The organism is Mucilaginibacter sp. P4_A11 (assembly GCF_056402535.1).
Genome location: NZ_JBFUHE010000002.1, coordinates 115,343 through 230,685 on the forward strand (window position 1 = coordinate 115,343; position 115,343 = coordinate 230,685).

Annotated in this window: 94 protein-coding genes and 1 tRNA gene (1 of these 95 cut by a window edge); 27 read left to right on the forward strand and 68 right to left on the reverse strand. The window is 42.6% G+C overall.

Annotation, left to right across the window (positions count from 1 at the left end; genetic code table 11):
* Window positions 1–290: 290 nt before the first annotated feature.
* The 29 genes from AC1DUD_RS04330 to AC1DUD_RS04470 form a co-directional block, all read right to left on the reverse strand.
* Window positions 291–1,592, reverse strand: coding sequence for a sensor histidine kinase (locus AC1DUD_RS04330; RefSeq protein WP_477371988.1), 1,302 nt, complete (start codon window positions 1,590–1,592; stop codon window positions 291–293).
* Window positions 1,576–2,949: a sigma-54-dependent transcriptional regulator gene (locus AC1DUD_RS04335; protein WP_477371990.1), complete on the reverse strand. Its 1,374-nt coding sequence runs from the start codon at window positions 2,947–2,949 to the stop codon at window positions 1,576–1,578. Before AC1DUD_RS04335 ends, AC1DUD_RS04330 begins: the two co-directional genes overlap by 17 nt.
* Window positions 2,950–2,970: 21 nt before the next feature.
* Window positions 2,971–4,161, reverse strand: a complete 1,191-nt coding sequence (locus tag AC1DUD_RS04340; protein WP_477371992.1) for an ABC transporter permease — start codon at window positions 4,159–4,161, stop codon at window positions 2,971–2,973.
* 31 nt (window positions 4,162–4,192) lie between these two features.
* Complete coding sequence (locus AC1DUD_RS04345; RefSeq protein WP_477371994.1) at window positions 4,193–5,428, reverse strand: ABC transporter permease; 1,236 nt, start codon at window positions 5,426–5,428, stop codon at window positions 4,193–4,195.
* 24 nt (window positions 5,429–5,452) lie between these two features.
* A complete protein-coding gene (locus AC1DUD_RS04350; RefSeq protein WP_477371996.1) occupies window positions 5,453–6,118 on the reverse strand; it encodes an ABC transporter ATP-binding protein in 666 nt (221 codons plus the stop codon).
* 39 nt (window positions 6,119–6,157) lie between these two features.
* Window positions 6,158–7,615 carry a TolC family protein gene (locus tag AC1DUD_RS04355; RefSeq protein WP_477371998.1) on the reverse strand — a complete coding sequence of 486 codons (1,458 nt, stop codon included), beginning with the start codon at window positions 7,613–7,615 and terminating at the stop codon, window positions 6,158–6,160.
* A gap of 207 nt (window positions 7,616–7,822) precedes the next feature.
* Window positions 7,823–9,067 carry an efflux RND transporter periplasmic adaptor subunit gene (locus tag AC1DUD_RS04360; RefSeq protein ID WP_477372000.1) on the reverse strand — a complete coding sequence of 415 codons (1,245 nt, stop codon included), beginning with the start codon at window positions 9,065–9,067 and terminating at the stop codon, window positions 7,823–7,825.
* A 196-nt stretch (window positions 9,068–9,263) separates the two neighbouring features.
* Entirely contained in the window at window positions 9,264–9,770 is a 507-nt protein-coding gene (locus AC1DUD_RS04365; RefSeq protein ID WP_477372002.1) for a hypothetical protein, read from the reverse strand.
* A 118-nt stretch (window positions 9,771–9,888) separates the two neighbouring features.
* The gene (locus AC1DUD_RS04370) at window positions 9,889–10,266 is read right to left on the reverse strand and encodes a response regulator (protein ID WP_477372004.1); all 378 of its coding nucleotides are present in this window, start codon (window positions 10,264–10,266) and stop codon (window positions 9,889–9,891) included.
* Window positions 10,267–10,381: 115 nt separating this feature from the next.
* The gene (locus tag AC1DUD_RS04375; RefSeq protein WP_477372006.1) at window positions 10,382–11,164 is read right to left on the reverse strand and encodes an NIPSNAP family protein; all 783 of its coding nucleotides are present in this window, start codon (window positions 11,162–11,164) and stop codon (window positions 10,382–10,384) included.
* Between the two features lie 32 nt (window positions 11,165–11,196).
* Entirely contained in the window at window positions 11,197–15,387 is a 4,191-nt protein-coding gene (locus AC1DUD_RS04380; RefSeq protein ID WP_477372008.1) for a hybrid sensor histidine kinase/response regulator, read from the reverse strand.
* 388 nt (window positions 15,388–15,775) lie between these two features.
* Window positions 15,776–16,546 carry a 3-keto-disaccharide hydrolase gene (locus AC1DUD_RS04385; RefSeq protein ID WP_477372010.1) on the reverse strand — a complete coding sequence of 257 codons (771 nt, stop codon included), beginning with the start codon at window positions 16,544–16,546 and terminating at the stop codon, window positions 15,776–15,778.
* 19 nt (window positions 16,547–16,565) lie between these two features.
* Window positions 16,566–17,441 (reverse strand): sugar phosphate isomerase/epimerase family protein, encoded by an 876-nt coding sequence (locus tag AC1DUD_RS04390; protein ID WP_477372012.1) that lies wholly within the window; start codon window positions 17,439–17,441, stop codon window positions 16,566–16,568.
* A 51-nt stretch (window positions 17,442–17,492) separates the two neighbouring features.
* On the reverse strand, window positions 17,493–18,386 hold the full coding sequence (locus tag AC1DUD_RS04395; RefSeq protein WP_477372014.1) for a hydroxypyruvate isomerase family protein: 894 nt from the start codon (window positions 18,384–18,386) through the stop codon (window positions 17,493–17,495).
* Between the two features lie 27 nt (window positions 18,387–18,413).
* Window positions 18,414–19,637, reverse strand: a complete 1,224-nt coding sequence (locus AC1DUD_RS04400; protein ID WP_477372016.1) for a nucleoside permease — start codon at window positions 19,635–19,637, stop codon at window positions 18,414–18,416.
* Window positions 19,638–19,652: 15 nt separating this feature from the next.
* Window positions 19,653–20,096 (reverse strand): c-type cytochrome, encoded by a 444-nt coding sequence (locus AC1DUD_RS04405; protein ID WP_477372019.1) that lies wholly within the window; start codon window positions 20,094–20,096, stop codon window positions 19,653–19,655.
* A 142-nt stretch (window positions 20,097–20,238) separates the two neighbouring features.
* Window positions 20,239–21,546, reverse strand: a complete 1,308-nt coding sequence (locus tag AC1DUD_RS04410; protein ID WP_477372021.1) for an MFS transporter — start codon at window positions 21,544–21,546, stop codon at window positions 20,239–20,241.
* Window positions 21,547–21,806: 260 nt separating this feature from the next.
* Window positions 21,807–22,859, reverse strand: a complete 1,053-nt coding sequence (locus tag AC1DUD_RS04415) for a sugar phosphate isomerase/epimerase family protein (protein WP_477372023.1) — start codon at window positions 22,857–22,859, stop codon at window positions 21,807–21,809.
* 26 nt (window positions 22,860–22,885) lie between these two features.
* Window positions 22,886–24,037: a Gfo/Idh/MocA family protein gene (locus tag AC1DUD_RS04420; protein WP_477372025.1), complete on the reverse strand. Its 1,152-nt coding sequence runs from the start codon at window positions 24,035–24,037 to the stop codon at window positions 22,886–22,888.
* Window positions 24,038–24,184: 147 nt separating this feature from the next.
* A complete protein-coding gene (locus AC1DUD_RS04425; protein ID WP_121233912.1) occupies window positions 24,185–24,751 on the reverse strand; it encodes a gluconate 2-dehydrogenase subunit 3 family protein in 567 nt (188 codons plus the stop codon).
* A gap of 109 nt (window positions 24,752–24,860) precedes the next feature.
* Window positions 24,861–26,288, reverse strand: coding sequence for a Gfo/Idh/MocA family protein (locus AC1DUD_RS04430; protein ID WP_477372028.1), 1,428 nt, complete (start codon window positions 26,286–26,288; stop codon window positions 24,861–24,863).
* Window positions 26,289–26,324: 36 nt separating this feature from the next.
* On the reverse strand, window positions 26,325–28,004 hold the full coding sequence (locus tag AC1DUD_RS04435; RefSeq protein WP_477372030.1) for a GMC oxidoreductase: 1,680 nt from the start codon (window positions 28,002–28,004) through the stop codon (window positions 26,325–26,327).
* Window positions 28,005–28,247: 243 nt separating this feature from the next.
* Entirely contained in the window at window positions 28,248–29,963 is a 1,716-nt protein-coding gene (locus tag AC1DUD_RS04440) for a GMC oxidoreductase (RefSeq protein ID WP_477372032.1), read from the reverse strand.
* A gap of 3 nt (window positions 29,964–29,966) precedes the next feature.
* A complete protein-coding gene (locus AC1DUD_RS04445; RefSeq protein ID WP_477372034.1) occupies window positions 29,967–30,578 on the reverse strand; it encodes a gluconate 2-dehydrogenase subunit 3 family protein in 612 nt (203 codons plus the stop codon).
* Between the two features lie 183 nt (window positions 30,579–30,761).
* Complete coding sequence (locus AC1DUD_RS04450) at window positions 30,762–31,676, reverse strand: TIM barrel protein (protein WP_477372036.1); 915 nt, start codon at window positions 31,674–31,676, stop codon at window positions 30,762–30,764.
* 16 nt (window positions 31,677–31,692) lie between these two features.
* The gene (locus AC1DUD_RS04455) at window positions 31,693–33,222 is read right to left on the reverse strand and encodes a TolB family protein (RefSeq protein ID WP_477372038.1); all 1,530 of its coding nucleotides are present in this window, start codon (window positions 33,220–33,222) and stop codon (window positions 31,693–31,695) included.
* Window positions 33,223–34,096: 874 nt separating this feature from the next.
* Window positions 34,097–35,176, reverse strand: coding sequence for a fatty acid desaturase (locus AC1DUD_RS04460; RefSeq protein ID WP_477372040.1), 1,080 nt, complete (start codon window positions 35,174–35,176; stop codon window positions 34,097–34,099).
* Window positions 35,177–35,434: 258 nt separating this feature from the next.
* A complete protein-coding gene (locus tag AC1DUD_RS04465) occupies window positions 35,435–37,339 on the reverse strand; it encodes an ATP-binding protein (protein WP_477372042.1) in 1,905 nt (634 codons plus the stop codon).
* A gap of 55 nt (window positions 37,340–37,394) precedes the next feature.
* The gene (locus tag AC1DUD_RS04470) at window positions 37,395–37,961 is read right to left on the reverse strand and encodes an acyl-CoA thioesterase (RefSeq protein WP_477372044.1); all 567 of its coding nucleotides are present in this window, start codon (window positions 37,959–37,961) and stop codon (window positions 37,395–37,397) included.
* Window positions 37,962–38,268: 307 nt separating this feature from the next.
* On the opposite strand from AC1DUD_RS04470, the gene AC1DUD_RS04475 reads away from it, so the two are divergent.
* Both AC1DUD_RS04475 and AC1DUD_RS04480 read left to right on the forward strand, forming a co-directional pair.
* Complete coding sequence (locus tag AC1DUD_RS04475; RefSeq protein WP_477372046.1) at window positions 38,269–38,982, forward strand: hypothetical protein; 714 nt, start codon at window positions 38,269–38,271, stop codon at window positions 38,980–38,982.
* Window positions 38,983–39,321: 339 nt separating this feature from the next.
* On the forward strand, window positions 39,322–40,119 hold the full coding sequence (locus AC1DUD_RS04480; RefSeq protein WP_477372048.1) for a hypothetical protein: 798 nt from the start codon (window positions 39,322–39,324) through the stop codon (window positions 40,117–40,119).
* A 124-nt stretch (window positions 40,120–40,243) separates the two neighbouring features.
* Here the strand turns inward: AC1DUD_RS04480 and AC1DUD_RS04485 are convergent, their stop codons facing one another.
* Both AC1DUD_RS04485 and AC1DUD_RS04490 read right to left on the reverse strand, forming a co-directional pair.
* Window positions 40,244–40,747: an FKBP-type peptidyl-prolyl cis-trans isomerase gene (locus tag AC1DUD_RS04485; protein ID WP_477372050.1), complete on the reverse strand. Its 504-nt coding sequence runs from the start codon at window positions 40,745–40,747 to the stop codon at window positions 40,244–40,246.
* Between the two features lie 18 nt (window positions 40,748–40,765).
* The gene (locus tag AC1DUD_RS04490; protein WP_477372052.1) at window positions 40,766–42,781 is read right to left on the reverse strand and encodes a thioredoxin domain-containing protein; all 2,016 of its coding nucleotides are present in this window, start codon (window positions 42,779–42,781) and stop codon (window positions 40,766–40,768) included.
* Window positions 42,782–43,611: 830 nt separating this feature from the next.
* Between AC1DUD_RS04490 and AC1DUD_RS04495 the strand changes: the two genes are divergently transcribed.
* The 6 genes from AC1DUD_RS04495 (at window position 43,612) to AC1DUD_RS04520 (ending at window position 50,322) form a co-directional block, all read left to right on the forward strand.
* The gene (locus tag AC1DUD_RS04495) at window positions 43,612–45,576 is read left to right on the forward strand and encodes a M1 family metallopeptidase (RefSeq protein WP_477372054.1); all 1,965 of its coding nucleotides are present in this window, start codon (window positions 43,612–43,614) and stop codon (window positions 45,574–45,576) included.
* A gap of 368 nt (window positions 45,577–45,944) precedes the next feature.
* Window positions 45,945–46,304: a response regulator gene (locus tag AC1DUD_RS04500; RefSeq protein WP_110585230.1), complete on the forward strand. Its 360-nt coding sequence runs from the start codon at window positions 45,945–45,947 to the stop codon at window positions 46,302–46,304.
* Window positions 46,305–46,308: 4 nt separating this feature from the next.
* A complete protein-coding gene (locus AC1DUD_RS04505) occupies window positions 46,309–46,863 on the forward strand; it encodes a hypothetical protein (RefSeq protein WP_477372056.1) in 555 nt (184 codons plus the stop codon).
* A 121-nt stretch (window positions 46,864–46,984) separates the two neighbouring features.
* Complete coding sequence (locus tag AC1DUD_RS04510; RefSeq protein ID WP_477372058.1) at window positions 46,985–49,270, forward strand: ATP-dependent helicase; 2,286 nt, start codon at window positions 46,985–46,987, stop codon at window positions 49,268–49,270.
* Between the two features lie 166 nt (window positions 49,271–49,436).
* A complete protein-coding gene (locus tag AC1DUD_RS04515) occupies window positions 49,437–49,805 on the forward strand; it encodes a helix-turn-helix domain-containing protein (RefSeq protein WP_477372060.1) in 369 nt (122 codons plus the stop codon).
* A gap of 220 nt (window positions 49,806–50,025) precedes the next feature.
* Entirely contained in the window at window positions 50,026–50,322 is a 297-nt protein-coding gene (locus tag AC1DUD_RS04520) for a hypothetical protein (RefSeq protein WP_330862018.1), read from the forward strand.
* Between the two features lie 25 nt (window positions 50,323–50,347).
* Here the strand turns inward: AC1DUD_RS04520 and AC1DUD_RS04525 are convergent, their stop codons facing one another.
* A complete protein-coding gene (locus AC1DUD_RS04525) occupies window positions 50,348–51,778 on the reverse strand; it encodes a tetratricopeptide repeat protein (protein ID WP_477372062.1) in 1,431 nt (476 codons plus the stop codon).
* A gap of 567 nt (window positions 51,779–52,345) precedes the next feature.
* Between AC1DUD_RS04525 and AC1DUD_RS04530 the strand changes: the two genes are divergently transcribed.
* The 7 genes from AC1DUD_RS04530 (at window position 52,346) to AC1DUD_RS04560 (ending at window position 56,278) form a co-directional block, all read left to right on the forward strand.
* On the forward strand, window positions 52,346–52,507 hold the full coding sequence (locus AC1DUD_RS04530; RefSeq protein ID WP_477372064.1) for a hypothetical protein: 162 nt from the start codon (window positions 52,346–52,348) through the stop codon (window positions 52,505–52,507).
* A gap of 50 nt (window positions 52,508–52,557) precedes the next feature.
* Window positions 52,558–52,701: a hypothetical protein gene (locus tag AC1DUD_RS04535; RefSeq protein WP_158604203.1), complete on the forward strand. Its 144-nt coding sequence runs from the start codon at window positions 52,558–52,560 to the stop codon at window positions 52,699–52,701.
* 35 nt (window positions 52,702–52,736) lie between these two features.
* A complete protein-coding gene (locus AC1DUD_RS04540; protein WP_477372067.1) occupies window positions 52,737–52,892 on the forward strand; it encodes a hypothetical protein in 156 nt (51 codons plus the stop codon).
* 74 nt (window positions 52,893–52,966) lie between these two features.
* The gene (locus tag AC1DUD_RS04545; RefSeq protein ID WP_477372069.1) at window positions 52,967–54,337 is read left to right on the forward strand and encodes a hypothetical protein; all 1,371 of its coding nucleotides are present in this window, start codon (window positions 52,967–52,969) and stop codon (window positions 54,335–54,337) included.
* A gap of 46 nt (window positions 54,338–54,383) precedes the next feature.
* The gene (locus tag AC1DUD_RS04550; RefSeq protein ID WP_477372071.1) at window positions 54,384–54,551 is read left to right on the forward strand and encodes a hypothetical protein; all 168 of its coding nucleotides are present in this window, start codon (window positions 54,384–54,386) and stop codon (window positions 54,549–54,551) included.
* 116 nt (window positions 54,552–54,667) lie between these two features.
* Window positions 54,668–56,038, forward strand: coding sequence for a dipeptidase (locus AC1DUD_RS04555; protein WP_477372073.1), 1,371 nt, complete (start codon window positions 54,668–54,670; stop codon window positions 56,036–56,038).
* Between the two features lie 102 nt (window positions 56,039–56,140).
* A complete protein-coding gene (locus tag AC1DUD_RS04560; RefSeq protein WP_477372075.1) occupies window positions 56,141–56,278 on the forward strand; it encodes a hypothetical protein in 138 nt (45 codons plus the stop codon).
* Window positions 56,279–56,341: 63 nt separating this feature from the next.
* Here AC1DUD_RS04560 and AC1DUD_RS04565 read toward each other — a convergent pair whose 3' ends face one another.
* Together AC1DUD_RS04565 and AC1DUD_RS04570 are read right to left on the reverse strand one after the other, a co-directional pair.
* Window positions 56,342–56,797, reverse strand: coding sequence for a GNAT family N-acetyltransferase (locus AC1DUD_RS04565; protein ID WP_477372077.1), 456 nt, complete (start codon window positions 56,795–56,797; stop codon window positions 56,342–56,344).
* Window positions 56,798–56,811: 14 nt separating this feature from the next.
* Window positions 56,812–57,909, reverse strand: a complete 1,098-nt coding sequence (locus AC1DUD_RS04570) for a mandelate racemase/muconate lactonizing enzyme family protein (RefSeq protein WP_477373026.1) — start codon at window positions 57,907–57,909, stop codon at window positions 56,812–56,814.
* Window positions 57,910–58,113: 204 nt separating this feature from the next.
* Between AC1DUD_RS04570 and AC1DUD_RS04575 the strand changes: the two genes are divergently transcribed.
* The 3 genes from AC1DUD_RS04575 (at window position 58,114) to AC1DUD_RS04585 (ending at window position 62,166) form a co-directional block, all read left to right on the forward strand.
* Window positions 58,114–58,866, forward strand: a complete 753-nt coding sequence (locus tag AC1DUD_RS04575; RefSeq protein WP_477372079.1) for a DUF4290 domain-containing protein — start codon at window positions 58,114–58,116, stop codon at window positions 58,864–58,866.
* A 247-nt stretch (window positions 58,867–59,113) separates the two neighbouring features.
* Window positions 59,114–60,421: a UDP-N-acetylglucosamine 1-carboxyvinyltransferase gene (gene murA / locus AC1DUD_RS04580; protein WP_477372081.1), complete on the forward strand. Its 1,308-nt coding sequence runs from the start codon at window positions 59,114–59,116 to the stop codon at window positions 60,419–60,421.
* A gap of 182 nt (window positions 60,422–60,603) precedes the next feature.
* Complete coding sequence (locus tag AC1DUD_RS04585; RefSeq protein ID WP_477372083.1) at window positions 60,604–62,166, forward strand: ArnT family glycosyltransferase; 1,563 nt, start codon at window positions 60,604–60,606, stop codon at window positions 62,164–62,166.
* A gap of 83 nt (window positions 62,167–62,249) precedes the next feature.
* Here the strand turns inward: AC1DUD_RS04585 and AC1DUD_RS04590 are convergent, their stop codons facing one another.
* Window positions 62,250–62,390 carry a hypothetical protein gene (locus AC1DUD_RS04590; protein ID WP_477372085.1) on the reverse strand — a complete coding sequence of 47 codons (141 nt, stop codon included), beginning with the start codon at window positions 62,388–62,390 and terminating at the stop codon, window positions 62,250–62,252.
* Between the two features lie 75 nt (window positions 62,391–62,465).
* Complete coding sequence (locus AC1DUD_RS04595; protein ID WP_477372087.1) at window positions 62,466–63,827, reverse strand: pyridoxal-phosphate dependent enzyme; 1,362 nt, start codon at window positions 63,825–63,827, stop codon at window positions 62,466–62,468.
* Window positions 63,828–63,997: 170 nt separating this feature from the next.
* Here AC1DUD_RS04595 and AC1DUD_RS04600 point away from each other — a divergent pair, with 170 nt between their 5' ends.
* On the forward strand, window positions 63,998–69,856 hold the full coding sequence (locus tag AC1DUD_RS04600; protein ID WP_477372089.1) for a carboxypeptidase-like regulatory domain-containing protein: 5,859 nt from the start codon (window positions 63,998–64,000) through the stop codon (window positions 69,854–69,856).
* Window positions 69,857–69,936: 80 nt separating this feature from the next.
* Here AC1DUD_RS04600 and AC1DUD_RS04605 read toward each other — a convergent pair whose 3' ends face one another.
* From AC1DUD_RS04605 to AC1DUD_RS04675, 15 genes are all read right to left on the reverse strand, one after another.
* Window positions 69,937–70,794 carry an AMP nucleosidase gene (locus AC1DUD_RS04605; RefSeq protein WP_477372091.1) on the reverse strand — a complete coding sequence of 286 codons (858 nt, stop codon included), beginning with the start codon at window positions 70,792–70,794 and terminating at the stop codon, window positions 69,937–69,939.
* An 89-nt stretch (window positions 70,795–70,883) separates the two neighbouring features.
* Complete coding sequence (gene clpX, locus AC1DUD_RS04610) at window positions 70,884–72,122, reverse strand: ATP-dependent Clp protease ATP-binding subunit ClpX (RefSeq protein WP_091211420.1); 1,239 nt, start codon at window positions 72,120–72,122, stop codon at window positions 70,884–70,886.
* A gap of 134 nt (window positions 72,123–72,256) precedes the next feature.
* Window positions 72,257–72,982 carry an ATP-dependent Clp protease proteolytic subunit gene (locus AC1DUD_RS04615; RefSeq protein ID WP_091211419.1) on the reverse strand — a complete coding sequence of 242 codons (726 nt, stop codon included), beginning with the start codon at window positions 72,980–72,982 and terminating at the stop codon, window positions 72,257–72,259.
* Window positions 72,983–73,436: 454 nt separating this feature from the next.
* Window positions 73,437–74,795, reverse strand: coding sequence for a trigger factor (gene tig, locus AC1DUD_RS04620; protein ID WP_477372093.1), 1,359 nt, complete (start codon window positions 74,793–74,795; stop codon window positions 73,437–73,439).
* 94 nt (window positions 74,796–74,889) lie between these two features.
* Window positions 74,890–75,885, reverse strand: a complete 996-nt coding sequence (locus tag AC1DUD_RS04625; protein ID WP_477372095.1) for a cytochrome C — start codon at window positions 75,883–75,885, stop codon at window positions 74,890–74,892.
* Window positions 75,886–75,978: 93 nt separating this feature from the next.
* Window positions 75,979–76,701, reverse strand: coding sequence for a head GIN domain-containing protein (locus AC1DUD_RS04630; protein ID WP_477372097.1), 723 nt, complete (start codon window positions 76,699–76,701; stop codon window positions 75,979–75,981).
* Between the two features lie 115 nt (window positions 76,702–76,816).
* Entirely contained in the window at window positions 76,817–77,425 is a 609-nt protein-coding gene (locus AC1DUD_RS04635) for a GIN domain-containing protein (protein WP_477372099.1), read from the reverse strand.
* A 309-nt stretch (window positions 77,426–77,734) separates the two neighbouring features.
* Window positions 77,735–78,199, reverse strand: coding sequence for an SRPBCC family protein (locus AC1DUD_RS04640; protein ID WP_477372101.1), 465 nt, complete (start codon window positions 78,197–78,199; stop codon window positions 77,735–77,737).
* Complete coding sequence (locus AC1DUD_RS04645) at window positions 78,180–78,521, reverse strand: ArsR/SmtB family transcription factor (RefSeq protein WP_377025129.1); 342 nt, start codon at window positions 78,519–78,521, stop codon at window positions 78,180–78,182. The genes AC1DUD_RS04640 and AC1DUD_RS04645 overlap by 20 nt, the downstream gene beginning before the upstream one ends.
* Window positions 78,522–78,662: 141 nt before the next feature.
* The gene (locus AC1DUD_RS04650) at window positions 78,663–79,406 is read right to left on the reverse strand and encodes an SDR family oxidoreductase (RefSeq protein ID WP_477372104.1); all 744 of its coding nucleotides are present in this window, start codon (window positions 79,404–79,406) and stop codon (window positions 78,663–78,665) included.
* Between the two features lie 37 nt (window positions 79,407–79,443).
* Window positions 79,444–80,298, reverse strand: a complete 855-nt coding sequence (locus tag AC1DUD_RS04655) for an oxidoreductase (protein ID WP_477372106.1) — start codon at window positions 80,296–80,298, stop codon at window positions 79,444–79,446.
* 141 nt (window positions 80,299–80,439) lie between these two features.
* Window positions 80,440–81,030 (reverse strand): TetR/AcrR family transcriptional regulator, encoded by a 591-nt coding sequence (locus AC1DUD_RS04660; RefSeq protein WP_477372108.1) that lies wholly within the window; start codon window positions 81,028–81,030, stop codon window positions 80,440–80,442.
* A 378-nt stretch (window positions 81,031–81,408) separates the two neighbouring features.
* Window positions 81,409–82,008: a GIN domain-containing protein gene (locus AC1DUD_RS04665; protein ID WP_477372110.1), complete on the reverse strand. Its 600-nt coding sequence runs from the start codon at window positions 82,006–82,008 to the stop codon at window positions 81,409–81,411.
* Between the two features lie 382 nt (window positions 82,009–82,390).
* Window positions 82,391–84,286 (reverse strand): RecQ family ATP-dependent DNA helicase, encoded by a 1,896-nt coding sequence (locus AC1DUD_RS04670; protein WP_477372112.1) that lies wholly within the window; start codon window positions 84,284–84,286, stop codon window positions 82,391–82,393.
* 98 nt (window positions 84,287–84,384) lie between these two features.
* Window positions 84,385–85,521, reverse strand: a complete 1,137-nt coding sequence (locus tag AC1DUD_RS04675) for an alpha/beta hydrolase (RefSeq protein WP_477372114.1) — start codon at window positions 85,519–85,521, stop codon at window positions 84,385–84,387.
* A gap of 350 nt (window positions 85,522–85,871) precedes the next feature.
* On the opposite strand from AC1DUD_RS04675, the gene AC1DUD_RS04680 reads away from it, so the two are divergent.
* The 3 genes from AC1DUD_RS04680 (at window position 85,872) to AC1DUD_RS04690 (ending at window position 91,684) form a co-directional block, all read left to right on the forward strand.
* Window positions 85,872–88,895: a SusC/RagA family TonB-linked outer membrane protein gene (locus AC1DUD_RS04680; RefSeq protein ID WP_477372116.1), complete on the forward strand. Its 3,024-nt coding sequence runs from the start codon at window positions 85,872–85,874 to the stop codon at window positions 88,893–88,895.
* Window positions 88,896–88,928: 33 nt separating this feature from the next.
* Entirely contained in the window at window positions 88,929–90,524 is a 1,596-nt protein-coding gene (locus tag AC1DUD_RS04685; RefSeq protein WP_477372118.1) for a RagB/SusD family nutrient uptake outer membrane protein, read from the forward strand.
* Between the two features lie 83 nt (window positions 90,525–90,607).
* A complete protein-coding gene (locus AC1DUD_RS04690; RefSeq protein WP_477372120.1) occupies window positions 90,608–91,684 on the forward strand; it encodes a SusE domain-containing protein in 1,077 nt (358 codons plus the stop codon).
* Between the two features lie 290 nt (window positions 91,685–91,974).
* On the opposite strand, the gene AC1DUD_RS04695 is transcribed toward AC1DUD_RS04690, so the two are convergent.
* The gene (locus tag AC1DUD_RS04695; protein WP_477372122.1) at window positions 91,975–93,261 is read right to left on the reverse strand and encodes a citrate synthase; all 1,287 of its coding nucleotides are present in this window, start codon (window positions 93,259–93,261) and stop codon (window positions 91,975–91,977) included.
* Between the two features lie 132 nt (window positions 93,262–93,393).
* Between AC1DUD_RS04695 and AC1DUD_RS04700 the strand changes: the two genes are divergently transcribed.
* Window positions 93,394–96,675 (forward strand): PAS domain-containing hybrid sensor histidine kinase/response regulator, encoded by a 3,282-nt coding sequence (locus AC1DUD_RS04700; protein WP_477372124.1) that lies wholly within the window; start codon window positions 93,394–93,396, stop codon window positions 96,673–96,675.
* Between the two features lie 244 nt (window positions 96,676–96,919).
* On the opposite strand, the gene AC1DUD_RS04705 is transcribed toward AC1DUD_RS04700, so the two are convergent.
* From AC1DUD_RS04705 to AC1DUD_RS04715, 3 genes are all read right to left on the reverse strand, one after another.
* Window positions 96,920–97,387, reverse strand: a complete 468-nt coding sequence (locus tag AC1DUD_RS04705; protein WP_477372127.1) for a hypothetical protein — start codon at window positions 97,385–97,387, stop codon at window positions 96,920–96,922.
* 394 nt (window positions 97,388–97,781) lie between these two features.
* The gene (locus AC1DUD_RS04710) at window positions 97,782–98,309 is read right to left on the reverse strand and encodes a DUF3347 domain-containing protein (protein WP_477372129.1); all 528 of its coding nucleotides are present in this window, start codon (window positions 98,307–98,309) and stop codon (window positions 97,782–97,784) included.
* 6 nt (window positions 98,310–98,315) lie between these two features.
* Entirely contained in the window at window positions 98,316–99,563 is a 1,248-nt protein-coding gene (locus AC1DUD_RS04715; protein ID WP_477372131.1) for an ABC transporter permease, read from the reverse strand.
* Window positions 99,564–99,823: 260 nt separating this feature from the next.
* Between AC1DUD_RS04715 and queA the strand changes: the two genes are divergently transcribed.
* The gene (queA, locus tag AC1DUD_RS04720; RefSeq protein WP_243480875.1) at window positions 99,824–100,873 is read left to right on the forward strand and encodes a tRNA preQ1(34) S-adenosylmethionine ribosyltransferase-isomerase QueA; all 1,050 of its coding nucleotides are present in this window, start codon (window positions 99,824–99,826) and stop codon (window positions 100,871–100,873) included.
* Window positions 100,874–101,296: 423 nt separating this feature from the next.
* Window positions 101,297–102,010, forward strand: a complete 714-nt coding sequence (locus AC1DUD_RS04725; RefSeq protein ID WP_477372134.1) for a 2-C-methyl-D-erythritol 4-phosphate cytidylyltransferase — start codon at window positions 101,297–101,299, stop codon at window positions 102,008–102,010.
* A gap of 40 nt (window positions 102,011–102,050) precedes the next feature.
* Here AC1DUD_RS04725 and AC1DUD_RS04730 read toward each other — a convergent pair whose 3' ends face one another.
* The 3 genes from AC1DUD_RS04730 to AC1DUD_RS04740 form a co-directional block, all read right to left on the reverse strand.
* Window positions 102,051–102,197, reverse strand: coding sequence for a lmo0937 family membrane protein (locus AC1DUD_RS04730; RefSeq protein WP_114940263.1), 147 nt, complete (start codon window positions 102,195–102,197; stop codon window positions 102,051–102,053).
* Window positions 102,198–102,305: 108 nt separating this feature from the next.
* Window positions 102,306–102,527, reverse strand: coding sequence for a DUF2795 domain-containing protein (locus tag AC1DUD_RS04735; protein ID WP_002996718.1), 222 nt, complete (start codon window positions 102,525–102,527; stop codon window positions 102,306–102,308).
* Between the two features lie 73 nt (window positions 102,528–102,600).
* Complete coding sequence (locus AC1DUD_RS04740; RefSeq protein WP_477372136.1) at window positions 102,601–103,170, reverse strand: cob(I)yrinic acid a,c-diamide adenosyltransferase; 570 nt, start codon at window positions 103,168–103,170, stop codon at window positions 102,601–102,603.
* Between the two features lie 238 nt (window positions 103,171–103,408).
* On the opposite strand from AC1DUD_RS04740, the gene AC1DUD_RS04745 reads away from it, so the two are divergent.
* Together AC1DUD_RS04745 and AC1DUD_RS04750 are read left to right on the forward strand one after the other, a co-directional pair.
* Complete coding sequence (locus AC1DUD_RS04745) at window positions 103,409–104,416, forward strand: chitinase (protein ID WP_477372138.1); 1,008 nt, start codon at window positions 103,409–103,411, stop codon at window positions 104,414–104,416.
* 74 nt (window positions 104,417–104,490) lie between these two features.
* A complete protein-coding gene (locus AC1DUD_RS04750) occupies window positions 104,491–105,114 on the forward strand; it encodes a hypothetical protein (RefSeq protein WP_477372140.1) in 624 nt (207 codons plus the stop codon).
* Window positions 105,115–105,136: 22 nt separating this feature from the next.
* Here the strand turns inward: AC1DUD_RS04750 and AC1DUD_RS04755 are convergent, their stop codons facing one another.
* The 10 genes from AC1DUD_RS04755 to AC1DUD_RS04800 form a co-directional block, all read right to left on the reverse strand.
* On the reverse strand, window positions 105,137–105,544 hold the full coding sequence (locus tag AC1DUD_RS04755) for a GNAT family N-acetyltransferase (protein WP_477372142.1): 408 nt from the start codon (window positions 105,542–105,544) through the stop codon (window positions 105,137–105,139).
* A 321-nt stretch (window positions 105,545–105,865) separates the two neighbouring features.
* On the reverse strand, window positions 105,866–107,107 hold the full coding sequence (gene soxC, locus AC1DUD_RS04760) for a sulfite dehydrogenase (RefSeq protein WP_477372144.1): 1,242 nt from the start codon (window positions 107,105–107,107) through the stop codon (window positions 105,866–105,868).
* A 1-nt stretch (window position 107,108) separates the two neighbouring features.
* Window positions 107,109–107,696: a c-type cytochrome gene (locus AC1DUD_RS04765; RefSeq protein ID WP_477372146.1), complete on the reverse strand. Its 588-nt coding sequence runs from the start codon at window positions 107,694–107,696 to the stop codon at window positions 107,109–107,111.
* A 12-nt stretch (window positions 107,697–107,708) separates the two neighbouring features.
* On the reverse strand, window positions 107,709–108,965 hold the full coding sequence (locus AC1DUD_RS04770) for a YeiH family protein (RefSeq protein ID WP_477372148.1): 1,257 nt from the start codon (window positions 108,963–108,965) through the stop codon (window positions 107,709–107,711).
* A gap of 28 nt (window positions 108,966–108,993) precedes the next feature.
* Window positions 108,994–110,439: a phytoene desaturase family protein gene (locus AC1DUD_RS04775; RefSeq protein WP_477372150.1), complete on the reverse strand. Its 1,446-nt coding sequence runs from the start codon at window positions 110,437–110,439 to the stop codon at window positions 108,994–108,996.
* Between the two features lie 11 nt (window positions 110,440–110,450).
* Window positions 110,451–112,061: a hypothetical protein gene (locus AC1DUD_RS04780; RefSeq protein WP_477372152.1), complete on the reverse strand. Its 1,611-nt coding sequence runs from the start codon at window positions 112,059–112,061 to the stop codon at window positions 110,451–110,453.
* 26 nt (window positions 112,062–112,087) lie between these two features.
* On the reverse strand, window positions 112,088–113,449 hold the full coding sequence (locus AC1DUD_RS04785) for a DoxX family protein (RefSeq protein WP_477372154.1): 1,362 nt from the start codon (window positions 113,447–113,449) through the stop codon (window positions 112,088–112,090).
* Between the two features lie 29 nt (window positions 113,450–113,478).
* Window positions 113,479–113,549: transfer RNA gene (locus tag AC1DUD_RS04790), tRNA-Cys, on the reverse strand.
* A gap of 9 nt (window positions 113,550–113,558) precedes the next feature.
* The gene (locus AC1DUD_RS04795; protein WP_477372156.1) at window positions 113,559–114,914 is read right to left on the reverse strand and encodes a RagB/SusD family nutrient uptake outer membrane protein; all 1,356 of its coding nucleotides are present in this window, start codon (window positions 114,912–114,914) and stop codon (window positions 113,559–113,561) included.
* 14 nt (window positions 114,915–114,928) lie between these two features.
* A protein-coding gene (locus AC1DUD_RS04800) for a SusC/RagA family TonB-linked outer membrane protein (protein WP_477372158.1) crosses the window boundary here: on the reverse strand, window positions 114,929–115,343 show its final stretch. The gene runs 2,717 nt beyond the window's last position; only the last 415 of its 3,132 coding nucleotides appear in the window; its start codon lies off the right edge, out of view; the stop codon is at window positions 114,929–114,931.

The following is a 115,343-nucleotide window of genomic DNA, read 5'->3' on the forward strand; positions in this document are numbered from 1 at the left end:
CCCTCACCCCCAATAAACCAATTACTGGTCGAAGTTTAGCGTAGCGTAACTTCGACCAAAAATGGGTTAAGCTTCCAGCTTAACTCAACAACTCTTGATTATATATTACCGACCTGATTATAAAAACCATGTATTTTTTGCCACGGAAGCAGAATGCTTCCACAATTTCAGGACGAAGTTACGCTACGCTAAACTTCGACCAGGGTTAGGCCTGCTTTTGCCACGGCGGCCAAAGGCAGTTTGATAATTGCCACTCGGCTGAAGCCGAACGACGGCGGATACTCGTACTCTCAGTCCCAATAAACCACAAATTCCGTTTGCCGTTCAGCCACGGTTTTCAGTGAAAACTCAAAGCTGTGGTTCAGCATAATTTCGCGTACCAGGGTCAGGCCTATCCCTTGTCCATCTTTTTTGGTGCTGAAAAATGGAGTGAATAGATTAACCTGCTGCTCGGCGCTAATGCCATTCCCTGTATCGGTGATCACCAGCTTTTTTTCTTTGGGGTTGATGGTAAATGTTACCGAACCTTTATCATCTATAGCTTCGATAGCGTTTTTTACTATGTTGATGAATGCCTGTTCCAGTTGCTGTTCATCGGCCATTATTTTAATTGGCTCTTCCGGTAAATCAAGATTAAGCGATACGTTTTTTTCTGCGGCGCGGGTGCTCATCAGTTTAGTTACTGAGGTGATCAGTTTTTGTAATACAACAGGTTGTTTGTTGGCTTGAGGCAGCTTCACCAGATCGGCAAAGTTGCGCATGAACAGGTTGAGGTTCTGGTTCCTGTCCATAGCAATTTGCAGGGCATCTTTTATCGGGTCGAAATCATGGCCGGCCCAAAGCTGATCGGTTTTCATGGCCGATTGCATGATAGAGTTAACCGGGCCTATGGTATTATTAACCTCATGCGCCATCATTCTGATCACTTTTCCATAAACTTTCTTTTCAGCAGCAAGGATCTCGGCGGTCAGATCTTCGAGCATAATGAAGTGGCGCGAAAATCCCCGGTCGATAAAATGGGATTTTTGAAGTTTGAACGAGTTGATTCCGTCCAGTTTAACCACCACGGTTTCGCCGGATTTAAGGACTTTGATCTGTGCCAAAAGCGGATGGTCTAATTTGCCAATTAACTCACCCACCAGGGCTTTTTCATCAATACCGAGCACTTGCAAAGCTTTGGGATTGRCCTGTTGCACACGGTCATCAAAATCAAGGATAATGATACCCGTTGGCGAGGTATGGATTAGCTTTTCCAAAAAGAAATGCTGCTGCTCTTGTCGTGTCCGTTCGGTTCTTAACTCATCCATCATCTGGTTATAAACATCAATCAGCGCATCAACCTCGTGTTTGCCGGTTGAAAGAAATTTCACATTAAAATCTTTGTCTTTGATAGCTTCAACACCCTGCATCAGCATTTTTAAAGGCTGAATGAGCTGCCGGTAAAGCTGTATAGCAATCACCGACGAGATGATCACAACAACCTCCGATATTATAAAATAGATCTTGTTATCGTTGAAAATAAAATAAGTAAGCACCAGGGTAAGCAGGTGCAGGATCACCACAAATAAAATATACTTAGTCCTCAGCTTCATCGTATGGGATCTGGTATTTTTCGAGCCGCCGGTACAGGGCGCTGCGCGTGAGGCCCAGCGCCACCGCTGCTTTGCTTATCTTGTTTTTATGATGATCGAGTGCACGTTTTATCATCTCCACCTCTACTTCTTCTAACGTTAAAGTGCCCACACCCGGCAACTGGATATTCCCTTTTTTTACCGGCGACAATTCCAACTGCGACCGGAAATCATCAATACTCAACTCATCCCTCCGGCTTACTAAAATAGAGCGCTCCACCAGGTTTTTCAGCTGCCTAATATTGCCCGGTAAAGGTAACTGCTGTAACCATTTCATAGCCGATAGCGCTACCGACAAATTGGGCCTGTTATAGATCTGCTTTAAGTTATTAATAAAAAAATCAATCAGCAAAGGAATATCTTTCGGCCGCTCGCGCAGGGCAGGCAGGTAAACGGTGATCAGGTTAATGCGGTACAGTAAATCTTCACGAAAAGTGCCGCGATTTACCATCTCATTCAGGTTTTTATTGGTAGCGCATACAACGCGGGTATCAACCGTTTTAGTACGACTGCTGCCCAATACTTCGTAAGTACGGTCCTGCAATACACGGAGCAGCTTTACCTGGCTGCTGGCATCCAGATCGCCTATCTCATCTAAAAAAATGGTGCCTTTGTTAGCCATTTCAAAACGGCCTATCCGGTCAAACCGGGCATCGGTAAACGCCCCGCGAATATGGCCGAACATTTCACTCTCAAACAACGAGGTAGAAATGCCCCCCAGATTGACCTTGATAAATGGCTTATTACGGCGGAGGCTATTTTGGTGAATGGCTTCTGCAATCAGCTCCTTACCTGTACCGCTTTCGCCCATGATCAGCACCGATGCATCAGTTGATGCAACGCGGCCTATAGTTTCCAGGATGTCGAGCATCCGGGCATCTTCGCCTACAATATTTTCAAAATTATAGGTTTTGTCAAGCTGCTTACGGGTCCGGTGCTCGGTCTTTTTATCCTGCAGATCGAGCAGTGTTTTGACCGATTGGATCAGATACTCGTTAGTCCATGGTTTGTTGATAAAATCATTTGCCCCCAGTTTCATGCCCTTAACCGCCAGTTCGATACTTCCCCAGCCGGTGATGAGGATAACCGGAATGGCGCTATTGATAGCTTTGATCTTTCCAAGAAGCTCCATCCCCTCCTGCCCTGATGTATCTATCGAAAAATTAAGATCAAGAATAATCAGCTCGGGGGCTTTTTTCTTGATGATCTTCAGGGCTTCGGCAGGTTCATCGGTACTTACGGCATCATAGCCCTCACTTTTTAAAAGCAGGATCAGCGAGGTGCGTACGGCAATATCATCATCAATAACCAATATCATAATATGCGGTCAATATCGTAATTATTCTTCGTGTAAAGCAACAGCGGGATAAATGGCTGCAGCCTGTTTACCGGGGTAAAGTGAACAAATAAGCACCAGCGCATAAATAAAAACAACCGACAATAAAATAGACATAAAGTAAACGGTGGCTGGCATATCAAAAACATTCATTAGCGGAAACTGTACCGCGAAAAACGAGCCCACAACTAACGATATTGTAGCTAATATCAATGATTCACTTACCAGTTGCCATGATACCGATTTGCCACTTGCGCCAATTGCCCGCCTTAGCCCAATCTCTGAGCGGCGCCTATTGATGTTGTACCATAACACCCCAAACAAGCCCAAAGCCACATTGATAATCAAAAAAGTAGCCACTACCAGTAAAATGATGGCCGGCACAATAGATACCTGGTTTATCTTTTTAAGTTTATTATCTAAATGTTCAATTTCTACGTTCGACTCTTTCATGGTGTTCGATACTGTTTTGTATAAACGGCTTTCAAAGGCAGCATCGGCAGTGGGGCGCACGTGCAACAGGATAGTGCCTATCCACTTAAATGAACCGGTATCCAACCTATTATAAAGGCCAAGGCCGGCAGGCTTATAATCACCTCTTATTTTCATATCGGCCACTACGCCAATAATGCGCATTTTGTCGGCTTCTTTATCTTTTTCATTGCCTAAAATCTTGCCAATCGCGCTTTCCTTTCCAAATACCTCTTCCTTAAGCGATTGATTAATAACCACAGGCTTGTTTTTGTATACTACATCCTGTTTGCCGAACCAACGCCCTTCGAGCACCTTAACATTAACAACACCAGGATAATCGTCATCACCGGTAAAAAAATCAACGCTATTAAGATGTCTCTTTTTATATTCAACTCCGCCATTGCTCTGGTTGAACGAAAAAGGCGAATTACTGCTTACAAAGCTTGCATCCTTAATTTGGGGCATTGATTTTATAGTTTGTTTTAAAGTTTCATAAAATAAGCTTAGTGAATCGGCACGGGTTGATTTTACCGAATTACTATAATTAATTACCCAAACCTTGTCATAGTCAAAGCCCATGGCTTTTTTGTAGTTACTGTAGTAATACACTATCAGTGTGAATACAGCGAAAATCACCATAAAGGAGATCAATATCTCGGAAATAAGTAGAAAGTTTTGTTTCTTTTTATTCCAGATCAATTTAAATAAGTGCCTAAACATGATATTTTGATTAAAATGTTAATTGATTTTATTACGCCTTTAAGGCCGTTACCACATTGAGCCGCGACATGCGCCAGGCAGGATATACGCCCGATAACAAACCGAAGAAAATACAGGTGAGTAAGCTGTAAACCAATACAGTAAAGTTTAAAGTAAGATCAAGATGGGCGATGAGATTGGCTCCGTTAATTATTTTTATAATAATAACGGATAATACAACCCCGATAAGCCCGCCTAAAAATGTGAGGATGATATTTTCGACAATAAACTGATAAACCAATGTTTTTGACGAAGCACCAAAGGCTTTACGCACGCCAATCTCCGAGGAGCGTTCCATGATACGGGTAATATTAATATTCACCAGGTTTAAGGTTGGCAGAAGTAAAAACAGGAAAACGAATATAGATATGATGACAACGAACGTGGTCATTCCGGAATTCTCCTTTCTACCGGCCAGGGTACGCACAAGTGTGCTAAAATAACTATCGGCATAACAGTACAGGTGGTTAAACTGCTTATCCTTCATTGAAATGCGGGAGATGACATTTGCAAACTCACTTTTCATTTTAGGCAGATCGTCCTTTGAATTCCCCATTAAAATAGCCGAATAATTACCTCCAAAATTTTTGTTCCGGTAATCATTTTTAGAAACAGTGTAAGGCAGGTAGATATCTGCATAAAGAGTGAACAAAGTTGCGGGCACATCTTTAACCACCCCTAAAACCCGGTATTTAACATTATCTGCTTCGATGTATTTACCAACTACCGATGGGATATCGCCAAAGTAATCCCGGCGGGTATCTTCAGATATCACGGCCACACGTTCTGCATTATCAATTTGCTGTTTTGTAAAGGGTTTTCCTTCTAAAAACTGGTAATCAAGCACATCCCAATAATCGGCATTGGCAAATTTCAGGCTGATGCTGATCTTTTTATTATTTACATAAGTATTGGTAAAAGTGAACATTGATGAAATAGCTACCTTTACCGGTGTTTTCATACTGGCCGCATATTGATTGAGAAAGTAAAACGACATGGGCCCTTTATTCATTCCTTGTGTTTTATCATCAAACTCTTCATGTTCAATAATATACAACGACCTGTCGCGCTTGTTATCGGGATAATTAGGTCCAAACATCTTATCGGCAAAGGACGTAACGACCATCAATATAGTTAAGGTAAAGCTGATCCCGAACAAGCTAATGAACGTGAAAAATTTGCGGCGCTTCAACACCGCTATGGCTATTTTAAAATAATTTTTAAGCATAAATTCAATTTTAAAACCTGTTAATTATTGCACTTGGGCACCGTCAAACAGGCGCACCAAACGGTGGGTTTTATGAGCCATATTTTCATCATGCGTAACCATTACTATTGTAGTGCCATCGTTACGGTTAAGGTTTAGGAGAATCTCCATGATCTCGTTGCCCATGGCGCTATCCAGGTTACCGGTTGGCTCATCGGCCAAAATAATTTCGGGCCTGCCAACAATAGCACGGGCTATAGCCACACGTTGCCGCTGACCGCCCGATAGCTGTGTAGGAAAATGCTTTAAACGATTAGCCAAACCTACTTTTTCCAGCGCTTCGGCTGCCAGCTCGCGGCGTTGTTTGGCAGTGGTATCGCGGTAAAGTAATGGCAGCTCCACATTATCAATCACCTGGAGGTCATTAATGAGGTGATAGCTCTGGAAAATAAAGCCCAGTTTTTTATTGCGAAACTGTGCCAGCTGCTTATCATTCATACCTTCAGTTTTTTGATCGTCTATCCTGATATCGCCTTTTGAGGGTGCATCAAGCAGGCCCATAATGTTAAGCAGGGTACTTTTACCACAGCCCGACGGGCCCATGATGGATAAAAATTCGCCTTTGGCAATATCAAGGCTTACGCTGTTCAGGGCCAGGGTTTCGATGGTATCGGTGCGGTACACCTTTTCAATGTTTTGTAAACGTATCATAGTTTTCAATGTCGATTTAGTGAATTAGTGAATTGAGTATCAGTTATAGGTTATTTTTTTGTTTGCTTCAAAGTCATACAGCGAAAGATAGCGCAACTGGTAGTAAGCTCCCCAAAAATCTCGCAGGGCAGCCACATAGTCGCGCTGGGCCTGATCATTTTCGCGGAAGGCTATGCCGAGATCAGTAATACCCAAGTCGCCCAGCAAATACCGCTCGCGGGCTATCTTGTATTTTTCGGCAGCTATGCTATCAGCCTGAGCGGTGTAAACCAGTTGCTCTTTCATTACATTAAAAAGCGATACCTGGGTTACTATCTGCTGTTTAAAAGTTTGTTTATCCTGCTCAACAGCATACTCGGTAAACTGCTGATTGGCCAAAGCCGTTTTAGCCCTTGATTTCGATCTGCCCCAATCCAATATCGGTATAGATAATTGTACCTGAAGTAACTGCTGATTTTGCGGGTTCTTGTATACATCGGGAATATTTGTGGCCGTATTTGAAAAGCCTAAGCTGGCGGTAAGCGTGGCAGTCAATCCGTTTTGCCCTTTGGCTTTAGCCACATCGCGCTTAGCTTCCGCAATGCGGCGCGAAAAAGCGATGGCATCCGAGCGGTTGGCATAAGCCTCGGCCAGCACTTTGTCCGACGAAACTATCATATTGCTGATATTTTGGGGGACAATCAATACAATCTTATCATCACCCTCCTGCCCTGTAAAACTGCGCAGGTTGAGCGTGGCAATTTCCATATCGCGTTTGGCCGTCCCTACAGCTTTTTGCGCGTTGATCTTTTCCAGCTGCAATTGCAGGATCTCATTCTTAGATACTTTTCCTAACTCATATTTCAAATTGGCCACCTTTAAAATCCCCTGTGTATTGGTGAAATTGGTTTCGGCGATCTTGAGGTTTACCTGGGCCAGCAGCAGGTCGAAAAAATAGCCTTCCACGTCAACTGCTATCTTTTCCTGGGCTTCAATGTAAACCTGCTTGCTTTCATTAAACTTCAACGGCTCAATTTTTTTATCCCATTTGAGGCTGTTGAACTGAAACAGAGGTTGTGAATAATTGATACCATAAGGGATTCCGTTATACAATACGTTATGCCTGTCAAAATCATCAAACCGCTGTAATTGCGTAGTACCATAGATAGTACCGCCGGTGGCAGTAATACTCTGGCTAAAGTTAAGCTGTAACGATGAGTTGTCATTATGAATAGGCTGGAAAAGTATGGTACCATCGGGTTGCTGCACCTGCGAAAATGTTTTGGTGTATCCAGGTAAAGTACCGCTTAAAGCCAGCTGAGGCTGATAGTTTGATTTATAAGTGCGGTACTCCCAATATTTTGTTTCGCGCACAGTAGCGGCCTGCTTGGCGGATATAGAGTTGGCCTTTGCCAGCTCAACCACCTGCTGCAGGGTTAGCCGCAGGGTATCGCTGCCACTCCGGCCAAATACCCTTGTGCTTATGGTTAATAATAATATGATGTATAGTATTTTCATTGTTTCAAATTCTTTCTTTGAACATCATTACGCGGAACTAAGACAACCGACCGAAGGGAGCTCATTAATACCTATTAAAAACAAATTATAATTATTAATAATCCCCAATTAGCAAATACGCCCTGTATTGTTCGCGATTGCTTCGTTCCTCGCAATGACGGTTTGTTTTTAGCTCGTTACTATCATTCCCGCCATTGTTGGGTTAGGTTATTTCACCGTTACTTCCTTTGAATTTTTGTATTCACTCATATCTGATGTAATGACCTCTTCGCCGGCCTTTACCCCACTCTGTATCTCCACATAATCAAAATTGGTGAGGCCGATATGCACGGTTCGGCGTTCGGCTTTGCCATCGTTGAGCACAAAGATGTCCTGAACAGTGGGGCCTTTGAACGCCGGACCATTGGCTACCCTCATGATCTTGCTGTGTGTTGCTGTCACCAAAAAAACATCTACTTTCATATTAGGCCTGAGCAGTTTGCTCGCCCTGTCGTCCAGCTGTACATCGAAAGAAACTATGCTGTTTTGTACCGATGGTGATACATTACTCACGTGTCCGCGCAATTGATCATCATTTATTCTTACAATCACAGGCAAACCGCTATGTACCTGATCGGCCACATTATCAGAAACACTACCCTGGATCCTGAAGCTGCCCAGATCGGCGATGCGGGCCAGGGTTTCGCCCTCGTGAATGTTAGCCCCAATATTTTTGTTCACATAGGTGATAACACCGGCACGGGTTGCCACTACATTGGCCAGATCAAGCTTGCGTTGTAGTTCTTTAAGATCGTTTTGTTGGATGTTGGCTGCAATTTCGGCCTCCCTGATCTCCAGCTGCATGGTTTGCTGTTTACTTTTGATCTCGTTTTCCAGCTGCTTTTTTTCAAGTTGGGCAACCTTAAGGTTTAGTTCGGCCTGCTCAATATTTTCGCGGGTACCGCCACCGGCTTTATACAGGCGCTTAGCGTTTTCAACAGCATCAGCAAGATTGCTGATGTGGAGCTGTTTAATATCATTGTTGGATTGAATGTCGTAGAAGCTTTTATTCAGATCAAGCTTGAGTTTGCTGATCTCGGTGCGTTTGGTTTCGAGCTGAAACTTTTGTTTCTCAAAATCGGTTTGGGTTGCCGATTTATCCAGCGTCAATATCGATTGGCCGGCTTTGATCTTATTACCGGCATCCATCTGCGCACTTTTGATAGATGCGTTTATCGGGCTGGTGATGATCTCTTCAAACTCCGGCAAAACCTCGCCGGTAGCATTTATGGTATTTTCGATATTGGCGATCTCAACCTTAGCGGTTGTTATTTCGGACCTTGTGATGGTTGATTTAATATAGCCCCGCAAAAGCAATATGGCACACACCAAAACAGCTATACTGATTATGATGACAACCACGCTTTTTTTGCGTTTGGCAGCTGTAACTTCAAGCGTAATTTCCTTATCCATTGTGATAAATTTGGATAAGGTTTTGCAAGAGCTATACCAATATTAAAGCTTTAATTACCAACAATTTACATATTTTATATTTTCAAAAAACGATCGATATCGGACAAAATATTTGATATCGGCCATAAAGTGAATTACGATAAAGGGCCTGTCCGTTTTTTTTTACAGACAAGCCCTTCATCTTAATTTTTAAATTTTAGTTGACCTTAACGTCGAATTTCCCGTTAGTTACAACCTTATATTTCGCTGTTCCGCTACCGCCGCCACCTATAACAATTGTATTGGTAAGGTTACCTTTAAATGTGCCCCGGTAAACATTTCCACTGGCCGAAGTGATACTAACAGTCACAATTTTAGTGTCGTCGCTGTCGTCATTAAAATAGTCATCATCTTTTCCTGAATAAAGCAACAGCGCTTTATCGTCGTCGCTTGCGGCTGTTGAGGTATATGTTTTACCGGTTGTAATATTACCGGGTAAGGTAATGGAAAGTGTATCTTTATTATTTGTACCCTGAATATTGGTAAAGGATTGATTATCAACAACAGCCCTAACAGCAACTACATTGGCAAAATTAATAGTGGTACCATCCACAGTAGCCGAAAGCGTACCGGTAATGGAAGTTCCCTTTTCTTTAGTGCAGGCGTTTAAGGTAAACATACCGGCAATAAAAGCTAACAATAACGCAGGTTTTCTAATATTCATGATAATTTAAAGGTTTGTATAATTATTGTATTTAAATACGATACGTGTATTTGTATAAATATGTTACAAATATAATTTCATATTTTCTGTTATATAGCAGCAAAGCACCTGATCATACTTATAAATCATCTGCATTGGGCAGGTGTTTCCGTATCTTCCCCAGCAGGTCATCTATTTCAAAAGGTTTTGCTAAAAAGTCGTCGGCACCGGCATCGTAGGCTGACCGCTCAATATCACGGCTGGCCGAGATCATGATAATGGGGATACTTTTGGTAGTATCATCATTTTTTAGTTTGCGGCAGATATCACGCCCATCAAAGCCCGACATCCAGATATCCAGCAACAAGAGGTCGGGAAACTCCGTTTTCATATCTAAAATAGTCGCGCCATTTACTGTTGATGAAACCTGGTACCCTTCAAAATCAAGTATGATCTCCACCGCATCCACAATCCCCGGATCATCGTCCGCTATCATGATCTTCTTCGTATTTTCCACTTATCCCCTAATGCACAAAAATCAAGCCCATATAGCAACGCAGGAGATTTTATTTGAATAAAATTTATTGCTGAAACTTACTGCGGATCAAGCTTACTCCCAAAACATCTATAACTTAAAAATCAGAGTAATCTGCAGGGCGAAGAAAGATAATATCCGCATGTGAAACGTTATGCTGATATTCAGCTTTAGCAGAAAGTGTTTTCCAGTAGGCATCTTTGCCAAAAGTGTCCCAATGCTTGTCCCGGTCTTCTTTATTGTTAAAAGTGGTCATGTACATTAAATTAGGCATATGACTGCCTGCAATAACCTCCGAATAAAAAACAGCGTTAAAACCCAGCCGTTTAAAAAGGCCTATTTCATCGCCCACATTAAACATAGTTACCTTGTTTACATTGTATTTTTCGGTAGGACTTTCATAACTGCGCAATTCATAAACCCTATCGGCTTTGTTAGCTGTAAGGTTTGGAATTGCTGTTGAGGGCATCCCCGGAAAGGCCTGTAATATAATGGTTTCCAAACGGGTGTAAGGCTGCTCATTATATGCAGCATCAATGTATTCCTTTCCATCGGTAAGGTATGTGGCGTCGGCCTGTAACTTTTGATCAATCCCCATTAACTTATCCCATGACTGAAAAGGTGTAAATACATACAACAGCTTTGCGGTATCAACCTGTGTAACCGGTTTAAACACGCCAACATTTTTAACACCTGCCCGGTGCAGTGCGGGAATATAAGCCTGTTGTAAATACTTTTCAATTGTATTTTCCTGGGCTGTGGTTTTGTAATGATATATTTTAAGCTGGTAATAATTACGTGCCGGCGCAAAGCCAAATGCTGTAGCAACAATAAAAAAACAGGCTAAAAAAGCGATAGAAGATCTAAAAAAAGGATTCATAACGGGCGAAGGTTTTCGAAGTAAATATAAACTCATTTTAGCAAAGTAGTATTATGCCCATTTATATATTTGCCCCATTTTTCAAGCATATCCACTAAATCCGAAAGCTTCATGGGCTTGCTCAGGTAATCATTCATCCCGGCATCCATGCATGCCTGCCTATCCTCTGGCATTGCGTTTGCGGTCATGGCAATAATAACAGGTTGATCCTGCATATTACTGCGGATAAACCGTGTGGTTTCCAGGCCATCCATATCAGGCATCTGTACATCCATTAAAATGAGGTTGTAATGTTTTGCTACCATGGCATTTAGTGCAATATGACCATTTTCGGCAATATCGGCACTATAGCCCATTTTACTCAGCATGTGCATAGCAAGCTTCTGGTTTATTAAATTATCCTCGGCTATAAGAATGCTCATGGGATAATTTTTAGCAAAATCTTTTGAAAAAACTGCCTGCACGGGCTGATACTCAGCTTTAATACCGCTACCAGCCTTTAGTTGTTCAACAATATGTGTGTGTAAAAGATTATGCTTTGTAGGCTTGGTAAGTACCGCGTTGAATACATTATCATCACGTTTATTTTGTTCGCTGCCTATCGAGCTTAATAATACAATAGGTATGTCTGGAAATCTCTGCTTTACTTGTTTAGCCAGCTGCAGACCATCCATTTCGGGCATGCTCATATCTGTTATCAAAAGGTCAACATGTTCGTCCTGGTTGTTAAGCACTTTCAATGCTTCTGTTGCTGATGCCACAACTACAGGATCATATTTCCATTGCCTCAGTTGTGTATCAATAATATCGCGATTAGTGGCGTTATCATCAACAAATAAGATCCGTTTATTTTCAAGCTCGGCAAGGTTAAGGTGAACATAATTCCGCTTAACATTTTGCCCTACTTTTGATTTTAAGGTAAATGTAAAGGTAGTTCCCCGGCCCATTTCGCTTTGTACGCTGATCTCGCCGCCCATCAGTTTAACCAGTTTTTCACTGATAGCCAAACCCAAACCAGTGCCCCCATATTTACGTGTTGTGCTTGAATCAACCTGCGAAAACGGCTTAAATAAACGTTCCAGCTTATCATCGGCAATGCCTATGCCTGTATCCCTGATCTTAAAGATCAATTCCAGGTCATCCCCTTTTTGTTCTTTTACCCCTACCCTTATAAAAACTTCGCCCTGGGTTGTAAACTTTACCGCATTGCCAACCAGGTTGATCAGGATCTGCCTAAGACGTATCGAATCAGAAATAATTTGTACCGGTACATTATACTCCACCTGGTAAACCAGATCGAGATTTAAACGCGAAGCCTTTTCGGCAAATACATCCAGAACCCCTTCTATGCAATCGCGCAGGTCAAAATCCTCTTCGTCAAGCTCCATATTGCCCGATTCAATTTTGGAGAAGTCGAGAATATCATTGATAACCGTTAACAGGGCATCACCACAATTCTTTATGGTTTCGGTATACTCTTCCTGCTCGGTGGTAAGTTTTGTACTGGCGAGTAGCGTTGCCATGCCTATAACGCCGTTCATGGGTGTTCGGATTTCATGGCTCATAGTAGCCAGAAAAATACTTTTGGCTTTATTGGCATTCTCCGCCTCTTCACGCGCTTTTTCTGATGCCTCGCGGGCAAGGCGTTCATTCGCTGTCATTTTCACCAGGCTCTCGGTACGTTCCTTTACCTGGCGTTCCAGCACCGTTTTCTGCGCCTTGAGAAATTTAACCCGATACTTAAAAATAGAGTATAACAAAGCAATTATACCTACAAAAACAATTAACCTAAACCACCAGGTTAGCCAAAATGGAGGCACAATAGTAATTTTTAGCCCATCTGTAGCAGGCGACCATAATCCCGACGTATTCTGGTATTTTAATTTAAAGGTGTATTCGCCCGGAGGCAAATTGGTGTACGAAGCAGTATTTCTGCTACCCACGTTATTCCAATCCGTATCAAAGTTTTCAAGTATATAACTATAATTCTTTTTATCAGAAGAAGAATAATCAAGCGCCGCATACTGTAATGTGATCACCGATTGCTTGTGCGATAGCGTTACTGACCGTGTATCACTTATATCCTGTTTTAAAGGAGATGGATCATTTTTATCGCGGGCTATTTTTATTGTTTTATTGAACAATTGAAAATTGGTGATTACCAGGGGCATAAAGGCCGATGGTTTTAAGATCTGTTTAGGGGTAAAAGAATTGAAACCATTGACGCCCCCGAAAAATATCCTCCCTTCTTTTGTTTGCAGGGCCGAATGTGATTTAAATTCTTCATCCTGCAAACCATCCTCAATGGTATAGTTTTTAAACGTGTGCCTAATGGGATCATAGTTGGACAAGCCGTTGTTGGTACTAACCCATATAGTGCCCAATTTATCTTCACGCACGGCATAAATCACATCACTCGGCAAACCATCTTTAGTGGTGAATACCGTAAAATGTTTAGTGATGGGATTAAACAGGTTAAGGCCGGATAATGTACTGATCCAAATGCGGCCCTGGCTATCTTCAAACAAATCGGGGATGCTGTTATTGCTGATGCTGTTGCGCTTTTCGTCATGCTGAAAACGGGTGAAGGTGCCGGTTTTCCTGTCCATCAAATTCAATCCGGCATCAAATGTGCCTACCCAAAGGTTATCATTATGATCCTCAAGCAGGGCATAGGCCCTATCACTGCTGATGCTTTTAGGGTCATTAGGATCATACCGAAACGCCGAAAATGTACCCGACTTCTCATCAAATAAATCAAGCCCTCCATTATAAGTACCTGCCCAGGTACGGTCGTCGCGGGTTTGGATAAGCGCATAAATATTGTTATTACTTAAACTACCAGGCTTTGCGGCATCATGCTTAAAGGTAGTAAACCTTCCTGTTTTAGGATCTAAACGACACAAACCATCGCCCCATGTGCCCATCCAGAAATTACCTTTCAAATCCTGCGTAATCTTCAACACATAATTTCCGCACAGGCTGTTGGGATTAGCGGGATCATTCACGTAGTGTTTAACGGTACCATCCTTGTTAAACACGTTAACCCCGCCGCCATCGGTACCTACCCAAATATTACCGTATTGATCTTCATGCAAACAAAGTACAAAATTGTTGGCCAGGCTATTTGGCGATGAATTATGCCTGAAGTGGGAAAAACTTTCCGTACTATGTTTGTACAGGTTTATGCCACCACTAAAGGCCCCAAGCCACATGTTGCCCATCCTATCCCGGCAAATACTGTAAATTGAATTGCCATTCATGCTGCCTTTATCAATATCATCATGCTTGTAGGATGTTATTTTACCGGTGCCGGGGTTCAGGATATTAACGCCATTATTTTCAGAACCTACCCACAAATTACCATTCAAATCCATGCCTAAGGCCAAAATGGTATTACCCGAAATACTATTAGCATCTTTATCGTTATGGAGATAATGCTTAAAGGTGCCCGTTTCTGCAGCAAACAAATTAAGACCGCCGTCTTCTGTACCAATCCACAGCCGATTGGAGTTATCTTCATAAATTGTACTGACATAACTCCCGGAAATACTCGTATTTATCCCCGGCTGATTTTGATACCGCGTAAAAGTTCCGGTTTTCCTATCAAATAAGTTAAGGCCACCGCTTAAGGTACCAACCCATAAACGATGTTTTGAATCTTCCTTAAGCGCAGTTACATCATCATCGCTTAGCGAAGACGAGTTTGTATCATTATGTTTATAATGGGTGATCTTATTTTGCAGGATATCAAACCGGTCAAGCCCCCCTTTTTGACTTGCTATCCATAAAATTCCTTCATGATCAAATATCAGCCGGTTTACAAAATTACTTGAGATGCTATTGGAATTGGCGCTTTCATGAAAATAATGTACAAATTTGCCTGTTTTGCGGTCGAGTTTATTCAGGCCAAAAAGCGTAGCCAGCCATATGTTGCCATTTTTATCTTCAGCAATATCTGATACAAGGTTGCTGCTCAATGAATTATCATCCTGGATGCTATGTTTGTAAATCACGAAACCATACCCGTCATACCTGTTAAGGCCATCGCGGGTACCTATCCACATGAAACCCCGGCTATCCTGAATTATTGTACTTACGTTTATCTGCGATAAGCCCTCCCGGGTGCCTATATGCTCAAATTTAAGGTTCCTATCCTGCGAAAACCCCTTTTGGGCAACCAATAAGGTAACCACAACAAACAAATATTTATAAATATTCACAATAACAGTCTGTGTTGAGTTTTAATGATCCCAGAAAATCAGCCTCTTAAAAAGAGAAATAAAATGGCTTATAGTTAACTTATACGGCCATATTATTTATAAGTTTAAAATAGGCAAAAAAAAGCAACAAAACAGATATACTATTAAGCAATAGTCAGGAAAATCGTTTTTAAATCAGGAGCAGATTAAAAAACGATGAATGAAAAATCTCCACAATAATTTTCAATAGGTATTAATTAAGATTCGATTAATTGTGGCAGGTTTGAAAAGCATTCACGTAGAAATTTCTCAGGATAGGATATCTGCCGGTAAAATGCCAAATCTCACCAACAAAAAAAGCCTCCTGGCAATACCAGAAGGCTTATCATATTTTTAAAAGTTGCGTTGCTTACAGCTCTCTTACCCAAATATTACGGAAACTAAGCGGTTCGCTTTTATCACCGTGGGCTTGTAATTTAATTGGCGAAGCACCATGCTTTTTACCTTCGTACGATGGTTTGCCTATGTATTGTGTAGGGCCAAGCAGCTCAAAGTTGTTTTCAACCAACACACCGTTGAAAAACACTGTAGCTCTCGCTGCCGATTTTAATGAACCGTCTTCGTTAAATACAGGGGCAGTCCAGATCACGTCATAAACATTCCACTCGCCGGGTTTGCGGCCAGGGTTTGCCAATGGGATCACCTGTTTGTACAAGCTGCCTGCCATCCCGTTAACATAAGTTTTGTTTTCGTATGAATCTAAAACTTGTAATTCGTACCCGGCGTCGCCTTTACCTATCGAAGCCAGGAACACACCACTGTTGCCACGAGCCTGGCCGCTGCCAGTAATGCTTGCAGGTACTTTCCACTCAATGTGTAACTGGTAATTGTTAAAGCTTTTTTTGGTTTCGATGTTACCGGTATTTTTGTTTACGGTAAGCACATCACCTTTTACCAGCCATTTGGCAGGGGTTTTATCTTCAACAGAAACCCACTCGTCAAGGCCTTTGCCATTAAACAGAATGATAGCATCTGAAGGTGCATCACCTAAATTTTTACCGGGTGTAACTACTTTAGGGATTGGTTCCCAAATCTCGGTATCTTCAGGTTTGGCATTTTGTGCGTTTGCCATGAAGCAGCTTCCTGCTAAAAGGGCGGTTAGTATTAATGGATATTTCATCTCTCTAAAAATAATTGGTTTAAACGTGAAGCGTATTTTTCAGGTATGAAGCGCTTTTAGCGATGCTTACATACGGATCAATATTGGTATAGTTTTCCTGCTCAACAATAAAGTGCTTAATGCCTGCAAGTTTAGCTTTACCCAATATGGTTTTAAAGTCGATATCACCATTGCCTATTTCTGTATTCAGTTCGGCATTAGTTTTATCCCTGTCTTTAACATGCACAAATGCGAAACGGCCGGGATGTTTTTCAAAAATTTCAACCGGGTTTTTACCGGCACGTACTACCCAGTAAATGTCCATCTCCATAGCTACCAGCTTTGGATCCGTATTATTTAATACCACATCGTAAAAAGTAGTATCGCCAACAGGTGCCCACTCAAAATTGTGGTTATGGTAACCCAATTTCAATCCCGATTTTTTCAGGATCTCCGCAATCTTGTTCATTTTTTCGGCTATGCCTTTGCAATCATCAACAGTTTTAATAAAGTTGTGATTTAAAGCCGGGATAATGATGTGCGACTGTCCGATAGTATTTGCTACCTCGATATAAGCATTAAGATCGTCGGTTTTGCCCGAGCCTAAATACTCATCCAAACCGTAATGGCCGCTTGGAGTTGTTAAGCCGTTATCTTTTAAAAGCTGGCTAAATTCTTTGCCTTTTAAACCCCAATAACCGGTCTCTTTGTTAAAACCAAAGGTTTCAACCTCGTTATAACCGGCTTTTGCTACCTGTGCAATAACACCTTTTACATCTTTGGGTAATTGATCGCGCAGGCTATACAATTGCAGGCCCACTTTATTTGAAGCTTTGGCCGAAACCAACTTAGGTGCAATAACCGCACCGGCTGCTAATAATCCGGCTTGTGCTAAAAATGTTCTTCTGGTTGTCATGTATTTGTTTTAGTTAGTTTAGCTTTTTAGAGTGATAAGGTGATGTAAGGTTTAAACATCACAAATATGCACCGCTTTTCTGAGCGAAGCTATTTTGTCTTTTTGTTTAGGGATGAACTCCTGCGCTACAAAGCCTTTATGCCCTACCTCAACAATGGCACGCATAATGGCCGGGTAATAAAGTTCCTGCGTTTCGTCAATCTCGTTACGTCCGGGAACGCCGCCTGTATGGTAATGCGCAATGTACTGGTGGTTTGCGCGGATATTACGGATCACATCTCCCTCGTCAATCTGCATATGATATATATCATAAAGCAGTTTAAAGTTTTCTGAACCAAGCCTGCGGCAAAGTTCTGCACCCCACTCTACCCTGTCGCACTGGTAATCTTTATGGTCAATTTTGCTGTTAAGCAGTTCCATTACCAATACAACATTGTGTTTTTCGGCAAGGGCAACCATTGGCTTAAGGCCTTCAACGCAGTTATTCCAGCCTTCTTCGTCGGTTTTACCGCGACGGCTGCCGCTAAAGCAAATCAGATTTTTATAACCGGCTTCAGCTACCAAAGGGATCATTTTGGCGTAGTTTTCATGCAGTTTGGCATGAAATTGCTTATCACCAAAGCCATCGGTAAGGTTGATCTCGGCACCATTACACATGGACGAGAACAAGCCGTATTTTTTAAGTGTAGGCCAGTCTGAAGGGCCAACAAGATCGATACCTTTTATGCCGATATCTTTTGCGGCAGCGCAAAGCTGGTCTACCGTAAAATCGCCGTAGCACCAACGGCATACAGCATGGTTAATATTGCCTTTGAGCTTATCATCAGCCTGCATACTTTTTTCAGTTTCGGTGGTAAATGAAGATAATACGCCCGACGCGCCTATAGCGGCCGTGCCCGCGATCATGCTTTTAATAGCCGAACGCCTGTTTTGATTTGATGCCATTGGTTATATTTTGGTTTGTGCTGGTAATTATACAGTCTTTTCCCTTTTTTCTTTAAACGTTAGGAAGAACAACAGGAATACAGCCGCCGCAATTGAAGCAGGGATCAGCCAAATCATTTTCCAATCGTGACCTGCCGGGCCGTTATAGCTATCAGATATTTTACCGGCTACGTAAAAACCAATCAGCATACCAACACCATAAGTAGCGAGGGTGATCATACCTTGTGCCGCGCTTTTGTACTGTACACCAGCTTTTGAATCGGTATAGATTTGACCAGATACAAAGAAAAAGTCGTAACAAACGCCGTGTAGTGCCAGACCAATGATAAGCATAAAGCTCAGATCGCCCGCGTTACCGTAAGCGAACAAAACGTAACGTAAAGCCCAGGCCAACATACCAACAAGTATTGTCCACTTAAAGCCTGCTTTTTTAAAGAAAATAGGCAAACAAAGCAGGAACAATAATTCTGATACCTGCCCGATAGTCATTTTACCGGTTGGGTCGTCAATTTTTATGGCAGTAAGAAAGCTATTGGCATTCTGGTAATAAAATGCCAAAGGAATACAGATCAATATTGAGGCCACAAAGAAGATTGCGAAGTTTGGATCTTTAAGCAATTTTAATGCATCTAAGCCAAGTACCTGACTAATGCTTACCTTTTCACCTTTAGCAACTTTTGGTGGTGTTGCAGGTAAAGTAAAGCTGAACACTCCCAAAACCGCTGATGCTATACCGGCCATCAGGAAGGTATTTTTCAACATCCCCTTGCTTATTCCATCAGGTGAATCCCAGTGAAAAATAAAACTGATAAGCAAACCCGCCACGATCCAACCAGCTGTACCAAAAACCCGTATCGATGAAAACTCCTTTTCAGGATCTTTCATTTGGTTAAAGGAAACCGAGTTTACCAATGCCAGCGTTGGCATGTAAAGCACCATATAACCTAACACATAAGGATAAAATACAGAAACATCGGCAGCCGAGTACATTTGATACATCAACACAGCGCCTACGAGGTGCAATACACCTAATATCTTTTCGGCATTAAAATATTTATCGGCAATCAGGCCGATAATGAAAGGAGCGATAATAGCGCCCCATGATTGTGTAGAAAACACCTGGCCAGATTGTGCGCCTGTAGCATGCAGTGTATGCTCTAAAAAAGTACCTAAAGTTACAAACCATGCGCCCCAGATAAAAAATTCCAGGAACATCATGAACGATAGTTTTGATCTTATCCCTATGGTCATGAAAATTTTATTTGATTATTTTTTTAATGATAAAATGTATTGTACAATTTCTTTGGCATCGCTTTCAGGCAATGAAGGGTGTGGGGTCATGGCTATGTTACCCCAGTTACCGCTGCCGCCGCTGATGATCTTTTTGGCAAGCATATCGATATTAGCTTGTGAAGCATCATATTTTTTTGCGATATCCTGGAATGCAGGGCCGATAACTTTGGTATCAACTTTATGACAAGTGCTGCAATCTAACGATGCCATTAATTTTTCGCCGGCTGGTGAGCCTGCAGAACCACCTGCCGATTCAGTACCTGTTTTTGCTACAACAGTATCAGCATCAGAGTTTGCTGCTTTAGCAGTTTGGTTTGATGCATTGGTGCTGTCGCTGCCACCAGCATTTTTTGATGAATTTCCGCCACAGGCAGTAACCACTGCGCTGATACAAAGAATAAAGAATACTTTTTTCATAAAAGTTTAATTGTGGTTTTCGATGATAACCTGGCCGAAAATCTGCTCCTTAACAAAGTCCCTGCCGTTTCTCATCATGTAATTTTAATTGGGTTGGTTAATCTGGCGAAAATTACAACTTTTTATCATAAATAAAGCCTCATTAAACCGATATAGCGCCTAATGAAGCGGTTTTTTTACGTGAACGCATGTAAATCACCAAGCCTACAAATGCAATGATTAGTACAACCGGTATGATCAGTGTTGTATTTAACACTTCGGGGCCTGCTGCCGACCGTGCCGCATCAAAAGCCTTGGCCATATCCGAGCCTGCCGGAGCAGAACGGTAAGTATCCAAACTTGCCCCCGCCGGTAATTTCGAAACCATGATTTTATCGTAAAAGCCGCCCATGAACATCATATAAATTGATACCCCGAACATACCGGCACCACCCATCAGGTTTAAACCCACGGCGCCTGTACGCGGCAGGTTTTCTGCAACAAAGCCTATCATACATGGCCAAAAGAAAGCTACACCGAGGCCAAAAACTACTGCTGCAAAATAAATAGCGTCGCCATGCAGGTGTACCATCAAATAAATACCCAGGGCTGATAATATGGCTGAGATCAGCAATACTCCCTGCGGTGCCAAACGGTGTACAATAGGGCTTGCAAATGCGCGGCCCAACACTTGTACCGAGGCAACAAAGGTTAAAATAAGTATAGCGTTATCCGTAACTGTTTTGAATAAAACATCAGTCCACTGGTTGGTGAACAGTTCTGTGATAGCTGTACCGAACATGCAAACGATCATGAACAGAAACAGCGGATTCATCAATGCTTTATACATATCCTCGGTACTTACACCGGCCGAAACCCTCTCGGTAACAGGAAAATCAAGTTTAGAGAACAGGTAACCGTAAGCTATAGTAGGGATTAGCATCAAAGCTATCTCTACCTGTGAGATCCAGTATGGTTTTGGAGACACGCCATGGGCCAGGGTTGTATCCAACCCGAACACGATGAGCGTACCGATCACAATACCTGCCGGAAACCAGAGGTGAAAGTGGTTAAGCTTGGTTGTTTTATTATCGGTATACAGCGAAGCCACAAGCGGATTGCAGGAAGCCTCGACAGTGCCGTTAGCGATACCAATCATTAAGGTAGAAAGGAACAGCGACCAATAGCCGTTTGCAAAAATGGTAAGCAGGATCCCCACCAGGTGAAATACGAAAGCTGATACCAGCAGTTTTTTCATGCCGATGATATCCACAATAAATCCCCCGATAATGATGGCCAGCGGGAAGCCCCAGAATGCGGTTGCCGCAATGGTACCCAGTTGAGAGGCGTCCAGGTGAAATCTTACCCCCTGGTCGTTCAAAATCCCGGCACGGATACCGAATGATAGTGAAGTTACCAGCAACGACAGGCAGCTCGCCCTGAATAGCTGTGTACGGTTAATAGTTTGCATTTTAAATTACTTTAGGTTTATATGATAATTGGTTAATTGGCTATATCAAAATGCGATTTCGCTGAGGTTTATTTCAGCTTTGTACTGCTGCTTATAAGTCCCATCTTCAAAGCGGCAAATTTAAATTACGTCATTGCGAGCGTAGCGCGGCAATCGCAATGACGATTTGTAGAGGGTGTCATGCTGAGCTTGTCGAAGCATGGCGGGCAGGGCTTCTGCGCGCGACCCTTCGACAGGCTCAGGGTGACAGCCCCTTTTTACTATATTCCCAACGTTTTCCTGTTAAACGCATCATCAGAACCTGACGCTGCAAAATCATCAAAAGCACGTTCGGTTACACGGATAATATGATCTTTGATGAATTGGGCGCCCTCTCTTGCACCGTCTTCCGGGTGTTTAAGTGCGCACTCCCATTCAAGCACCGCCCATCCTTTGTAATCATACTGTGTTAATTTACTAAATATCGATTTAAAATCAACCTGTCCGTCGCCCAATGAGCGGAAACGGCCGGCACGGTTAACCCAGTTTTGGTAGCCACCATAAACACCCTGGCGTCCGGTTGGGTTAAACTCAGCATCTTTAACGTGGAACATTTTGATGCGCTCATGATACAGATCGATATATTCTAAATAATCAAGGCATTGCAACACAAAATGCGAAGGATCATAAAGTAAGTTTGCGCGTTTATGACCCTTTACATGATCAAGGAACATCTCATAGGTGATACCGTCATGCAGGTCCTCACCCGGGTGGATCTCGTAGCAAAGGTCGATGCCGTTGTCTTCATAAACATCCAGTATCGGCGTCCAGCGTTTAGCCAGTTCGCCAAAAGCAGTTTCAACAATACCAGCAGGACGTTGAGGCCATGGGTAAACCATTGGCCAAAGCAGCGCGCCGCTGAAAGTTACAGAAGCATTCAAGCCTAAATTTTTTGATGCCTGAGCAGCGTATTTCAATTGCTGTACAGCCCATTTTTGCCTCTCAGCCGGGTTACCGCGCAAATGCTCGGGCGCAAAGCCATCAAACAGAGCATCATAAACAGGGTTTACCGCAACCAGCTGACCTTGCAGGTGAGTTGAAAGCTCGGTAATTTCTAAACCAGCGGCGTTAACTATGCCTTTAATTTCATCAGCATAAGTTTTGCTTTCGGCAGCCTTTTGCAAGTCGATGAAACGGGTATCATTAGTTGGCAACTGCACACCTTTGTAACCCAAACCAGCTGCCCACTGGCAAATAGATTCGAGGCTGTTGAACGGTGCCGCATCTCCTATAAATTGTGCTATAAATATGGCAGGTCCTTTTATAGTAGTCATGTTTTTTGTTTTAAGTAGATGGTAAATTAAATAGTGAAGTCAGTCCATTTGGCATCCGATTTACCAGATGCTATCACATTTTCAATAAAGGCCATTCCACGAACGCCCTCTTCAATACCCGGGAAGTCCAGCTCCTCAGGAGTTGCTTCCTTACCCGCTAAACCGGCTTTAACCGTTAAAGCAAAGTTGCGGTATAAATTAGCGAATGCTTCCAAATACCCTTCGGGGTGACCAGCTGGTGTACGGGTGTTATGCTGTGCAAATGAACTGGTATATCCCCCGCCTGTACGCCAGGTTTCGGCAGGTTTATCGGTATACATTACCGTTAATGAATTAGCATCACTCTGGTGCCATTCCAAACCACCGTTTTCACCATACACCCTGATCTTTACATTATTTTCTTCGCCGGCTGCAATTTGGGTAGCAGTAAGCACACCGCTTGCACCGTTATTGAATTTCAATAAAGCAGCGCCGTCGTCATCAAGCTTGCGGCCTTCAACTACGATATTGATATCGGCACAAATCTTTGTAACCTGTAAACCGGTAACATACTCGGCCAGGTTAAAGGCGTGTGTGCCTATATCTCCCATGGCTCCTGCAATCCCGCTTTTACCTGGGTCGGTACGCCATGAGGCTTGTTTGTTATCTTCTCCTTCTAAAAAGCTGCTCAACCATCCCTGCGGATATTCAACATAAACTTTTCTTACCGCACCTATAGCACCCGCTTTGATCAGTTGCTTAGCTTCCTTAACCATCGGGTAACCGGTGTAGGTATGTGTAAGGCAAAACAGTTTACCTGACGCATTCACTACTTTTTCCAGCTCTTTAGCTTCCTCAAGCGAAAAAGTCATGGGTTTATCAAGCACAACGTGAAAACCATTTTCAAGCGCCATTTTGGTTGGGGCAAAATGCACGTGGTTAGGCGTTACAATGCTAATCACCTGCACACGCTCATCTTCGGGCAGTTGTTTTTCTTTTTCAATCAGTTCCTGGTATGAGCTGTATGAACGACTTGCAGGTAAACCAAGCAATAAACCGCTGGCCTGCGATTTTTCGGCATTGCTGCTAAAAGCACCGCAAACCAATTCATACTCGCCATCAATACGGGCAGCTATCCGGTGTACGGCGCCAATAAAGGCACCTTGTCCGCCGCCGATCATTCCTAATCTTAATTTCATTTGTTTTTGTTGGGGTTGATGTTTTTTGATTAAAGGCTTCTCAATCGATTGTATACATCAAAAACAGCATTATTACATAATGCTGTTTTTGATGGCAATTCAAATTTTGTAAAAACCAAAAGTATAATCAATTGATATTGCAATTTTTTAGGTTGCCCAGGCTTTATCGCCTTTTTTGTATGGCAGGTTACCATCATATTTACCCGGAACGGCAATATAACGTAACGCCTGTGTAGCACCCGGTTTTGAAGTGAAGAAACCCAGCAGGGTTAATTCTTTCAGCATCCTGAAGTAATGGTTAGGATCTTCAGGCTTTTTGGTTTTGGTATATTCTTTTTGTTCTTTGTCAAGCGCAGTTAATAATTCGGTACGTTGCTCAGGAGTAGCCTCCAAAAACTTTTTACCGAATTTTTTGTCGCTTGCGTCATTCAGGTCTTTCAAACCTTTAGTAAAGATCTTCTGATCATCGGCAGTGTAGCAATCCTGTACCATTACCGTCATAAACTTACCTATTTCGGCTGCTTTAGCACCTGGGGTTGAAGTTGCAGGCAAAATGGTTTCGCCAATTTCATCCATCAGGGCCACATCATCCTGTGTAAAAAGGTCGTTTACTTTTGGCGAAGATGGTTTACATCCGGAGATGAAGAACTCGGCGCCGATAATGGTACCGCCAAGGATCAAACCTACCCTGCCTATCGCTTCTCTTCTATTCATGTTTAATAATTGATTTAATGAATTAGTTGGGTTTGTGAATAGTGTTTACCAGACTTACGAAGTTTTAAAACTCCGTAAGTCTTTTCCCAACTAATCACGTATTCCTAAATTACGCTTTTAACACGAAACCTTCGCGGTAATCGCGTTTAATATATCGATTAACGGCATCAAAGTTGGTAACTTTCATAGCCTGGTTATCCCATACCAGTTTTACCCTGCCGCCATTTAGCTCATGACCGCGCACCGCAAGGTTAGCCATCAATAATGCCTCAGTAAGCGGACCAGCTTTATCAAAAGATGAGCTCAGTTCAGTTTTACCGTAACCGGCAATACAACCTTCAACCCATTGCGCATAGTGGCCATTAGCACCACCCTGTACACGTGCCCATTTTTGCGGGGCTTTAGCGCTTTTGGTAAGCGATTTTGGCAACAATGTCGCTGCATCAGAATAGGTGCTCGCATACATTTTACCTTTTGTACCGATAAACAGCGTACCGTTACCTTCTTCACCGCCAAAATCTTCGCTCGCTAATAATTCAGCAGGTCTTTCTGGTTGGATACCACCATCCATCCAGTGCAGGGTAACATCGCCTTTGGTTTTATCCGTTTTAGGGAATGTTAAAGTGATATGGCTTGACGGAGGGCAGCTTTCAGGGAAATGGCCTTCTTTAAACTCATCTACATAAACACTGCCAACACTGGCCTGTACATCTTTGGCATACTGGATACCCAATACGCGGAAAGGTGCTTCAACAAGGTGGCAGCCCATATCGCCAAGGGCGCCTGTACCGTAATCCCACCAGCCGCGCCAGTTAAATGGTACCAGTTTATCAACATAATCTTTTTTAGGTGCAGTACCCAGCCACAGGTCCCAATCCAATTCTTTCGGAATGTTTTGCTGTGGCGGCGGCCAGGCTATACCCTGAGGCCAAACAGGGCGGTTTGTCCAGCAGTAAACAGTATGTACATCACCAATCAGGTCGGCATCATACCATTCTGACATTAAGCGTGTGCCATCATTTGATGCCCCCTGGTTGCCCATTTGTGTAACCACTTTATATTTTTTGGCAGCCTCGGTTAATAAACGGGCTTCCCAAATATCATGGGTTAATGGTTTCTGAACATAAACGTGCTTATTTAACTGCATCGCATTGTATGTGATGATAGCATGGTTATGATCGGGAGTCGAAACCGATACAGCGTCAAAATGCTTGTGTTCTTTGTCAAACATTTCGCGCCAGTCTTTATAATATTTTGCTTTAGGGAAATCGCTGCGTGATTTGGCCGCTCTTCTGTCGTCCACATCGCAGAGGAAAGCGATTTCAGCTTTACCACTTTTGTAAAAATTAGCAATATCGCTTTGTCCTTTACCACCGGCACCTACGCCGGCAATCAATAACTTATCGCTTGGAGCTATAAAACCTTTACCGCCCAAAACATGGCGTGGAACTATCATAAAACCAGCGGCCGCAATGGCGCTGCTTTTAATAAATTGCCGTCTCGACGGGTTTGGGGTTTTGTCCTTTTCTTCAGTCATAGGTGTTCTTATTAGGTTGTTTTTATGTGATACTGATTAAATTTCTCCCTTTTTAAGTGCGTCTACCGCATAATTAGCCGCACGTGCGGTCAGCGCCATGTAAGTAAGCGACGGGTTTTGACATGCGGCCGATGTCATACAAGAGCCATCGGTAACAAATACGTTTTTAGCATCCCAAACCTGGTTCCATTGGTTCAATACTGATGTTTTTGGATCGCGGCCCATACGAGCGGTGCCCATTTCATGGATACCACGGCCCAGGTACGGATTATTATTGCCGGTTTGCACATCTTTACAGCCAATAGCCTCCAGCATTTCCTTACCGTCTTTTTCCATATCGATACGCATTTTTAGCTCGTTCTCTTTCAATTCGGCATCAATGGCAACAACTGGAAGGCCCCATTTATCTTTTTTAGTTTTGTCGATAGTAACTTTGTTATCATGGTATGGTAATGTTTCGCCGAAAGCGCCCATACCAACATGCCATGCCCCCGGTTCAGTTAATGCATCCTTAAATGCGCCACCGATATTTAATTCGGCAATATCACGGCTCCATCCTTCACGGCTTGCCGAACCCTGGTAACCAAAGCCGCGGATATAATCACGTTTTTCGCCGTTAAGGTTGCGGTAGCGCGGGATATAGAAACCATTGGCACGACGACCGAAGTAGTATTTATCCTCATAGCCTTCAAACCTGCCCGAAGCACTAACGTTTAGGTGATGGTCCATCAGGTTGTGGCCTAATTCACCGCTGCTACTGCCTAAACCGCCATCCCAAACATCGGTAGCCGAATTCATCAGGATCCAGGCCGAGTTAATGGTTGAAGCGTTTACGAAAACTATCTTAGCGAAGTACTCATAAGTTTGGTTGGTTTCTGCATCCAATACTTCAACGCCTTTGGCTTTTTTGGTGTCCTTATCGTACAAAATTTTGGTAACGATAGACCACGGGCGAACGGTTAAATTACCGGTAGCCATAGCCGCAGGCAAAGTAGCTGATTGCGTACTGAAGTAAGCACCGAACGGACAGCCTAACCAGCATTTGTTACGGTACTGGCAGTTGGTACGGTTGTTATGAGGTACAGTGATATTAGCCGTACGGCCAATAATCATATGACGTGCTTCTTTATAATACTCTTTCAAACGTTTTGAAACATCTTTTTCAACCACGTTCATTTCCATAGGCGGCATAAAATCACCGTCAGGAAGAATAGGCAAACCATCTTTATTACCCGAAATACCTGCAAATTGCTCGGCATAGCTATACCATGGTGCAATGTCTTTGTAACGGATAGGCCAATCCACAGCTATACCATCTTTTAAGTTGGCTTCAAAGTCAACGTCAGCCCATCGGTATGACTGTCGGCCCCACATCAGTGACCGGCCGCCTACATGGTAGCCACGAAACCAGTCAAAACGCTTTATTTCGGTATACGGGCTTTCTTTATCACTTGCCCAATAGTCAAGATTGGTTTCATTTAGCGGATAATCGCGTTTAAGAACCGGGTAATCATCGATCATTTTTTGGGTACGACCGCCTCTGTGCGGAAATTCCCATGGATCTTTGGTAGCATTTACGTAATCTTTAATATGCTCGATATTACGACCACGCTCAAGCATGATGGTTTTCAAACCCTTTTGTGTTAGTTCCTTGGCAGCCCACCCGCCTGAAATTCCTGAGCCAATGACTATTGCGTCATAAGTGTTTGCAGACATACGAATAATATGATTAGTTTAATTTGTTTAGTACTTGGTTGTCTCGTTAAATGTATGAATAAAATTCATTTTCCAAATATTGCATTGTGTTTTTTTTACACAAAGCCTCTTTATCAGTTAGCAGTTTTCGGTTTGCAGTTGGCAGTATCTGTCGGCCGTTTGCTCCCATTTCTTTATTAGCAGTTGAATCAAACTTCAACACTTTTTAACTGCCTACTGCCTGCTCAAAACTGCCAACTGCTACTATATATTCCCCTTTTTCATCTCGCTCATGGCATAATCAGCAGCCCTTGCTGTAAAGGCCATATAAGTTAGTGACGGATTTTGGCATGAGGTTGATGTCATGCTGGCGCCGTCGGTAACAAATACGTTTTTAACGCTGTGTACCTGGTTCCATTTATTCAATATCGATGTTTTAGGATCGTTACCCATGCGCGCACCGCCCATTTCGTGGATATCCAAACCAGGGGCACGTTTATCGGTACTGGCTTTGATATTAGTAAAGCCCGCGCTGGTAAACATCTCGGTTAGCTGCTCCACATAATCCTTCTTCATCTTTTCATCGTTATCGTCGTAATCAACGTTCATCTTTAATAATGGCACACCCCACGCATCTTTTTGCTTATCATCGAGACTTACAAAATTGCTTTCCTTCGGGATGGTTTCACCCATCATGTGTGAGCCTACATGCCATGGGCCAAGCTCTTTATTAGCCAGGTTATTTTTCAGGCTGCTGCCTACGCCATCCCAGCTGCGTTGTGGATAACGATAAGCACTAAAGCCCGATGCATAGCCGCGTAAAAAGTCGGTTTCCTGCTTATATACGTTCCTGAACCGTGGCATGTAACCACCGCCGGCAGGATTACGGCCATCTGTTGTCCATTCTTTAGCGCCATCATACTCAGCACCAATATGGGCCGAATAATTATGGAACGCTACATATTTACCCAGCACACCGCTATCATTACCCAAGCCATTAGGGAAGCGGTGCGATTTAGAATTAAGCAATATCAGGTTGGTATTTAACGCCGCAGCATTAACGAATATTACCTTGGCGTAATACTCTATAGCTTCTTTTGTATTGGTGTCGATAACCCGCACGCCGGTAGCTTTACCCAGCTTATCATCATAAATAACTGATTCTACCACCGAGAAAGGCCTTAATGTTGCATGTCCCGATTTCAATGCCCATGGAATAGTAGTGGCATTGGCGCTAAAATATCCGCCAAACGGGCACCCCCGTTCACAAATTGTACGCCGCTGGCATTGAACCCGGCCCTGATCCAGATGGATCTGGTTAGGGGTCGATAAGTGCGCGCAACGTGCGCTGATCACATACCGGTTTTTATATTTACTTTTTACGTGATCTCTAAAATATTCTTCGACGGTGTTTAGCGGAAATGCGGGCAGAAACTCACCGTCCGGCAGTTCGGCAATACCATCCCTATTGCCAGCGATGCCGGCAAATTTCTCTACATAGCTATACCATGGCGCAATATCCTTATAACGAATAGGCCAGTCGACAGCGAAACCATCGCGGGCAGGACCTTCAAAGTCAAAATCGCTCCAACGCTGGGTTTGACGCGCCCATAACAGAGATTTGCCACCAACCTGGTAACCACGGATCCAATCGAAAGGTTTATCCTGTACATATGGATGTTCAGCATCCTTTACAAAAAAATGCGCGGCACTTTCTCCAAATGCATAGCAACGGTTTACAATAGGGTTGGCGTCCTGAACAGCCGCGGGCAACTCGCCCCGGTGTTCAAACTCCCAGGGATACATATTGGTGGTAGGATAATCTTTAATGTGTTTTACATCCCGTCCACGTTCCAATATCAGGGTTTTCAACCCTTTATCGGTAAACTCTTTAGCGGCCCATCCCCCGCTCATGCCTGAGCCAATTACTATCGCGTCGAAAGTGCGTTCCTTAACGCTGTCGATATTTAAATTAGCCATTACTTATACCGCTTGCTTTTGTTTATAAGGAAAATGCGCATTGTACCTGCCCGGCACAAGCTCATAAACTACCTCTTTAGTCAGGAAATATTTTGAATTGGTGTAGCCGTTTATAGTTTGATTTTTTACTATGAAGTAGAAAGCCTGCAATTCACCGGGATACTTGCTTGTTACCGACGAAGCACCGGCCGGAATCTTTTTACCACCAATAGCCGAAGTTTTTTCACTGTATATTTTAGCTTCCTTTTCTATATCAAGCAAAAACGCTTCACGCGTTTCAGTACTGAGCTGATTAAACGTTTTACCGTATTGTTTCAAAACAACATCATTAAACTGGCTAATACCTGTTACAAAAGTTTCCTGCTCTCGCTTTCTATAGCAATCATCTACCATCTTCAGCACAAATAAATGCAGCAACAAATCTTTAGCCCCAGGCGTTGTTGTTTTGGGAATCACAGTTTCTGAAATATCACCTATCAGTTGCTCGTGATCGGCAGTGATATCGATGTTTTTGAGTGCTACCTTCGACTTTGCTTTATCCTGCGAACAGGCCGGGAGCAATGCTGCCCCTCCTATTATCAAAGCCAGGTTTTTAATGACGGTACGCCGATCCATTGTTTAAACTAAATTGTTTTAGCGAAGCCCGTTTTATCTGCCATGTTATATTTAAACTATTGGACAGATAACGGGTAAGGCTTATTATGATTTATAACGTATCTCCAAACTTAATAATTACAATTTAAAATCAAAGCCTGGAAAAATTAAATCTTCACGAAGGTGTAAGTTAGCTTTATACTATTAATAGCCCCATTTTTTCATGATTTGTAAATTAATTTTTACACAATCGATTGGGTCTTTGCCCTGGTATGCTTCCTGTTCAATAATGAACAACGATGTGCCTCCTTTTTTTGCCCCGGCCTTTACAATATCTTTAACAGGCAATATTCCGGCACCCAAAATTGTGCTTTCGGTATCATCACCATCATGAGGTGGTACTTTAATTTCGTCTTTTACGTGCATGGACTGGAACCGGCCGGGATATTTATTGATAAACTCCAGTGCCTTACCGCCTGTGCTAACCATGTTACCGATATCAATTTGCTGGGCCACCAAAGCCGGATCGGTATTTTGAATTATATAATCGTAAAGGGTAATTTCGCCAACTTTGGTACTGATCTCAAAGTTATGGTTGTGATAACCAAACATCATTGACGATTGCTTGCAAAGTTCACCACACTTATTAAACTGCTCCATTGTACGTTTCAGGGCATCGGTATCTGTGCGCACCTTTTCATCAAGCCATGGGCTTATCACAAACTTTTGCCCCAGGGTGGCTGCATCCTCAACAGTATATTTCCAGGCATCGGTAAAATCATTTTTAGATGCATCCCAATGTTGAGGTGTCATTACGGTATGGCCGCTTGGCATTTTCAGGTCAAGATCGGCCAGGACTTTTTTAAATTCTTTGGCAGTATAGCCATAAAATTTCCTGTCGATATAATTAGCATGCTCCACATGTACATAGCCCGCATCAGCGATCTTTTTAAGCGTCCCCTGCGGATCGGCTTTCATGGCATCACGTACGCTGTACAACTGTACCCCCACCCTTTTAAGCTTATTATCCGTTGCGGCAAATAAGCTATCAGGAAGTAGTGCCGCTCCGGCAACTGCCATTGCGCCGGTTTTTAAAAATGATCTGCGTGATGTATACATGGTTATATGTTTAAGGTTATTTTGCTATCGGGAATACAGGAAACAATAAATCAGAATTACTTACAAATGCCAGGTGTTTACTATCCGGCGCCCACGACGGGGTATTGATAGTACCCTGACCGCCGTACAGGTAAGCTACCACTTTTGACGGGCCGCCACCAACCGGCATCACCCTTAAAAATACGTGTTTGTAAAAAGGATGGTCGCCGGGGGATACCTCGTTTTTGAAAAAGGTGATATAAACGATCCATTTACCATCGGGCGAGATATGCGGGAACCAGTTATTGTAATCATCGTTGGTAAGCTGGGTTTGCTCACTGCCGTCGGCTTTCATGCGCCAGATCTGCATCAGGCCGCTGCGTACCGAGTTAAAGTAAATGTACTTACCATCGGGCGAATATTCAGGGCCATCATCCAAACCGGGTGTTGTGGTAAGCCGCTCTTCAGGGCCACCGCCTGCCGGGATCCGGTATACATCAAATTCCTTATTGCGCTCGCCGCAAAAAACAAGGTATTTATTATCGGGCGACCAGCCGTGCATGTAACTTGCCCCATGGCCTGTTTGTGTAACCCGCGTAGCTTCACCACCGGCCGATGACACGGTATAACCAATAGAAGGGCCGCCATCGCCGCTGCTGATAACCAGCATTTTGCCATCGAAAGAAAGCACATGATCGTTATTGTTATTTTTGGCGATGCCAGTATTCAGCAGAGTTGGCGTATGCGATTTCAGGTCGAACTTAAAAAGTGAACCCTCACTGTTATAAACGAGCGATTTGCCGTCAACCATCCAATTGGGGGCCTGGATAGATTTTGGCGACTGGTAAACTACCGTAGCATTCTGGCTTTCCAGGTCGAGCAATTCGATAGCGCTGCCTAAGTATTGTTTGTAAGGCACCAGTGTGGCCGGGGCAGGTGTAACTATCCTTACATTATTAAATACCGCTTTTTCAGTAACATCTGCATTGTGCGAGCAGATGAAGATCCCCACATAAACATCATCGCCCAGATCAAGGTCGGTTACTTCCTCACTCACAAACAAATCGCCTTTGCGAGCTACCGACATGGTATAGGTGTTGCCTTTGCGTTCCAGCTGGATCACGTCGGCGGCGGTGATGGATGCTTTCTTTTCTTCAGTTATGCCGCTTATCGTTTTACGGTATTGGAGCGAGGTTAAACCATCGCCATGCACAACCGCGTTGATCTGTTTTGAATTTGAATCGAGCGTACTGCGCACCATTAAGCCAACCTTGCGATGCAACTCAACACCTTTACCTATGAAAGCTGCATTAGTGCGGAGAATAAAATCGCCTTTCATCTTCTTCCACACAAAATGAAAGTCATCATGTGTAGCCCAGATGTTTTGTCCCGAACCGGTTAGAGTATATTGCTGTTGCTTGGCATCATATACCCCACTACCCGGATGTTTGACCGTACCTACATCGGTTTGCCCCTCAAAGATTCCGGGACTTTGTGCATTTGCTTTTGTAGCTGATAAAGCAACGTAAGCCAGGCATAAAACAAAACTGAATATTTTACTGCGCATTGGTTTTTAGGCGTTTAGTGTGCACTATAATTGGTTCACTAAAGGTATATAATCAATTTGCAATTAAGATAGTATTATTTTAACATTTCTCCTGATTTTTTAAATATAGCCAGATTTTTACAAAGTGTATTTTTAACACCTTTAAGGGCTTTCTATTGTAACAAAATGGCCGTCCCAATTTTTTGATTCTCCATAAAAAAGCAGAAAAAGCCCCGGTGCTCTTTTTTATTAAAACGGACATGTTCCAAATTCTGAGTGTAAAAACGCGGAACACCTTTCTCATGAAACATATTGATAATCAAATAATTAACATTCCAATCGAAACATTACTAAATACCTGACAATCAATAAATAAAACCATTAAGAGTAAAAAGAAGTAATTATAGAACAGTGTTGAAACGTTTCCTTATTTTTCGTTTTTTTTGATGCTTTTTTGAGCCTTTTTAAAGCATCGTTATTGTTCTACTTGTGATGGTGACAAAATAGTGCCACCAATATTTTTTCGGAGTTGTGGTATTATTGCTGCGCTACCCGAAGTCTCCGACTTCGGGGCGATACGAATGGCTGGTGCCCCCCCTGCAACTGTTGGGGAGATTTTTATAATTCTCTCCTTGGGGGGGGGGCGGCGGCATGTGTATTGGCAGGGAGGGGTTTATGCGCCATTTCAAACGGATAATCCTATCGGTGAAACCCCTCCCTACACCGCTCCAAGGGAGGGAAACGCACAATCCCGCACTTTTTTTCTTCCCAACACCAGTGCTAACAACACCAGCAACTACAAATGACGTGGCTTTTTCACCCAACATTTAAATACAAAAAAGGCCACAGCAATCGTCTCGCTATGGCCTTCCATATGTAATATTATAAAATCAGCTTACTCCGCAGCTACCAATACTTTAGCGTCATCGGCAACCAATACCGCCACAGGTATAGTAACCGGCACGGGGCTGCAGTACTCCTTCAAAAAATCAGCCTTCGAATCGCGGTATGAGCTTACAGCTCCCAGCATACTCATCAATTTAATATAACACCAGGCCAAATCAAACTGGTATGGTTTAAAGCCTGAACGGGCACTTTTAGGATACAGGTGGTGGTTATTATGCCATTCGCCTGCAACGTAACCCGGCCATAACTGATTGATTGACATATCCTCGCGGTTATGGTCGATACCATCGCGGCGCATATCTTTGCCTTTGCCATGACCTTCATAATTAAATGTACGTACACCAACTGCCCAGATCCCTGCCGAACCAAATACCGCGCAGGCAAGGGCCAGGCCACCTAACAGGTAAAAAGCCGCAAACCAAAAACCCCAGTTGAGTATGATCCCAATTATGGTACGGGTTGGATTGGCAAGGGTACCCCATTTTTGATATTGCTTGTAAGTATTTGTGGTTACCCCTGTATGTTTCATCAGGTTAACGCATTTTTTATAGCAGGCTTCGTCCATGTTGCGGGCTATCGGCTGGTGGTTAACATCGGCCAAAAAGCAATACATAAAACCACCTTGCGCGTTGTACGGATCACCGGGCTGATCAGATAAAGCGTGGTGTACATGGTGCGAAACTGCGTAAATCTCTTCAGGAATAATTTTAAGCGTAAGATTTTGGGTAAAAAAACGCCAGAATTTATTTTTAAAAGTATAAGCGCCATGTGTACAATACCTGTGGTGCCAAATGGTACCATGGGTACCCATAATAATCATGCTGTATACAAAGGCAACGATAAGACCTGTAATACTGAAATATTTAAAAATGAACAGGCCTAAAAACGGTACCAAAGCCACAACCAGCGACCAGCTTAAGAATGAAAGCCAGTTCTTTTTATCCCTGAATACATTAAGCCGTTTAAAAAACTCCTTTACAATTTGCTTGTTGGTGGGCTTTGAGAGATTGCCAAGTTCATCTGTCCAACCATATGCAGGTGGTTCGAGCACAGTGTTTAAAAATGCCATTAAGTTTTGGGGAGGTTAGTTTAAAGAATGGGAAATTTATGTTTATTTTGTCACAATATAGTAAAAAGTACTTATTGCTTATACGTAACAACGACAGAAAAAGATTTAAAGTACCCAACAAATGATTAAAACTTTTTCAAAATAATTAAATTTCTTTATAGGAAATTATAAAAGTTAATACTGACTGCATATTACTTAATAAGCATTAATGATGTAGTAAGATTGGAAATTAAAACAGGAATAATTTTTGAGGAAGGGTTAATCTGTTGTTAGGGGAAGGCTAAAACTAAAGGTGCTGCCCTTGTTCACTTCCGAGTTTACCCATAGCCTGCCGCCGTTAAACTCAATAAGTTCTTTGCATAAAAACAAGCCAATGCCGGTTCCCTTTTCGCCGAAGGTACCTGTTGCCGTATATTTTGTATTGAGGCTAAATAAACCATGAAGTTTTTCGGCGGAGATGCCATTACCTGTATCTGTAATGCTCACCACCAGGCTGCCTTCATCAACATTGCTTAATAAAGTAACAATGCCATTATCACCTGTAAACTTAACAGCATTGCTTACCAGGTTACTTATAACCACTTTTACATGTCGTTCATCCGCCTGCACACACATCCCCGGTAATGCCTTGTTTTCAAACCTGATATTTTTTTGTTGAAAAAGGTAACTAAAGATCCTCCCGATCTCAATACCCGTTAAATGAATATCAACTGCCGATGGCTCATGATTAATCCCCTTGAGCTGGCTGCCCGCCCATTCAAGCAGGTTCGAAAGCGTTAACTCTGCACTCTGCACTACCGGTTCTATTTCCTTCATCAGCTCCTGCACTTCCACATCAGTTAATGCGCCCGTACTATACAACCGTAATATCGAATGCAGGTTAGCCAGCGGCGTACGCAGGTCATGCCCTATTACAGCAAGCAGTTTATCCTTAAGGCTATTAATACCGGTCAGGTTTACAGACTGCTCTTCTATCAATTCTTTCTGGATGAGCAAGGCCTTGTGCTGCTTACGCATCCGGTTTGTTAAAACCCGCTTTTGTTTGTAAAGATAATAGGTAACCGATAAGGCCAATATCACAACCAACAAGGAAATAAGCAGTGTAATGATGATAACCTTCTGCAAATGAATTTTGTCGCCGTATTCCGTAGCTTTTTGCTCAACAGCGGCGATAGCATTAAGGCGGCTGTTCAATTCAAAATAGCTTTGGATCAACTCGGTATTTTTGCGCTTATTGGTTGCGCTGAGACTGTCAAGCGCCTGGGTATATTTTTTTTGATAAGCTAACGACTGCGCCATATCATGCTTTTGTTCAAAACCGTAAGCAATGGTTTTATAGGCCGACGAGATGCCATCCATAACACCGATGCTATCAGATAAAGCCGCGCCTTTTTGAGCAAGGTCAATAGCTTTATCATATTGACTTAGCGCGTTGTAAATAGTAGCGCGCTCAATAAATGAAATGGCCCTCAACCGCCTGTTGTTAACAAGGTAGCTCATATGCAAAGCGGTGTCTGAATAAGCAATTGCCTGCTTATATTGACCTTTTACCCGATAAGCATTAGCAAGCCGGCTATATAAAATGCACAATGCCGGCTGGTTATTAATAACACGGCTAAGCTGCATGGCCAGTTTAGCATTGGCAATCCCCTTATCATATTGCTTCAATTTTACATAAACAAATGATCGTTCGTTATAAACCTCAGCAAGCATTTTCCGGTCGGTGCCGGCAAAACCTGAAGCTACGGTCAAATTTTTCAATCCCAGGTTATAGTTTTGCAAATCGGTGTAAGCCCGGCCTATGGAGCTATAGCAATGTGCCAGCAGCAATGGTTTGTTTTTTGGCAGGTAGTTTAAAGCCGAATTAAAATAAAACAAACTGATAGGGTAATACGACTGCGACCAGTACACATGCCCAAGGTTTAAAAACGCGCAGCCTGTACCCTGGTTATATTTTATTTTTTCCGACAGCAGTAACGCGTGCTCGGCCATAGCCCTCGCCTCATACGGAGCGCTAACGTAGGTTTCTTCAACAACATTATTAAGGCTATCAATAGTTTTGATTAATGCCGGCGATTTTTTCGGGTCAATTCCGTTTTCTTTTTGTGCATAGGCAGTACCATGCATCAATAACAGCAATAATAAACCTAAGGGCCTTGTCATTCGCTAACAGTTTCAGACTGCAATCTAATAATAAACTTAATATACACAATAGCTGCTATCCGGCAACAAGACAGCGCTCCCCCTGTAGCAGTTGAATACAATGCTCATAATTATCAGGCATTTGAATCTGTTCAACTTCTTTCATATAACTCTGCTTAATTTCTTTACGGCGGCGCGCTTCTATAAAACGCCTCACCTGCTCCCGGTTTTCCAGCACCAGGCCAGGTACTTTGGCAGGTTTATTAAACTCATCCTTCGCAACCATAGTGAAGTAGCTGGTATTGGTATGTTTTACCGAATGATTTTTGATATTTTCAGATATCACCCTGATCCCTACTACCAGGGATGTATTGCCTACATAATTTACCGATGCCATGAGCGATACCAGCTCCCCTACCTCCACGGGCTGTAAAAAATCGACAGTATCGATTGAGGCAGTAACGCAATAATTACCCGCGTGTTTGGCGGCGCATACATAGGCTACTTTATCCATTAGAGAAAGCAAGATGCCCCCATGAATCTTTCCACCGAAATTGGAGTACGAGGGGATCATCAGTTCGGTGATAGTGGCCTGTGAAAACGCTACGCTTTTATAGCCGTCGATATCGGATAAGGTGCTCATAAATAGTGATAATTTAGTATAAGGTTAAGCGACAAGTATAACTTACGCAACACAGCATTACATTGTATGAAATCATTAAACCTTTTTTTAATTTAATGGTCAATAACCTAAATTGAACCTAAACTATGAAAAAACACTTATTCCTTACATTTATCAGCATTCTTTTTTTATCAAAGGCATATGCATGGCAATTCCGCGGGGTGCAGGCAACTGTGTTAACAGGGGCTACAGAAGATAATTTGTCCCCCGCTTTTTTTGGAGATACATTAAACGCTGTTATATATTTACAACAATCTATAACCCTGCATTGAAAAAGCTTATTTTATCCTTCATATCAGTATTGTATATCGGATGTGTATTTGCACAAACACCGGCTGCAAATAAAACCGGCCCGGAAACTGTTGTTATAAAACGTCGCCTTACCGATTCGGTAGTGGAACGGTTTAACGTACTTAAAAATAATAAAGGCATTCGCCAGGGCTTATACCAGGCCCTTTATCAAAAAAACTACGCGCTTGCCAGCGGATATTATGACAATGATAAAAGAACCGGCGTATGGCATTTTTTCGATAACAGGGGCCACCTGGTACAAAATTTCGACTACAAAATTAACCAGGTTACTTACGAGGCCCCTGAAGACACCACTTCAAACCTGCAATACTTTGTTGATGTAAAACTTAACGATACGGCCCAAACGACCAAACCGGTTAAAGTAGGCGGCAGATTTTTCGGTTATCTACCCTACCTGACACTCTTTAAGCTGCCGCCCGATTTAATGAACCTTAACCCAAATGTATCATTTGGCGCGGTCGAATTGTTGATTAGTCCGCTGGGCAGGCTTGCATCATTTAAAGTACATGTTTACAGCGGTCAGTTTGAAAAGACTTTTAATATGAGTATCCATGTGCCCGACCCGGCAGATAAGATCTTTGTGCCGGCTACTGTAAACGGCGAAGCGGTAAGCTGCCGGGTATTTATAAAATGCGCTTTCAGGAGTGATGGGGGATTGGAGTTTTATTAGTACCCTTCTAAACCTCCGCCAAAGGAAAGACCCTTATATTCCCCCCCCTGTCCTAAGCTTACGATGTGTTTTCAGGCTGAAATTTTATTAATAAAATTTCAGCCTGCCGGAAAAACCTTTTGCAAAAAATGCAAATTCAACACGCTATAGCATTTTTTTTATTGATTATCCATACAACCCCAAAAGTGCCTTCAAGAGCCAGGCATAATTTAATAATTAGCACTACTGCTGCAGAAAAACCAATTGGGAAGGGCTTAAGGCGATAATTAGTTTTGATATCAGATTTAGGCAACCTTATCAAGCCTAACAAAGATCATTAAAAATTAAAACCTTAAAAAAATGAAACCTTCAACTATCTTACCAGCCATTCAATTATTATTGAACAATGGAACTCCTGCCCCGGGTATCAGCAACAATTATGCAATTCAGTTTGCTTTGGCAATGCACGTAAAGCGGGCCATTTTAAATGCGCTCGCAATTGCCTGCTGCCTGTTTTTAGCAAACTGTACTAAAGAAAAAGTTGAGCCGAACATAGGCCCCGGCCCTGCACCTATGGATGCCACCGCAGCTAATGCAGCTATAGTTACAAATACCACCGGCAGCCCTCTTGACAATTTGAATATCATTGAGATGCCTATAACAAATGGATATTTGTATGGAAATATTGACGGTACTGGTTTGTATAATTTTAAGCCGGCAGCCCGCGAAGTTCTTCATCCCGATGTTGCATCAAGGGTTATCATAAATCCACAACAGGCACAATCCAACCTTAGCATTAACTTTGTAAAAGGCGGTACCCTGCCATCATCAGGAAAGCCATTTTATTTTTTGAAAGTTGCGGACAAATACCTGTCTGTTGGGCTTATCGGACTTTATTTTGCCAATGCTACTCCGCAAAACGAGCAATTAAGCAAGTGGGTATTTACCAAAGGGCCGCAAGTTACCGGTGCGCCTGGCAATACTTTCGTTATCAGCAGTGTAGGCTTTGGCACTACTACCACTATTTATTCATTACAGGTTTTACGTGATGAAAGCAGAAATGAATATTATATCGGTTTCAGACCGCTTAACAGCACCAACAGGCAACAAGTATTTTCCATTGCCAGTTCAAGCTCCCTCCCGCCAAATACCAAATAGCCATACCCTATGCCTGCCGCAATTAACTCATTATTTAAGACGCAAATATGCGCCCGTTCAAAAACAAAAAACCCGCTATTTTCATAACGGGTTTTTTGTTTTGATATCCTGATCAATAATTAACTTAGTGAGCATGGTGACCATCCGGGCCATGTGCGTGGCCGTGTGATAGTTCTTCTTCAGTTGCAGGGCGTACGTTAAGGATATTACCTTTAAAGTGCAGCTCCTGGCCAGCCATTGGGTGGTTAAGGTCAACAATAACGGCATCTTCGGCAATTGAAACCACCATAGCCTGGAAACGGTGGCCCTGGTTATCCTGCAAAGGCAAAATGCTGCCAATTTCAGGTAGTTCGGTACCATCAAACATTTCTTTTGGTAAGTTGGCTACTGCTTCTTCATCATATACGCCATAGGCATCTTCCGCAGATAAGCGAAACTCGTAGCTGTCCCCAGTTCCAAGTGTGCTCAGGTTTTCTTCAAATTTAGGCAACATCTGGCCGGCACCAAATAAAAAGGTTAGCGGCTGTTCCTGGGAGGTACTTTCTACCAAAGTTTCGGTACCGGTGTTTTCGCGGTCTACGTACAAATCGTAGGTTAATGATACTACGTGCTGAGGTGCAATCTTCATTGTAAATTGTTTTTAATTTTAAAATCTGGCTTCAACTTCATTAAGGGCATCAGCCGGGTTATGAGCAGGTAATCCGCAGGTTTTATCTTTACAAATAAAAATTTGTGTTGATGCACCAAACTTATCCTGCAGCAAAGGTAAACTTCCTGCATTACCGCCCAACATAATTTTATTGGGGATGTAATTATTTTCCATTTCCTTTCTGAAAGCTTCGGCTTCGGTACCTGTTATAGCAATTTCATTGATACCAAATACTTCATCCAGCAAAAGCATTACCCAGTTTGAATAGGCCGAACCATACTTTGCCAGCTGTGGCATTACATTGCGTAACAATTGTGCCGAAACCTCAACGTAGCTTTCGTTATCAAAAAGCAAGCCTAACTTTTTAAGCACCCGTGCCATAACCGAATTAGAGGCCGGGATCACCCCATCCATAATTTCTGATTTACGGGCAATCAGCTGCTCATCATCATCGGCCGTGAAAAAGAAAATGCCCTTTGCTTCATCATAATAATGGGCTATAGCCGTATCAGCAAGGTTTTTGGCCTGCAGCAGCCAGTGTTCATTAAAGGTAACTTCATACAAGGCTATAAGGCCGTCGATGATATTAGCATAGTCATCCAAAAATGCAACAGGCTTATCCTGTGACGATGTGGCGCTATAAACCCGTGATAGCCTGCCATTTTGACCAAGCAGGTTATTTAAAATAAACCCGGCATTGTTCAGGGCAAGCTCAAGATAGGCTGGCTTATTGAAAGTACGGTAAGCGTCTGTAAGTCCTTTAAGCATTAGCCCGTTCCACGAAGCCAGGATCTTGTTATCCAATCCCGGCCGCACACGTACGCTGCGTGCTTCAAATACTTTTTGTTTTGAAGTGTTTATTTTGGCAAGTAGTTCATCAACAGATAAACCTAACTTTTTGGCCAGTTCTTCGTCACTATCCTTACGGAACAATACGTTTGATTCCTCCTCTTCCCAGTTACCGTCCTCTGTAATATTGTAGTAGATATTGAACAGTCCTGCGTCATCGCCCAGGATCTCATCTATCTCATCTTTAGTGAAAATATAATACTTGCCTTCCTTCCCCTCACTATCCGCATCAAGTGCCGAATAAAACCCATAACCTGGCGACATCAACTCACCAGTACTGAAAGTGATGATCTCATCAACTACTTGCCCATACAATTCATCAGGCTTCCAGGTGTAGGCCTCGGCATACAGACTGATGAGCTGGGCATTATCATAGAGCATTTTTTCAAAGTGCGGTACATGCCAGCGCCCATCAACCGAGTAACGAGCAAAGCCGCCGCCAACATGGTCATAGATGCCGCCGAAAGCCATTTTATGTAGTGAGAGTTTTACCTGTTGGGCAATCTCGTCGTCTTTCATTAAATGAGCATAACGCATTAAAGCCAGCCAGTTATTGGGCATCGGGAATTTGGGTGCGTTGCCGGTGCCTCCCTCCTGCTTATCAAAATACCGTTTCCAGTTATTGACGATAGCTTGCAAATCGGTTTTACTGTATTGCGCCTGCGCCACCACAAACTCTATCGATTCATATTTTTGGATCCCTTCCGTAAGGCGTACCGCATAGTCTTCAGCTTCTTCAGGTTTCTGTTTGTAGAAATCGGCCAGGTTAAAGAGTAATGACGTCCAGTCGTTTTTACGGAAGTAGGTACCGCCATAAATAGGTCTTTGATCGGGCAGGCAGATACAGTTTAGCGGCCAGCCCCCCCTGCCGCTCATGAGTTGCACGGCACTCATATAGATTTGGTCGACATCCGGACGTTCTTCCCTATCTACCTTTATACAAACAAAATATTCATTCATTACAGCAGCCACAGCTTCATCCTCAAAGCTTTCATGCTCCATCACATGGCACCAATGGCAGGCCGAATAACCAATACTAACCAGGATGAGCTTATTTTCGGCTTTGGCTTTATCAAGAGCTTCCTTGCCCCAGGGATACCAGTTAACCGGGTTATTGGCATGTTGTAATAAATATGGCGATGTGGAGTTGGCCAAACGATTCATATAGCTATGTATTTGCTGCAAAAATGCAGATATAATTGCACCTGTAAGTTAAATGGTAATTATTTAGAAAAGTTTTACCGGGGAGTGGTATTTATGAGCCCTGTTATGCTGAGTGTTTAAATCCGGTGGACTCTGAAGGAGAAATGACAAAAGAGGGCCGGTTAGTCTAAGCCTGTCGAAGACTCGCATGCAGAGGTCCTGCCCACCAGGCTTCGACGGGCTATCCATTACATGATAAATAAAGAATGTTCCCGTCAGCAGGTAAGCTTCAGGTGAAAGCGGGCAGAACAATGGTGGCCTTGAGCGCAGGAAGGGGCATAGCAAGTTTTTGCAGAAGCATTGGGAAAGCGCGAGCGCAGCGGAGCAAAATAATTGCAGCCCGTGGTTCTGCTCGATTTGCAGGGCAAAGGCCTGTGCGCAAAGAAGCCTATCTGCTGACTTGACTTTTTGGGTACTTTTGTGTCAAGACAAAAGTACCTGGCCCCGCGCGGCCAAGAGCGCGACGATGTAAGTCAATAGGAACAAGATCGTTACCTGCCCGTAGGGGATTGCTTCGTACCCCGCAATGACGTGGTGAAGATGTCATTTTACCTTCAAAGTTTTTCACCGCCATCTAAACATTTAACGGAATATCCGAAACAACGAATCGGCATGGCGTATACATCAGGGTCCTCTGCGAGAGACCCTGATGGGACGTTAAAAGTAACATCCCCATTACAACCCTAACCTAATATGTCAAAATCACTTATATCCAACCCTTTCGGCATCTAAAATTATCAAACTCACAAATTATTTCCCTTTATTTGCCCCCTTGTTATCAAAAATTTAAGATGAACTGTTTAAAACTGAATTATTTATTATGCGCTGTAGCGCTGATACCGTTAACGCGAACGGCATCAGCTCAAAGTACTGACACAACAAAATACAATCACCAGGACCTTTTTGGCCCTATTACCTGGCCCGTAACCAGCGGCGGCACACGTTCGGCCGCAGGCAAGCCATCTCCCGCATATTGGCAAAACCGCGCTGATTACCAGATCAAAGTTGCTCTTAACGAAGGCAAGGATACAACCATAACCGGCGAAGTTACCATTACCTATACCAATAACAGTCCCGACAAACTTGATTACTTGTGGCTGCAACTGGATCAAAACCTTTTTAAACCCGACTCGCGCGGAGCTGCGGTAACTCCTTATACCGGCGACAGGTTTGACGTTCGCGGTTTTAGTCGCGGAGGTTACCATATTGCTTCTGTTGATATTACTTACAAAGGCGAAACTTATAAAGTTGACCCGATCATTACTGATGCCCGCATGCAGTTGCGCCTTAATACCCCAATGGATGGCAAAGGCGAAAAAATAGAGATCAAGGTAAATTATGATTTCGCTATCCCATTTTACGGTGCCGACCGTATGGGCCGCAAAAAATTCAAACAGGGTTATGTTTATGAAATTGCCCAATGGTATCCCCGCATGTGTGTTTATGACGATGTAGAAGGCTGGAACACCCTACCATACATGGGTTTAGGCGAATTTTACTGCGAATACGGCGATTTTGATTACTATATTACCGCTCCGGCCAATAAAATAGTAGTGGGCTCAGGCGATTTGCAAAATCCTGAAGAGGTACTTACACCAACCCAATTAAAAAGGCTGGAAGAAGCCCGCAACAGCGATAAAACGGTAACCATCATCAGTGCAGGCGAAGTTGGTAAAGGCTCAACCCGTCCGTTTAAAGGCACGCTTACCTGGCACTTTAAAATGCAAAACACCCGCGATATTGCGTGGGGCGCTTCGGATGCGTTTATCTGGGATGCTGCAAGGGTTAACTTCCCTTCTGGCCGTAAGGGTATCGCACAATCGGCTTACCCGGTTGAAAGCTCTGGTAACAATAGCTGGGGCCGCTCAACTGAGTATTTGAAAAACAGCATGGAGATCTATTCAAACCTATATTTTGAATACCCGTGGAACTCGGCCGTCAATGTATCAGGCGTAGCTTTGGGTATGGAGTATCCGGGCGCTATTTTTTGTTTGAGCAATCTGAAAAAGGGTGACCTTTGGGGCGATGTTACTCATGAAATAGGTCATAACTGGTTCCCGATGATCGTGGGCTCAAATGAGCGTAAATACATGTGGCAGGATGAGGGTTTTAATACTTTCATTAACGAATATGCTACTAAGCAATTTAATAAAGGCGAGTATGCGGAAAAAAGCGGTTCGGCGCAAAATATACTGGCCGGTTACCGCAATAGCAAAGACCCGCTCATGACCGCTCCCGAAGCTATTGGCTTGAATGATTACGGCCAGTATTATAACAAAACCGCATTGGGTTTGGATATATTACGCAATGTTGTAATTGGCCCGGAGCGTTTTGACTACGCATTTCGCGAGTATGTTAAAAACTGGGCATTTAAACACCCGCTACCGTACGACCTTTTCAGGGCTATAAATGATGCCAGCGGCGAAGACCTGAACTGGTTCTGGAAATCATGGTTCTTCACCACCTGGAAGCTTGACCAAGCTATTACTTCGGTGAGCTACATTAAAGGCAACCCCGCCGAAGGTGCGCTGATCACCCTTACAAACAACGAAAAAATGGCTATGCCTGTTGATCTTAAAATTGTTCAGGCTAACGGCAAAACCGAAATTCTTCACCTGCCGGTAAACATATGGCAGCGCGATGGCGTATGGAAATTTAAATATCCTTCAACGTCAGCCATCAAAAGCATGGAAATAGATCCTGATCATCAACTACCCGACGTTGACCTGAAAAACAACGTTTACGGAGGAGAATGATTTTGATTTCGAATGTCGGAATTTCGATTTCGGATCTATCCGGGGATTAGAGATTAGAGATTAGAGATTAGAGGAAATTCTAAAAGGCGATGAGTGTTTGGGCTCGTCGCCTTTTTTTTGTGGCGATTTTTGCTTATTTAACTATGAGTTGTTCTCATTGCAATCTGTTATAGAATTATGTACCTTTACAAAAGGTTAAAATACTGTTAAAATAACGTCATATCTAACTGTTAATAAGATAGATATTGGCTAATACCCCTCTATATTCACTTCAATTAAATACCAGGGAATATTTTAATTATAAAACATTTTGTTTATTTGTGACATTAAAGCTAATAACTAACTACACAAAAATTAGCATTTTACTTATGGCAAAAAATATACTCATAATTGAAGATGATGCCGAGATTTTACGGGTGCTTGAAACTGTGCTTACCTTTCATGATTTTGAGGTTACAGGTCTTGACCGTACAGATGATATTATTGCAGCCGTAAAAAATTACAATCCCGACCTGGTATTAACCGACTATATGCTGCCCGGCCTCAACGGCGGCCGTATTTGTCAGCTCATTAAAGGCAACGAAGATACCCGGCATATTCCGGTTATCCTGATATCAGCCTACCACGAACAGGCCATTGCACTGGTTAACTTTGGTTATGATGCTTTTGTGCCCAAGCCTTTTGACGTAAATAAGCTGGTGAAAACGATTAACAGGTTCTTGAATTGAACAGATGGTTTGGTTCTTAATTGATCATTTTAAGGCTTTCTTTATTTGTTGCAGTTTCCCGCTGGCCGGATGGATTCTCCGCGCAAGTATCAGTAAAAAACTAAATATTTATATTTTTTCCGCTACGCTGATATTGCTGCTGCCTGCACTAACTGGCTACCGCTATCTTAGCGAGAACATATTTCCGATAGTAACCTACATCCTGTTATCCTCTGCCTACTCAATACTGATCTATCATAAACTTAAGGTTGGTACCTTATCTATCGTGTTATCAATTTTTATGTGGATAGCCGTTTTATCATTTTCCTTTCCTTTGGTATTAGGCGTTGGGGAAGTTGCTGTTGATAACGAGTGGGAAAAAAAAGGATACAAAATAAAACATGTAACAAGCCGGGGATTTGCCGGGGGTACCGCAAGCTATTATGAACTTTATAAATACGGCATTATCGATGTATTTATAAAAAAAGTCGACACCGCGCCAGACAACGGCGACACTTGCGTTATAAAGTTCACTTATAAAAAGGTGAACTTTAACAAATGTAGTATTCCAAACATGTAATTGGCGTAATAACAATTCTTAAAATCTTCCAAATCCGAAATCTCAAATTCGACATCCGAAATCCTTTCCCCTTTCGCCCCAAAACCTTAATTTCGCTGGCTCATAGAAAGAGGAAAAGATTTTGGATTACTTACAGGGTTTAAATCCCGAACAAAGGGCAGCAGTTGAACAAACTGAAGGGCCGGTGATGATCATTGCCGGTGCCGGATCGGGCAAAACACGTGTTATTACCTATCGCGTGGCGCATTTGGTACGCAAGGGTGTTGATTCATTTAACATACTTGTACTAACCTTTACCAACAAGGCCGCCCGCGAAATGCGCGAGCGTATCACCCACGTTGTTGGCAACGAAGCCAAAAATATATGGATGGGCACCTTTCACTCGGTGTTTGCCAAAATATTACGGGTGGAAGCCGAGAAAATTGGCTATCCCAGCAATTTTACCATTTACGATACCGACGACAGCAAGAGTGTTTTAAGGGCCATTTTAAAAGAGATGAACCTTGATGATAAGCTGTACAGTGTAAATTTTGTACTTAACCGCATCTCGGCATCAAAAAACAACCTGATCTCGTGGCAGGAATATAACAAGAACGAACAGATACAGGCCGACGATTTTTCGAGCGGACGAGGCCAAATGGGCAAGATCTACGAGATGTATGCCACCCGTTGCTACCGTGCCGGCGCTATGGATTTTGACGATTTGCTGTATAAAACCAACGAATTGCTGAAGCTGCACCCCGATGTGCTCAATAAGTATCAGCACAAGTTCAAATACCTTATGGTTGATGAGTATCAGGATACTAACTTTTCGCAATACCTGATTGTTAAAAAGCTTGCTGCCGTTAACGAAAACCTGTGCGTTGTAGGTGATGATGCTCAAAGTATCTACGCTTTCCGCGGAGCCAACATCCAAAACATCCTCAATTTTGAAAAAGATTACCCGGATCTGAAGGTATTTAAGCTGGAGCAAAACTATCGCTCAACCCAAAACATTGTGAATGTGGCTAATAGCATCATCCGCAATAATAAAGACCAGCTTAAAAAGAACGTATTCTCCGAAAAAGAATCGGGCGAAAAGATCAAGGTAATGCGCGCCTTCAGCGATAACGAGGAAGGTAAAATAGTAGCCGAGGCTATTATGCAGGATCGCAGCTCAAACGGGCTTAAATGGTCGGCCTTTGCCATACTTTACCGTACCAATGCACAATCTCGATCTATGGAGGAGGCCTTGCGTAAGCTGGGCGTTCCGTATAAAATATATGGAGGGCTTTCATTTTACCAGCGTAAGGAAATTAAGGACCTGATATCATATTTCAGGCTCACCTTTAACCCAAACGATGAGGAAGCCTTAAAACGTGTTATCAACTATCCTAAACGCGGTATTGGCGACACTTCCGTTGATAAGATCATTGTAGCTGCCGACCAGCACGGTATAACACCCTGGGAAGTAATTGTTGAGCCGGGCAAATATCTGGAAGGAAAAATATCAGGCGCGGTTTCCAATTTTGCTGTCATGATCCAAAGTTTTCAGGTGTTGACTAAAACAAAATCAGCCTATGAATCGGCTTTGTATATTGCGCAGCACTCGGGCTTGTTAAAGGATTTATATGAAGATAAATCGGTAGAAGGACTTAACCGTTACGAAAATATCCAGGAGCTTTTAAACGGTATCAAAGAGTTTTCGGAACGTGAGGATATTGAAGAAAAAGGCCTTGATATTTTTATGCAGGATGTGGCCCTGCTTACCAATGATGACAAGGATAAAAACAAGGACGCCGAAACTGTATCGCTCATGACCATCCACTCATCAAAGGGCCTCGAATTTCCGCAGGTATATGTTGTTGGGCTGGAAGAAAATCTTTTCCCTTCACAGATGTCGCTTAACTCACGCAGCGACCTGGAAGAAGAGCGCCGCCTGTTTTATGTAGCCGTTACCCGCGCCGAAAGCAAGCTACACATCAGTTATGCAACCTCGCGTTTTAAGTTTGGAACATTGATAAATTGCGAGCCAAGCCGCTTTTTGGATGAAATTGACGCCAAATATCTTGAGCTCGACTATACCGCCAAACCCGCATCGGGCAGTAATCCGTTTTTTGACGATGAGCGTAAAGCATGGAGCAGGGACAAACAGCCTGATACATTTTCAAAGCCCAAACCGGCATCTGCTGCACCTATAAAAACCACATCTATATTGGCCAAGGCCCACGTACCTTCCGCCGATTTCAAGCCATCAGATACCTCCAATCTGCAGGTTGGTATGCAGGTTGAGCACGAACGTTTTGGCTTCGGTAAAGTACTGTCTCTTGAGGGTAATAAGCCTGATATAAAGGCTACGATCTTCTTTAAAGAGATCGGTCAAAAGCAGTTATTGTTAAAATTTGCCAAGCTTTACATAGTTCAGTAAACATAAACCAAGAGTTAAAATCCCTACTTTGAGGAAATGATTCCCCATGCCTCACCACAGTCCATCATTAAATTGCCTTTATAACACTAATTTAAAGGTAATTTAATGATGGCATACCATTTGGATTGTATAAGTATCCCCTTTCCTTAATTAATATTTAATTGATATGAGCGATACTGTAAAAAAGAAAACAAACAAATCCGTTGGTAAAAACATCCGGACATTACGCCACCAGCATGGATGGAGCCAGGAAGATGTGGCTAACCGTTTAGGCATCTCTATTCCTGCATTTTCAAAAATTGAAACCGGGGTAACCGATATTAACTTATCGCGCCTGGAGCAGATAGCCAATATTTTTGAAGTCAACGTGGTAAACATCCTGGCCCTTGATTCGGAAGAGGTTGATATGAAGCCATCGAGTTTAAGCGTTGCGCAGAAAAAGCTGATAGACCGCGAATCAGAAATCGCGAATTTGCAGCGTAAAGTAATATTACTTTATGAAGAGTTACGCAACAAAACCAGTGTGGCCGTATAAATGTGTGCTGTAAATGTTACAGTTTATCAATAGTGTACATTGTTTGCTTCGCATCTGTGTCCTGTTTTATCGACCAGATTAAATAGTAGTTAACAATATTTAACAAAAGGAAATTGAAATAAAAAGACCTTCTATTGTATTAGCTAATTTATCGATGATGAGCGTTTTATAACGATTTTGGAGTAATAATTGTGACATGCCGGATACCAACACAACATGTATGTCAAATTATCTTATTTCCATATCAAAAAACGAAACCTCGAGCGACGGTATCATTCATGATCCTAAAAGCAAGCTGAAAGTTAAGGCATTTGATTTACTGCGGGCGCGTTTTAAACCCAGTAAAGGTGAAGTAAGGTTTTTTGTAACATCAGGTGAGGAAACGCTGGCATTTGAAACGCGCGGCTATGATAAACACAGGCAGCTGCTGGTATTGCAAATGATATCCTGGTATTGTATTTACCTGGGGCTTATTGAAGCTCAGATACACTCAAGCCTGCCTGTACACTTCAGTTAAGGGGAAAGAGAATACTAATAGGAGGTTAAACTCTCGGTGGGTTATGCAGCATATCGCTCATTTCGATGATCTTTTCATCAATTTCAGATACGCATTTATCCATCATATCCAAACATTCGGCCTGGTCAACCAGGCCTTCTTTTTCAAGGTTGATCAAACCGCGTAAAGTAGCTATAGGCCCCCTGATCTGGTGCGACAGGTATGAAGAGTGTTCAGAAAGCTTTTTATTTTTTAGTTGTAGATCCTTGGTACGCTCATCAATGATCTCTTCAAGGTGATGATTTATCCTGTCAAGATTATCCTTTTGCCGGGACACCTCACCATTTAGCAGCGTAAGCTGTGAATTGGTTTTAGCTTTGCGTTTTACGTTACTGATCAGCAAACCAATAACTACAAGCAGCAAACCGGCAACCACGGTCACAGCCCAAAATTTCGAGCGATCATAAGCCTGCCGTTCTGCAATCCTTTCATTTTCTTTCAACTGCTCTTCCTGACGGCGCTTGGCCTCAACCAGGTTCATTTGTGCCGATACGTTGGTTTTATAAGTAACACTATCCTGCTTGTATATTTCCCTCAATAATCCCAAAGCACGGGCGTAGTTCTTTTTATTGAATTCCAGCTCATACGTGGTGTATTTGTAATCATAGTCAAGCTTTGGGTCTTTCACTAACTGCGTATAGGCAGTCCCCTCCTGCACCATCTTTTCGGCATTTGCAAAGTCGCCTTTGGTCATGTAAAGTGCTGCAAGCGTCAGATCAACGCTGGCAACCGATTCATTCAAATCACGTGCTTTTGCGCCGGCATTAGCTTCCAGCAGTAAACCAAGGGCTTTATCATAGTCATTAAGCTTAAAGTAAATAACACCTCGGTTTTGCAGGCATTGGATCAGGTTTACAGAGTCGCGCAGTTTTTGGAATATAGGGAAGCTTTTGTCATAAAACTTCAGGGCCATATACAGGTTATTTTTTCGCGTGTAAACGTTACCTATATTTAAATACAATGACCCAACCAATTTAATATCATTTATTTTTTGCGCTATCTCCAACGACCTGTTGAGATAGGTGAGCGAACGCTCATAATCATGATCACGAAACAGGATCCCTATATTATTATAAACTTTAGCTTCGCCCCGCAGGTTATTGTTACGGGTGAAATATGAAAGCGAGTTAAGATAGTTTTCAATAGCCTTTTCAGGCTGGTCAAGATAGTATTTACCAATACCAATAACACGATAAGCCTCTGCAATACCATTGATATAATTCAGCTTAGTAGATATTTTAAGGGCCCGGGTGGCATCTTCAACAGTTTGTTCCGGATTTGTCAGTCTGTTAGTATAAGCATTGGTATTCAAGCTTATTACTTCGTTAGTATCTTTTGCAGCAACATCAATTATATCATTCGCGTATACCGTAAGCGATAATAAAAAGAATAATATAAATGTGCCGATTTTTTTCATTAAAACACTTCTACGTTCTGTTGGGGTGAAAGTTATAAAATAATGCTGAATTATATTTAATGTTAAGAATAAAAAACACCGTGGAAAATTATTTTTATATTTTTCCCAAATAATTAAAAAACATATTTATATTTGCACTGTTAAATATCTGATATACAACATATTAAATACACAAAAATCACTACACCATACCATTTCAAATAACTTATAGCCAATTAAAATAATATTGTAACATATATAAAAAATGTACAATATGCTTATAATTTGTATATCAAATAAGTGAAATACCGTGAAAAATGTGCAACAAATTGTATACCACGCAAACAACTAACAAGAATGATATTACATTTAAAATTAGTAATTTAACCGCATAATTAATAGTGTAAAAATACGAAACAGATACATCTTTTTTAAAATTTTAAATAACAGCATTTTTAAAAAACAGAGAGTAAAATCCGGCTTTTAAAATATTTGTGATAAGCTTAAAATAAGCTTGTTGAATTTTAATAAATATTTGCTATCGTATTAATTTAAAAAATAGAATATTAAATACAATAATTAATCAATATGAAAAAAACAGTGTTTTTTGTACTCCTTACCGTAGGCGGCGGAGTGCTCTCATCGTCATCGGTTTTGTCATCATCGACAAAAAAAGATGTACAGCCAACAGCTGTCAATTTCACCAAAACACCAGCAGGTTTTAAACGCGACCTGGGAAGTGCCGACTGAAATCAATTAAAATCATACAGAAAGTTCAACATTGATAATATCACACGATCATGAAAAAAATAATCACCATCACTTTAGCGGTTCTGTTCACCGGTGTTATTTCATCCTGTAAAAAGGAAAGACCTAAAGCTGAATTTGCTAACCTTCATTTATTCACAACCGGTTACAAAAGAGACCTGGGAAGTGCTGACTGATTTATCTGTTCAAGATCAATAAAACATAAAACAACATGAAAAAATTCATCCTCATAACAACCGTAGTATTTAGTGCAGGAGCATTATCATCAGCTACAAACACAGTAAAAGAAAACAAAGAAAAATTTGTGATCGCTCCGGTAAACTCATTGACAACGGGCTTTAAGAGAGATTTAGGCAGCGCCGACTAAAAAACAGCAACATCAAACAAAAAGAGATATATCAAACAAAAATATTTACGTACCCCCACACATTTAAAAACATCATGAAAAATTTAACACTGATAGCAACTTTAGCATTAAGCACCATATTATCAACCGCAACATTAGCAAATGCTGCCAACGGCCCTCAACCAAAACGTGATTTAGGCTCTGCCGATGTTCGTGGTCCTCAACCAAAACGTGACTTAGGTTCTGCTGATTTTGCTCGCGGTCCTCAGCCAAAACGTGACTTAGGTTCTGCTGATTTTGCTCGTGGTCCTCAACCAAAACGTGACTTAGGTTCTGCTGATTTTGCTCGCGGTCCTCAGCCAAAACGTGATCTTGGTTCTGCTGATTTTGCTCGCGGTCCTCAGCCAAAACGTGACTTAGGTTCTGCTGATTTCGCTTTCGGTCCTCAGCCAAAACGTGACTTAGGTTCTGCTGATTTCGCTTTCGGTCCTCAGCCAAAACGTGACTTAGGTTCTGCTGACTTCGCTTTCGGCCCTCAGCCAAAACGTGATTTAGGTTCTGCTGATTTCGCTTTCGGTCCACAACCAAAACGTGATTTAGGTTCTGCTGATTTCGCTTTCGGTCCTCAGCCAAAACGTGACTTAGGTTCTGCTGATTTCGCAATGTCTGGTCCTGGTCCAAAAAGAGATTTAGGTTCTGCTGATTTTGCTTTCGGTCCTCAACCAAAACGTGACTTAGGTTCTGCTGATTTTGCTTTCGGTCCTCAACCAAAACGTGACTTAGGTTCTGCTGATTTTGCTTTCGGTCCTCAGCCAAAACGTGACTTAGGTTCTGCTGATTTCGCTTTCGGTCCTCAGCCAAAACGTGATTTAGGTTCTGCTGATTTCGCTTTCGGTCCTCAGCCAAAACGTGATTTAGGTTCTGCTGATTTCGCTTTCGGTCCTCAGCCAAAACGTGATTTAGGTTCTGCTGATTTCGCAATGTCTGGTCCTGGTCCAAAAAGAGATTTAGGTTCTGCTGATTTTGCARTGTCTGGTCCTGGTCCAAAAAGAGATTTAGGTTCTGCTGATTTTGCAGTGTCTGGTCCTGGTCCAAAAAGAGATTTAGGTTCTGCTGATTTCGCAATGTCTGGTCCTGGTCCAAAAAGAGATTTAGGTTCTGCTGACTTCGCAATGTCTGGTCCTGGTCCAAAAAGAGATTTAGGTTCTGCTGATTTTGCAATGTCTGGTCCTGGTCCAAAAAGAGATTTAGGTTCTGCTGATTTTGCAATGTCTGGTCCTGGTCCAAAAAGAGATTTAGGTTCTGCTGATTTTGCARTGTCTGGTCCTGGTCCAAAAAGAGATTTAGGTTCTGCTGATTTCGCAATGTCTGGTCCTGGTCCAAAAAGAGATTTAGGTTCTGCTGATTTTGCAGTGTCTGGTCCTGGTCCAAAAAGAGATTTAGGTTCTGCTGACTTCGCGGCATAATCAATTCCCAATCATACACTAAGCTAAAACCTAAACAATTAATAGCATGAAAAAATTCATCATAGCAGCAGCGGTTTTAATAGCCACAGGGCTTACCGCTGTTTCATTAACACACAAGGAGGCAAAACAAGAGGTTAAAATAAAAGTTGAAAGAACAGAGTTTACTACCAAAGCGTTTAATGCCCCAAAATCAGATTTGGGATCGGCAGATTGATGATTAATTAGCGATTTAGTGAATTGGCGAATTAGTGATAGCTATTAAAAAATCATCTCTCACTAATGAACGAGTGAACCAATGAACTAACTATATTTGCTGCAAATAATAATACTATGCAGCACATAAAGCAATATGTTGAGCAAAACAAACAGCGTTTACTTGATGAGTTATTTGACCTGTTACGTTTAGCATCGGTTAGCGCCGATCCAAAATACAAACCTGAAGTATTAAAGACTGCCGATTATGTGGCAGCAAAGCTTCGCGATGCCGGAGCCGATAATGTTGAAATTTGCCAAACAGCCGGCTACCCTATCGTATACGGCGAAAAGATCATAGATCCATCTAAACCTACCGTATTGGTTTATGGACACTACGACGTGCAACCGCCAGACCCGTTAGAACTTTGGAAAACCCCTCCATTTGAACCAACTGTTCGTGATGGCAAAATATACGCCCGCGGCGCCTGCGACGATAAGGGCCAGTTTTATATGCATGTAAAAGCTTTTGAGCTGATGATGCAAACCGGCACGCTTCCCTGCAATATCAAGTTTATGATAGAGGGCGAAGAAGAAGTTGGCTCATCAAACCTGGGCATCTTTGTAAAAGCAAATAAAGAAAAACTGAAAGCCGATGTTGTGCTGATTTCTGATACATCGATGATCAGTATGGAGCATCCTTCGCTTGAAACAGGCTTACGTGGCCTCTCATATCTTGAGGTTGAAGTAACCGGCCCTAACCGCGATCTGCATTCTGGTGTTTATGGCGGTGCTGTGGCTAATCCTATTACTATCCTGGCACAAATGATCGCCAGCCTGCATGATGAAAACAATCACATTACCATTCCCGGCTTTTATAACGATGTAGTGCCACTTACAGAGACTGAACGCGATGCCCTGAACAGCGCCCCTTATGATGAAGCCGAATACAAAAAAGACCTTGACGTTACCGAACTTTGGGGCGAAAAAGGTTACAGCACGTTTGAACGCACCGGCACCCGCCCTACCCTTGAATTAAACGGTATTTGGGGTGGTTACATTGGTGAAGGAGCAAAAACAGTATTGCCTTCAAAAGCAAACGCAAAGATCTCTATGCGCCTGGTGCCTAACCAAACATCTGAAGCTATAACCAAGCTGTTTACCGATCACTTGTTGAGTATTGCCCCTCCTTATGTTAAGGTTAAGGTAACCCCTCATCATGGCGGCGAACCGGCAGTGACCCCTACCGATAGCGTAGCCTACCGGGCAGCGCAAAAAGCCATTGCCGAATCATTTGGTAAAGAGCCCATCCCCACCCGCGGTGGTGGTAGTATCCCTATTGTTGCATTGTTTGAGGCCGAGCTTGGTTTAAAAACTGTATTAATGGGTTTTGGCCTTGATAGCGACGCCCTGCACTCGCCCAATGAAAAGTATGATATTTACAATTATTATAAGGGTATCGAAACAATCCCGCTCTTTCATAAATACTTTGCAGAGTTATCAAATTAATGCTATAAAGCCCTGATTTGAATTTAACGGTGGTTATTTTTTGATTTACGTAAAACAAATAATAAATTTATGATATTATCCAAGTATACTAACTCAAAAACCATGGCAACTAAAGAATTGGACAAAGAAAAGACCGATGCATCTAAGCAGTTGCACGATCTCAAATCACCAAAACAGGAAAAAAACACCACCGCTAAAACCTTAAGCGGAAGCAAATGGAAACGAAAGCCCCTGTTATAAGATATTTATAACACCACACGAGCCGGCAAGCAAAAAACTTGCCGGCTCGTTTTTTTTACACCCTTAAATCCTGATCCGCATCTCTATCATCCGCTTTTCAAACCCCACTTTTTCATAAGCTTTAATAGCGCCAGTATTATCATTATATACCTCAAGCCTTATTTCAACAAGCGCCTGTTCAGCTACCCATTTCTTCAGCTCTTCAATAATTGCCTGGTTTATTCCCTTGCCGCGATGTGCTGGTAGCACATACATAAAACCGAGGTAGGCATATTTTTCAAAATCATAATAGGTATCTGGGTTCTTTTTAATGCGGGCATAACCGCTGCCGGCTATCTCTCCGTCAATTTCGGCCACCAAAACTTGTACGTCGGCCGAGGCAATGAACGCTTTCAAATCATAGTAATTTATAGCGCCGGGTTTGAGTGTGCTATCAAACGGACGTTCTGCACTAATGATCCCCTGTTCAAACTGAAGCAATACAGGTAGATCTTCGATGGTAGCTTTTCTGATCAGCATTAATATTCCCTTATTTAAATGGTAAATCGTTCACAATCCGCCAGGAATGATTCATCAGCATCAGCACCAATCCCCGGCGCATCTTCAATGGTTAAATTATAGCCATCATATATGGCCCCGCCAATGCAGGGGTCAACCAAATGCCCCAGCTTACAGGTATCCATATCATAAAACCGGATATTAGGGCTTGCATATACAAAATGCAGTTTTGCGCTTAAGGCTATGCGGCTTTCCAGCATCCCTCCCATCATACAGGGAATGCCATATGAAGCTGCAACATCATGGATTTTTTTGGCCTCATAAATACCGCCCGATTTAGCCATTTTAATATTGATATAATGACAAGCCCCGGCGTTGATCTGCTTGCGGGCGTCATGGTGATTATAAACACTTTCGTCGGCCATGATCTTAACGGGTGACAACTGCATCAGTTCGGGCACCCTGTCGTCATACCAGGTGCGGATAGGTTGTTCGCAAAATTCGATGTTATATTGCGCGATCGACTGCAACGCAAAAACGGCTTCGTTAAAAGTCCAGCCCTGGTTGGCATCAATACGGATTTTCATAGCTGGCCCAACTGCTTCGCGAATTTGTTGAATGCGCTCCACATCTTCCACTACATTTTTACCCAGCTTTACCTTTAAAATATTTGCTCCGGAAGCTTTGAAATCAAGTGCTTTTAAAGCCATGGTATGATGACCGGCTATACCTATAGTAATGTCCGATTCTACAACACGCTTTTCGCCACCCAAAAACTGGTATAAAGGCAAGCCTGCGTTTTTAGCGGCTATATCAAACAAGGCATTATCAAAAGCGCTTTTTATAGTGGTATTACCCGCCGTAAAACTATGCAGCTCCTGTAGTCTTGCTTCTATATCAAGCGCATCCTTGCCTTTCCATAGCCTGGCAAATTCACGCGCCATAACCAGGCAGGTGTCCTGTGTTTCGCCAACTATCATCGGAAAAGCAGAGCACTCCCCCACACCATAAAAACCGGCATCGGTATGTACGCGGATAAAAACATTTTGGGCATGGGATAAAGTCCCTGTGGCAATGGTAAATGGCTCCATGGGGATACTGAAGCGGTAGATATCTATATGGGTGATGGTAATTTGCTGATTTTCCAAATTGTAAATGTTTAAAAGCTAAATTAAAACAATTAATTGCAACAATTAACCAACGTAATTTGCATATTATAAGTATTAGTTTATATTTGCACTACTTCAATACAAGTAACAATTCAATTTTAGCCTCTTTTGCCCTTCCATCAGGGAAATTTGCCTGGCTAACTTTCAACTTTCATAAAAACATTTAACATGGCTCAAGAAAACACGCCTGCAAATTTTGATTATAACTCAACCAGGAATAAACTGATCCTGTCTGAATATGGCCGCAACGTACAAAATATGGTTAAATATATTGTAGCGCTGCCAACTAAAGAAGAACGTAACCGCTACGCACAGGTTGTAATTGATCTGATGGGTTTTTTAAACCCGCACCTGCGCGATGTGGCGGATTTTAAACACAAACTATGGGATCACCTTCACATCATCTCTGATTACCAGATTGATGTGGATTCGCCTTATCCAAAACCATTACCTGAAGCTGCGCATGTGAAGCCGGCCCCTTTGCGCTACCCAAACCAGCGTATCAAATACAAGCACTATGGCAAAACCATTGAGCTGATGATTGAAAAGGCTAAGGCCATTGAGGAGCCAGAGCGTAAACGCCATATGATACAAGCCATTGCCAATTTCATGAAAATGGCCTATGTGCAGTGGAATAAAGATTCGGTAAGCGACGAAAGCATCCTGTCTGATCTGTATGCCTTATCAGGTGGTACGCTGAAACTGGAAGAGAACATCAACCTTAACCGCGTTGATTTCCGCCCTAATAACTTTCAGCAAAACAACACCAATAACAACAACCGCGGCCGTAATAATAACCAGAACAATCAAAACCGTGGCGGTGGCGGCAGCAGTAATGGCGGCAGGCAAAACAACAACCAAAACCGTAATAACAATCAAAACCGCAGCCGTAACAATAATGGCGGCGCAAAAAAATATTAGCCCCACCCAACCCTCCCCTAAAAGGGAGGGTTTTTTCTTTCTAAAAGATATCCATCCAACGTCCCATCAGGTCTCTCGCAGAGAAGAGATGAAGCAATGACGCTTTTGCTTTATTTATAAATCCCAACCGCCTCTTATTTTATCTGCATTAATTTTCTAATCTTTGCCCATATAAATTATTTGGCAAAACCGATCACTGCTTTGACAGTTTATCATTGGTGATCTTATCAATTATCCGAAACTCCGCATGACTAACGCATTTGTAATAAACGGCGGCAAACCGCTAAAAGGTGAAATAACCCCGCAGGGTGCAAAAAACGAGGCTTTACAGGTTATATCGGCCGTATTGCTTACTGCCGAAAAAGTAACCATCAGCAACATCCCTGATATTAAAGATGTAAACAAGCTGATTGAGCTGCTTGGTGATATGGGCGTTATTGTTGAACGCATTAACGAACATACTTATACTTTTGAAGCCAAAGATATCAACCAGGACTTTTTCGCGTCTGAAGCTTTTAAAGCTAAAGGCGGCGGCTTACGCGGTTCCATCATGATAGTCGGCCCATTGCTGGCACGCTTTGGCAAGGCATCTATCCCTAAACCGGGTGGCGATAAAATCGGTCGCCGCAGGTTGGATACCCACTTCCTTGGTTTTGAAAAACTGGGTGCCCAATTCAATTATAATCCTGAAAACGGTTTCTTTAATGTGGATGCCTCCAACCTGCAGGGTACTTATATCCTGTTAGATGAAGCTTCGGTAACCGGAACGGCCAACGTGGTAATGGCGGCGGTATTAGCTAAAGGTACTACCACCATTTATAACGCTGCCTGCGAGCCTTACCTGCAGCAGCTTTGCAAAATGCTAAGCCGTATGGGTGCTAAGATCAGCGGCATCGGCTCAAACCTGTTAACTATTGAAGGCGTTAAAAAACTGGGCGGTACAGAACACCGTTTATTGCCCGATATGATTGAGATTGGTTCGTTTATTGGTCTTGCAGCCATGACAGGTTCTGAGATCACGATTAAAGATGTTCAATACAAAGAGCTGGGCATGATCCCGGATGTTTTCAAGCGTTTAGGTATTAAACTGGAGCTTAGGGGAGATGATATTTTTATTCCTGCCCAGGAGCATTATGAAATAGAAACTTTCATTGATGGCAGTATCATGACCATCGCCGATGCACCATGGCCTGGCTTTACCCCCGACTTATTAAGCATTGTGCTGGTTGTTGCTATCCAGGCTAAGGGCTCGGTACTGATTCATCAGAAAATGTTTGAGAGCCGTTTATTCTTCGTTGATAAACTGCTGGATATGGGCGCGCAGATCATCCTTTGCGATCCGCACCGTGCCACCGTTATCGGCCTGGACAACCAGGTTAAACTGCGCGGGATCTCCATGACCTCGCCGGATATTCGAGCAGGGGTTTCATTATTGATCGCGGCACTTTCGGCACAAGGACAGTCAACCATTTACAATATTGAACAAATTGAACGCGGCTACCAGCACATTGATACCAGGCTTAAAGCTTTAGGCGCTGATATAACGAGAATATAAGCTTAAAGCCGAAGGCTTAAAGCTGAAAGCCCTTTTAAAGCTCAAAGCATAAGGACAAGCAAAAGCTTTAAGCCTTATGCTTTGAGCTTTTTGCTTTACGAGGCTTTCTGCTTTATAAATATATTTTTATAGCTTTATGCCTTTAGCCTTCGGCTTTAAGCTCAAAATCCATTATATAAACAATGCCTTACAAAAACCGGAAATCTACCTACGTTTATTTTGTACTGATATTTGTATTTATTAAAGTCGTTCTTAATCTTTTCGCAATATCGCATTTCGGTTTTCACCGAGATGAGTTTCTGCACCTTGTACTGGCCGATCATTTGGACTGGGGATACAAGGAAGTACCGCCGTTCATAGCCATATTGGCAAAAATATCTATCACCTGTTTTGGCAACTCGGTTTTTGCGGCGCGATTGTTCCCGACCTTGTTTGCAGGCCTTATTGTTTTGCTTACCGGGCTCATCGTCATTGAATTTGGCGGAAAGAAATTTGCTATAACATTTGCCTGCTTATCACTCATTTTTGCACCGGCTTTTATAGCAAGTAATTATCTTTTCCAGCCGGTGGTCTTTGATCAGTTTTGGTGGGTATTAACCGTTTGGCTGCTGATAAAATACCTCAACACCACCGATGTGAGGTACTTATACTGGCTGGGTGCAGCTGTTGGCTTTGGTATACTTACTAAATATACCATGCTGTTTTTTACGGTATCGCTCCTAATTGGTATCCTTATCAGTAAACAGCGTAAACTATTGTTCAATAAACATATTCTTGGTGCTGCCATAATAACAATAGTTATTGTGCTGCCCAATCTCATCTGGCAAATAAACCATCATATGCCAGTTTTTACCCATATGAAAACCCTGCAGCAGGAGCAACTTGATTATATCACGCCCACCAACTTTATAAAACAGCAATTACTGGTTAATGGTGTTGCTCTGTTTGTATGGCTTAACGGGCTTGCGTTCCTTATATTTTCGTTCAGGCTGCGCAATTTCCAGTTCATGGCATTAGCTTATGCGCTCATCTTCTTTTTTTTATTGATGATGGATGGCAAAAACTATTACATTTTTGGTGCTTACCCAATGTTGTTTGCAGCCGGCGGTTTTGGCTTTGAGCGTTTACTAAAAACAAACGGCTATGTTTTGCGTACCGCGCTGATCGTAGTATTTACATTGCCAAACGCATTATTGCTTCCTATTTTATTACCTGTTTTACCAATGAATCAAACCCTGGCGTTTTTCCGCTTTGCAGATAAGCACCTACCCCCGGTCCGCTTTTCGATGACATGGGAAGACGGTAAAAAACATGCAACCACGCAGGACTATGCCGATATGCTGGGATGGGACGATATGGCCGCATTAGTTGATAAAGCTTACAAAAGCTTAAGTCCTGAAGATCAAAAACAGACCATAGTTTATGCCGATAACTACGGCGAAGCCGGTGCCCTGCACCATTATGGCAAGCAATACGGCTATCCCGATGTAATTTCGCTGAACAGCAGCTTTACCCTTTGGGCACCCGACAGCCTCAAGTGCAAATACATGATCTACGTAGATGACGGCGGCGGCAAAAACATTAAAGAATTTGTGGAAGGTAATATGATAGGCAGCTTTACCAAAGTTGGAGAAGTAACCAATCCGCTGGCGCGGGAAAAAGGTACTGCCGTGTTTATTATTACACCTAATTACAGGCTGAATGAACGGTATGCTCCTGAATTGGCGAAAAAGAGGTTGGAGTAATGTTGAGGTGAAAGGAGAAAGACTTATTTATCATTTGTAATGTGTCAGCCTAACAACCCTGCCATCCTTCGCCGAAAGCACTATTAAAAAACCTGTTTGTCTTTTTTATTTGTTAGTGCTTCTTTAAGTTCATCCGTGGCCACTTTAGGCCCAAGCAAAGTGCGTTTTTGCGAATGACCAAAAAGGGGCAGCAGAATCAGAAATGCAAAAGTTGAATATTTCATTATCTGAATATAACAAAAAAGGCGTCATGCTACCAGCACAACACCTTTTACCTTTAACCTTTCGCCTTTAACCTCCTAAGCCGATATAGCGTTTATAATATCATACTGAGTAATGATCTCAATTTTACCATTCCCATCTTCAACCAGTACCGCAATATTATCTTTATTGATCATGGCCGAAATTCTGTCTATCGAGGTATTCAGATCAACAAAGGGGAACGGTGCAGTGGTGATGTTTTTGATCGGCTGCGATTTGATGGATGGGTTCTCGATCAGCGAATCAAGGATATCGCTTTCGGTGATCTTACCTATTACCATACCTTTTTGCGTAACCGGGATCTGCGAGATATTAAGCGATTTGATGGTATTGATAGCCTCCAGTACGCTCTTTTCGCAATCAATGGTAATAATTTCCTGCACGTCTTTTTTGCTGATGATATCGCGGGCTGTTAACTTTTCGTCTTTCAGGAAACCACGGTCGCGCAGCCAGTCATCGTTGTACATTTTACCGAGATAACGTGTGCCGTGGTCAGGGAAAATGATTACCACTACATCGCCTTCCTTAAACTTATCCTTCATCTGCAGCAAACCTGCCACTGCCGAACCGGTTGAGTTACCAGAGAATATCCCTTCCTTACGGGCAATCTCGCGGGTCATTAGGGCGGCATCTTTATCGGTTACCTTTTCAAAGTGATCGATCAGGTTAAAATCAACGTTTTGCGGCAGAAAATCTTCGCCTATACCTTCGGTGATGTATGGATAGATCTCGTATTTATCAAAAACACCGGTTTCCTTGTATTTTTTAAATACAGAGCCATAAGTATCAATACCTAAAATCTGAATGGCCGGGTTCTTTTCCTTCAGGTAGCGGGCAATGCCTGATATAGTACCACCTGTACCTACACCTGCAATAAGATGTGTTACCTTTCCTTCGGTTTGCTCCCAGATTTCCGGGCCGGTACTTTCGTAATGCGCCTGCGAATTACTCAGGTTATCGTACTGGTTGGGCTTCCATGAATTAGGCACTTCCCGCTCCAGGCGTGATGATACCGAATAGTATGATCGTGGATCTTCCGGCTCCACATTGGTTGGACAAACAATTACTTCGGCACCGAAAGCACGCAGGGCATCAAATTTTTCTTTTGATTGTTTATCGGTACTGGTAAAAATACATTTATAGCCTTTTATTACCGCAGCAATGGCCAGGCCCATACCGGTATTACCCGATGTACCTTCAATAATGGTTCCGCCGGGTTTAAGCTTGCCGCTTTTTTCGGCGTCCTCAATCATTTTAAGGGCCATACGGTCTTTAATGGAGTTGCCTGGGTTGGTTGTCTCTATCTTGGCTAAAACGGTAGCAGGGATGTCTTTTGCTACTTTATTCAGTTTTACCAGCGGCGTATTGCCAATGGTATCGAGTATGTTATTGTACCACATAATTTAAATCTCTACTAACCCGGTATATATAGCAGGGTTACGCCTCAAAAATAAGTTTCTTAAATGATATTTCTTTTATGGAATAGTAAATAGATGTGCATCCTATAAACAGACAAACATAAATGTAATAAATTTAAACCGGTGGTAATTACCACAAAATATACCTAAACATGCAGGCACCAATAAAAAGATCGTTATTATTTTTCAGCATCTTAAGTTTTTGTATAACTGCCGCATTTGCGCAAAAGCCGCTTACGCCAAGCCGGCAAAGCAGCTATCATACTTATATCTATAAAATAACGGCCGATGATGTGTTTAAATTTTACCGCTACCCGCGTAAAAACCCCGACGATCAAATATTACGCAATCCCATTGATTCGTTTAAAACAAACGATAAATGGAACAATACCCTCCCTCCCGGTAACTATTTGAAAGTAGTTGCCAAAAAGAATTTGCTGAGTTACGCTCTTATCGAAAACCGATCTGCCAATTTAAAGCTGCTGGCTAATAACTATGATCTCCGCTTTATTTTGGTTGATCAGGCAGGCAAAGCCATTAACAATGCTTTAGTGCAATTTAACAATCATACCGTTACTTATGATTCAAAAGCCGGTTTGTATATAGCCAATCCTTCAAAAAGAGATACTATCCTGAAAGTTGATTATGCAGGCGTAACCAACTATTATGCTATAAAAAAGCAGCAGCGCTCTTCTTATTATCGTTACAATCCGTACCGCCACATGAGCTTTTTTAAAGCTACATGGAAACGTTTTAAAAACCTGTTTAAGGGACACGGTCAATATTACAGCCGCCAACCCAACTACAACTACGAGGGCTTCATGGTATTTAACAAGGCCATTTATAAACCGCATGATACGGTAAAATTCAAAGCTTTTATCTTAAATAAAAAATCAAAACGGCCTGTAATCGCAGCTCAGCTTTTAGTGCGGCTCAAAGAACGATATGATGAAGATGGTAAGATCATCGGCAAAGTAAACAGCTATCGCGATGGAGCTTATGAATATAGTTTTGCGCTTACTGATAGCCTCGACCTTTCGCTTGATGAAGATTATACCATCTCGCTCGAAGACCCATCAAGCGAAAAATACAAACTTGATGATTATGATGGCAATGACGATCAGGGCTTTTTAGCCAAACGTAAGGTTTTCCTGACCGGTCAGTTTAAATATGAAGAGTACGAGCTTAAATCAATAACCTTCAGCACCAGGGTTGATAAGGAAGAACACGGGCCCGGAAACCCGACTACATTATATTTAAAAGCTGTCGATGAAAATAATCTGCCGGTTACGGATGGCCGGGTTATCGTTACACTCAACACCCGTGGCACCGGTACGCATCAGCAAAACTACATCTTTGTTCCCGACCAGCTTTGGACACATCAGCTACAGCTTGACCCGGTTGGCGAAACCAAACTAATTATCCCTGATTCTATTTTCCCGAAAGCAAATGTTACTTACACCATTAATTCAGAATTTTTGAACAGCAATAACGAACAGCAATCGGCAGATAACGATATGAGTTACCGGTACAGCCGGTTTAGTGTAACCACCAAATTAAACGGTGATACATTGATCAGTAACGCCTTTGACAATGGTAAGGCCATACAAACTATGGCCACCATCAGCGCCTTAAACGTTAAGTACGATACCATATCCAGGATCAGGGTAATGCTCCCCTCTAAAACTATCATTAATCCTTATGCCAATAGCTACGATATTGAAACAGACAGCGCCTATGCTGATCTGGATCTGAAAGACAATAACGGCGACATCTCGCTATCAGGCTACCGTACCCCCGACTCGGTGTTTGTAAAGGTTGAAAATCCGCGGCACCTGCATTTCTGGTACTCGGTATTTGGCGGCAATAAATTAATTGATGCCGGGCAGGCCGATAACCTGTTTTATACACGTGCTTATAATGATCAAAACCTTGTAAACTTCCAGGTGCATTATATCTGGGCTGGTGAAAGCAAAACCGAGGCCACTGATATTATGTACCGCGATAAGCTGTTAACCATCAACGTTCGTCAACCGGTATCCGTTTATCCGGGACAACAGACTAAAACCGACATAGTGGTTACCGATGCCAAAGGCCAGCCTGTAGCCAATGCCGATTTAACGGCCTGGTCAATGACGAGTAAGTTTACCGACTACAAGACACCTTACGTGCCCTACCTTGGCAAAGGTTTTGCTTATCGCAAGCAAAAACAAGGTTTTAATACCGGCAGCGTAAACAGCGATGGCTCATTACAGCTCAACTGGAAACGCTGGAGCAAGGAAATGGGGCTCGACAGTATTGCTTACTACCAGTTTACCCATCCCAGCAAAATTTACCAGGTTGAAGAAGATGCCAAAGACTCGCTAACCCAGGTAGCGCCTTTTGTGATAAAAAACGGAGACGTGCTGCCTGTGCATATTCTTTACGTTGATGACAGGCCGGTTTACTTCGACCAAACGCAGCAGCTTAAACGCTATAGCTTCCTGGTATCGCCGGGCAAACACATGTTCAGGTTCAGGACCAGCCACCAAAACATTTGGGTGGATAGCGTAGATGTGCAAAAATCGAAAAAGCTGATCTTTAGCATTAATGCCGACAATGCACACTCAACAAAGGTTTTGGATACGCTGAGTACTTATGAATGTGACCTGATCAACCGTTACCTGATCACCGTTATCAATAATTTTGGCTCAAAGATGGCCCTGCTTACCCAAAACGAAAGACTATTTATGGTCAATCCCAATCCCAACTATGGCTATCGAAATAACGATGTACTTATAGGGCCATTAGCTGAAAACTTTGCCAATTTAGATGTACAGGGCAGCGGCTCCCGATATTTTGTTACTGAGCCAGGCTACTCATTTCTGTTCGAGCCCGGCCTTATCAAACAAAAAAGCCTCCCTACTGCCTATCCCTTCAACCCTATACTGTCGTCATACCATGGTCCTGCCGATGATTACACCCAACAGGTACTTACCCTGCCCGAGGCCGAAAGTATCTGGCAGCAATATCTTGATCTGCGCAGCAACACCCAGCAGCTGTTTGTAAACCCCACTATCACAGGCGAAACAGGTAAACTAAGCATGAACATCGATCAGCCTAAAGACAAAAAAATGCTGATCAAAAACATGATCATTTATAAATATGATGATCCGGACTTTATAATGATCTATCCCGGCAATACCAATTATGTTAATAACCTAAACGCCGGCAGGTACAGGATTTTATTTTTGCTTAAAGGTGATAGCTATGATATTAAAGAAAACGTAGCTATAAAAACAAACGGCACTAATTTTTACAACTTTACGGTATTGCCCACCCATGGCAAAGATTCGGTGGGCATCCGAATCAGCAACATTATCAATAACCGGACAGGCAGCTATAATCACGGAGACCGTGAAATAGAAAACGATGCCCTGAAAATAAAAGAAGCGTTTAACGAAAAATACCTTGATACCGGCAATTTTGGCTACATGATGAACGGCACAGTTATCGCCAGTGATGATAAATTAGCTGTACCCGGTGTAACTATAAGGGTAAAAGGTTCATCAACAGGAACACTCACGGATGCAGCCGGGCGCTTTAAATTAAAAGTACCTAAAACTGGTAAACTCCTTGTGAGCTTTATAGGCTACGAAACACAGGAAGTAAGTATCCAACCCGGCGCAACTGTTAAGATTGTCTTAAAATCAAGCTCAAAATCATTGCAGGAGGTAGTGGTCGTTGGGTATGGCGTGCAACGAAAAGCAGATATTACAGGAGCCATAGCAACCGTATCATCCTTAGATGGCGGGCTTGCCGGCCTGACAGTAGGTAACGGAGCCAATATCATGATCAGGGGCATTAGTTCATCACCGTCGGCCCAGCCGCTGATTGTGGTGGATGGCGAGATCGTGGATAAACTATCTGATATCAATAAAGATGACATTGCGGAAATTAGTGTATTGAAAGACGCTGCCGCCACGGCCATATATGGAGCCCGTGGTGCAAATGGCGTCATTGTGATCAGAACCAAGACTAAACCGGGTTTAGCCGGAGGCCAAAGAGCCGACAGTATACAAACCGGCAGCTCGGAAACCATGCGCAAAAACTTTTCTGACTACGCCTACTGGCAACCTAAACTCACTACCGACGAGCATGGCAAAGCCAGCTTCATGGTTACTTACCCTGATGATATCACCAACTGGCGAACATTTATCATCGGCATCACAGGCAACAGGCAAACCGGCTTTACTCAAAGCAGCATCAAATCGTTTAAACCATTAAGCGCCAACTTCATCGCACCGCAGTTTGCCGTTGCAGGCGATGAAATGAGCCTGATAGGTAAGGTTATGAACTACAACAATACCGCTGCAAAGCTTACCCGTATTTTTAAATACAACGGCCAAACGCTGAAGCAGGACGAACTGGAGGTTAAAAATTCTAAAATAGATACACTTACCATAACTGCTGCTGCTACTCCTGCCGACAGCCTCAGTTTTGAATATACCATTAAACGGGACAATGGCTATTTTGATGGCGAGCAACGCAAGATCCCGGTAATACCGCAGGGTGTTAAAGAAACTAAAGGCATTTTTGAAGCCCTCAACCGCGATACCACAGTAAACATGAAATTTGATCCGGCATTAGGCCCAGTCACTTTCCGGGCCGAGGCATCTGTATTACCTGCTTTAACAGAAGAGACCCGCAAACTAAGGGAATATAAATACCTATGCAATGAGCAGCTTGCATCAAAGCTTAAAGGCCTGCTCATGGAACGACGTATTAAAAGGTTTCTAGGCGAGGAATTTAAATATGAAAGAAATATAAACGATGTAATTAAAAAGCTAAAGGAGAACCGTAAGAGCAATGGTACCTGGGGCTGGTGGAAAGATAGCAACGAGGAACTTTGGATCAGCCTGCATGTGGTAGAAGCGCTTGTAGATGCCCAAAAAGAGGGTTACACAATTGATTTGGACAAACAAAAACTAACCGACTACCTCATTTATCAACTGGAAAGTTATAAGCGCAGGGACAAAATACTTTGCCTTCAGTTGCTTCATAAACTGGGGGCTAAAGTTGATTATCAGAGGTATGTAACAGGCATTGAAAAAGAACAGGCTAAGGATCAAAAAAACTTCGACTATAAATTATCAGGCTATGATAAATTAAGAATGATGTTACTACGGCAGGAATCGGCACTACCCATAAAAATGGACAGTTTGCTTAATACAAGCAAACACACCATGTTTGGTAACGTTTATTGGGGCGAGGATGGCTATCGTTTTTTTGACAATTCGGTACAGTTAAGTGTATTAGCCTATCGCATCATCAAAAACGATGGCAGGCATCCTGAGTTGCTCGACAAGATCCGCGGTTATTTCCTTGAACAACGCCGCCTTGGTGATTGGCGTAACACTTATGAATCGGCGCTGATCCTGGAAACAATACTTCCTGACTTGCTGATTGAAAACAAGCAGGTTAAACCGTCACAGATCACGCTTACAGGCACCGATACAAAAACTATCAGTAAGTTCCCATATTCTGCAACATTAACTGATAAAACGATCAGTATCAGCAAAACCGGCAGTCTGCCTGTATACATTACCGGTTACCAGCAGTTCTGGAACAACAAGCCTGAAAAGGTGAGTAAAGATTTTACGGTAAACACCTGGTTTGAGCGCAAAGAGAAAGCAGTAACCACCTTAAAAGGCGGTGAACCGGTGTTATTAAAAGCAGAGGTAACAGCCCGCGGTGATGCTGATTTTGTGATGATAGAGATCCCGATACCTGCCGGATGCTCGTACGAAAGCAAGGAACAGCAATGGGAAAACAATGAAGCGCACCGCGAGTATTTTAAAGAGAAGGTAAGTATATTTTGCCGCAGCCTTAAACAGGGCAAATATACATTCACCGTAAACCTCATCCCCCGTTACAACGGTAAATACACCCTAAATCCGGCCAAAGCCGAAATGATGTATTTCCCCGTATTTTACGGCAGAGAGGGGATGAAGAGGGTGGTCATTAATTAGAACCTTGATTTCCCTGATTTAAGGATTTCTTGATATCATAATCCATCAGGCAATCCTTAAATCCTAAAAATCATGGTTCCTTAGAATTTAAGATGCTTAACCGTTAATCCATTATTGATTAACTGCTTTAACGACTCGATGCCGATATGCAGGTGTGTTTCAACAAACTGCTCGGTTACTGATGAGTCGCTTTCGGCGGTTTTAACACCTTCAGGGATCATCGGCTGATCTGATACAAGCAACAGCGCCCCTGTAGGGATCTTGTTGGCAAAGCCTGTAGTAAATATGGTTGCTGTTTCCATATCAACAGCCATGGCACGCAGATCTTTAAGGTATTTCTTAAATACTTTATCATGCTCCCAAACGCGGCGGTTGGTGGTATAGCAGGTACCAGTCCAGTAATCGCGTGAGTAGTCACGAATGGTAGTTGAGATAGCTTTCTGCAGCGCAAATGACGGCAGTGCGGGTACTTCCTGCGGCATATAATCGTTCGATGTGCCTTCACCACGGATGGCAGCTATCGGCAGGATCAGGTCGCCAACGTTGTTCTTCTTTTTAAGGCCGCCGCATTTACCCAAAAATATTACCGCTTTTGGGTGAATGGCAGTAAGCAGGTCCATAACCGTAGCTGCAACCGAACTGCCCATACCAAAGTTAATAATGGTGATACCGTTGGCTGTAACGCTTTGCATCGGTTTTTCAAGCCCCATGATAGGTGCATTATCATGCCATTGCGAAAACAACTGGATGTACTTTGAAAAATTGGTGAGGATAATATACTCACCAAATGCTTCAAGCGGCCGGCCGGTGTAGCGCGGCAGCCAATTGGCTACAATTGCTTCTTTTGTTTTTAATCCTGATTTTACGGGCGATTGCACTTCTTTCACCGGCGGTGGTAAGGCATCTCCGTCTTTTTTAATGTTTAATTCTTCGTTCATATGATTTGTTTTTATACAGCAAACCCCGGTATGATAACCAGGGCCGCTTTATTTTTTAATAAATATAAGTGTTACTTATATACTGCGCGTTAAGCTACTTTTAACTTTTTCAGATCAGATTTTTCAAACTTCTCGTGTGCGTAATCCAATGTTACGTTTAACCGTTTCACATCTTTTTTAGAGGGGAACTCAAACATGGCATCAATCATTATAGCTTCGCATATGGAGCGTAAGCCCCTTGCACCAAGTTTAAATTCCATTGCTTTGTCAACAATAAACTCCAATACCTCGTCTTCAAAATCAAGCTTCACACCTTCGTATTCAAACAGCTTTTTGTACTGTTTCAATAATGAGTTTTTAGGCTCTGTCAGGATATTGTGCAGTGCTTCCCTATCAAGCGGGTTGAGGTAGGTAAGCACCGGCAAACGGCCTATCAACTCAGGAATCAAACCAAATGATTTCAAATCCTGCGGGGTGATATATTTATAGAAGTTTTTGGTGTCGATATCACCTTCGTCGTTTTTAAATTTGTAACCAACAGTTTGCGTACGCAGACGATTGGCTATCTTCCTTTCAATACCATCAAAAGCGCCACCGCAAATGAAGAGGATGTTGCTGGTATTCACCGTGATCATTTTCTGATCAGGATGTTTACGGCCGCCTTGTGGTGGTACGTTAACCATGGTACCTTCCAGTATCTTTAATAACGCCTGTTGTACACCTTCGCCGGATACATCACGGGTTATAGAAGCATTATCGCTTTTACGTGCTATTTTATCAACCTCATCAATGTAAACAATACCTTTTTCGGCAAGGGTTACATCATAATCGGCTGATTGCAGCAAACGGGTAAGAATACTTTCAACGTCCTCCCCTACATAACCGGCTTCGGTTAATACAGTGGCATCGCAAATGCAAAACGGAACGTTAAGTACTTTGGCAAGTGTTTTGGCAAGCAGGGTTTTACCTGTACCTGTTTCACCTACCATGATGATGTTTGATTTTTCAATCTCAACTTCATCTTTATCAATACGCTGGTTTAAGCGTTTGTAGTGATTGTATACAGCTACAGAAAGTATCTTTTTGGCATCATCCTGACCGATAACATATTGGTCAAGGTGGGCTTTCATTTCTGACGGCTTAAGCAAGGCCGGTGCCAGAGGCGATGACTTCACTTTACGCACCTTCAACTCCTCTGCCAATATTTCATTGGCCTGGTTCACACACTTATCGCAAATGTGTGCATCAAGTCCTGCTATTAACATCAGGGAATCCTGTTTACCAGCACCGCAAAATGAACACCTGATCTCCTTGCTGTTTTTATTCATCTGATTCGTTTTCTTACTCAAAGTTAAATAATTAGTGACAGAAAACAAAGTTAGTCACCATAAGTACTAAGTCTTAAGCCTAAAGTCATTTTTTTCTGACTTCAAACTTAAGACTTAGAACTCAGGACTAAAAATTATTTTCCTTTGTTACCTTTTAATATTTCGTCAACCATACCAAATTCTTTGGCTTCTTCTGCAATCATCCAGTAGTCGCGGTCAGATGCATCCCAAACTTTTTGGTAAGGTGCACCGCTGTGATCAGCAATGATCTGGTACAGCTCTTTTTTCAATTTGGTGATCTCCTGGTAGGTGATCTCAATGTCCGACTGCTGGCCTTGCGCACCGCCAGATGGCTGGTGGATCATTACTCTTGCATGCGGAAGCGCTGCCCTTTTACCTTCAGTACCCGCTACTAACAATACAGCAGCCATTGAAGCGGCCATACCTGTACAAATAGTAGCCACATCATTTGATATAAACTGCATGGTATCATAAATACCTAAACCGGCATAAACCGAACCACCAGGTGAATTGATATAGATCTGGATATCGCGTTTAGCATCGGCTGATTGTAAGAAAAGCAATTGAGCCTGGATAATGTTTGCAATATTATCATAAATGGCATCGCCAAGGAAGATGATACGGTCCATCATCAATCGTGAAAACACGTCCATTGCCTGTACATTAAGCTGGCGCTCTTCAAGAATATATGGGGTCATACCTGTTGGTACGGTAGTGATACCAGAAGGCATGCTGCTTCTTTCAACACTTCCAATATACTTATCTACATAAAGGCTGTTAATACGGTGATGCTTAACAGCATATTTTCTGAATTCGTTTTTATCGATATTACTGCTCATGGTTTTTGTTTGTTGTTCGTTAGGAAATGCGGGCGTCTTACCCGCGATAAATATAGTTTTTAGTTCAATAGTTTTTTTGCAAGATAGTTTTTATTACGTAATTTTTTGATGAGGCCTTAATGACGAAACCGGATTTTTTTGGTCAAAAACTAACAGTTGAGCTTGCCGGGGAGATGTTGGTGACAACACCAACATCGGGCGCAGGTGACAACACCAGCATCGGGCGCAACATCAACATCGGGCAGGTTTTCCAACCGTCATTGCGAAGCACGAAGCAATCGCGAACTCTACAGGTCAACTTGCATAGCTACTCTGCCTATCGGAGATTGCTTCGTATCTCGCAATGACGGTAGGGTTTAGAGTTGGGGATATAAAACACCAAAAGCAACCTTGTGAGTTGCTTTTGGTGTTTTATTTAAGAAGATTACGCAAAAATGCATAATCTGTTCAAGGCTTACTGTGCCGCTGTAACCAATGCACTGAAATCAGTGTAAAGGATATCCTGCTTATCTAAAGTGATCACATTTTTGATATAGTCAAATACCTTTAATGCTTTTACCTCTTCAAATATTTTGTTAGCGTTGTCTTTGTTTTGCAGGTACTGAACGGTGTACTGGCCTAACTGATCTTCAGGGATCGCAGTTGGACTGTACATTCTGAACTGTTGATCTAAACGGATCTTAGCTAATTCAAATACATCTTCGTATTTAATTTCGATACTGTTATCAGTAATTACTTTGTTCTCGATCAAAGTCCATTTCAGGTTTTGAGCAAAATCGTTGTAACCGCCTTCTAATTCCTCGTCGCTCAGTTTTTCGTTGGTAGCTTTTAACCAGCGTTTCAGGAACTCATCAGGAAGAGCGAAATCAACTTTAGCAATAGCCAGTTTGTACGTGTCGTCCTGCAATTTGCGGTCGGCATCCTGAACCATCATGCTTTCAAGCTCTTCAGTAATTTTAGTCCTGAATTCCTCTTCTGTAGTTACTGTACCTTCACCAAATAATTTGTCAAAGAACTCCTGGTTAAGATCACTTTCTTCTAAACGGTTAACGTTTTTAACAGTTAATTGAAAATCTGACCTTAAATCAGCTGCATCGTCTTCTTCAATTTTCAATAAACCGGCAATTTTAGCTGCGTCGTTATCAAAAGCTTTACGAATATCGAATGTTAATACATCGTCTTTTTTCAAACCGATCAATGAAGCTTTGATAGCCTCATCTTTGATCTGATCTAAACGTACAGATGCTGTATTGGTTATTCCCCCCTCAAAAACACTACCATCAGCCGAAAGTTGAACCAATTCGCTGTAAAGAACATCATCATCTGCCGATACGTCAGGATTTGTCATTTTGCCATAGCTACGACGGATATTTTTGATCCTTGAAGCCAGCGTTTCGTCATCAACTTTAATAACATATTGTGTTAATTTATCTTTCGATGAAAAGTCGATGCTGAACTCTGGAGCCAGGCCTAATTCATATTTGAACTCAAAGTTATCGGCAAAGTCCCAGTTATATTCTTTGTTGTCATCGATAGCAGGTAAAGGCTGACCTAATACGGCCAGTTTTTGCTCGTCGATATAGTTATTTAAAGTATCTTGTAACAGGTTGTTGATCTCGTCAACAAGGATGCTTTTACCGTACATTTTTTTAATGTGCGCGGCAGGCACCATGCCCGGGCGAAAACCAGGAAGCTTTGCTTTTTTAGCATTTTCCTTTATAGCTTTTTCAACACGTGGCTGGTAATCTTCAGGGTTGATGTTAATTTTAACAACTGCGTTCAGGTCATTAATTTTTTCCTGTGTAATATTCATCTTTTACCGGGTATTTAATTTAATCCTTTGAAATATAGCCTAAAACCTAATCCGTGCTATACAAAATTCGAGGCGCAAAAGTATGAATTTATTTTTAATTAGCGGTTGATTTTATATTGTTTTCAAATTTTACAACATGGTTACTGATGGGCTTTATCGTTTTCAAATACGCATAAATCGCTTCCAGATCTGACACCTTCATACTGCCATATCTCCACCAGGGCATAATGGTTTGAAATTCGCCCGGTTTTACGGGAGTGGGCTGTACTTTACCATTGGCGTATTGCGTGAACCGGCTTACAAACTGCTCCTTTGTCCAGCTGCCTATCCCGGTTTCTTTATCAGGAGTAATATTAGCCGAAAACACTTTGCTGCCTCCGGGTACAATGTAGCCCTGTCCGCCGGCAAAAGCCATAGCTTCATTTAGTTTTCCTTTTTCTGATTGGGTATGACATTCTTTACAGGCGGCGGCGTTTAATAAATAAGCTCCATACTTAATAGTATCCGCCGGGCTGGGAATACTTCCCAACGCTGCTTTCTGAGGCATGGTATGCACAATAATATTCAGTGGAAAATCAAGCTGATGGCCCGGATAGTTTTTGCCAACAGGTTTCAACGTACGCATATAAGCAATGATAGCATAAAGGTCTTCCCTATCCATTTTAGCATAGTACGGCCATGGCATTATCGGGAATATGGCCGAGCCATCTTTTTTAACACCGGCGGTCATTGCCCTGAAGATCTCGCCGTCAGTCCAGCTGCTTAAATTTAAAGGTGTAATATTAGGTGAATAAACGGTACCCGGGAAACCTGCTGAGGCATCAAATTTTTCACCTCCGGCACCTAAAACCGTCGAATCCGAAGGACCTGCAAATTTATCCCAGCTCCTGGTGGAGTGGCAATCCAGGCAAACAGTTACATTATTGGCAAGATACTTACCGCGGGCTATACGTTGCGGTGTGGCATCTACTTTAATAGCTTCGGGTTGGCCTACATTGGGCAATGCCAGCGTTATGTATGAGATGCCGGCAACAGCGATAAGAACAAGCGCTATAACTACGTAGGCCGTCCATTTTAAAAACTTTTTCATTCAAATTTTTAATTAGTGATAGGAGGTTAAAATTAAAAAAGGCCGCGAATCAGTTATATCCCCGGCCTCTTTGTTAATTATTATAAAGGTCGATCAGTCAACTTTTTTGATAGATGAAGCCCCCGATTTATCGTTGTTCACGGTAGATGGAGAGCCTTTGTATTGAATTTCAGACGCGCCGCTGGTATGCACGTTCAACGTTTTAAGTACATTGATCTTGCAATGGCCAATGCCTGATGTCTCGATATCATAATCGCCTACAACAAAATCAAAGGCTTCTATTTTACCCGCGCCGCTCAGGTCTATTTTGTGCGATGCGGCCTGGCCAGTAAGGTGCACTTCTGTGGCACCGCTGCCATCGGTTGAAACATTGGCGGCATTAAGGTCAAGGGTTATTTTGGTAGCACCTGAAAGGTCAAGCTTAAAATCTTTAGCATTCAGTTTACCGTCCGAATTAACCTCAACAGCGCCTGATGCCTTTATTTCATCAAGATTTTTAACGCCTATATTGATCACCATATCGCCCGGATCACAGAAATTCTTTCTTGATTTGATGTGTAATACTCCGCCTTCAACCGAAGTTGAAATATATTTGATCAGGTTGTCATCGGCTTTGATATCAATAGTTAATGAGCTATCCTGTTTCAGGTGCACTTTAAAGGCGCCTGAAATATCTACTTTTTTAAAATCTTCGGCCTTGCGCTTTTCGGTGGTTTGATTGCCTGAGCCATGCACGCACCTGTAGTTGCATGATGATAATATGCCCGTAGTTATTAATGCGCCGGCTATAGTGAGGGTAGAAAGGTATTTTTTCATGGTTTGGATGTTTGACGCCAGTTGGCGGTTTAGTGTTACATCAAAATTAAAAAAAGCTACCACATTTTGGGTGATAGCTTTTGAATATATGATAGACTTTTAAGAAAGTGAGCTATTAAAGACCTGCAAATTCGTTTTCAACTGTGAACTTAGCAGGAGCGTTGGTTACTTTATCGGTAAAGTTTACTGCGGCAAAAGCGTTATTGTTTACAAATGATTCGCGGGTGTGGTTCAATGTGTAAACGTCGGCAGTACCGGTAAACTCAGCTTTAGCTTTGTCATTAACGTTAACAGTTGCTGCATAAGCGTCAACGTTTAATTTAGCTGATGCGTTATTATAAAGGTTAACGCTAAGATCAAGGGCTGTAAGTTTTCCGAATGATTTAACTTCGGCATTGTCATAGGCGTTGATAGTTTTAAGATCATTTGCAGTTACCCAAACTACCAATTTTTCGTTTTTATATGAGGTGATACGTAAGGTACCATTGTTGTTTTGTACCAATGCACTTTCTGAGTAATACTTGTTATAAACTTTAACATTGTCATTTTCTCCTGCTGATACATATACTTCAACGTTACCGCGAACTTCGATCTTGCTGATCTTGCTTACATTGTTTAAAATTACGGCTGCGCCGTTGTCAATTTTGGTTGCTGCATTAGCTGCGGTTGATACTCCAAGTGCTAAAACTAAAGAGGTTGCGATTGTTAATATTGTAGTTTTCATGATGATTAATATTTTGATTGTCAATTATTTGTGTTTCTATTTCATTTAATACACAGATAAGACGCCCTCATTTTTAAAACGTTACAGGGGTTTCGGGCAAATTAGATGTACACCCGGTTTTAGTCGGCGAACGGCGGAATATCATCGGTAAACAGCGGAAGAATTTTTGATTATAAATGTGCAATTTCAGATGTGAAGATGAAAATGGGGATGTGCAGATGTCAATAGCTATAAAAACAAAAAGCGTTATCGGATAATAACGCTTTACAAATTAAAAGAAGAAGATATCTATGTTGTTATTGATAAAGATTATCTCTTGCTTACATCTTTCAAATACCGGTTCAGCTTTTCAATATTCTGCTTTAACCCTTCATCAGCTTTAAACGTTTTCACCACCTGTACAAACTGCTCACGCGATTCAAAAAGCATATGCCAGCTCAGAAAAGTTCGCTCACCTTTTGCCTCAAACTCAATAGTTGCAATAAACTTCGGGCTACTTACATGCTCATACACTATCTTTTTAAGCGGAACAACCTCTTTAAAAACACTCTGATTTTTATAATCAGTTCCATCCGGCCCGTGCATCACTAAATCCCACTCTCCTCCGGGTTCAATTTCCATTTTGCTGATGGTATTAGTGAAACCGTTGGGCCCCCACCATTCGGCAATATGTTCGGGCTGAGTCCAAACTTCCCATACCAGCTCAACCGGGGCATCTAATGTTCGTGTTAAGCGTAATTCGCGATCGGCAGTGTTACTTTGATTGTTTTCCATTTCTCTCATTTTTAAGTTGTGCTACATATTTCTCAAGACTATCCAATTTACTTTCCCAATGCTGACGATATTGGTCAACCCAGGCAGATATTTCACCGAGTTGGTCAAGCCTGGCTTCGCAGATCCGGTCACGGCCTTGTTGTTTAACATTAATCAAACCGCAGTCGGCCAGGATCTGGATATGCAGTGAAATGGCCTGGCGTGTAACATCAAAGTTTGCGGCTATAGTATTTACATTATGTGGCTGAGAGGCAATCATATTAATGATGGCTCTTCGGGTAGGGTCGGCTATGGCCTGGTAAACGTCTCGTCTGGCTTTCATAATTACGCAAGCATTTGCTTGCAAATATAAATGCAAGCATTTACTTGCGCAAATATTTCTCAAAAAAATTTAACTAATAAAAAACGCCGCCACCCTGTTAAAGGTAACGACGCTCCAGAAAACAATTGAGGTCAGTTCAATTTACCATGGAAGTTCTTCGCCAAGGTGGATGAACTTGCCGTTAGGGCCATCTTCGCCTATCAAGGCAAGTTCAACACTGGTTTTGGCGCCGTCAGGAACAGTCATAGGTGCGTGTTCAACACTGCCCAGTTCTGTTTGTACCCAGCCCGGATGTGCAGAGTTTACTTTGATATTAGTATCCTTAAGCTCATCGGCCAAAAGAACGGTAAACACATTTAAAGCCGTTTTTGATGCCGCGTACGACAACCGTTTAAAATCAGCTATCGGACTGGTTGGATCAGCATGTAAAGTAAGCGAACCTAAAATGCTCGATAAGTTAACGATGCGGCCGGCTTCGCTCTTTTTAAGCAATGGCAGTAGCTCGTTAGTTAAATATACAACGCTGAACAGGTTGGTATTAAAGATGTACTCGAACTCATCGGCAGTTGTAGCAGCAGTTTTCTTAGCAAACAAATCATCTTCCTTTGGACCAACCCCTGCGTTATTTACCAGGATATCCAGCTTGCCAAATTTGCCTTCGATGTAAGCAGCAACGGCTGTTCTTTCATCGGCATTGGTAACATCAAGCTGAACGCCGTATGCTTCAATACCTTGTGCTGTTAGCTGAGCAGCAGTTTCTTCGGCAGCGTTTAGTTTACGGGCGGCTATTATTACGGCTACACCGTTTTCACCTAATTGTTTAGCGGTTTCAAATCCTATACCGCGGTTTGCGCCTGTTATTAAGGCAATTTTTTTAGTTGACATGATATTTACGATTTATTATTGAGTGAATTTTGATTGATTAATTTGCAGCGACATGGTCGTGATCGGTACTGGTTGATACTTCAATCCATTGATCAATTTCCTTGTTTGTTTTTTCGGCATTAGCTTTATACATACCTACAGCATCTTTACCGATAGGCAGGTGTAACGGTGGGTTTTCATTATGAGCGATATCAACTACCACCTGGGCCAGTTTCTTTGGATCGCCGGGTTGATTACCGTGTAACTGATCCGCACTTGCCCTCATTGGGCCAACAGTGGCAGCGTAATCAGCAATGATATTTTTTGAAGCACTGTATGATTCGGTGCTCAGAAAGTCGGTGCTAAACAAACCCGGTTCAACTGCGGTTACTTTAATATTAAGCGGCTCAAGTTCAAGTGCAAGGCCTTTTGAAATACCTTCAACCGCAAACTTGGTTGAACCATATAAAGCCCAGCCCGGAATAGCGCCGAAACCGAATAGTGAAGAAACATTGATAATATGACCTGACTTTTGAGCGCGTAAATGAGGCAATACAGCACGCACTACGTTCAATAAGCCAAATACATTGGTTTCATACTGTGCTTTTACTTCGGCATCGGTGGCTTCTTCAATAGCGGTCACAATACCATAACCCGCATTATTGATTACCACATCGATTTTACCAAAGCGTAATAAACCTTCAGCTACGGCAGCTTTAACCTGTGCTTCGTTGGTTACATCCATGGTTACCACCAACAGGTTAGGATCGTTATTTAATGAAGCGGTAAGCTGGTCGGCTTTGCTGCGTACGGTTGCTATTACTTTATCGCCGGCTGCCAGTGCAGTTTTGGCTATCTCTAAACCGAAACCTTTTGAGGCGCCGGTAACTAATATTACTTTTTGAGTTTTCATGATCGTTGTTTGTGTTTTGCTTTTTAGACTTTTTAGTCGATTTTTATATTTAAAAAATACCGTTTCCGGCTGCTATGTTTATTCGTTTTAGTCTTCAAGATCAAAATCGACTTAAAAGTCTATTTATAATCAAAAAAAAAATTATTTCAGTTCGTATTCCTTCATTTCATTTTTAAGCATGCGTACAAGGCTGTTCATATACTTGGTACTCCCTGTAACCCTGGATACCAGCATCCCTCCTTCCAGCGAGGCAAACATCTTCAGCGCATAATCTGCGGCATTTATTTCGGCAGATATTTCGCCATCTTCTATACCCTTGTTTATAATTTCGGTAAAAATCTTTTGCCCTTCCTCAATCTGAATTTTCAGTTTTTGTTTAAGCAAAGGGTTATTATCGTCGGCTTCAACACCAAAATTAAGTATGGGACAACCGCCATCAATAAATGAATTTATCGGGTCTTTATAAAGATCAATAAAAGCGAACACTTTTTTAATGGCTGTCTTTTCCTTACTTACAACGGCTGTTACTTTATCGTTTAATTTATCAAGCAGGTAATTAACCATCACTTTGGCAATTTCCTCCTTGCTTTCAAAATGCCCGTAAAGCCCCCCCTTTGCCATTTTTGTAGCGGCCAGGATATCATCAATGGTCGTACCGGCTATGCCTTTCTCATTAAAGATCGGCGCTGCCGTCTCTATAATGAATTGCCTGGTTCTTTCTGCTTTGCCCATTGTTGTTTTTGTTTGACAAATCAAAATTAGACTAAAAAGTCGAAAATAAAAATTTATTTAGGCTATATTTTGTTTGATGACATTAGGATGAAAGAAGGGTTTATGAATGTTTAAATCCGTGGAGGCTGAAGGTAAAATTACACCTCTACCCCGTCATGCTGAACTTGTTTCAGCACCCCACAAGAAAGGTGAGCGATTTGCTTAGCAAGTGAGGTGTTGAAACAAGTTCAACACGACGATAATTTTTTATTACTCACCGCGCGCTCATTTGCAATGAGCGCGTAACCTGGGTTTGCGTTTACAGCGCAACCGGCGAACAAAAAAGCCGCCCCTTTCAGGGCGGCTACACTATATATAATTGACTCAAAAAAATGGCGTTTATAAAGTTGCAAATTCATCAACCCTTGGCTTGGTTTCTTTATTTAAAGTTTCGGTAGCGTGAGTGTATGCTAAGCCGTTGCTGTTTACATTTGAAGTTGCGTTGCGGGTTAAGCTATATTCGTTGGTGTTACCTTTAAGTTCGGCTTTTGCATTGCCGCTCAGGGTGATGCTGGCGCTATAAGTATCCAGATCAAGGTTTGCAGATGCATTATTGTTCAATTTAACATCAAGTTCAATACCTGAAAGGTTACCGAATGATTTGATCTCAGCATTATCATAGGCGTTAATAGCGCTCAGTTGGTTTACTGTTACCCAAACCACCAATTTTTCAGTTTTATATGATGAGATGCGCAATACACCTTTTTGTGATTGAACCAACGCGTTTTCAGAATAGTAGCGGTTGTAAACTTTTACCTGGTCGGCCGGGCCGCTTGATATGAATAGTTCAACGTTGCCGTAAACTTCAATTTTGTTGATTTTGCTGATGTCGGTTAAAACGACACCGGCATCATTTTTAACGGTGTTTGCAGATGCAATGTTTGCGAAGCCAAGTACCATAAACAATACGGTAGCGATGGCGGTTAATGTAGTTTTCATGGTATTAATATTTTGATTGTCAAGTGATTATTATTTCTTTTCATTGAATACACACATATGACGATCTCAATAAAAAAACGTTACAGCAAATTTGGCCTAATTAGCTGTAGGGCAGGTTTTTGTCGGTAAGCGGGTGGTTTTTTCCGGTGAAATGGGGGAGAAAAATTGGGGGGGGGGAGGCAAGATAAATTAGATCGAAGCATGACACAATTAAAAATGGGGTCATGCTGAGGCACTCGAAGCATGGTGGGCAGGCCTCTGCCCGCGACCCTTCGACAGGCTCAGGGTGACAGGCCCTCTTTGTTTAATGTCATTTCTCGTTTAGAGTTCTCGCTTTTTTCTGGGCATGACGGACGGGTGAGAGCCCTTGTTATACAACCTATCAACTCAAATAATAAACCTCACCATCGGTCTTGATCTTTCCTGCATCAAGCAACAGGCGTACGGTTTCCATTTTTTCCTTTTCGGTACCGATATTGATCCCGGTTATCAGGCCGCCAATGTCAGGGTTGGAAATGCTGAGCAGTTGTACAATTTCGTTGGTAATATTGTCGAAGATCTCATCCTGGTTTACCTTGCGTTTTTCTTCAATACAAACATCGCATACGCCGCATTTACGGCCATCGGGCTCGTCGAAATAAGCCAGCAACATTTGGCTCCGGCATCGTTTGTGGATAGCATAGGCAAAAACCGCTTCCATTTTTTGGCGGTACACCTCCTTGCGTTGCTCAATATATTTCCTGTCGATAATGAGGTGACTGCCCTGCACCCGCGGCTTTAAATAAGTAACCTGCGGCTTATCGGTCTGTTGCATATAGCTTATCAGGCCATATTGCTGCAATTGCAGCATCCCCTCAATAACCTGCTGAACGTTTAAGCCGGTGCGCCTTGCTATATCAAATTCCTTAATGCGCACATAATTTTCAAACGCGCCGCCGTATGAGCGGAGCAGGGTTTTAATGAACGGGTCCCAGCCCGAATTCTGGATCTGGAAGTTGTATAATTGTTCGTTAACTACTTCAAACTGAAAACGGGATGGCAAAAATACACTCTCGTTAAAAGACAGATATTCATCACGCTCCAAAAACTTAAGGGCATTGAGCGTTTTAATAGCATCAAGCTTAAAGCGACTGCAAAACTCACCAAGGTCAAGGTCAAAGCTTAGCCCCTCGCCCGCTTCATAAGCCACCTGGTAATAATTGGCGAGGCTATGATACACCTGTTTGATCTCCTCAACCGATGGAAAATTAAGCTCATACATCTTTTCCTGTTTCAGCTTATCGGCAGGGTTATGCAGCAGTACGCCAAATGCCTTGTTACCATCGCGTCCGCCCCGGCCTGCTTCCTGGTAGTAGGCCTCCAGGCTTTCGGGGATATCCTTGTGGATCACAAACCTAACATCTGGCTTATCTATCCCCATGCCAAAAGCATTGGTCGCTACTATTACCTGTACCCTGTTGTTTTTCCAGGCTTCCTGCTTTTCGGACCGCTGATCAACAGACAGACCCGCATTATAATAGTCAGCACTTATTCCGTTATCGCTCAGAAACTTTGCTATCTCAAAAGTTTCCTTCCGGCTGCGCACATATACAATACCACTCCCCTTAACACCACGTACAATATTCAGCATTTTCCGGAACTTATCTTCCTCATGCTGTACTACGTAGCTTATGTTTCGCCGCTCAAAACTTTGCTGATAAACTACCGGGTTTTTGAATTTTAATTTTTCCTGGATATCGGTCTTAACATCGGCTGTAGCTGTAGCCGTGAGTGCAAGCACCGGCACATTCGGGTGCAGTTCCCGCAAGTCGGCAATATGCAAATATGGTGGCCTGAAATCATAGCCCCATTGCGAGATGCAATGCGCCTCATCAATTGCAAATAGGTTTACTTTCATGTACTTAACCCGCTCACGCACCAGTTCGCTCAGCAGGCGCTCGGGCGACAGGTACAGGAATTTCACCGAGCCGTAAATACAATTATCCAGTGCCAGGTCTATCTCGCGGCGGCCCATGCCCGATACTATTGAAATGGCATTGATCCCTTTAGCCTTCAGGGTCTCAACCTGGTCTTTCATGAGCGCGATGAGTGGTGATATGACGATGCAGATCCCCTCTTTGGCCAATGCCGGCACCTGGAAACAAACAGATTTTCCGCCCCCGGTGGGTAACAGTGCCAACGTATCGTTCCCCAATAAAACAGATTGGATGATCTCGGCCTGCATGGGCCTGAAAGTATCATGGTTCCAGTACTGTTTTAATATTTCGTCGATGGTCATGGGCGTAATTTAGTCCGAAAGTCGGAGGTCCGCAAGTCCGCAAGTTTATTAAAAGTTTTCCGACTTCGGACTTACAGACTTCAGACTTTCCGACTTGTTCAAAACCCCATCAACCATTTATAAAACCTGGGCCAGTCACCATTCCATTGCTTTTCGTTATGCGATGCGCCTTTGATCACTGTTACCGGCGCATTAGAGGCACTTATCCCTTTGGCCTTCACAATATCGGCCATCTTTTGCATGTCGGCTACCATACTTTCGCTTTCAGCATCCCCGCAAACAAAATAAAAACGGCTCTTTTTACTTACTGCAGCCTGCTGGGCCTGCTCATAAATCTGCGGTGCGATCCAGAAAGCGGGCGAAAATACACCTGCATTCCCAAACACTTCGGGGTATTTAAGTGCGGCATACATGGAGATAAGCCCGCCCATGGAGCTGCCCGCAATTGTTGTGTACGCGGCATCCTTTTGAGTACGGTAATGTGTATCAATATATGGCTTAAGGTTTTTAATTAAAAATTGCACATAATCATCCCCCCTGCCTTCACCATATTTTGAGTTATACGGGTCATACTCGGTTATGCGGTACTCGCCGCCATGATCAATCCCCACTATGATGCTTTCCTGTGTGGCTGATAATTTATCCATGAGTTCATCAATACCCCACTCGCCATAGCTGGAGGTATACTCATCAAAAAGGTTTTGCCCGTCGTGCATATAAATTACCGGGTATTGCTTCTTGTCCGAATCATAATCAGCAGGCAAATAGATCCAGACACGGCGTTGCCTCTCTAACTGGGGTATTTCAAACTTTTCGCTTATAATATGTACACGGGCAGTAGCCGTATGTTTCTTTTCGGGCAGGGCAAAATTATCCTGCCAACCTGCTATATCAAGTGTAACATTGGCATCGCTTTTTATAATCAGGCTGCGATTATCAATAGCCTTCCCTGCAGCATCACATTCAACTGTGTTCCAGCTGCCCCGGGTTACTTTAAAGTGAACAATCCCGGCCGGCAGATCTTTGTTTAGGGTGTAATTTCCCTTCTCATTTTTAACCAATTCCCAGGCCTTATCAACAGGGTTCCAGCCATTAAAATCACCAGCCAGAAACAGGTGTTCAGGAGGGCTTTTCGGGGCTGCAATTTTGCCGGTAAAAAAAGAGATTTTCACCTGGCTAAAGAGCAAAAAATTTTGGCCAAAAAGCAAAAACGCGCAGAAAATTATTTTTTTCATTATGATAAAAAGGTTAAAACCGGGAACGTTTCCGGGAACGTTCCCGGAAATTGGTTGCATAAAAGTAAAATCAACTATTGTGTAAACTTGACACTTACCTGTTTCCCAAATACGTGTTTAAATTCAAATTTCGCATAAAAACAATATTTTTTCTTTGATATTTCAATAAATTTTAACATTTCGTTAAAGTTAAAAAAGCCTTAATTAAACGCTTCAAAATTATCTTTTACATAAAATTTGCAATTGATATTTGTAAATGTAAATTAGTCGCATGCTGTTTCGGCCACAATAATAAACCAATTATAGCCGGCAAAATAAGCCTTTTTTTATTCATAAAAATCAATAAGTAAATGAGAAAAAATTACTCAAAAAAGTATGTTCTTCTTTGTGCTTTCCTGATGATGTCATTCATGGCGTTTTCACAAACCGGGAGTATTAAAGGAAAGGTATCTGACGAAACCAACCAACCCCTCCCAGGAGCCACGGTTACTATCGATGGTACCACTATTGGTTCAACTACCGATCCTAACGGTAACTATTCCATAAGCAATGTTAAAGCCGGCACTTATACGCTAAGCGTAAAGTTTATCGGTTATGTTACCTTCAGGAAGGCAGTAACCGTTAACGGCGCAACAATCGAAAATTTCAGCCTACAGCCCGAAAGCAAAAACCTTAACGAGGTGGTAGTTATCGGTTACGGTACACAACGAAAAAAAGACCTGTCGGGCTCTATCACTAACATTACCGCGAAAGACTTTCAAAAAGGCGTAATCACCACACCTGAGCAGTTAATTGCCGGTAAAGTAGCAGGTGTATCGGTAATATCAAACAGCGGTGCGCCAGGCTCAGGCAGTAAAATCCGTATCCGCGGTGGTGCTTCATTATCAGCCAGCAATGATCCGTTGATCGTGGTTGATGGCGTACCACTTGATAATGCCCGCAACGCCGATGGTACATCAAAAATATCAGGTGTTGCAGACCCGCTTAGTTTGATCAACCCTAACGATATCGAATCGTTTTCGATATTAAAAGATGCATCTGCCGCAGCTATTTATGGTAACAGGGCATCAAACGGTGTTATCCTCATAGTTACCAAAAAAGGTAAAAAAGGCAAACCTACTGTCGACTTTAGCTCTCAGTTTTCGGTATCGAAACTAACTAAAGAAGTAAGCGTATTAACCGCCGGTCAGCTTCGTGACTATGTTAAAGCTAATGGCACAACCGCGCAACAGGCTTTGTTAGGTACCGCCAATACCGATTGGCAGAAACAAATTTATCAAACAGCACAAACTACTGATAATAACATCAGCGTTTCGGGCGCCACCAAGGTATTGCCATACCGTGTTTCGGCAGGGTACCTTAACCAGGAAGGTATATTAAAAACAGGCTCATTGAGGCGCTTTACCGGTGCTATAAACTTAAGCCCAAGCTTTTTCACTGATCACCTGAAACTTAATCTAAATGTTAAAGGTGCAAACGTAAAACAAAGGTTTGCAAATGAAGGCGCTATTGGTGCTGCAGTTAGCTTTAACCCTACCCTGCCCGTGTATTCAGGCAGCAACCGTTTTGGTGGCTACTATGAATGGCTTGATCCTTCATCTGTAAACGGCTTAAAATCATTAGCTCCCTTAAACCCGCTTGGTTTGCTTGAACAACGCGACGATAAAAGTAACGTTTACCGCAGCATCGGCAACTTAACGTTAGATTATAAATTCCATTTTCTGCCTGAGTTGCATGCCAACGTAAACCTTGGTTATGACGTATCAAACGGCCGCGGTAATGTATTTGTAAGCGATAGTGCAGCGGTAGGTTATAAAAGATATAAAGACGCCAACAACGTTTTTCATGGCGGCACGCAAACTCAATACAAGCAATTGCAGTCAAACAAAATATTTGAAGGCTACCTGAGCTACGCTAAGGATTTCAAAAGCATTAAAAGCCATGTTGACGCGATAGCAGGTTATTCATACCAGGATTTCCTTACCACCAACTATAACTTTCCGGATGTTACAACCGATGGAACAATTGTTTCAAAACCAGTATATCCATTTGATAAGCCCGAAAACAGGCTCATCTCTGTATATGGCCGTTTAAACTACGTTTATGATGATAAGTATATTTTAACCGGTACAGTACGTCGCGATGGTTCATCAAGATTTGCACCAGATAGAAGATACGGTACATTCCCATCCGCTGCGTTTGCCTGGAAGGTAATAGAGGAAGATTTCCTTAAAGGCTCAAAAACTTTATCCGACCTGAAATTGCGTCTGGGCTACGGTAAAACCGGTCAGCAAGATATTGGCGAAAATTATAGCTATATATCTTACTACAACCTAAGCAACAATACAGCCCAATATCAATTAGGTAATACCTTTTATAACCTGTACCGTCCGGGCGGCTATTACCCTAACAGAACCTGGGAAGAAACAACAACTGCCAACGTAGGTTTTGACTTTGGCTTTATTGATAACCGCATTACAGGTAAAGTTGATTACTATCACCGCAAAACTAAAAACCTGTTAAACAGGATCTCGCAACCGGCAGGTTCAAACTTTTCGAACGAGATCGTTGCTAATATTGGTGATGCCAGCAGCAGTGGTGTAGAGTTTGAAATTAACGCAGATGTAATTAAAACTTCAGAACTTACCTGGAGCGTAGGCCTTAACGCAACTTACAATCAAAACAAGATCACCAAACTTACTATAGCACCTGATCCAAGCTACGCGGGTAGCCCAACAGGCGGTATATCAGGCGGTACAGGTCAAAACATCCAAATCAACTCGGTTAACTATCCGCGTTACTCATTTTACGTATATCAGCAAGTTTATGGTGCCGATGGTAAGCCTTTGGATGGTGTATTTGTTGATCGTAACAACGATGGCGTAATAAATGATCAGGACTTATATCACTACAAAAGCCCCGACCCTAAAGGCTACTTTGGTTTAACATCAAATGTAAACTACAAACAATGGTCGGCTGGTTTTACTGCCAGGGCAAGTGTGGGTAACTATGCGTATAACAACGTATTTTCAAGCACAGGTACTCAACGAAGCATCATTAACCCTATCGGTGTGATCAATAACGGTTCGACCAATGTACTGCAAAGCGGCCTTAGCGGTAGCAGTGATAAAAATGTACTTTCAGACTACTACATTCAAAATGCATCATTTATCCGCATGGATAATATAAACGTGGGCTATAATTTTGGTAAGGTATTCAAAAATGCCGGAGTTTTAAGATTAAGCGCCAACGTACAAAATGTGTTTGTAATTACTAAGTACAAAGGTGTTGACCCTGAAATAGGCACAGGTATCGATAATAACCTGTATCCAAGGCCTCGTACCTATGTTTTAGGACTTAATTTATCACTATAACCTGTATAGCTGATCACATTAAAAGAAATCAACATGAAAAGAAATTCAATAAAACTTATACTAATTGGCGGCTTATTGGCAGCAGGCTCAATGTCGTCGTGCAATAAAAAACTCAACCTAATCCCCACAAACGACCTGACATCGGCACAGGTGTATAATTCTCCCGAAGGTTATAAACAGGCATTTGCCAAAGTGTATGGTGCATATGCTTTAACCGGCAACTCTGGCCCTGCAGGCAATGGCGACGTTCAGGGTATTGACGAAGGAACATCTGATTTTTTCCGTCTGATGTGGTGTGCGCAAGAATTGCCGACCGATGAAGCTGTTGTTGGCTGGGGCGACCCTGGTTTGCCAGATTTCCATAACTTGTCGTGGTCATCAAGCAACCTGTTTTTAAAAGGCATTTATTACAGGGCTGTTTACCAGATCACGCTGGCCAATGATTTTATTCGCCAATCAACAGATGCTAACCTTAGCAGCAGAGGTATTTCAGGTGCTGATGCTACCAATATAAAGATGTACGCTGCGGAGGCACGTTTCTTAAGGGCCTATCAGTATTCGATATTAATGGATCTTTTTGCTAATCCTCCGTTTGTTACCGAAAATGACGCGCTGGGTTCAACCCTGCCAAAACAAATAACACGCAAAGATCTATTCAATTATGTTGAAAGTGAACTTAAAGCAATTGACGGACAATTAGCCAAACCAAGAGGTAACGAATATGGCCGCGCCGATCAGGGTGCTGAGTGGGCCTTATTAGCAAGGATTTACCTTAATGCTGAGGTTTACACAGGTACAGCCCATTACGGCGACGCGATCACCTACTCGAAAAAGGTTATTGAAAATGGCGGTTATAAGCTAATTAGCGATTACACAAAACTGATGCGTGCCGATAACAACCTCAATACCGATGAGTTTATCCTTACCATTAATTACGATGGCCTGCGTACACAAAGCTACGGTGGTGCAACTTTCATGACCCACGCTCCGGTAGGTGGCTCTATGCCGGCCGGTGAGTATGGTATCAGCGGCGGATGGGCTGGTTTGCGTACCACCAAAGCCTTAGTAAACCTGTTCCCGAATGGTGCATCTAGTGCCGATAAACGCGCGCAGTTTTATACTCCCGGTCAAAACCTTGAAATTTCGGATATCAGCACATTTACGGATGGATATGCCATTTCAAAATTCAAGAACGTAAAAATAGCCGATGGTAAACAACCGGGTTCAAGCCTTGACTATGCCGATATGGACCTGCCTATCTTCAGGCTTGCTGAGCAATACCTGATCTATGCCGAAGCAACAACGCGGGGCGGTACAGGCGGCGTTACGAGCGTTGCCGTAGGCTATATCAACAAGTTGCGCGAAAGGGCTTATGGAAACACAAACGGAGATGTAACCAGTATTACTACCGACCAGATCCTTGATGAAAGAGGCCGCGAGCTTTATTGGGAAGGATTTCGCCGTACAGACCTTATCCGTTACAAGAAATTTGTTGAGGATAGCTATTTATGGCCATTTAAAGGTGGTGTTAAAGCAGGTAAAGGCGTTGAAAGCTACCGCACTATTTATCCTTTACCAACAAGTGATGTTGCGGCTAACCCTAACCTAAAACAAAACCCGGGATATTAAAAAAGATTTAACGCGGGAGATGAGTTTACGCTCTTCTCCCGGTTAACAAAATACTTCAACTAACTATAAATTAGAAAAGAAATATGAAAAGATCATTTACGAAATTTCTGGCATTGGGTGGCTTAGCTATACTGATGCTGGCATCTTGTAAAAAGGATGAAAACCGGGTTGTTGCTGATACAAAAAGTGCTAAGGGTACCTTTAGTACAAGTACAACAACACCTGCACTAAGTAAAGCGCATCTTACCGATGTAGCTGTTACTTTCACTTTAAAATCGCCCGATTATGGTTTCCAGTCGGCGGTTTCTAACAGCATTCAGTTTAGCACAAGTGATGATTTCACAACCGTTAAAGAGGTTTCAATAGATTTAAAAGCAACATCGAAAGCCTTTAACGTACTTGATTTCAACAATATTTTGCTGGGCATGAATCTGCCAACAGGTGTATCGACTACTGTAAAAGCCCGTTTAAAAACTCAGTTTACCGGGTCGTCAGTTGCACCTAACTATTCAAGTGTGATTTCGCTTACAGTAACACCGTTCCCGTTAACGTCATTCATTTATCTTGGCGGTGCTTATGAAGACTGGGCAGTACCAAGCCCCAATGTTGACAGTTTGCTATCGGCTACAAGCAACGGCATCTATATTGGTATCATTAATTTCCCTGCAGGTAAACTTGATTTTAAAGTGTTGCCAACTAATAAAAACTATGATGGAAATTATGGTTCGGACGGGCCGGGCAAAATAACCCAGGGCACCGGTAACCCGCCAAACATTAGTGCGCCTGCAGCCGGCTTAACTTTGGTTACTGTTGACATGAACGCCAAAACAATAAGCTTTGAAGCCGTAAAATATTATTACAGTCTTATCGGCAACGCCACTCCTGGTGTGGCCTGGAATACCGATACCGACCTCAAGTACGATAATGGTAACCAGGTTTGGCAAGCTACCGTGCTCATGGTACCAGGTGAATTTAAAGTGCGTCGAAACCACGATTGGGGTACAAGCTTTGGCATTCCAAAAGTAGGTGCAGATGGCGCTACACTTGCATCGTCTGACAATAATAACATCCCGATAACCGTTGCAGGGACCTACCATGTTACCTTCGCGCTAAATGCTGCCGATAATACAAAAGCTGCTTACACTTTGGTGAAGAAATAACAGAGTTGATTGATTTATATATGGCCCTGCACGGTGAAAACCTGCGGGGCTTTTTTGACCTTGATTTACTTGATTTTAGGATTGCTTGATGGTTAAAAAACCAAACCATGATTATCATGATTTAAAGATGGCCTGGTAAAGGTGGATACAACAGCATATAATATCAGGGCAATCCCAAAATCCTAAAAATCATGGTTCAGACAAAAAAAGCGATGAGGTCATCCCCATCGCTTTCTTTTTTATTATGATATTTTCTATGAGCTATGGTCCATTAGTTATGAACCAAATTCTTATCGGTTTGCAATATCTGCATATTCCCGATCAGTAGCACCAACATAGATCTGGCGTGGGCGACCGATAGGTTCTTTGTTTTCTTTCATTTCTTTCCATTGGGCAATCCATCCCGGTAAACGGCCAAGGGCAAACAGCACGGTAAACATATCTGTAGGGAAGCCTAACGCGCGGTAAATAATACCCGAGTAAAAATCAACGTTAGGATAAAGCTTACGTTCAACAAAGTATGGATCTTTCAGGGCAACCTCTTCCAGTTTCTTGGCTATTTCAAGTACCTCGTCGTTAATACCCAGTTTTTCTAAAATATCATCGCAGGCCTTTTTGATGATCCTTGCACGCGGGTCAAAGTTTTTATAAACACGGTGACCAAAACCCATCAAACGGAAAGGATCATTTTTGTCTTTAGCCTTAGCGATCCATTTATCGGTATCGCCGCCGTCTTCTTTGATCTTCTCCAGCATTTCAATTACAGCCTGGTTGGCGCCGCCATGTAAAGGGCCCCAAAGAGCAGAAATACCTGCAGATACCGAAGCATAGATATTTGAATCGGATGAACCTACAATGCGGACTGTAGAAGCTGAACAGTTTTGCTCATGATCAGCATGCAGGATCAACAGCTTGTTCATGGCATCCATCACAACCGGATCGATCTCAACCTCCTCGGTGCGCTGACCAAAGGTCATGTGCAGGAAGTTGGTAACATAATCGTATTTGTTTTGAGGATAGATAACCGGATGCCCCAATGATTTTTTATAGATCCACGAAACAACTGTAGCCATTTTAGCAAGCATTTTAATAATGCTTTGGTTAAGCTCTTCGGTTGTCTGTGATGGCTTTAATGATTCGGGATAAAACGCCGATAATGCAGATACTAATGATGAAAGCTGGCCCATCGGGTGCGATTTTGACGGAAAACCGTCAAAAAACTTCTTCATATCCTCATGCACCAAAGTATGGCGGCTTAACTCGTACTGAAACGCTTTTAGTTGGTCGGCAGTTGGCAGTTCGCCATAGATCAGCAAATAAGCAACTTCAATAAATGATGACTTTTCGGCTAATTGCTCTATTGGATAACCGCGATATTTGAGGATCCCCTGCTCGCCATCTAAAAAAGTAATGGCGCTTTTGGTAGCGCCTGTATTTTTGTACCCGATATCAAGTGTTACATAACCGGTTTGATCGCGAAGCTTAGAAATATCGATTGCCTTTTCACCTTCAGTGCCCTCAATAACCGGGAGCTCAAATGTTTTATCACCAATTTTTAGTTGTGCTGTTTCCGCCATAGAAATTTGTATCTGCAACAAATGTAAATAAATCTGCGTATTAATAACCGCTAATATAATTTACTGTTTGTAAAAATTTTCGGGCAAATTTATTATTTTACAACCTGTATTTGTGCTTATAGACGTTAATAATTGATTAAAAAATTACTGCAATCCATGTCGTTAAAAGGTAACTCATTGGTAATGATCCAAAACGAAGCTACTGTTTACCGGCTCTTACTTATAGGTTTATTAATTGCCAGTCCCTCGTTACATTATCTTTGCTACAACAATTCGTACGATCCTTTTTGGCTAAGGGCTATAAACTGTTTTTTTTGTGCCATCACATTATTTTTTTCCTTCATTAATAGCAAAACTTTTTATAAGGCTGGGATCTTTGCTACCATATTATCTTTCCTGGCAATAAACAATTGTATTTTACTCGGCCAAAACGGGTTTGAACATGTGTACCTGTTTAGCACCATAACGATCTTTATCGCCCTAACCCTTTTTTGCAAAAAAAGTAAGGAGTTTATAATGATCAGCGAAGCCAATCTGGTTGCTATTATAATCGCCTATTTCACCGCGCCCAGGCTTATTATTTCGCCGGCTATACTCATAGTGCTTATCCTGGTATTTACACTAATAGCTTACATTTCATTTTTGGTGGTGATGACTTATCAATACCAGCTCAGGAACGCTGTTGACAATGTGATGAAGCTTAACCAAAGCCTCATGGATAACGATACCAAACTGCGCGAAAGCCGTAAGCACCTCAACGCGCTCATCAATTCGCTTAACGATATCATTTTTGAGTTTGACGAAAGTAAAACATGTATCAACGTTTGGTTTAATGAATTGACCGAGCGTATTGTTGACCCGCGGATAGCCATAGGCAAAACACTTGACCTGGTAGTAGGCCCTCAAAAGGCCGAAAAATATGAAAAGGCCTTAAACTATGTAATAGAAAATCATAAACCGATATCTATTGAGTTTTTATCTGATTATGATAGCGGGCATTCATTTACAGCTAACTTCACCCCCATATTCGATAAAACAACAGGCTATACCGGCAGGATATCGGCCTCGGTGGTGGATATAACCGAACAAAAGAAATACGAACGGGCGCTTAAAGAAAACGAGGGCCTGCTATTAGAGGCGCAGAACATCGCTAAAATTGGCAACTGGTGGTATGACCATGAAAGTAAGGAAACATTTTGGTCGGCCAACCTGAATGAGCTGCTTGGAATTGAGCAAATACCTGCCGATATGAACCGTTTTCAATATTACATGAGCCTGGTACATCCGGATGACAGGGACGCTGTTTTCGAGTACCTTGCATCCATCCGTTCAACAACACAAAACAAACTCGAGCATAAATTTATCACCCCGGCCGGCACCCTGAAGTACATCAGGATCCAACGCGGAGAAAAAAAATCACAATCAGACACCAGCACGCGTACTTTTGGGATTATACAGGATATCACCGAAGCCCGTTTAGCCGATAAGGCAGCAAAGTTAAGTCAGCTTGAACTGATGGAAGCCCAGGCCATAGCTAAAATAGGCAACTGGAAATATGATGTAGCTACAGGTAATCTCAGCTGGTCGGACGAATTGAATAACATTTACGAGCTTGGAAAAAACACATCGTTGTACCGCAAAACATTCGTAAACCTGCTGCTTAAATACGTTCATCCTAATGATAAGGCCATCATCAGGAAGTTGCTGCAAAGCGATGCGAACACCATGGATTCATCGCATGAATATCGGATTATAACCCCTAACGGCAATTTAAAACACCTGAGCATCATAGCAGGCAAACGCCTGTATAATGAAGATGGCAGCGTACGTAAAATTATAGGCACCCTTCAGGACATAACCGAACGTAAACAGGCCGAGCTTGACTACCGGGGAGCCGAAAGCAAATACAAATCGGTACTGGAAAAAATAAACATGGTGGCCATTACCGTTGATGGTAATGGGTTGATTACCTTCTGTAATAAATATTTAGCTCAGCTTATCGGCTACAAACAGCATGAACTGATAGGCATGAACTGGATGGATAACTTCATACCTGAAGACCTGAAGGACTTTTTAAAAGGCTGGTTTGCCAACAATGCCATTTTACCCCATTATATAAACCCTATTGTTTGCCGCAACGGCGAGCAACGTATTGTCAGTTGGCAAAACACTGTTTTTTATGATGAAAATGGCGATATTAAAGAAACAACCAGTATTGGCGAAGATATTACCGATCAGCAAAAGGCTCAACAGGAACTGATCTGGGCCAAAGAAATGGCCGAAAAATCGTCCAAGTTCAAGTCGGAATTTCTATCTATTATGAGCCATGAGATCCGTACACCAATGAACGCGGTTATCGGCACAACTAACCTGCTGCTCGACGAAGGCCCCCGGCCCGAACAGATGGAATATCTCAATACGCTCAAGTTTTCGGGCGAAAACCTGTTGGCCATCATCAATGATATTTTAGATTATAATAAGATAGAAGCCGGTAAACTGGAACTCAACAATTCGAGGTTTAACATTCACCAACTGATCCGTAAAATAAAGCAATCCTTTGAACCGCGGGCGGCCGAAAAAGCATTGACGCTTGAATTAATAACCGACGATACTATTCCCGGAGATTTAATGGGCGATGCCATGCGCCTGAGCCAGGTACTTAATAACCTGATAGGCAATGCTATTAAATTTACGCATACAGGTAAGGTTATTATCCGGCTGGATAAAGATATACTAACCGAAAACACCGTCAATATCAAATTTGCAGTTACGGATACCGGTATCGGTATTTCGCCCGAAAGTTTCAATATAGTTTTTGATCCTTTTATGCAAGACCAACAGGTGATCAATAACGACTACGGCGGAACCGGTTTAGGCCTTGCTATTACCAAAAGACTGGTTGAACTACATAACAGCACAATTGCAGTATCAAGCGAACTTGGCAAGGGTACCACATTCAGCTTTGCGATAAGCTTCCCTATTACACCGGAGGTTAATGTTCCGAAGCCAGTTGCAGACGCCGTAAATATTAAAGACAACAATCTGCAAGGCATGAACATTTTAATTGTCGACGACAACAAAATGAACCTGATGATAGCCGGTAAGTTTTTAAAACGATGGAACGCGCAGGTTCAGGAAGCATTGAACGGACAAATAGCTGTTGATATGGTTAATCATAACATTTATGACCTTATCATTATGGATCTGCAGATGCCTGTTATGGATGGCTTTGAAGCAACAGCGGTCATCAAACTATTACAGCCAGACCTGCCCATCATAGCCCTCACAGCAGATGCCATGCCCGAAACCTACGAAAAAGCCCTGGCAGCCGGCATGGTTGATTACCTCACCAAACCCTTTGTTCCCGAAATACTGTACAGTAAACTGGCAAAACATATCAGGCAATCAGCGTGAGTTTGATATCGGATTTCGGATATTCGATTTCGGATTTTTTATTTGGGGATTTTAAATATCGAATTACCGCTGGCGCTGACGCCGCTATTCGAAGTCTTTGACTTCGAATTAACTATGCCTGGAGTTTACAACTCCAGCCCTGCAAGCTAAAAATAAAACCAGGACACAATGGCTTAGTCTGTAATTGCAAACTACATATATAAATCGTCCGTAGACAAAGTCTACGGACAGCGAGATAATTCAATCAATAAGAATTACTCTTAGTATATTTCAATTCTTGTTTGACCTCTTTAATAAAATACTCGTCAAATAGTTCTTTATATTTCTTTTGATCAAAGTAACCAATGTCTTTTGCAAGCATTAAATCTTTACCATAAGGAGCAGCACTGCTCAAGGAAATATCCGTAAAAGAGTTATTAAGTTTATCATACTGTATAAAAGCATACACAAAAAAGTATTTGGTATTATCTTTATTAATTGCGCAGTAATAGTCAGCATTATCTACATACTTACTCTTTCCAACCTCAAACTTGATTGTATCATATTGGTTAAATTCCGGATGTTTAAGATTAACGACTTTAACGGCCGCTTTAAGAGAATCCATAGATACATTGTAAAATCTATACTTTTCAATATTTCCAATTGTGCCACCACAAGAACTTATCAAACAAATTAAGATGATTGAAAAAAGGCGCATATAGGGCTGTTTCATTTGATTACCAAGTTTAATTACAGAATTATCTTACTTAAAGTCGCGAAGTTCAAGTATACGGCTAATCCTACTACCTATTGCTTTGTTACTTACGCAGCTATTCGAAGTCTCTGACTTCGAATTAACCATGCCCGGAGTTTGCAACTCCAGCCCTATACATTAAAATAAAATCAGGACACAATGATTTATGTATGTAGTTGCAAACTACATACATAAATCATCCGTAGACAAAGTCTACGGACAGCGAGGCAGCGAGGCATTCTCTATCGCTTTAAATATCATGCAATCCTCAAATCATGAGAATCAAGGTTCAAAATAAAAAAGCGACAGGTTATCCCCATCGCTTTTAACATATCATGAAATCCCCGAATCATGAAAATCAGGGTTCAGTTTGCTAGTTTATCTGTTCCTTTACCGTTCCGCACTCTTTCATGTGCTCCGGAAAATATGGGTTTTCAATAGGCTTGGTTGACGACAGCCAGTAGCCACCTTTTCCGCCATCGGCCATCGGACAAAAATCAACATAAATTGGTGCCGATTTAAATTTAGCCCCTTTTACCAAAGCGATTACGTCTTTGCTCAATACCAGGAACGATTCGCGCTGAGCTTTAATATCTGTCGCGTTGCTTATCTGGTGTGCCACAGCAGCTGTTTCACTGCAACCTTTAATACCAGAAAGTTTGGCTTCCAAAGCAGATGCCGCAGTTTTAACTCCTGCCGCATCTGACTTAAGGAACTCATCTTTTAACGCGATATAAGCTTTAAAAACATCACTGGTGTTACTGGTATCTGCAACCTGTGCTTCTACAGGTTTAGCGGCAGTGGTTGTGTCTGTTTTGGCAGTCTCCTGCTGTTTTGCCGGTTGTTTGCAGGCGGTGGCGGCAATTACCGCTAAAAAACAAAATCCTTTAATTATTTTCATATACAATTAGTTTGTGCGGATAGCTTCAACCGGATCCAGCCTTGAGGCTGAATACGCTGGGATGATACCGGCTATTACCCCTATTATAATTGAATAGCTTAAGCCCCTTGAAATGTTAGCGGCATCAAGTATTACCTGTACATCTAAAGCCGCCTTTACGGCAAACGTAGCCAGGTACACAAAAAACAACCCGATGATCCCGCCCACGAAACAAAGCAGCACCGATTCAATTAAAAACTGCAATAATATGAAATAGTTTTTAGCACCTAATGATTTTTGTATCCCTATAATATTGGTACGTTCCTTTACCGATACGAACATGATATTGGCGATACCAAAACCACCAACCAAAATAGAGAACCCGCCGATAATGGCACCGGCAATGTTAACCACTTTAAAAAGATCGTCCAACTGCTGGGTGATCATGGTTGTGCGGTTTAACGAAAAGTTATCGTCAGCACCCGGCCTTAACCTCCTGATAGAACGCATAAGGCCTTTGATCTCACTTTCAACGTCATCAGTGGGGATATCTTTTTTACCGCGTACAATAATTGACGGCCCGTATCTTGAGCTTTGTATATCAATTAAATTGCGGGCAAAGTTAAGGGGTAGCAGTACCTCCTTATCGGTTGATATGCCCAGCATATCCTTACCTTGTTTTGAAAATACGCCTACGATGGTCACATATCGTCCCATTACCTTAATCTGTTTACCTACGGCATCGCCATCAGGAAAAAGAGCCTGGGCTATATCATACCCAATATCGGTTATGGGCGCACCGTTTTTTGATTCTATTTCGGTAAAGTAACGGCCGCTTTCAAGGTCAAAATTCCAGGTCTTGTCATGATCCTGCGATGCAGCGTCAACCTGGGCGCCTTCAACCGTGTTGCTTTTATATTTTATGGTACGGTTATCAATATTTATTTCATATGATAAAGCTTCGGCTGTAGAAATACGGCGCGAGAGCTCATTAAAATCACGCAGGTCAGATTCGGGCCTCTGCAGGTATTTCCACCAGGGGAAATCGCTTCCGCCAACCCAGGGCCACTTTTGCACATATATACTATTGTTACCAAGCTTATTAACACTGTTTTGCAGGTTATTACGCAGGGTATCAACTGCCGATTGCACAGCTATAATGGTAAATATACCAATGGTTACCCCAAGTAATGACAGCAACGTACGTGTTTTGTTCTGGCGCAGGGCATCACCGGCAAACAAAAAACTTTCCCTTAAAAGTTTTAAAAAAAGCATATAACTTATTTTGATCTTACTTGTTAATCAATCCTTATTGCACGGTTAACGCGTGGAGGTAATAGTAATATAACGGGCGTTTTTATTGCTGATACGTTAAACCGCCTGCCAATATTTTTTTAGACAACAGCACATGATTTAAGTTACAGTATTTTTCAATTAATATAACAGTAGTGTAATTAAAACGCTACTTAAAAAAATCTGTTAAATTAACAAAAAAATTCGTACATTTGCGCCCTTGAAAATTCATAAAAACAAGCATGAAATTATCTCAATTTAAATTCAACTTACCTGAATCCCTTATCGCCCATACACCCTCTGCCACCCGCGATGAATCACGTTTAATGGTTTTACACAAAGATTCGGGCAAAATTGAGCATAAAATATTTAAAGACGTGCTGGATTACTTTCAGGATAAGGATGTAATGATCCTTAATAACACTAAAGTTTTCCCTGCCCGTTTATATGGCAACAAAGAAAAAACCGGTGCTACCATCGAAGTATTTTTGCTGCGCGAGCTGAATAAAGAACTGCGTTTATGGGATGTACTGGTTGATCCGGCCCGTAAAATACGCGTAGGCAATAAATTATATTTTGGCGACGACGATTTGCTGATTGCCGAAGTTGTTGATAACACTACTTCACGTGGCCGTACCATCCGCTTTTTGTTTGACGGTACCGACGAAGAATTCCGTCGTAATGTTGAGATTTTGGGCGAAACACCACTGCCTAAATACATTAAACGTAAAGCTACTGCCGAAGATAAAGAGCGTTACCAAACTATTTTCGCTAAACACGAAGGTGCCGTTGCCGCCCCGACTGCCGGCTTACACTTTAGCCGCGAGCTGATGAAACGCCTTGAATTAAAAGGTGTTGATTTTGCCGAAGTTACCCTGCATGTTGGTTTAGGTACTTTCCGCCCGGTTGAGGTTGAAGATTTAACCAAGCACAAAATGGATTCGGAGCAATTCATTATTGAGCAAAGACAAGCTGATATTGTAAACCGCGGTATTGAGCGTAAATCACGTATTTGTGCTGTGGGTACTACTTCAATGCGTACCATAGAATCGGCTGTATCTGCAAACAAAACATTGAAAGCAGCTAACGACTGGACCAGCAAGTTCATTTTCCCTCCATACGATTTTAGTATTGCAAACTCAATGATCACCAACTTCCATACACCAGAGTCAACACTTTTAATGATGATTGCGGCCTTTGGCGGTTATGAAAACGTAATGAATGCATACGAAATAGCAGTAAAAGAAAAATACCGCTTTTACAGCTACGGCGACGCGATGCTGATCATCTAATCTTCTTGGATTTGAGATATGAGATTTGAGATATGAGACCATGGTTTCATATCTCATTTTTTTTGTGGTAGTTTTATGCAAAAAAAGACCATTGAGAGAAGCCAAAACGGAACCCCTTAAAAAAAACTATAATAACGTGTAAAATATATTTTATGTTGTGCGGGGGACGCGTTAGGGATTGTAGTGGAAAGCCCACAGCGCGTGTAGGGATTACGGATAGGAAAGGCGAGGACTTGGAACGAAAAGCCCGGCCGCAGGCAACGCCCATATTCATAAACTAATCGGAAATACATTTAATAGCTAACAACTTACAGTCATATCATCATGTCTCCCTCAGTGTCTCTGTATAGCATGCGATTGCCGCGCTATCGCTCGCAGCAATGACATGCGTAATTAAGTCTTTAATTTTCAGTGAAAAAACAAATGCCCGCTAATCTCCAATCTCTAACCACCAATCTCCCCAACTACGTTATCATAGTAGCAGGCGGTTCGGGCAGCCGGATGCAGTCGAGCTTGCCAAAACAATTTTTACTGCTTAACGGTAAACCTGTACTGATGCATACCATCACTGCATTTCAGCAGGCTCAAGCCAAACCGGGCATCATATTGGTTTTACCTGCAGCTTATCACGCCTACTGGCAGCAGTTGGTTGAAGAATATTCTTTTACCATCCCTCACCAGTTGGTTACCGGCGGAGAAACCCGGTTTCATTCGGTTAAGAACGGGCTTAACCTGATCACTGATACAGAAGCGCTAATTGCCGTACAGGACGCCGTACGGCCTCTTATTTCGCCTGATATTATCGATGAAGCCTACCAATGCGCTGCTGAACATGGAACGGCTGTAGTGGCCGTTAAAAGCCGCGATTCGATACGCCAAGTAAAAGAGGGCCGGTCGATAAGCCTGATCAGGGATGAGATTTACCTGGTGCAAACCCCACAAACGTTTAAGGCCACCCTGCTAAGGAAAGCTTATGAACAGCCGTTTGATACTAAATTTACAGATGATGCCAGCGTTGTTGAGCAATATGGCGCTGAAATAAAACTTACTGAAGGCGATCATAGCAATATCAAGATCACCTTTCCCGAAGATATTGCCATTGCTGAATTGCTCTTAAGCAAAAAGCCACAACCATAAAGGTTGCGGCTTTTTTGATTTGCAATACAAGGTTAAATTCTTATGCCCTCCTGATCACGCCTAAAAGCAACGCTATAATAGCTATCACTAACAATACGTGAATTAAACCAGGTGCAGAGTATGCAAAAAATCCTATAGCCCATCCTATAACAAGGATAACAGCAATAATGTACAGTAAACCTCTCATGTTGTAATGTTTTTAGTTAAGTAAATGTGAAGTCACCTATACTAAAATCATTCCAAAAAGTAGTGGTCAATAAAAAAACCCTTATTGCTAAGGGTTTCATTATCGTGTTTAATACTCGTCTTCGTTAAAGAAGAAGTCATCTTTGGTCGGATAATCCGGCCAGATCTCTTCAATATTTTCGTACGGTTCACCATCGTCTTCAAGTGCCTGAAGGTTTTCAATAACCTCGACAGGAGCGCCTGAACGGATAGCATAATCAATTAATTCATCTTTTGTTGCGGGCCATGGTGCATCTTCCAGGTGCGATGCCAGTTCAAGTGTCCAATACATCGTTTTTATTTATATTTATAATTATCAGTAAAATTTACTTTTTCGCAAAAGTATAACATTTTCAATTTGAAAATCAATATTTTTTTTCATTTTTTTCAACCCGTGGTATCCATTGATTTTCAGGTATTTCATTAACATTTGCAATTTTGCGGGCCAAAGTGAACAGGTAATCGCTCAACCTGTTCAGATAAATATTCACTTTTTCATCAACTGTACTCTCCTCGGCAAGCTGAACGGTTATCCTTTCGGCACGACGGCAAACACATCTTGCAATATGGCAAAACGAAATTATATTATTCCCCCCCGGCAAAATAAAATGTTTAAGCGGGGGCAAACTTTCATTCATGGCGTCCATTTCTGTTTCCAGTATTTCTACATCACTTACGTGCAAATCCGGAATAACCATTTTTGACCGCTCCGGGTCGGCTGCCAGTGAAGAGCCGATTGTAAACAATCTGTCCTGAATCTGCTTCAATACCTCCTTATCATGCGCATCGATATCCTGATCACGGATAAGCCCAATGTACGAGTTAAGTTCATCAACCGTACCATAGCTTTCAATGCGGATATGGTGCTTGGGCACGCGGGTACCGCCAATCAATGAGGTAAACCCTTTATCGCCCGTTTTAGTATATATTTTCATACTTAATTTAACAATTCATTACAACAATCCGGTTACAAAAAAAGCTAATACTGATTACCAGGCAATTAAAACAAAGCCTGTCAAATCTTTTTTCATGACTGCTGTTATTCCAAATCTATCACCTTAAATTTTGTATTTCATAACACTTTAGCATATTTTTTGCCAATGAAGTGTAATTTTTAAAATGTTAGCTTAAACTTGTACCCGTAATATCATCAAACATAATAGCGCTAAACTCATGAAATCGATCATATTATCATCTAAACTCCTTTGCCTGTCATTTGTGATACTGCTTTCAACCGGCTTCAGCTGCGGCGGAAACAGCAATACAAAGGCACCTGTTCAAAAAACGACAGTCCCTCCCAAAGTAAGCATGGCCAGTTTATTAAGCGAAAAACAATTTAATGATCTTTTTCCGCAGCGCGATAAATTTTATACGTATACTGCCTTTATCAAGGCTGCAGATGAGTTGGGCATGATCAAAGTAAAAGTAACCCGCCGGGCTACATCCGTTTACCAGTTGGTACGTACCGATAAAAAAACAGGCAAAAGCGCCGTTGTGCGCCAGGATACCGATTGGAACGAAGAATGGGCCAAAGCCAAACCCGATAGCACCTACACTATTGATTACGGTAATTTTTGCACCGAATACAGTACCGATGTAAATAAAAAAGAGCTTGCTGCATTCTTCGCGCACATTGCCCACGAAACCCGCCATGGGGTAAATGCTACTTATACCGATGGCTTAATGTTCATCCATGAAAGCAATACCAGCTTACCGTATGTTGCCGAAAATGACGAATACCCACCCGTTGCCGGTAAAAAATACTACGGCCGCGGACCAATGCAGCTGAGCTATAACGGCAATTATGGCTATGCGTCGGATTGTATTTTAGGCGATGATAAAATATTGCTCCAGAATCCCGAAATGGTGGAGACCGACCCGGTTATTGCTTTTAAAACGGCGATTTATTTTTGGATGACCCCGCAAACCCACAAACCATCGGCACATGATGTGATGACCGGCAAATGGCAGCCCAATGCCGAAGATAAAGCTGAAGGACGGACACCTGGTTTCGGCATGACCATTAATATTGTAAATGGCGAAGTTGAATGCAACAAAGGCGAAAACATGTATAACATGAACGACAGGATTGGTTTTTACCAATTTTTCCTGAAAAAGCTGGGCGTTAACGATGCCAATTGCGCCTGTTCATGTGGTAAAATGAAGCCTTACCATTATTAACGGTGACATTTTTGAATTTTAAAGCAAAAAAGTTATTATTGTATGAGCATTTTTTTAACACTAAACTTTAAAATTTGGAATCCGCTATTGAAAACACCGGTTTATTACCTCCGGTAACCGACCAGTTCGGTGATATCCTGAGCAATCTGAAAAGCAAATTCAGGATTGAGCAACCCGGGCATATTGATTTTCATTTAGAGCAGTTTAGCATTTTCAAAGACTATCTCGACATCAGCGTAAAACAATCGTACGCTATAAAAAACAAAAATAACGACAGCTATATGCTGTTTACCGAATGTCAGCCCAAACATATCGCCCATCATCATGGCAAAGCTGTAACCGGCCCACATTATCAAACCTGGGCGCTGGCTTACTTAAAGCACGATTTTGGGCGGGTACTCATCAGGCGCGAAACACTTGTTGATAAGATCATTGAACTGATCCACCCGGTTGAGCTGGATTTTGCAGAAGACAAGGCCTTCAGCAATACTTTCTACATGCTGGTAAGCGATCGCCAAAAAGCAATTACCGGTACTGACCGTAACTTCCGCAATGTAGTAATGGATATCAGGCTGGATGATTTCGTGATTGAGATTGTTGAGCATACCCTTATTATAGGTAACACCCACCCCATTTCAGTTGAAAAGGCTTTGCACCTGGCCGAATTTGTTTCGAGGTTATGTACTACCTGCGATTAGCCTACGATAAGTTAGCTTACCGTTAAATATCCAGTTCAAATACAAGGTATATATCGTTTTTACCCGTACAGGTAAAACCTAACCTTTTTAAAGCATTTAAAGCTTTTGTATTGTCAGCATTCACTTCGGTACGGCATTTTTTAAATCCTTTTAATGCCAGATCTTTCAGGGCAAATTCTACAAGCCGCCTGCCATATCCCATCCGCTTTGTTGATGGATCTGTTAGTACCATTGAAACAAACCCAACTTTATTTACATGATCATTAGCGTAATAGGCTAAAAATCCGTGCATAACATCCTGTTCCATAACAGTTATAATGCACGCTTTTTCAACAAGTTTATCTATATAACCTTCCAAATTACCAACCTCAAACAATCCACTCTCATCATTAATCATCAGGTTCATTAAATCGTAAATTTTAGATTTCATGTAAGAGCTTTGTTCAATCATAATCGGTTTAAATTTTATTGTTAATTAAAATCGGTTATATCAGCTCAGGTAAGCGGCAAATAAAAACATGCGTTAATGTATGAAGGCACATCAACCGGGCATCAAATAATAGTAATAGAAAAGTGACTGATATTTAGATTACAAAACCAATTTATAGGTATGTATTTAAACAAACAAGAGGAGTAAAACAATGGTAATCAGATTGTATATCAATCTATACTTGCTTTACACTATCTGTAAAGCCAATTATTCCATTGAATAGTTAATATACAAGCAATGCTTGTGAATTATGCCCATGAACTACTTATAATTCTCGGGCTTAAAAATCACCATTCCGTCCGGCTTAACCCGCCATGCGGTTACCGGGTTCATATGGTATCCGCCTATATCTTTTCCGCGGGCATCAATCAATTGTTTCAGAGTTGGTTGGGTATAACCTGTTTCATCGGTTACGCGGCTTAATATCTCCGTTTCAGAACCATCCCATTGCCATAGGTGGCGAAAGTAGGTATGCGCTTTTTCCAATATTGGGCCTTGCAGTCTCGCTTCGCTCCAGCTTTTTCCTGCATCGGTACTTACTTCAACTTTCTCCACTTTCCCCCTGCCGCTCCAGGCAATCCCCCGGATCTCTATCCAGCCCCGTTCAACCTTTTGCGGAAATGAGGGATAAGTAATGATTGACCGGGCATCCATCTCAAAACTGAACATCCTGATCTTATCTTTAACCGCATAGGTGTATTTAGAGGTTTCTTCGCGTGTAAAATATGGTGCGTCAGAGATCTCAATGCGCCTTAACCATTTCACGTTGGTATTTCCCTCCCATCCGGGCAGCAGCAAACGGGCAGGATAGCCCTGCTCCGGGCGGATAGCCTCGCCGTTTTGAGCGTATACGATCATGGCATCGTCCCAGGCTTTGTGCATGGGGACACTGCGGGTAAGTACTGCGGCATCTCCCCCTTCGGCTAAAAACCAGGTAGCCTTTGGATCAACCCCAAGCTCGCGAAACAAGGTTGAAAGCATAACGCCTGTCCATTCACTTTGACTGGTTAGGCCGAGGATTTCCTGTGCGGTCATTTCCTCTTTACCTGTACGGAAATTACCTGCACATTCTATAAAGCAGGTGCGGGTTACCGATGGGAAACGCTTAAGGTCATGCAAACTAAACTTCATGGGCCGTTCAACCATGCCATGGATCAGCAGCTCATATTTGTTTGGGTCGATGGTTGGGATCCCTGCATGGTGCCGCTCAAAATGCAGATCGGAAGGCGTAATGGTACTATACAGATCCTGCAAAGGTGTCCGGGACGAAATATCTGAAGGTTTCTTAACCGGGTTTTCAAACAGCGACCGCTTCCCCAGCGTACCGGGCAGCGGTCCGGGTTGTTTAGTTGGATCAGGTACAAGCGGCACACCCACCTGCACATATTTAGCAAATGATGATGTTACAGGTATAATAGCCGCGGCCAAAGCCCCGCCCAGCAAAGTACGTCTGCTGATCTTCATTTCGGTGGTTTTAGCCGGTTTATCCTGTTGCTGTTCCATATTACTTTACTTCCGGGCCGCCCTTGCGGTCGTCAACAATAAAAAGTTTTTGTGCAGGCATCATCACCTTGGCCAACGTTCGCGCACTCATAACCTCGGTGGGCTTAATCACTTTATTGGCACTCAGCAACCATGCTGATAAACTGTACACCTCATCATTAGTTAATGAGCCCGGCGCATTGTAAGGCATAGCCCGGCGCACGTAATCAAACAAGGTGGTGGCGTAGGGCCAGTAATTACCTATGGTTTTAGCCTTGCCTTTTCCCGTCACGAGGGGCGGGCCCGGCAGCTTAATACCTTTGATCTCTTTGCCATCGACGCCATGGCATGATGCACATTTGTTTGTATAGATCACCTCTCCTAACGCCGCTGTACCACTCCCCGGCGGCAAACCTTTGCCATCGGGTCGTATATCAATATCAAGGGCGGCAATGTCTTCTTTTGTAGCTACTTTTCCATATCCAAAACTTTGGGGCCATTTTTCCCGGCCCGAAAAAAAAGCAGGCCAAAGCCAAATCATCACCCCAATAATGATGATCCCCGAAAAAACAAGGAGATGGCTCCGCCTTACTTTGAATTTTTTGAACATAGTAACAGCCTGTTAAAACAGTATGAACGCTATAGCCAGCGTAATGAAGATATTAAAAGTTTGTGCTATCAGGAATGCGTATAACGGCTTCTTGCTATTTTCGTTAAACAAGTCGGCAAAATTGGTTTCCAATCCGATACTGGTAAAAGCCAGCGCAAACCAAAGTCCTTGTAAATTCTTCAGGCTATCCTTAACCGTTGCAGCCGCTGCGGGCGAAAGAAAGAATGAGAACAGCAGTGAAGCACCAATAAAACCAAGTACGAATTTCGGGAACCGCTCCCAAATAACTTTAAGCGTTGGTTTGGTGTCTTTATCCTTTGCCGATGGGTGTTTGGTATAAGTCCAATAAATAGAGATTGCGAAAGCAGCCAAGCCAAGCAATACGTTTTGCGAAAATTTCACGATGGTGCTGATCTTCAGGGCAACTTCGCCTACTAACGACCCTGAAGCCACAACTGCGCCGGTAGTATCAATACTGCCGCCCAGCCATGCGCCTGTAACTTCCTGCGAAAAATGGAATTTATGAGCGATAATAGGCATAAAGATCATCATGGGGATTGCTGTGATCAATACCATCGAGATCACGTAAGAAAGTTTTTTCGAATCGCCTTTAATAGCCCCGGCAGTAGCAATAGCTGCAGATACTCCGCAAATGGATACCGCACTCGAGATCATCATGGCGATCTCATCATCAACCTTGAGCTTTTTGCAAACCCAGAAAGCGAAATACCAAACCGAGGTTACTACCAGTAAAGCCTGGATCAGTCCCAATGAGCCCGCTTTTAAGATATCGCCAAAAATAACGCTGGTACCTAAAAGCACCAGGCCTATTTTAACAAACAATTCGGTTGACAGGGACGACTTAAGCCACTCGGGCAGCTTGATAAAATTGCTGATGAGCAAGCCCAAAACAAGACTGAAGATCACCGCTTCAAGATTAAGCGATTTGGCCTGGCTGCTACCGGCAAGTATTAAAGCAATGATAGTGACAATGTATACCAGCGGAAACCCCAGAGTATAATTTTTGATGGATTTACCGGTGATGAGCGCGCCTATCCCGCCAATAATAATAACAAAACCAAATTGGATAAGCACTTTAACTAAATTAGCTGAACCGAGTACTTTACCGGTTAGCTCCGCGCTGTCTTTCCAGCCGAAGCTTGGCACAGGTAAAAGCAGGCCTGCTAACGAAAGGATAATGATCAATGAGCCTAAAATAACTACTGCCCAGTCTTCGTGCAGGGTTAGTTTAGTAGTGGTGGTTGACATAATTGAATTTTTATAGTGTGATAATATGTTATGATTTTATGCTGATGTTAAACACATCTTTTAGCGCCCGTTGGGCCGAATGATAGCCACACATGCCGTGTACCCCTCCTCCCGGAGGTGTAGATGACGAACAGATATAGATCCCCTTTGCCGACGTACGATAAGGCGAACGCCGTAAAACCGGCCGGGTAAACAGCTGACCGATATCGATAACTCCGCCGTTAATATCTCCGCCGATGTAATTGGGGTTATAGTTTTCCAATTGCCGGGTATTGAAAGTGTGCCTGCCAATGATCCGTTCACGGAAACCGGGGGCGAAACGCTCCACCTGTTTCTCGATAATATCGGTCATATCCTTATTTGATCCGTTAGGCACATGGCAGTAGGCCCAGGCCGTGTGTTTGCCTTCGGGAGTGCGTGTACTATCAAAAAGGCTTTGCTGGGCCAGCAATACAAACGGCTTTTCGGGATGTAAACCTTCCCAGATCTGTTGCTCGCCGGCCGCAATTTCTTTTAGCGTACCGCCTATATGCACTGTTCCGGCTTGTCTTGCCCCTTCTGCCTTAAACGGAACAACATCGTCAAGCGCCCAATCTACCTTAAACACCCCCATTCCGTAACGGTACCGTTCCAGTTGCCATTTGTACAGCGATGAAAATTTGTGCCCGGCAATTTGCAATAGCTGTTTTGGTGTAACATCAAACAAAACCGCATTTGCCGATGGCAGCTGATCAAAAGAGGTTATGTAAGTGCTGGTTTCTATCTTACCCCTTATTGATGTAAAATAGGAAGCCAGCGCATCCGCTATTTTCACGGAGCCACCTTTGGGTACCGGCCAGCCCTTTAAATGTCCGTTAGCCATCAGCACCAAAGCAATAGCCGATGTGGTCAGATTGGTTAAAGGTTGGATACTATGCGCCGCCATGCCCGCCAAAAGCCCTTTGGCTTCTTCGGTTTTAAAACGTTTGGCTAAATGGGTTGACGAGGTTAAAGCATCCAGACCGAAAATGGCCAGATCAACCGGGTGCTTTGGAAAGGTAAGCGGTCCCAATACATCAAGCGCAAGGCCCGGCCATGATTTCACTAAATGCGCCATCAGTTTGATATAAGCATCCCTGTCGGCACCCAACAGATCGGCAGTTTCAATGATCGATTTTTTGAGCACTGCTGCCGTTCCGTTATCAAATGGATGTGCTGCTGCTACTTCCGGGTAAATATATTCCAGGCCATGCTCGTGCAGCGGTAGAGTCTCAAAAAACGGTGAACCCGCCGCAAGCGGATGAACGGCCGAACAAACGTCATGTTTAAATCCCGGTAGGGTAAGTTCTTCGGTACGTAAACCGCCGCCTATTTTGTCCTTTCCTTCCAGCAATAAAACCGAAAGCCCGTTTTGCTGCAACAATATGGCTGCCGCAAGGCCATTTGGCCCTGAGCCTACTATCACTGCATCATAATCACGTTTTTCCGGTTTCATTGGTATCTGTTTTAGTATTTGCCCGCAACTAACTTGCTGTCGGTAAGCGCGTATTGACGGTTTACGCGGTCAAGCACAATATACACATCATTTTTCTTGTCGTCCTTACCGGTCAGTACAATGTGCGATCCGTTTGCATCAGCAGTATAGTTAAGCACCATATGGGCGCGTTTACGCTTGTCTTTCAGCTCCTGGGGCACACCACGCTCACGGCGGGTTGACTGTGCAGCCGGGTCAATAGCCGTTACTTCATTACGGATATTCGCTTCCGCAGGGATAAATGATTTGGCAACTTTGTTATCGCCCGCTTTATCACCGCCGCGGTTGCCGCGCTTGCCTTTACGTTTGGTAAACTCAGGCAATTTATCCTGTAAATAAAGTATTTTGTTCACGGTATCGGCATCGTAATAAAATACCCGTTTGCCACCCGCTACGCCCGTAAGCTCGAAATTACGGTTGATATCGCGCATTGGCGAACCGCCGCCATTAGATAGGTCGAGATTTAATAGTTTGTTAACGTTAAATGTTAATGACGACCATTTTTCGAACGTTACCCCCTGCCAGCGAACTGAATCCAATGGTGAGTAAGGAATATCCTGGCCATTGAGCTTAAACTCACTTACGTTGTAGTTACCACGCAATTGTTTAACTCCGCTTGTTGCCGGCTGTTTATACGGATCATATTTAAAGTTTACGTATTGCAAATAGAATAACCATACCAGGAAAATACCGATGGTAGCAGTTTTTAAAACAATGCGGGTAGTTTTAAGCCATTTTTGGGTGAACACCGGAATCAAAACCGGCGGCACAGTGAAACGTTCTTTAACGATCAGGTTATAAACGGGCACCGCATCGTACCATAATAAAAATGCCGAAAACAGCACAAAGTATGATGCATAAACATGCACGCCACCGTCATAAGCAAAGTTTACGTAGGTAATATCACCTAAAGCACCCAGCAATAATATCGCACCAAAAGTGGTGGTTTTACGGAAGAACAGCATGGTTCCCGCAGCCAGCTCAACAACCCCGGCAAATACCTGGTACCAGGGTACAATACCAACCGAAAGCCAGTAGATCTTCTGTGCGGTAAGGTCGCCGAAATGCGCGTTGAGCACGCCCAATGAAGGATAAGGCATTTGAACCGGGAACAGCTTTGTAAAGCCGAACCCGATTATGCCTATACCTGCCCTGTACCGCACCACCACGCGCAGCCAGTAATACAGGTTATGATATTGCTTGTTTTTACTATCGAGGGCTGTCCAGATGAGGCCACCGACGATACCTATAGCAAGCGCTTCAACCCAATCAACATAACCTAACAGGTTATATGCAGGGTTTTGAAATTTGTAAATGCTTGGTGAAAACCGCGCTATATCATACAGATCGCGGTAATGCAAATGAAACCAGTTAATGGTAACCAGGTTATTCCACCATTCGCCCGTTACCGGGATACACATGATGATAAAAAAGATGAAAGCAATACGGAAAGCCACCCGCTGAGTTGCAGTCCATTCCTTCCTTACGGCCGGTTCTGTCGCAGGGGCCGGTTTACCGGGCTTGCTTTCCGGTGCAGCGTTGCCAACTTGCTCTGCTTCCGGATTTATTACTGTTGTTGCCATGATAAATATCTTTAAAAGTTCAGATCTTAAAGTTTAAGTGCTTTGCTCCTGCCCTGCGCGGCTTCCTGCAACAGGTATTTTTTGTTGATCCTGTCCAGCTGTACATAAATCGAATCGCGGTTATGATCAACGCCTGTCAGGATAATGGTGCCGTTTGCAGGTTTTGTATAGTGGAGTGTAAACTGATCGGCCTTGTAGTTATTGTTCCTGTTTTTGAGCAGCAAAACATGGTTTACCGTATCGGCTACATAGCTATAATAGGCGCGACCGGTTGTGCCATCAAGTTCATATTTGCGGTCTTTATCCCTGCTGCTGATCTCTTCGGTAATGGCTGTATCAGGTTTATATCTTTTTAACGAACCGATACTAATGGTAGCCCATTTTTCAAAAACAACATCGTTCCAGCGGGTAGTGTCCGTTTGCGAGTATGGCAGTTGTTTGTTATTAGCTTTGAAGTCACTCACATTATATAAACCGGCCACGCCTGCCAATCCATTAGCCTTTGGATACTGGTAAATATCATGATGGTAGGCCGCATAAGTTTTATAGCCGTACAGGAACACGAAAAAGAAAATGAACAGGCTTTTCAAAACCAAACGTGATGTACGCCATTGCCCGCTTAACGAAACTTTTACGATGTTTGGCGCTGTTGGCTTACGTAAAGCAACCAGGTTATAAATGCGCAAGGCATCGTAAACGGTTAAGAACAGCGCAATGCTGATCAAATAAAGCGCATAAATAGCCTCTCCGCCGTCATAAGCTATATTAGAGATGAACACATTGCCGGTAAATACAAGAATGATCACCGCTCCAAAAGTTGTTGTTTTACGGAATAGCAACAATATGCCAACTACGATCTCCACCAAACCCAAAAATGACTCATAAACCGGCACTATACCCAGGCTCAGCGAGAACAGTTTCCAACGGTTGAAATCACCATAAGAGGTATTGAGGTTGCTTAATGAAGGCAGCGGTGATTGCAGCGGGAAGAATTTAATAAAGCCGTAGGCTATGATGCCGATAGCCAAGCGATAGCGCAGGATCACCCGCAGCCAGTAGTACAGCTTATTATAATTCTCGCTCTTTTTATCGCGGATGCTCCAGATAATCGCCCCAATTAATGCAATACCGGCTATAAGTACCCAATCGGCAAGGGTGCCAATGCCCCATGCGCCGGGTGTACTGCTGCCTGATATAAATTGAGGTGTGTAACGGCTGATGTAAAAAATATCGCCAAAGCTAAGGCTACCCCATTGAATGTGGAATAGGTTACCGAAGTACTTCCAATCAAGCGGAAGTGCCTGCAGCACAAAGTAAATGAAGAAGAACCGAAAAGCCTCCTTTTCGTATTCCTTCCATTTGGTTTGGTTGGTGGTTAATGTGCTCATTGTTTYATGTTTTTAAATTGAATTAGAAGACGCCGGGGGCAGATTCGAACTGCCGTGCAAGGTTTTGCAGACCTCTACTTATCCGCTCAGTCACCCGGCTTTATGTCCGTTAGTACCCCGGATTCTGCGTTAATGCCGGATCAACATTCAGCTGATCAACCGGGATAGGCAGTATATTTTTCTTAGTATCTGTTACACCCAGCACCGCTGCTGCCCTGCCGGTACGCACCAGGTCGAACCAGCGATGGCCTTCCAATGCAAACTCAATGCGGCGTTCGTTTTCAATAGCCAATAAAATATCAGCTTGCGAAACGGCGGTAGTAGCTGTTAATCCTGCGCGGTCACGTACAGCGTTTAAGTCGGTAAGGGCATCGCCAAGTTTATTAAGCTGGGTACGGGCTTCAGAGCGGATCAGGTATTCTTCAGCAATCCTGATAATGTAAGCCGGGTCAGTTGCCGGGCTACGGTAGTACAGGTTACCATACCATAAACCTGCCGATGTTTTAGCAACCAAAGCGCTGCGGTTTCCGCCTATCGTCGGGTCATTTACAAGCGCTAAAAATGTGCTGTTAGGCGCCCATTGACGGGTACCACTATTGGCAGGCGGCTGCCATTGCCCGCGGTGACCGTTAGTATAAGTAGCGCTGTATGACAATTCAAAAACCGACTCCTTAGTTCCAACCACATTATTGGCAAACCAGGCGCTATACGGTTTTAACAATGAATAATTCTGTGTATCACCCAACACGAGCGTAGCATAGTTTTCGGCATTAGCCCAGTCTTTTTGATACAGGTAGTACCTTGCCTTTAAGGCATAAACGGTTTCTTTATTAGCCCTTACCGGGTTTTGTGCGGTTGGCAGGGGCAGTAATGGCTCGGCAGCGTTCAGGTCGCTTAGTACCTGTGCGTAGGTTTGCTCAACGGTACTGCGTTTAATGCCATTTTTATCTGTGGCCGATATGGTTGGCGTAGTCACGATCTGTACACCGCCCCAGGTGCGGGCAAGGTCAAAGTAGCATAGCGCCCTGATGAAGTAAGCCTCACCCAGCAGCTGGTTTCTTTCGGTCGTGGTGAGCGTAGCATCGGTAACGCCCGGCAATTTGGCTATTACATAGTTTGCGCGGTTTATTGTAGTATAAATAGCCAGCCAGATCCCGGATACGGTAGCGTTATCGGCCTTTACATTATGATCAATAAATTGCTGTACGATAGATTGCGAACCTGTCCACTGGATGTTATCGCCCGATAAATAGCCTACCGAAACAAAGTTTACACCATAGTAGTTATCGGCAGATAAAGCCCTGTAAATGCCGCGAACAGCAGTTTCGGCCGATGCGCGGTCGACAATGGTTTGTGAATCGGATACCGAATCCTTGGGCTGCACCTCCAGGATTTTTTTGCAGGAAGCCAGCATCACAAGCGATAGAACCGGAATTGTATATTTTAAAGTTTTAAGTAATTTCATGATCGTTGCCCTCCTTATAAAGTAATATTTACACCTAACTGAACTGAACGCGGCTGCGGCGGCGTACCCAGGTCAATACCCTGCACATCCTGTCCACCGCCTACGTTTGCTTCCGGGTCAGGCCCGGTGTATTTGGTGAACAGCAGCAGGTTACTACCCACCACGTAAATGCGCAGCGACTGGATATCTATTTTTTGAGTAAGCGCCTTTGGTAGTGTATAACCGAGGCTTAATGATTTGAGGCGGATGAATGAGCCATCTTCCAGGAAGCGGCTGTTTTGCTCAAGTGTGTAGTTATTGCCGTAAGCAGTTAAGCGAGGTACATCGGTAATATCACCCGGTTTTTGCCACCTGTTTAACTGGCTGGCAAATATTACGCGGTTAGCATCGCGGGTACCGCCGCCTTCGCCGAAGAAACGGTTAAGGTTA

Bases quoted from the DNA above. Each gene is read 5' to 3' on its own strand.
- AC1DUD_RS04525 (WP_477372062.1), bottom strand. From the start codon at position 51,778: ATGAAAAAAATCGGCACATTTATATTATTCTTTTTATTATCGCTTACG.
- AC1DUD_RS04745 (WP_477372138.1), top strand. From the start codon at position 103,409: ATGAAATCGATCATATTATCATCTAAACTCCTTTGCCTGTCATTTGTG.
- AC1DUD_RS04460 (WP_477372040.1), bottom strand. From the start codon at position 35,176: ATGGCATTTTTAAACACTGTGCTCGAACCACCTGCATATGGTTGGACA.
- AC1DUD_RS04640 (WP_477372101.1), bottom strand. From the start codon at position 78,199: ATGGAAAACAATCAAAGTAACACTGCCGATCGCGAATTACGCTTAACA.
- AC1DUD_RS04710 (WP_477372129.1), bottom strand. From the start codon at position 98,309: ATGAAAATAATTAAAGGATTTTGTTTTTTAGCGGTAATTGCCGCCACC.
- AC1DUD_RS04505 (WP_477372056.1), top strand. From the start codon at position 46,309: ATGGTTTGGTTCTTAATTGATCATTTTAAGGCTTTCTTTATTTGTTGC.
- AC1DUD_RS04485 (WP_477372050.1), bottom strand. From the start codon at position 40,747: ATGAAGATTGCACCTCAGCACGTAGTATCATTAACCTACGATTTGTAC.
- AC1DUD_RS04675 (WP_477372114.1), bottom strand. From the start codon at position 85,521: ATGAAAAAAATAATTTTCTGCGCGTTTTTGCTTTTTGGCCAAAATTTT.
- AC1DUD_RS04785 (WP_477372154.1), bottom strand. From the start codon at position 113,449: ATGAGCACATTAACCACCAACCAAACCAAATGGAAGGAATACGAAAAG.
- AC1DUD_RS04375 (WP_477372006.1), bottom strand. From the start codon at position 11,164: ATGAATCCTTTTTTTAGATCTTCTATCGCTTTTTTAGCCTGTTTTTTT.
- AC1DUD_RS04625 (WP_477372095.1), bottom strand. From the start codon at position 75,885: ATGAAAAAGTTTTTAAAATGGACGGCCTACGTAGTTATAGCGCTTGTT.
- AC1DUD_RS04715 (WP_477372131.1), bottom strand. From the start codon at position 99,563: ATGCTTTTTTTAAAACTTTTAAGGGAAAGTTTTTTGTTTGCCGGTGAT.
- AC1DUD_RS04645 (WP_377025129.1), bottom strand. From the start codon at position 78,521: ATGAAAGCCAGACGAGACGTTTACCAGGCCATAGCCGACCCTACCCGA.
- AC1DUD_RS04445 (WP_477372034.1), bottom strand. From the start codon at position 30,578: ATGGATCGGCGTACCGTCATTAAAAACCTGGCTTTGATAATAGGAGGG.
- AC1DUD_RS04685 (WP_477372118.1), top strand. From the start codon at position 88,929: ATGAAAAGAAATTCAATAAAACTTATACTAATTGGCGGCTTATTGGCA.
- AC1DUD_RS04390 (WP_477372012.1), bottom strand. From the start codon at position 17,441: ATGACAACCAGAAGAACATTTTTAGCACAAGCCGGATTATTAGCAGCC.
- AC1DUD_RS04435 (WP_477372030.1), bottom strand. From the start codon at position 28,004: ATGTCTGCAAACACTTATGACGCAATAGTCATTGGCTCAGGAATTTCA.
- AC1DUD_RS04335 (WP_477371990.1), bottom strand. From the start codon at position 2,949: ATGATATTGGTTATTGATGATGATATTGCCGTACGCACCTCGCTGATC.
- AC1DUD_RS04655 (WP_477372106.1), bottom strand. From the start codon at position 80,298: ATGAAAACTCAAAAAGTAATATTAGTTACCGGCGCCTCAAAAGGTTTC.
- AC1DUD_RS04705 (WP_477372127.1), bottom strand. From the start codon at position 97,387: ATGAAACAGCCCTATATGCGCCTTTTTTCAATCATCTTAATTTGTTTG.
- AC1DUD_RS04560 (WP_477372075.1), top strand. From the start codon at position 56,141: ATGGCAACTAAAGAATTGGACAAAGAAAAGACCGATGCATCTAAGCAG.
- AC1DUD_RS04595 (WP_477372087.1), bottom strand. From the start codon at position 63,827: ATGTGGTACAATAACATACTCGATACCATTGGCAATACGCCGCTGGTA.
- AC1DUD_RS04600 (WP_477372089.1), top strand. From the start codon at position 63,998: ATGCAGGCACCAATAAAAAGATCGTTATTATTTTTCAGCATCTTAAGT.
- AC1DUD_RS04480 (WP_477372048.1), top strand. From the start codon at position 39,322: ATGAAACCTTCAACTATCTTACCAGCCATTCAATTATTATTGAACAAT.
- AC1DUD_RS04515 (WP_477372060.1), top strand. From the start codon at position 49,437: ATGAGCGATACTGTAAAAAAGAAAACAAACAAATCCGTTGGTAAAAAC.
- AC1DUD_RS04355 (WP_477371998.1), bottom strand. From the start codon at position 7,615: ATGAAAATACTATACATCATATTATTATTAACCATAAGCACAAGGGTA.
- AC1DUD_RS04680 (WP_477372116.1), top strand. From the start codon at position 85,872: ATGAGAAAAAATTACTCAAAAAAGTATGTTCTTCTTTGTGCTTTCCTG.
- AC1DUD_RS04755 (WP_477372142.1), bottom strand. From the start codon at position 105,544: ATGAAATCTAAAATTTACGATTTAATGAACCTGATGATTAATGATGAG.
- AC1DUD_RS04465 (WP_477372042.1), bottom strand. From the start codon at position 37,339: ATGACAAGGCCCTTAGGTTTATTATTGCTGTTATTGATGCATGGTACT.
- AC1DUD_RS04575 (WP_477372079.1), top strand. From the start codon at position 58,114: ATGGCTCAAGAAAACACGCCTGCAAATTTTGATTATAACTCAACCAGG.
- AC1DUD_RS04795 (WP_477372156.1), bottom strand. From the start codon at position 114,914: ATGAAATTACTTAAAACTTTAAAATATACAATTCCGGTTCTATCGCTT.
- AC1DUD_RS04605 (WP_477372091.1), bottom strand. From the start codon at position 70,794: ATGAACGAAGAATTAAACATTAAAAAAGACGGAGATGCCTTACCACCG.
- AC1DUD_RS04450 (WP_477372036.1), bottom strand. From the start codon at position 31,676: ATGTATACATCACGCAGATCATTTTTAAAAACCGGCGCAATGGCAGTT.
- AC1DUD_RS04730 (WP_114940263.1), bottom strand. From the start codon at position 102,197: ATGAGAGGTTTACTGTACATTATTGCTGTTATCCTTGTTATAGGATGG.
- AC1DUD_RS04565 (WP_477372077.1), bottom strand. From the start codon at position 56,797: ATGCTGATCAGAAAAGCTACCATCGAAGATCTACCTGTATTGCTTCAG.
- AC1DUD_RS04740 (WP_477372136.1), bottom strand. From the start codon at position 103,170: ATGAAAATATATACTAAAACGGGCGATAAAGGGTTTACCTCATTGATT.
- clpX (WP_091211420.1), bottom strand. From the start codon at position 72,122: ATGAATAAAAACAGCAAGGAGATCAGGTGTTCATTTTGCGGTGCTGGT.
- AC1DUD_RS04415 (WP_477372023.1), bottom strand. From the start codon at position 22,859: ATGACTACTATAAAAGGACCTGCCATATTTATAGCACAATTTATAGGA.
- AC1DUD_RS04410 (WP_477372021.1), bottom strand. From the start codon at position 21,546: ATGCAAACTATTAACCGTACACAGCTATTCAGGGCGAGCTGCCTGTCG.
- AC1DUD_RS04470 (WP_477372044.1), bottom strand. From the start codon at position 37,961: ATGAGCACCTTATCCGATATCGACGGCTATAAAAGCGTAGCGTTTTCA.
- AC1DUD_RS04540 (WP_477372067.1), top strand. From the start codon at position 52,737: ATGAAAAAATTCATCCTCATAACAACCGTAGTATTTAGTGCAGGAGCA.
- AC1DUD_RS04780 (WP_477372152.1), bottom strand. From the start codon at position 112,061: ATGGCAACAACAGTAATAAATCCGGAAGCAGAGCAAGTTGGCAACGCT.
- AC1DUD_RS04530 (WP_477372064.1), top strand. From the start codon at position 52,346: ATGAAAAAAACAGTGTTTTTTGTACTCCTTACCGTAGGCGGCGGAGTG.
- AC1DUD_RS04455 (WP_477372038.1), bottom strand. From the start codon at position 33,222: ATGCGCAGTAAAATATTCAGTTTTGTTTTATGCCTGGCTTACGTTGCT.
- AC1DUD_RS04770 (WP_477372148.1), bottom strand. From the start codon at position 108,965: ATGTCAACCACCACTACTAAACTAACCCTGCACGAAGACTGGGCAGTA.
- AC1DUD_RS04440 (WP_477372032.1), bottom strand. From the start codon at position 29,963: ATGGCTAATTTAAATATCGACAGCGTTAAGGAACGCACTTTCGACGCG.
- AC1DUD_RS04350 (WP_477371996.1), bottom strand. From the start codon at position 6,118: ATGATACGTTTACAAAACATTGAAAAGGTGTACCGCACCGATACCATC.
- AC1DUD_RS04550 (WP_477372071.1), top strand. From the start codon at position 54,384: ATGAAAAAATTCATCATAGCAGCAGCGGTTTTAATAGCCACAGGGCTT.
- AC1DUD_RS04590 (WP_477372085.1), bottom strand. From the start codon at position 62,390: ATGAAATATTCAACTTTTGCATTTCTGATTCTGCTGCCCCTTTTTGGT.
- AC1DUD_RS04765 (WP_477372146.1), bottom strand. From the start codon at position 107,696: ATGTTCAAAAAATTCAAAGTAAGGCGGAGCCATCTCCTTGTTTTTTCG.
- AC1DUD_RS04500 (WP_110585230.1), top strand. From the start codon at position 45,945: ATGGCAAAAAATATACTCATAATTGAAGATGATGCCGAGATTTTACGG.
- AC1DUD_RS04400 (WP_477372016.1), bottom strand. From the start codon at position 19,637: ATGACCATAGGGATAAGATCAAAACTATCGTTCATGATGTTCCTGGAA.
- AC1DUD_RS04495 (WP_477372054.1), top strand. From the start codon at position 43,612: ATGAACTGTTTAAAACTGAATTATTTATTATGCGCTGTAGCGCTGATA.
- AC1DUD_RS04725 (WP_477372134.1), top strand. From the start codon at position 101,297: ATGCCCGCTAATCTCCAATCTCTAACCACCAATCTCCCCAACTACGTT.
- AC1DUD_RS04690 (WP_477372120.1), top strand. From the start codon at position 90,608: ATGAAAAGATCATTTACGAAATTTCTGGCATTGGGTGGCTTAGCTATA.
- AC1DUD_RS04340 (WP_477371992.1), bottom strand. From the start codon at position 4,161: ATGTTTAGGCACTTATTTAAATTGATCTGGAATAAAAAGAAACAAAAC.
- AC1DUD_RS04585 (WP_477372083.1), top strand. From the start codon at position 60,604: ATGCCTTACAAAAACCGGAAATCTACCTACGTTTATTTTGTACTGATA.
- AC1DUD_RS04365 (WP_477372002.1), bottom strand. From the start codon at position 9,770: ATGAATATTAGAAAACCTGCGTTATTGTTAGCTTTTATTGCCGGTATG.
- AC1DUD_RS04490 (WP_477372052.1), bottom strand. From the start codon at position 42,781: ATGAATCGTTTGGCCAACTCCACATCGCCATATTTATTACAACATGCC.
- AC1DUD_RS04665 (WP_477372110.1), bottom strand. From the start codon at position 82,008: ATGAAAACTACATTAACCGCCATCGCTACCGTATTGTTTATGGTACTT.
- AC1DUD_RS04535 (WP_158604203.1), top strand. From the start codon at position 52,558: ATGAAAAAAATAATCACCATCACTTTAGCGGTTCTGTTCACCGGTGTT.
- AC1DUD_RS04405 (WP_477372019.1), bottom strand. From the start codon at position 20,096: ATGAAAAAAGTATTCTTTATTCTTTGTATCAGCGCAGTGGTTACTGCC.
- AC1DUD_RS04735 (WP_002996718.1), bottom strand. From the start codon at position 102,527: ATGTATTGGACACTTGAACTGGCATCGCACCTGGAAGATGCACCATGG.
- AC1DUD_RS04520 (WP_330862018.1), top strand. From the start codon at position 50,026: ATGTCAAATTATCTTATTTCCATATCAAAAAACGAAACCTCGAGCGAC.
- AC1DUD_RS04555 (WP_477372073.1), top strand. From the start codon at position 54,668: ATGCAGCACATAAAGCAATATGTTGAGCAAAACAAACAGCGTTTACTT.
- AC1DUD_RS04660 (WP_477372108.1), bottom strand. From the start codon at position 81,030: ATGGGCAAAGCAGAAAGAACCAGGCAATTCATTATAGAGACGGCAGCG.
- murA (WP_477372081.1), top strand. From the start codon at position 59,114: ATGACTAACGCATTTGTAATAAACGGCGGCAAACCGCTAAAAGGTGAA.
- AC1DUD_RS04425 (WP_121233912.1), bottom strand. From the start codon at position 24,751: ATGAATAGAAGAGAAGCGATAGGCAGGGTAGGTTTGATCCTTGGCGGT.
- AC1DUD_RS04650 (WP_477372104.1), bottom strand. From the start codon at position 79,406: ATGTCAACTAAAAAAATTGCCTTAATAACAGGCGCAAACCGCGGTATA.
- AC1DUD_RS04615 (WP_091211419.1), bottom strand. From the start codon at position 72,982: ATGAGCAGTAATATCGATAAAAACGAATTCAGAAAATATGCTGTTAAG.
- AC1DUD_RS04420 (WP_477372025.1), bottom strand. From the start codon at position 24,037: ATGAAATTAAGATTAGGAATGATCGGCGGCGGACAAGGTGCCTTTATT.
- AC1DUD_RS04670 (WP_477372112.1), bottom strand. From the start codon at position 84,286: ATGACCATCGACGAAATATTAAAACAGTACTGGAACCATGATACTTTC.
- queA (WP_243480875.1), top strand. From the start codon at position 99,824: ATGAAATTATCTCAATTTAAATTCAACTTACCTGAATCCCTTATCGCC.
- AC1DUD_RS04695 (WP_477372122.1), bottom strand. From the start codon at position 93,261: ATGGCGGAAACAGCACAACTAAAAATTGGTGATAAAACATTTGAGCTC.
- AC1DUD_RS04385 (WP_477372010.1), bottom strand. From the start codon at position 16,546: ATGAAATATCCATTAATACTAACCGCCCTTTTAGCAGGAAGCTGCTTC.
- AC1DUD_RS04635 (WP_477372099.1), bottom strand. From the start codon at position 77,425: ATGAAAACTACAATATTAACAATCGCAACCTCTTTAGTTTTAGCACTT.
- AC1DUD_RS04345 (WP_477371994.1), bottom strand. From the start codon at position 5,428: ATGCTTAAAAATTATTTTAAAATAGCCATAGCGGTGTTGAAGCGCCGC.
- AC1DUD_RS04395 (WP_477372014.1), bottom strand. From the start codon at position 18,386: ATGGCATCAAATCAAAACAGGCGTTCGGCTATTAAAAGCATGATCGCG.
- tig (WP_477372093.1), bottom strand. From the start codon at position 74,795: ATGAATATTACACAGGAAAAAATTAATGACCTGAACGCAGTTGTTAAA.
- soxC (WP_477372144.1), bottom strand. From the start codon at position 107,107: ATGGAACAGCAACAGGATAAACCGGCTAAAACCACCGAAATGAAGATC.
- AC1DUD_RS04775 (WP_477372150.1), bottom strand. From the start codon at position 110,439: ATGAAACCGGAAAAACGTGATTATGATGCAGTGATAGTAGGCTCAGGG.
- AC1DUD_RS04360 (WP_477372000.1), bottom strand. From the start codon at position 9,067: ATGGATAAGGAAATTACGCTTGAAGTTACAGCTGCCAAACGCAAAAAA.
- AC1DUD_RS04430 (WP_477372028.1), bottom strand. From the start codon at position 26,288: ATGACTGAAGAAAAGGACAAAACCCCAAACCCGTCGAGACGGCAATTT.
- AC1DUD_RS04630 (WP_477372097.1), bottom strand. From the start codon at position 76,701: ATGAAAAAATACCTTTCTACCCTCACTATAGCCGGCGCATTAATAACT.